The sequence below is a fragment of the Saprospiraceae bacterium genome, from assembly GCA_016719615.1.
Lineage (GTDB): Bacteria > Bacteroidota > Bacteroidia > Chitinophagales > Saprospiraceae > Vicinibacter.
In genome coordinates this window covers 1,952,643-2,067,985 of record JADJYQ010000001.1, presented here as the reverse complement: position 1 = coordinate 2,067,985, position 115,343 = coordinate 1,952,643, and the positions used below count along the sequence as shown (strand labels likewise).

91 protein-coding genes, 1 tRNA gene and 6 pseudogenes (2 of these 98 cut by a window edge) are annotated in these 115,343 nt (G+C 37.9%); 40 read left to right on the top strand and 58 right to left on the bottom strand.

The features are described from left to right. Both IPM92_08525 and IPM92_08520 read right to left on the bottom strand, forming a co-directional pair. Positions 1-515, bottom strand: partial view of a GH3 auxin-responsive promoter family protein gene (locus IPM92_08525; GenBank protein ID MBK9108403.1) — the beginning only. 991 nt of this gene lie to the left of the window's left edge; the window shows 515 of its 1,506 coding nt (coding positions 1-515); it begins with the start codon at positions 513-515; the stop codon falls past the left edge of the window. A 78-nt stretch (positions 516-593) separates the two neighbouring features. Further along, complete coding sequence (locus IPM92_08520; protein ID MBK9108402.1) at positions 594-1,232, bottom strand: outer membrane lipoprotein carrier protein LolA; 639 nt, start codon at positions 1,230-1,232, stop codon at positions 594-596. Between the two features lie 148 nt (positions 1,233-1,380). On the opposite strand from IPM92_08520, the gene IPM92_08515 reads away from it, so the two are divergent. Further along, on the top strand, positions 1,381-2,946 hold the full coding sequence (locus tag IPM92_08515) for a hypothetical protein (protein MBK9108401.1): 1,566 nt from the start codon (positions 1,381-1,383) through the stop codon (positions 2,944-2,946). Between the two features lie 18 nt (positions 2,947-2,964). Here IPM92_08515 and IPM92_08510 read toward each other — a convergent pair whose 3' ends face one another. The 5 genes from IPM92_08510 to IPM92_08490 are packed head-to-tail and all read right to left on the bottom strand — an operon-like array spanning position 2,965 to position 7,127. Continuing rightward, positions 2,965-3,291: a hypothetical protein gene (locus IPM92_08510; GenBank protein ID MBK9108400.1), complete on the bottom strand. Its 327-nt coding sequence runs from the start codon at positions 3,289-3,291 to the stop codon at positions 2,965-2,967. Further along, complete coding sequence (locus IPM92_08505; GenBank protein ID MBK9108399.1) at positions 3,221-4,309, bottom strand: hypothetical protein; 1,089 nt, start codon at positions 4,307-4,309, stop codon at positions 3,221-3,223. The genes IPM92_08510 and IPM92_08505 overlap by 71 nt, the downstream gene beginning before the upstream one ends. Then, a complete protein-coding gene (locus IPM92_08500; protein ID MBK9108398.1) occupies positions 4,296-5,033 on the bottom strand; it encodes a type III pantothenate kinase in 738 nt (245 codons plus the stop codon). The genes IPM92_08505 and IPM92_08500 overlap by 14 nt, the downstream gene beginning before the upstream one ends. Continuing rightward, positions 5,033-6,532 carry a bifunctional phosphoribosylaminoimidazolecarboxamide formyltransferase/IMP cyclohydrolase gene (gene purH, locus IPM92_08495; protein ID MBK9108397.1) on the bottom strand — a complete coding sequence of 500 codons (1,500 nt, stop codon included), beginning with the start codon at positions 6,530-6,532 and terminating at the stop codon, positions 5,033-5,035. Before purH ends, IPM92_08500 begins: the two co-directional genes overlap by 1 nt. A 10-nt stretch (positions 6,533-6,542) precedes the next feature. Then, the gene (locus IPM92_08490) at positions 6,543-7,127 is read right to left on the bottom strand and encodes a thymidine kinase (protein MBK9108396.1); all 585 of its coding nucleotides are present in this window, start codon (positions 7,125-7,127) and stop codon (positions 6,543-6,545) included. 227 nt (positions 7,128-7,354) lie between these two features. On the opposite strand from IPM92_08490, the gene IPM92_08485 reads away from it, so the two are divergent. Together IPM92_08485 and IPM92_08480 are read left to right on the top strand one after the other, a co-directional pair. Continuing rightward, on the top strand, positions 7,355-7,828 hold the full coding sequence (locus IPM92_08485) for a hypothetical protein (protein MBK9108395.1): 474 nt from the start codon (positions 7,355-7,357) through the stop codon (positions 7,826-7,828). Continuing rightward, positions 7,825-8,559: a rhomboid family intramembrane serine protease gene (locus tag IPM92_08480; protein ID MBK9108394.1), complete on the top strand. Its 735-nt coding sequence runs from the start codon at positions 7,825-7,827 to the stop codon at positions 8,557-8,559. The genes IPM92_08485 and IPM92_08480 overlap by 4 nt, the downstream gene beginning before the upstream one ends. A 271-nt stretch (positions 8,560-8,830) precedes the next feature. On the opposite strand, the gene IPM92_08475 is transcribed toward IPM92_08480, so the two are convergent. The 3 genes and pseudogenes from IPM92_08475 to IPM92_08465 all read right to left on the bottom strand — a co-directional run bounded on the left by IPM92_08475 (position 8,831) and on the right by IPM92_08465 (position 11,484). After that, entirely contained in the window at positions 8,831-9,001 is a 171-nt protein-coding gene (locus IPM92_08475; GenBank protein ID MBK9108393.1) for a hypothetical protein, read from the bottom strand. A 225-nt stretch (positions 9,002-9,226) separates the two neighbouring features. Further along, entirely contained in the window at positions 9,227-10,036 is an 810-nt protein-coding gene (locus IPM92_08470; GenBank protein MBK9108392.1) for an N-acetylmuramic acid 6-phosphate etherase, read from the bottom strand. Continuing rightward, positions 10,033-11,484 (bottom strand): annotated as a pseudogene (locus tag IPM92_08465) (sodium:solute symporter). Before IPM92_08465 ends, IPM92_08470 begins: the two are co-directional and overlap by 4 nt. 109 nt (positions 11,485-11,593) lie before the next feature. Between IPM92_08465 and IPM92_08460 the strand changes: the two are divergent. Beyond that, positions 11,594-12,820, top strand: a complete 1,227-nt coding sequence (locus IPM92_08460) for an MFS transporter (protein ID MBK9108391.1) — start codon at positions 11,594-11,596, stop codon at positions 12,818-12,820. 47 nt (positions 12,821-12,867) lie between these two features. Next, complete coding sequence (locus tag IPM92_08455; GenBank protein MBK9108390.1) at positions 12,868-14,796, top strand: hypothetical protein; 1,929 nt, start codon at positions 12,868-12,870, stop codon at positions 14,794-14,796. A gap of 212 nt (positions 14,797-15,008) precedes the next feature. On the opposite strand, the gene IPM92_08450 is transcribed toward IPM92_08455, so the two are convergent. The 4 genes from IPM92_08450 to recG all read right to left on the bottom strand — a co-directional run bounded on the left by IPM92_08450 (position 15,009) and on the right by recG (position 19,261). Beyond that, complete coding sequence (locus tag IPM92_08450) at positions 15,009-15,173, bottom strand: hypothetical protein (protein MBK9108389.1); 165 nt, start codon at positions 15,171-15,173, stop codon at positions 15,009-15,011. Between the two features lie 356 nt (positions 15,174-15,529). Further along, on the bottom strand, positions 15,530-16,471 hold the full coding sequence (locus IPM92_08445) for a 3-phosphoglycerate dehydrogenase (GenBank protein MBK9108388.1): 942 nt from the start codon (positions 16,469-16,471) through the stop codon (positions 15,530-15,532). Positions 16,472-16,538: 67 nt separating this feature from the next. Next, on the bottom strand, positions 16,539-17,015 hold the full coding sequence (locus tag IPM92_08440; GenBank protein MBK9108387.1) for an ankyrin repeat domain-containing protein: 477 nt from the start codon (positions 17,013-17,015) through the stop codon (positions 16,539-16,541). Between the two features lie 146 nt (positions 17,016-17,161). Next, positions 17,162-19,261, bottom strand: coding sequence for an ATP-dependent DNA helicase RecG (gene recG / locus IPM92_08435; protein ID MBK9108386.1), 2,100 nt, complete (start codon positions 19,259-19,261; stop codon positions 17,162-17,164). Between the two features lie 122 nt (positions 19,262-19,383). Here recG and IPM92_08430 point away from each other — a divergent pair, with 122 nt between their 5' ends. From IPM92_08430 to IPM92_08410, 5 genes and pseudogenes are all read left to right on the top strand, one after another. Further along, complete coding sequence (locus tag IPM92_08430) at positions 19,384-19,761, top strand: ribosome-binding factor A (protein ID MBK9108385.1); 378 nt, start codon at positions 19,384-19,386, stop codon at positions 19,759-19,761. A 137-nt stretch (positions 19,762-19,898) separates the two neighbouring features. Further along, positions 19,899-22,338 (top strand): annotated as a pseudogene (locus IPM92_08425) (TonB-dependent receptor). Between the two features lie 374 nt (positions 22,339-22,712). Next, positions 22,713-24,218, top strand: coding sequence for a S8 family serine peptidase (locus IPM92_08420; protein ID MBK9108384.1), 1,506 nt, complete (start codon positions 22,713-22,715; stop codon positions 24,216-24,218). 32 nt (positions 24,219-24,250) lie between these two features. Beyond that, positions 24,251-25,702: a S8/S53 family peptidase gene (locus IPM92_08415; protein MBK9108383.1), complete on the top strand. Its 1,452-nt coding sequence runs from the start codon at positions 24,251-24,253 to the stop codon at positions 25,700-25,702. 222 nt (positions 25,703-25,924) lie between these two features. Next, the gene (locus IPM92_08410; GenBank protein ID MBK9108382.1) at positions 25,925-28,648 is read left to right on the top strand and encodes a CHAT domain-containing protein; all 2,724 of its coding nucleotides are present in this window, start codon (positions 25,925-25,927) and stop codon (positions 28,646-28,648) included. Between the two features lie 310 nt (positions 28,649-28,958). Here the strand turns inward: IPM92_08410 and IPM92_08405 are convergent, their stop codons facing one another. After that, positions 28,959-29,753, bottom strand: coding sequence for a tetratricopeptide repeat protein (locus tag IPM92_08405; protein ID MBK9108381.1), 795 nt, complete (start codon positions 29,751-29,753; stop codon positions 28,959-28,961). A gap of 2 nt (positions 29,754-29,755) precedes the next feature. Continuing rightward, complete coding sequence (locus IPM92_08400) at positions 29,756-30,343, bottom strand: hypothetical protein (protein MBK9108380.1); 588 nt, start codon at positions 30,341-30,343, stop codon at positions 29,756-29,758. Positions 30,344-30,699: 356 nt separating this feature from the next. On the opposite strand from IPM92_08400, the gene IPM92_08395 reads away from it, so the two are divergent. Together IPM92_08395 and IPM92_08390 are read left to right on the top strand one after the other, a co-directional pair. Further along, positions 30,700-31,050, top strand: a complete 351-nt coding sequence (locus tag IPM92_08395) for a hypothetical protein (GenBank protein MBK9108379.1) — start codon at positions 30,700-30,702, stop codon at positions 31,048-31,050. Between the two features lie 530 nt (positions 31,051-31,580). Next, positions 31,581-32,261: a hypothetical protein gene (locus tag IPM92_08390; GenBank protein MBK9108378.1), complete on the top strand. Its 681-nt coding sequence runs from the start codon at positions 31,581-31,583 to the stop codon at positions 32,259-32,261. Between the two features lie 143 nt (positions 32,262-32,404). Here the strand turns inward: IPM92_08390 and IPM92_08385 are convergent, their stop codons facing one another. The 4 genes from IPM92_08385 to IPM92_08370 all read right to left on the bottom strand — a co-directional run bounded on the left by IPM92_08385 (position 32,405) and on the right by IPM92_08370 (position 34,902). Beyond that, positions 32,405-33,664 carry a metal ABC transporter permease gene (locus tag IPM92_08385; GenBank protein ID MBK9108377.1) on the bottom strand — a complete coding sequence of 420 codons (1,260 nt, stop codon included), beginning with the start codon at positions 33,662-33,664 and terminating at the stop codon, positions 32,405-32,407. A gap of 146 nt (positions 33,665-33,810) precedes the next feature. Beyond that, positions 33,811-34,059 carry a hypothetical protein gene (locus IPM92_08380; protein MBK9108376.1) on the bottom strand — a complete coding sequence of 83 codons (249 nt, stop codon included), beginning with the start codon at positions 34,057-34,059 and terminating at the stop codon, positions 33,811-33,813. A gap of 32 nt (positions 34,060-34,091) precedes the next feature. Then, the gene (locus IPM92_08375; GenBank protein MBK9108375.1) at positions 34,092-34,301 is read right to left on the bottom strand and encodes a hypothetical protein; all 210 of its coding nucleotides are present in this window, start codon (positions 34,299-34,301) and stop codon (positions 34,092-34,094) included. 1 nt (position 34,302) lies between these two features. After that, a complete protein-coding gene (locus tag IPM92_08370) occupies positions 34,303-34,902 on the bottom strand; it encodes a PorT family protein (GenBank protein ID MBK9108374.1) in 600 nt (199 codons plus the stop codon). A gap of 498 nt (positions 34,903-35,400) precedes the next feature. On the opposite strand from IPM92_08370, the gene IPM92_08365 reads away from it, so the two are divergent. The 9 genes and pseudogenes from IPM92_08365 (at position 35,401) to gldN (ending at position 43,990) form a co-directional block, all read left to right on the top strand. Further along, entirely contained in the window at positions 35,401-35,682 is a 282-nt protein-coding gene (locus IPM92_08365) for a hypothetical protein (protein MBK9108373.1), read from the top strand. Further along, positions 35,679-36,449 (top strand): MBL fold metallo-hydrolase, encoded by a 771-nt coding sequence (locus IPM92_08360; protein MBK9108372.1) that lies wholly within the window; start codon positions 35,679-35,681, stop codon positions 36,447-36,449. The genes IPM92_08365 and IPM92_08360 overlap by 4 nt, the downstream gene beginning before the upstream one ends. Beyond that, positions 36,442-38,418: a thioredoxin domain-containing protein gene (locus IPM92_08355; protein ID MBK9108371.1), complete on the top strand. Its 1,977-nt coding sequence runs from the start codon at positions 36,442-36,444 to the stop codon at positions 38,416-38,418. The genes IPM92_08360 and IPM92_08355 overlap by 8 nt, the downstream gene beginning before the upstream one ends. Further along, positions 38,412-39,392: a type IX secretion system membrane protein PorP/SprF gene (locus IPM92_08350; protein ID MBK9108370.1), complete on the top strand. Its 981-nt coding sequence runs from the start codon at positions 38,412-38,414 to the stop codon at positions 39,390-39,392. Before IPM92_08355 ends, IPM92_08350 begins: the two co-directional genes overlap by 7 nt. A 205-nt stretch (positions 39,393-39,597) precedes the next feature. Further along, positions 39,598-40,839, top strand: a pseudogene (locus IPM92_08345) (SUMF1/EgtB/PvdO family nonheme iron enzyme). 75 nt (positions 40,840-40,914) lie between these two features. Further along, positions 40,915-41,496, top strand: a complete 582-nt coding sequence (gene gldL / locus IPM92_08340; GenBank protein ID MBK9108369.1) for a gliding motility protein GldL — start codon at positions 40,915-40,917, stop codon at positions 41,494-41,496. 36 nt (positions 41,497-41,532) lie between these two features. After that, the gene (locus tag IPM92_08335) at positions 41,533-42,867 is read left to right on the top strand and encodes a hypothetical protein (protein ID MBK9108368.1); all 1,335 of its coding nucleotides are present in this window, start codon (positions 41,533-41,535) and stop codon (positions 42,865-42,867) included. Between the two features lie 30 nt (positions 42,868-42,897). Next, positions 42,898-43,104: a hypothetical protein gene (locus IPM92_08330; GenBank protein ID MBK9108367.1), complete on the top strand. Its 207-nt coding sequence runs from the start codon at positions 42,898-42,900 to the stop codon at positions 43,102-43,104. Positions 43,105-43,114: 10 nt separating this feature from the next. Further along, positions 43,115-43,990 (top strand): gliding motility protein GldN, encoded by an 876-nt coding sequence (gldN, locus tag IPM92_08325; protein ID MBK9108366.1) that lies wholly within the window; start codon positions 43,115-43,117, stop codon positions 43,988-43,990. 324 nt (positions 43,991-44,314) lie between these two features. Here gldN and IPM92_08320 read toward each other — a convergent pair whose 3' ends face one another. From IPM92_08320 to IPM92_08310, 3 genes and pseudogenes are all read right to left on the bottom strand, one after another. Beyond that, positions 44,315-45,664 (bottom strand): hypothetical protein, encoded by a 1,350-nt coding sequence (locus tag IPM92_08320; protein MBK9108365.1) that lies wholly within the window; start codon positions 45,662-45,664, stop codon positions 44,315-44,317. Between the two features lie 17 nt (positions 45,665-45,681). Then, positions 45,682-47,159: pseudogene (locus IPM92_08315) on the bottom strand (glycosyltransferase). Between the two features lie 69 nt (positions 47,160-47,228). Next, positions 47,229-47,927 (bottom strand): glycosyltransferase family 2 protein, encoded by a 699-nt coding sequence (locus tag IPM92_08310; protein MBK9108364.1) that lies wholly within the window; start codon positions 47,925-47,927, stop codon positions 47,229-47,231. 243 nt (positions 47,928-48,170) lie between these two features. Here IPM92_08310 and IPM92_08305 point away from each other — a divergent pair, with 243 nt between their 5' ends. After that, positions 48,171-49,664: a right-handed parallel beta-helix repeat-containing protein gene (locus IPM92_08305; GenBank protein ID MBK9108363.1), complete on the top strand. Its 1,494-nt coding sequence runs from the start codon at positions 48,171-48,173 to the stop codon at positions 49,662-49,664. Positions 49,665-49,783: 119 nt separating this feature from the next. Here IPM92_08305 and IPM92_08300 read toward each other — a convergent pair whose 3' ends face one another. The 5 genes from IPM92_08300 to IPM92_08280 all read right to left on the bottom strand — a co-directional run bounded on the left by IPM92_08300 (position 49,784) and on the right by IPM92_08280 (position 52,750). Then, positions 49,784-50,683, bottom strand: a complete 900-nt coding sequence (locus IPM92_08300) for a hypothetical protein (protein MBK9108362.1) — start codon at positions 50,681-50,683, stop codon at positions 49,784-49,786. 95 nt (positions 50,684-50,778) lie between these two features. Continuing rightward, a complete protein-coding gene (locus tag IPM92_08295; protein MBK9108361.1) occupies positions 50,779-50,964 on the bottom strand; it encodes a hypothetical protein in 186 nt (61 codons plus the stop codon). Next, positions 50,945-51,265 carry a hypothetical protein gene (locus tag IPM92_08290; GenBank protein ID MBK9108360.1) on the bottom strand — a complete coding sequence of 107 codons (321 nt, stop codon included), beginning with the start codon at positions 51,263-51,265 and terminating at the stop codon, positions 50,945-50,947. Before IPM92_08290 ends, IPM92_08295 begins: the two co-directional genes overlap by 20 nt. Before the next feature lie 209 nt (positions 51,266-51,474). Next, the gene (locus tag IPM92_08285) at positions 51,475-52,131 is read right to left on the bottom strand and encodes an MFS transporter (protein MBK9108359.1); all 657 of its coding nucleotides are present in this window, start codon (positions 52,129-52,131) and stop codon (positions 51,475-51,477) included. Next, positions 52,076-52,750, bottom strand: coding sequence for an MFS transporter (locus IPM92_08280; protein ID MBK9108358.1), 675 nt, complete (start codon positions 52,748-52,750; stop codon positions 52,076-52,078). Before IPM92_08280 ends, IPM92_08285 begins: the two co-directional genes overlap by 56 nt. A gap of 177 nt (positions 52,751-52,927) precedes the next feature. Between IPM92_08280 and IPM92_08275 the strand changes: the two genes are divergently transcribed. The 4 genes from IPM92_08275 to IPM92_08260 all read left to right on the top strand — a co-directional run bounded on the left by IPM92_08275 (position 52,928) and on the right by IPM92_08260 (position 56,972). Beyond that, complete coding sequence (locus IPM92_08275) at positions 52,928-53,815, top strand: RimK family alpha-L-glutamate ligase (GenBank protein ID MBK9108357.1); 888 nt, start codon at positions 52,928-52,930, stop codon at positions 53,813-53,815. Positions 53,816-53,898: 83 nt separating this feature from the next. Then, entirely contained in the window at positions 53,899-54,816 is a 918-nt protein-coding gene (locus tag IPM92_08270) for a succinylglutamate desuccinylase/aspartoacylase family protein (protein MBK9108356.1), read from the top strand. Beyond that, positions 54,800-56,296, top strand: coding sequence for a D-alanyl-D-alanine carboxypeptidase/D-alanyl-D-alanine-endopeptidase (dacB, locus tag IPM92_08265; GenBank protein ID MBK9108355.1), 1,497 nt, complete (start codon positions 54,800-54,802; stop codon positions 56,294-56,296). Before IPM92_08270 ends, dacB begins: the two co-directional genes overlap by 17 nt. Before the next feature lie 25 nt (positions 56,297-56,321). After that, positions 56,322-56,972: a class I SAM-dependent methyltransferase gene (locus IPM92_08260; protein MBK9108354.1), complete on the top strand. Its 651-nt coding sequence runs from the start codon at positions 56,322-56,324 to the stop codon at positions 56,970-56,972. A 207-nt stretch (positions 56,973-57,179) separates the two neighbouring features. Here the strand turns inward: IPM92_08260 and IPM92_08255 are convergent, their stop codons facing one another. The 11 genes from IPM92_08255 to IPM92_08205 form a co-directional block, all read right to left on the bottom strand. Beyond that, the gene (locus IPM92_08255; GenBank protein ID MBK9108353.1) at positions 57,180-58,418 is read right to left on the bottom strand and encodes a hypothetical protein; all 1,239 of its coding nucleotides are present in this window, start codon (positions 58,416-58,418) and stop codon (positions 57,180-57,182) included. A gap of 914 nt (positions 58,419-59,332) precedes the next feature. Beyond that, positions 59,333-60,358, bottom strand: a complete 1,026-nt coding sequence (locus IPM92_08250; GenBank protein MBK9108352.1) for a hypothetical protein — start codon at positions 60,356-60,358, stop codon at positions 59,333-59,335. A 4-nt stretch (positions 60,359-60,362) separates the two neighbouring features. After that, on the bottom strand, positions 60,363-62,057 hold the full coding sequence (gldG, locus tag IPM92_08245) for a gliding motility-associated ABC transporter substrate-binding protein GldG (GenBank protein ID MBK9108351.1): 1,695 nt from the start codon (positions 62,055-62,057) through the stop codon (positions 60,363-60,365). Position 62,058: 1 nt separating this feature from the next. Next, a complete protein-coding gene (gldF, locus tag IPM92_08240) occupies positions 62,059-62,790 on the bottom strand; it encodes a gliding motility-associated ABC transporter permease subunit GldF (protein MBK9108350.1) in 732 nt (243 codons plus the stop codon). Then, entirely contained in the window at positions 62,774-63,703 is a 930-nt protein-coding gene (gene gldA / locus IPM92_08235; protein ID MBK9108349.1) for a gliding motility-associated ABC transporter ATP-binding subunit GldA, read from the bottom strand. The genes gldF and gldA overlap by 17 nt, the downstream gene beginning before the upstream one ends. Before the next feature lie 46 nt (positions 63,704-63,749). Next, entirely contained in the window at positions 63,750-64,487 is a 738-nt protein-coding gene (gene truB, locus IPM92_08230) for a tRNA pseudouridine(55) synthase TruB (GenBank protein ID MBK9108348.1), read from the bottom strand. A 71-nt stretch (positions 64,488-64,558) separates the two neighbouring features. Further along, positions 64,559-64,771, bottom strand: a complete 213-nt coding sequence (locus IPM92_08225; protein MBK9108347.1) for a DUF3098 domain-containing protein — start codon at positions 64,769-64,771, stop codon at positions 64,559-64,561. 105 nt (positions 64,772-64,876) lie between these two features. Next, a complete protein-coding gene (locus tag IPM92_08220; protein MBK9108346.1) occupies positions 64,877-65,734 on the bottom strand; it encodes a hypothetical protein in 858 nt (285 codons plus the stop codon). A 210-nt stretch (positions 65,735-65,944) separates the two neighbouring features. Then, positions 65,945-67,030 (bottom strand): glycosyltransferase, encoded by a 1,086-nt coding sequence (locus IPM92_08215; GenBank protein ID MBK9108345.1) that lies wholly within the window; start codon positions 67,028-67,030, stop codon positions 65,945-65,947. After that, the gene (locus IPM92_08210; GenBank protein MBK9108344.1) at positions 67,027-68,952 is read right to left on the bottom strand and encodes a RecQ family ATP-dependent DNA helicase; all 1,926 of its coding nucleotides are present in this window, start codon (positions 68,950-68,952) and stop codon (positions 67,027-67,029) included. The genes IPM92_08215 and IPM92_08210 overlap by 4 nt, the downstream gene beginning before the upstream one ends. Continuing rightward, on the bottom strand, positions 68,953-69,795 hold the full coding sequence (locus IPM92_08205) for an outer membrane beta-barrel protein (GenBank protein ID MBK9108343.1): 843 nt from the start codon (positions 69,793-69,795) through the stop codon (positions 68,953-68,955). Between the two features lie 97 nt (positions 69,796-69,892). Between IPM92_08205 and IPM92_08200 the strand changes: the two genes are divergently transcribed. Beyond that, positions 69,893-71,590 (top strand): S8 family peptidase, encoded by a 1,698-nt coding sequence (locus tag IPM92_08200; protein ID MBK9108342.1) that lies wholly within the window; start codon positions 69,893-69,895, stop codon positions 71,588-71,590. 159 nt (positions 71,591-71,749) lie between these two features. Here IPM92_08200 and IPM92_08195 read toward each other — a convergent pair whose 3' ends face one another. Further along, complete coding sequence (locus tag IPM92_08195) at positions 71,750-72,700, bottom strand: nitronate monooxygenase (protein ID MBK9108341.1); 951 nt, start codon at positions 72,698-72,700, stop codon at positions 71,750-71,752. Between the two features lie 4 nt (positions 72,701-72,704). Next, positions 72,705-73,694, bottom strand: a complete 990-nt coding sequence (locus IPM92_08190) for a ketoacyl-ACP synthase III (GenBank protein ID MBK9108340.1) — start codon at positions 73,692-73,694, stop codon at positions 72,705-72,707. A gap of 194 nt (positions 73,695-73,888) precedes the next feature. Between IPM92_08190 and IPM92_08185 the strand changes: the two genes are divergently transcribed. From IPM92_08185 to IPM92_08175, 3 genes are all read left to right on the top strand, one after another. Next, positions 73,889-74,815, top strand: a complete 927-nt coding sequence (locus IPM92_08185; GenBank protein MBK9108339.1) for a thioredoxin family protein — start codon at positions 73,889-73,891, stop codon at positions 74,813-74,815. Next, positions 74,754-76,007: an imidazolonepropionase gene (locus tag IPM92_08180; protein ID MBK9108338.1), complete on the top strand. Its 1,254-nt coding sequence runs from the start codon at positions 74,754-74,756 to the stop codon at positions 76,005-76,007. Before IPM92_08185 ends, IPM92_08180 begins: the two co-directional genes overlap by 62 nt. Positions 76,008-76,117: 110 nt before the next feature. Then, positions 76,118-79,849 (top strand): gliding motility-associated C-terminal domain-containing protein, encoded by a 3,732-nt coding sequence (locus IPM92_08175; protein ID MBK9108337.1) that lies wholly within the window; start codon positions 76,118-76,120, stop codon positions 79,847-79,849. 354 nt (positions 79,850-80,203) lie between these two features. Here IPM92_08175 and IPM92_08170 read toward each other — a convergent pair whose 3' ends face one another. Beyond that, positions 80,204-81,469, bottom strand: a complete 1,266-nt coding sequence (locus IPM92_08170; protein ID MBK9108336.1) for a gliding motility-associated C-terminal domain-containing protein — start codon at positions 81,467-81,469, stop codon at positions 80,204-80,206. A 110-nt stretch (positions 81,470-81,579) separates the two neighbouring features. On the opposite strand from IPM92_08170, the gene tatC reads away from it, so the two are divergent. Continuing rightward, the gene (gene tatC / locus IPM92_08165) at positions 81,580-82,404 is read left to right on the top strand and encodes a twin-arginine translocase subunit TatC (GenBank protein ID MBK9108335.1); all 825 of its coding nucleotides are present in this window, start codon (positions 81,580-81,582) and stop codon (positions 82,402-82,404) included. Then, positions 82,401-82,826: a hypothetical protein gene (locus IPM92_08160; GenBank protein MBK9108334.1), complete on the top strand. Its 426-nt coding sequence runs from the start codon at positions 82,401-82,403 to the stop codon at positions 82,824-82,826. The genes tatC and IPM92_08160 overlap by 4 nt, the downstream gene beginning before the upstream one ends. Before the next feature lie 349 nt (positions 82,827-83,175). Here the strand turns inward: IPM92_08160 and IPM92_08155 are convergent, their stop codons facing one another. Further along, entirely contained in the window at positions 83,176-84,738 is a 1,563-nt protein-coding gene (locus IPM92_08155; GenBank protein ID MBK9108333.1) for a bifunctional response regulator/alkaline phosphatase family protein, read from the bottom strand. Positions 84,739-84,800: 62 nt separating this feature from the next. Here IPM92_08155 and IPM92_08150 point away from each other — a divergent pair, with 62 nt between their 5' ends. Continuing rightward, on the top strand, positions 84,801-86,015 hold the full coding sequence (locus IPM92_08150; protein ID MBK9108332.1) for an HD domain-containing protein: 1,215 nt from the start codon (positions 84,801-84,803) through the stop codon (positions 86,013-86,015). A 941-nt stretch (positions 86,016-86,956) separates the two neighbouring features. On the opposite strand, the gene IPM92_08145 is transcribed toward IPM92_08150, so the two are convergent. Genes IPM92_08145 through IPM92_08135 form a run of 3 tightly spaced genes read right to left on the bottom strand, consistent with a single transcriptional unit; the run spans position 86,957 to position 88,202 of the window. Then, the gene (locus tag IPM92_08145) at positions 86,957-87,187 is read right to left on the bottom strand and encodes a transposase (protein ID MBK9108331.1); all 231 of its coding nucleotides are present in this window, start codon (positions 87,185-87,187) and stop codon (positions 86,957-86,959) included. Positions 87,188-87,219: 32 nt separating this feature from the next. Beyond that, positions 87,220-87,759 (bottom strand): DDE-type integrase/transposase/recombinase, encoded by a 540-nt coding sequence (locus IPM92_08140; protein ID MBK9108330.1) that lies wholly within the window; start codon positions 87,757-87,759, stop codon positions 87,220-87,222. A gap of 17 nt (positions 87,760-87,776) precedes the next feature. After that, entirely contained in the window at positions 87,777-88,202 is a 426-nt protein-coding gene (locus IPM92_08135; GenBank protein ID MBK9108329.1) for a transposase, read from the bottom strand. A gap of 191 nt (positions 88,203-88,393) precedes the next feature. Between IPM92_08135 and IPM92_08130 the strand changes: the two genes are divergently transcribed. Then, positions 88,394-89,680 carry a serine hydroxymethyltransferase gene (locus IPM92_08130; protein MBK9108328.1) on the top strand — a complete coding sequence of 429 codons (1,287 nt, stop codon included), beginning with the start codon at positions 88,394-88,396 and terminating at the stop codon, positions 89,678-89,680. Here the strand turns inward: IPM92_08130 and truA are convergent. The 12 genes and pseudogenes from truA to IPM92_08070 all read right to left on the bottom strand — a co-directional run bounded on the left by truA (position 89,666) and on the right by IPM92_08070 (position 109,712). Next, the gene (gene truA / locus IPM92_08125; GenBank protein ID MBK9108327.1) at positions 89,666-90,442 is read right to left on the bottom strand and encodes a tRNA pseudouridine(38-40) synthase TruA; all 777 of its coding nucleotides are present in this window, start codon (positions 90,440-90,442) and stop codon (positions 89,666-89,668) included. The genes IPM92_08130 and truA overlap by 15 nt on opposite strands. Before the next feature lie 62 nt (positions 90,443-90,504). Beyond that, on the bottom strand, positions 90,505-90,861 hold the full coding sequence (locus IPM92_08120) for a DoxX family protein (protein MBK9108326.1): 357 nt from the start codon (positions 90,859-90,861) through the stop codon (positions 90,505-90,507). A gap of 200 nt (positions 90,862-91,061) precedes the next feature. Continuing rightward, positions 91,062-94,223: a CHAT domain-containing protein gene (locus IPM92_08115; GenBank protein ID MBK9108325.1), complete on the bottom strand. Its 3,162-nt coding sequence runs from the start codon at positions 94,221-94,223 to the stop codon at positions 91,062-91,064. A gap of 192 nt (positions 94,224-94,415) precedes the next feature. After that, positions 94,416-97,628: a T9SS type A sorting domain-containing protein gene (locus IPM92_08110; GenBank protein ID MBK9108324.1), complete on the bottom strand. Its 3,213-nt coding sequence runs from the start codon at positions 97,626-97,628 to the stop codon at positions 94,416-94,418. Positions 97,629-97,718: 90 nt separating this feature from the next. Beyond that, positions 97,719-97,955, bottom strand: a complete 237-nt coding sequence (locus IPM92_08105) for a hypothetical protein (protein ID MBK9108323.1) — start codon at positions 97,953-97,955, stop codon at positions 97,719-97,721. A gap of 483 nt (positions 97,956-98,438) precedes the next feature. Beyond that, a pseudogene (locus tag IPM92_08100) lies at positions 98,439-98,519 on the bottom strand (hypothetical protein). Positions 98,520-98,984: 465 nt separating this feature from the next. Further along, positions 98,985-101,756: a hypothetical protein gene (locus tag IPM92_08095; GenBank protein ID MBK9108322.1), complete on the bottom strand. Its 2,772-nt coding sequence runs from the start codon at positions 101,754-101,756 to the stop codon at positions 98,985-98,987. Then, positions 101,660-105,133 carry a PKD domain-containing protein gene (locus IPM92_08090; protein MBK9108321.1) on the bottom strand — a complete coding sequence of 1,158 codons (3,474 nt, stop codon included), beginning with the start codon at positions 105,131-105,133 and terminating at the stop codon, positions 101,660-101,662. The genes IPM92_08095 and IPM92_08090 overlap by 97 nt, the downstream gene beginning before the upstream one ends. 1,078 nt (positions 105,134-106,211) lie before the next feature. Further along, positions 106,212-107,462 carry an ATP-dependent Clp protease ATP-binding subunit ClpX gene (gene clpX / locus IPM92_08085; protein ID MBK9108320.1) on the bottom strand — a complete coding sequence of 417 codons (1,251 nt, stop codon included), beginning with the start codon at positions 107,460-107,462 and terminating at the stop codon, positions 106,212-106,214. Position 107,463: 1 nt separating this feature from the next. Beyond that, positions 107,464-108,153, bottom strand: coding sequence for an ATP-dependent Clp protease proteolytic subunit (locus tag IPM92_08080; protein MBK9108319.1), 690 nt, complete (start codon positions 108,151-108,153; stop codon positions 107,464-107,466). A gap of 18 nt (positions 108,154-108,171) precedes the next feature. Further along, on the bottom strand, positions 108,172-109,551 hold the full coding sequence (locus IPM92_08075) for a hypothetical protein (GenBank protein ID MBK9108318.1): 1,380 nt from the start codon (positions 109,549-109,551) through the stop codon (positions 108,172-108,174). Positions 109,552-109,630: 79 nt separating this feature from the next. Further along, positions 109,631-109,712: transfer RNA gene (locus IPM92_08070), tRNA-Leu, on the bottom strand. Positions 109,713-109,903: 191 nt separating this feature from the next. On the opposite strand from IPM92_08070, the pseudogene IPM92_08065 reads away from it, so the two are divergent. From IPM92_08065 to IPM92_08040, 6 genes and pseudogenes are all read left to right on the top strand, one after another. Beyond that, positions 109,904-112,131, top strand: a pseudogene (locus tag IPM92_08065) (bifunctional (p)ppGpp synthetase/guanosine-3',5'-bis(diphosphate) 3'-pyrophosphohydrolase). A 379-nt stretch (positions 112,132-112,510) separates the two neighbouring features. Beyond that, the gene (locus IPM92_08060; protein MBK9108317.1) at positions 112,511-112,852 is read left to right on the top strand and encodes a hypothetical protein; all 342 of its coding nucleotides are present in this window, start codon (positions 112,511-112,513) and stop codon (positions 112,850-112,852) included. A gap of 161 nt (positions 112,853-113,013) precedes the next feature. Continuing rightward, on the top strand, positions 113,014-113,757 hold the full coding sequence (locus IPM92_08055) for a hypothetical protein (protein ID MBK9108316.1): 744 nt from the start codon (positions 113,014-113,016) through the stop codon (positions 113,755-113,757). Further along, on the top strand, positions 113,757-114,668 hold the full coding sequence (locus IPM92_08050) for a hypothetical protein (protein MBK9108315.1): 912 nt from the start codon (positions 113,757-113,759) through the stop codon (positions 114,666-114,668). The genes IPM92_08055 and IPM92_08050 overlap by 1 nt, the downstream gene beginning before the upstream one ends. Further along, positions 114,623-114,985, top strand: coding sequence for a hypothetical protein (locus IPM92_08045; protein ID MBK9108314.1), 363 nt, complete (start codon positions 114,623-114,625; stop codon positions 114,983-114,985). The genes IPM92_08050 and IPM92_08045 overlap by 46 nt, the downstream gene beginning before the upstream one ends. A 4-nt stretch (positions 114,986-114,989) precedes the next feature. After that, a protein-coding gene (locus IPM92_08040) for a histidine kinase (GenBank protein MBK9108313.1) crosses the window boundary here: on the top strand, positions 114,990-115,343 show its 5' portion. Its footprint extends 339 nt past the window's final position; 354 of the gene's 693 nt are visible here — the first part of the coding sequence; it begins with the start codon at positions 114,990-114,992; its stop codon lies off the right edge, out of view.

Sequence of the window (115,343 nt, the reverse complement as noted above, 5' to 3'; positions counted from 1 at the left end):
ATTTCGTGGTTAACGATCCCAGACAATCGACCAACCGGTATCACACCTGATGTATCCAATTTAGGGCTGCCGGAGAGGAATAGCATTTTTCCTTCAAAAATTCTTGTGTTCGGATGCTGGCTTATATAATGGAAAAGTGCGTTTCGGGCACCCCGGATGTGATTTTTGATGCTGGCTTTGGTGATGGGTATGTATTTACTACCAGAAGTTGTTCCGGAAGATTTGCAGAAATATTTAGGCCTTCCGGGCCAAAGCATATCCGGCCTGCCAGATTTTATGGCATCCATATATTCTAAAAAATCTTCATAATCCCGTAAGGGAACGCGATCGCAATAATCCTGATGGGACTTGATATTTTTAAAATCATGAGCTTTGCCAAAGCTCGTGTCTCTTGCTGTTTCAATGAGATTTTTAAAAAGTTTGTCCTGACAATAGCTTGCCAAACCATAATCCTTTTGATTGAATCGGGTAAGGGTGCGTGCAACGCGTTGAATCAGGCCAGTCCTGCTAAACATTGGAAACAAAATTAGATAAAATTATTCGATGTAGACGAACTATGCTTGTTTCCTAAAATTTGAAATTCTGATACAATCTCAATCTTCCCGCAAATCTTCTACATGTACGCCACTCAGGTTTTTATAATCCGGCTTAAAAAAAGCATCTGTGAACGATTTATTGCTTTGCATTTTGGTAAATGAAACCAAAGTCATTTTGCCTGATTTTTCAAACCATTGTACCTTTTCTATCAAATTTTCAGATTCATTGATGAAGAGTTTGATTTTAAAGACGCTTTCATTTTTGTCACTTGGCATAAATTCAATCACGGTCAGCTTTTTTGTTTTTTCAACAATTTTCTCCTCAATTCTAAAAATGTAAGATCCGGATTTATGAATGGATGCCAATGCTTTCGGATGATAGCGGTTGTCTGATTCATCTCTGCGGCTAATTTGAATTTCCTTATTTTTTTTCAAATGCGCATACTGATCCGTTCCATCGCAATAGAGATCTATATCAGGCAAACTCAGTTTATACATCTCGCCTTTAGAAATCAGACTTCCCTTTTGAATTCCGTCTGATTTATTGCCGACTTTTAATTCATAACTAAATTGTATTTCCAAACTTTTTAAAGCCTGATAGTGTGACGAAACTTTATCCATTAACTTTTTGGCTTCTTTCTCAGAAGTTGTTTGGAATAATCCCAAAAACATCACCAGGCTTAAAATCTTGACCATATATGCATATTTACAGAAAAACAGTCGAATTTCGCAAATAATTATCCTGATGCTGTTAAGTATTGGTTAAAGCGCGTAGAGTAGCTATAAATGCGAACTTTAACAGGGTCATGAGTAAGGTTGAATTTTTTATTGTAAATTTAGACTTATGAATGCGATCAAATTTAGTTTTATCATGGTTTTGGCTTGCTGTTGGCTAAGCTACCTTAATTCACAATCCGGTCAACTGGACCCCAGCTTTGGTTTCGGTGGATGGGTGCATACAGACTTAGGCGGTAAGGAACAAGCCGGGACAACGGATATCCAAAATGATGGTAAGATTCTGGTCGGCGGAAGAATCGCGCTCCAAACATCCGAATATGATTTTTTATTACTCAGGTATTTGGAAAATGGCCAATTGGATTCCAGTTTTGGAAACAAGGGTTTTGTCATTTGGGATTTTGGACCCAAACAAGAGAACCTTGAATTTGTAAGGGCATTGCCGGATGGCAAAATTCTGGCTGGAGGATTCAGTGGAGTCAATCCTAATACCAACGGTATTTTGATAAAATTGCTGTCGGATGGAAGCCCCGATCCCGAGTTCGGTATAAACGGCATCGTAAATTTTAAATGTGGAAAATCTACAGGCCCGATCGTTGCTAATGTAGATGCACAACAAAACATCGTAGTGACAGGTGTATGCGTAGTTGACTCTTTTGATATCGATTGGTTCGTAGCGCGATTTTTACCAGATGGAAAACCTGATTTGAGTTTTAATGGGATAGGATGGATGTATCACAATTTTTTGACCAGAGAAGATATTCCTTTTGATTTGCTGCTCGAGCCCGGAGGAAAGATCCTGGTTACCGGATGCGCCGGAGTCTATCCCAAAGCTAATTATGCAATTTTGAGATTGAACTCAGATGGAAGCCGAGATTTTTCTTTTGGAAACAGCGGCGAACTTCAAACGGATTTTGCAGGTAATCACGATATTGGTTATACCACTGCAATTACTTCGGATGGCAAATACCTCACGGCAGGCACGGTGCGTGATGATGTTACCAATTACGACTTCTCGTTGGCAAAGTATTTACCCAATGGCGATTTAGATCCGGGTTTTGGAAATGGCGGAAAAATGACCTATGATTTTAAGGGCCCTGTCGATTATGGGTTATACATGATCAAACAAGCGGATCACAAATATTTGGTTTGTGGCGAAATAAATGTGCTCACTCAAAATAAATTCGTCGTTGTAAGATATCTTGAAAATGGTCAGATAGATTCCAGTTTCGGAGATATGGGCATAGCCGGTTTTGATGCCGTCAATATCTTGACCGATCACACGCCCCATTTTGCAATTCAGAAGGATGGTAAAATAGTGATGGTGGCCAATTACAAAGACGGTCAAAATGTCAATGTGCTGGTGATTCGGTGGACGAATGAGATCATTTCTGGCAACAATGAATTGGCTAAAGTAGGTATGCCCCTAAGACTTTTAACCAATCCTGTGCAACATAAAATCCAAATAGAACTTTCTACCGAACTTCAATCACAAGAAATGTATTTCGAGTTGATGGATTTAAAAGGTCAGACTATCACAATTTTTAACAAAGCAAAGGGAACTGCAAGTATTCATTGGGAATCGTCGAAAATTCTAAATCTTGGGAAAGGAATTTATTTTATAAAGTGGAAATCAGCAAACCAATCGGGAAGTTTGCCGATGATCAAGTTATAAGAAACTTACAAACGTTCGTTAGTTATACTTCCGTTTCAAAAACCATTCGTTGTCGTTGATGGTCACTCCGAAGGTCAGCTGTATGTAGTTTTCTTTGAGCAGGTCTCCGGCTTTTCGTTGTCCCATATCCAGATTCAGATGAATCAATGCATCCTGGCGAAGGAAAATCACAGGATAAGCCCAACCTAATGTGAATCCGAGCTGATAAGCTTGTTCTCCTTTGATCACGCGGTAATCGTCCTGATAATAAAGGCCAAATCGAAAGTTGATTTTTTCAAAAAGGATCAAAGTGGTGCTGCCCTTTGCGGTACCATCCACCAAGCCTGATCCCAAATGTATTGCCATAAGCGCCTTCTATGCCTTGCGGTATGGATGCTTCTTCCCAGGCTTCGTAATGCGCTGATAAGAGTATTCCCGATTTGTCTTGGTGTGAATACATGAATCCCAGGCGAAAACCGAGTGGTAAACCTCCTTCTGATTCACGATCCGTGATATTTAAAACAGTGTCGGTTACACTTCCGGAAGCAGGATTGGATTCATCATATCTCGCGATATGTAATGCAGAATAGTTTACTCTATATTTGTTTGGAATCTGAACAGTCAAACCCGCACCAAAAATATTGCGACGAAGATTATTGTCTTTTTTAAGGTCAGCTTGATTTAATATTTTACGATAAAGTAAACCAATGCTAGGTTTCCAACCGCTGATGTGTTGGCGATCTGTTAAATAAGAGTCGTAAGATCCCGGTTTACTCTCAAAGATTAAATCCTGATTATAGTTTAAGTTCCCGAATAAATAATCCATTCCAATTCCTATAGAAAAATCCTGGTACCTGTATGAAAAACCAATATTAAACGAAGTGATAGCCCCATCTCCTTGCAGCTTACGACTGAGAATATTGTTGGTATCGCTTTTGTCTATGATGCTTACATTATAACCCATTCCTGAATAAGGGCTCAAGCCCAAATGAAGCCCCATGAAGCGTTTTCTTGTTTTGCGATTGAGCAAATCATTAATCGCATTCTGTAAAGGAATGGCTAAGAGTATTTGTTGAATTCCTCCGGTCCACTCACTATAAGTATTCTTTTGGGCGTCTTCCAGACTACTCCTTTTTGCAAAAAGACCCACTTCAACATCGGTCTGGAGCAGGAATGCTGAAGAAGCCGGATTCAAATTATTGAAAAGCTGCTCTGAAGAATAGGCTACTCCTGCATTAGCCATACCTAACATCCAGGACGGACTGCTATTTCTCAGATCACCCAAACCATATCGGGATAGGGGATTATTTTCTGAATTTTGCGAATAAAGACCTGTTGCAAATGCAGAGATGCCTGCGAAAAGAACTATTTTAAGTGGATTCATTGATTTCTAAAATGTAATTAAGACCTTTCAAAACGAGATAAGGATCCGCAAAAATGTCAATTTTAAGCCGATTTACCAATTTATGTGCATTCCCGCCAGTGAGAACGCACTTTAAGCCTTTATAATTTTCTGAAAGTCTTAAAAAATATGCTTCAATTTCGAATATCAGGCCAAAATAAGATCCGTTCTCCACTGCCTCGATGGTATTATTGCCCAAAAATCGGTCACCGGGATGTAAGGGATGCACCAAAGGCAGCCGTGATGTAAAATCATGCATGGCTTTGTACCTCATGTCCAATCCGGGCGAAATATTTCCACCCATAAACTTGCCATTTTCATGGAGTAAGTCATAAGTCATGCAGCTTCCTGCATTAATAATCAATAAATGGGCATTCAATTGCAATTGTTCACCACCAGCTAAAGCTGCAATCCGGTCAGTTCCCAATGTTTCAGGAGTCTCGTAAAGATCCAATTGAATGGGCAATTTGCAAGTTGAACTCAATTGCAGTGTTTTTTGGCGAGTCTTCAGTTCAATAAGCCATTCCGGGATGGGCTCAACGACACTTGAATAAATGATGTGCTCGTAATCATGCGCATCCAGCCATTCTATTACCAGATTTGAGTCGGAATAGTTGAAACTGGAATAATTATGCAATGTTTTATCGTGAAAGATGGCCAGTTTAACTCGAGAGTTTCCCAAATCGATACATAAAGAGCGCCGCATCAATGTTTAAAATGTCGGATCCCTGTAAAAGCCATAGCCACACCCAATTCGTTAGCTCTGGAAATGCTCTTGTCATCGTTGACAGAACCACCGGGCTGTGCAATGGCAATGATCCCGGCTTCTCCTGCGAGCTCAACGCAATCCGGAAATGGGAAAAAGGCTTCGGAAGCCATTACAGATCCTTGTGTTTCGAAACCCATTGCTTTGGCTTTGCTGATAGCTTGTTTGCAAGCGTCAACTCTTGAGGTTTGGCCACAACCCATGCCTATGAGTTGACTGCCTTTTACAATTGCGATTGCATTTGATTTCAAATGTTTGACACAATGTATGGCAAGGAGCAAATCTTGTGTTTTTTCAGAATCTACCTTTAAAGTACTTACCCATTTTAAATCTTCAGGTCTCGCATGATGTTTGTTTGCGTCTTGCTCGAGCAATCCGTTGATGGCGGTTCTTAGGAGTTTATCTTGTTCAGGCCACTGAATAATCCGGATCAGGATTCTGTTCTTTTTAGCTTGCAACAGTTCCATGGCTTCCTTGTCAAATCCGGGAGCCAGCAAAACCTCGTAAAATAAGGGGTGAATGGACTGAGCGGTGTGGAGGTCAATCGTTCTATTGCAAATGAGGATACCACCAAAAGCTGATATGGGATCCCCTGCTAAAGCTCCTTCCCATGCTTCATATAAATTTTCACGAACAGCAAGGCCGCAAACATTTGTGTGTTTAAGAACTGCAAAACAAGGAAGAGACGTCCTAAAATCAGCCATTAGACTTAAGGCTGAATCAATGTCAAGGATATTGTTATAAGATAGGTCTTTTCCTGAAAGGACTTCCAGATTTTCATTTAAGTTTCCAATAAACCTGGCTTGCTGATGCGGATTTTCTCCATAACGCAAGTCGATTTCTTTTACTTTTTCTGATTCGGAAAGGTATTGATGTATACAATAGTCATATGATTGACTGATTTGAAAGGCATTTGCAGCGAATTTTTTTCGTTCGTTTATGCTTGAAATAGCATTGTTGGATAAAATTTCCAATAATCCGCCGTAGTCCGCTTTGGATGGGATGACCAGGACATCGCGAAAATTTTTGGCTGCTGCACGTATCAATGAAATTCCACCGATGTCAATTTTTTCAATGATCTCTTCATGTTGATCAGTGAGTTTTAGTGTCTCTTCAAAGGGATAAAGATCTACGACCACTAAATCGATTAAGGGTATTCTGAAATGGGCCAATTGACTCAAATGATCTTCATTGCGGATCGCCAAAATGCCACCAAATACTTTTGGATGTAATGTTTTAACCCTGCCGCCGAGAATTGCTGGATATTCGGTTATGGTTTCAACGGAAACAACGGGAATGTCCATTTCTTCTATAAACTCCTTAGTACCTCCTGTCGAATAAATGACGATGTCTAAATCTTTAAGTTTTCGGACAATTTGTTCGAGGTTATCTTTGTTATAGACTGATATTAATGCGGAATGTATGCGTTTATTCTCCATGAATTTGTAATCATCTGAATTGCAATATGGGGCCCAGCGAGAAGCAATAGCGGCATCGCGGTTCATATTTATCGGTTTCTCCTAACAAGATCGTTTCTTCTTCATCTCCGAGTCTGTACGAATGTGTCGCAAGATTGCCACAATGTGGACAAATTGCATGAACTTTTGTGATATACTCAGCTACAGCCATGATAGCAGGCATCGGACCAAAAGGTTTTCCTCTAAAATCCATGTCTAATCCTGCAATGATGACTCTTTTTCCGGAAATCGCTAATTCCTGGCAGTGTTGTGGAAATTCCATATCAAAGAACTGTGCTTCGTCAATTCCGACGACCTCAGTTTCCGGTAACACAAGATTTAGCTCAGAAGAATGAGCAATGGGCTTTGAAAGCAGGGTATTTTCATCATGCGAAACCACTCTGCGCTCATCGTAACGAATGTCCTTACTGGGTTTGAAGATTTCAACTTTTTGATTGGCGATCCTGGCTCTTTTCAACCTTCTGATCAATTCTTCTGTTTTTCCACTGAACATGGACCCACAGATGACTTCAATCCATCCGCTTCGTTGCGATTTGTAAATAGGTTCGATAAACATTCTGGGGGCAAATATCTATAAAAATTATATATAATATATTTATAATAGAATGGGACTGCCAAAACGAAGTACATTTGCACCAATAAAATCAGCGCTTGAGGCGTTTTTCAAAATAAATAAACATTAACTATGGACTTTCATCAGATCCGCAAATGGATGCAAAAAATGAACAATATTCTGGATGTCTATGCACATGAAGAAGATTTTACGCAATCTGAAAAAATTTATTGTTGGATTATAACCAGCGCATTCGGGAAGCCATTCAATCCTTGAAAGTAGAGCAAGGTCAAGAGCTGGTGATTGTTCCTGAAAACGGGCATCCAATGGTGGATCCAATGCCGGTTGGAGTGGCAGAGACACCCCACAAAAAGAAAGAAGAAAAATTAGATTTAAGTAAGTATGCAGAACTTCTGACCATTAAGGATTCTGGTGATTTGTCCGGTAAATTGGAATCAACTCCGATAAAGGATATCGCTTCTGCATTTGGCCTTAATGAAAAAATTGTTTACCAAAATGTACTTTTTAATGGAGATAAATCTGCATTTGATGCGACTGTTCAGAAATTGAATGGGATGCAAAATTTTGAAGAAGCCTCCAACTATTTATGCAGTGAAGTTGTTGATGCATTTGATTGGATGAACGAAAATAAAATGAAAAACGCCCAGGTCTTTCTAAAATTGATTCGCAGAAGATATTCATGAACGAATTTATCCATAAAGAAAAAGAACATTTGCGCAATGCATTGTCTATTGCTTTATCGGTAAGTGTTTTATGTTTACTGGTGCATTTGCTTTTTTTAGTAAGTCCTATTCCAAAATACAACTGGAGTATTTACCCACGCGATTTTAGCCAATGGTATGGCATTATTACAGGACAATTTATTCATGCGAGTTGGGGTCATTTGTTTTCAAATTTGCCACCCTTGTTTATTACAACCGGTGTGCTTTTTTATTTTTATAGAAGTATTGGTTGGGCTAGTTATTTTTTAATTCTCACCATTACCGGTTTAATGGTTTTTATTTTAGGGCGCAATTACTCACACATAGGTGCCAGCGGATTGGTATATGGCTTGATCTCTTTTATCTTTTTTTCAGGTATCTTCAGGCGTAATGTTAAATCCATAGCTTTAATGGGCATTATGGTTGTGATGTATAGTGGTTATCTGGCAGGTTTTTTTCCTACAGAGGAGCGAGGATCCTGGGAAAGCCAGTTGTTCGGAGCCGTTGTAGGTTTGTGGACTTCTTTTGTATTTAGCAACTACAGGGAGTTTGATGAGCATCAGGTTCCTGAATGGAAAAATGAAAAAGCAGAAGCAAAAGAATTTTTTCTGCCCCGTGATACATTTGATAAAACCAAAGAGGAGCGCAAACGGGATCTGGATATTGCGCAGAATTTTTCAAATACGGATCATACCGGGTTTCCACAATTTTAGATGGGGGAGATAGACTGTTAGTCTGTTAGTCTGTTAGTCTGTTAGTCTGCTAGTCTGTTTGTCTGTTAGTTTGTTAGACTGTTAGACTGCTAGTATGTTAGACTGTTAGTCTGGATGCCTGAAAGAGACGATAAATGCTAACAAATGTTAGTTCGGTAAATTTACATCTGCTTCAGCTGGTGGATGAAAAAAAATTCACCATGCTCCTTACTTCAGGGAACATGATGAATCAATACCAACAGATCTAAATTAAACTTTGATTTTGGGTTTTCTAATCTGCTACAAGATCATTTGGAAAGTCTTGTTCAGATTCATGTGCTGTTGGTTTAATCCAGCTAAGGCTTTTGCGAAATTGGTGTAGCCAATTTGTTTCCTCGGCATGAATTTCTGATGCTTCAGGTTGTCTGTAAGCATCCTGGAGAAAGGTTCCGGTCGGTTCCATAACAAGTGCGTTTAGGGTTAAAAAATGTCTCTCTTGATAAGATACCTCGAAACTAAGTTATGCTGCCTTGGGAATAGAATAACTTACTTTTGGTTCTCTTCCGAGAGTTTATTGCATCCTGCAAGATATGGAAATGGAATCTTTAAAATCATCAGGGTAAACCCTGAATTTGTCTCATGGTAAACCCTGATTTTTTGCCTTAAACCAGAGTTGAAATTGATTTTTTTATTTTTCACGGTCTAAAACAGCTCGAACTGATCCGTGTTTTTGCAGCAATTCCTGAGCTTCATTTTCTGAAATTTGTAAGGCTTCCTGAATCATTGCTGTTCCTCGTACCAAGAGTTTTTGATTGCTGAGCTGCATATCTACCATTTTATGATCTTTAACCCGTCCCAGTCCAATCATCAATGATGTTGAAATCATATTGAGGATCATTTTCTGAGCGCTTCCGCTTTTGAGGCGGGTGCTGCCTGTAAGAAATTCAGGGCCTAATTCAACAACGATTGGGTAGTTTGCAAATTTAGTCACCGGGCTATCCGGATTAGAACAAATGCACGCTGTAGTGATCTCATGATTTTGACAAGCCTCTAGCCCGTATACCACATAAGGTGTTGTTCCGCTCGCAGCAATTCCAACAACGCAATCCTCTTTTCCTATGAAGTATTTTGTTAAATCTTTCCATGCATTGGTTTCGCTGTCCTCAGCAAATTCTACAGCTTTACGGATGGCCAGATCACCACCTGCCATCAGTCCGATCACAATATCAGGGCTTACCCCAAATGTAGGCGGACATTCTGAAGCATCAATAATTCCCAATCTGCCGCTGGTGCCGGCACCGATATAAAATAAGCGACCGCCATTTTTGACTTTTGGAATGAGCTGCTCGACAAATTCACGGATTGGCTCTAGAACGAGAGCTACTGCTTGTGCAACTTTATGGTCTTCCGCATTCATAGCAAACAGTATTTCTGCAACACTCATGTGTTCCAGATTTCTGTAATTGGATGGTGCTTCAGTGTGTGCTCTTATTTTCATATTTCTTTTTTAGAGATCAGGTATAAACCCCAAAAAGTCAGCAAGCCATTCAATCCTAAATTGAGAAATCCCAATGCAAATCCATCAAACCATTGGGTGGAATGACTGTCGATGATATAAACCAAAACAATGGAGATCAAACACACAAAAACAATAGATACATTTTCAGGTAAACTTCTTTTGGTAAATAATGCAAAAGAAAACAATCCGAGCAAGGGTCCGTATGTATAACCCGCAAGTTTCAAAATGACATCGATGATGGATTTATTATCTATCCATTTAAATACAAAGATGAGTAGTAAAAAAAGGAATGCGAAGGCAAAGTGAACTTTTTTTCGGAGTTTGATTTTTTGCTGCTCTGTAAGATCGGTTCTGTTTTGCATTCCAAGGATATCAATACAAAAGGATGAGGTCAGCGCTGTAATAGCACCATCAGCACTTGGAAAGAGTGCAGAGATCAATCCGATAATAAAAATGATTCCGAAAACAGGAGACATGCTTTTTAATGCAACAAATGGAAATAAATCGTCACCTCTGGCATTCAAACCTTGCGTATCAGCATATACATAGAGTAATCCACCTAAAAACAAAAACAACTAATTGACAAATAATAAAATGATGCTAAAAACCACCATATTTTTCTGAGCATCTTTTAAATTACTTACACTGATATTTTTTTGCATCATTTCCTGATCCATTCCTGTCATACTAATCGTAACCAATGCTCCGCCAATGAGATGTTTAAAGAAATTTGAGCCGCTGTTCAGATCAGGATTAATAATTTTTAAATAATTTTTTTCGTCTAAAACCTGAATCGAAGACATAAAACTTAAGTCGAGTTGATCTAAAATCATCCAGGTACAAACAAACAAACCACCCAGCATAAAAAAAGTCTGGAGTGTATCGGTCCAAACAATTGTTTTTACTCCACCTTGTATGGTATAAAGTAAGATCATCATGAGAATTGCGATTGCAGTCCATTCGAACCCGATACCCAAATCGTTGAGAATAAATAGTTGAAGAACATTTATCACGAGATACAGTCGGGCAGTAGCACCTATAGTTCTTGAAAGAATAAAAAATGAAGCGCCTGTTTTATAGGCCATCATGCCAAAGCGGTGACGCAGAAAATGATAAATGGAATGTAGTCCCAATTTATAATAGACAGGCAATAAAATAAAAGCAACTGCGAAGTATCCGATAAAATATCCCAAAACAACCTGGAAATAATAGAAGCCCTGGCTTCCTACAGTGCCCGGCACAGAAATAAAAGTGACACCACTTAGAGATGTACCGATCATCCCAAATGCTACAATATACCATTTGGAGCTTCTTTTGCCGATGAAAAAACTTTCATTTGTAGCATCTTTAGATGTTACTTTGGCAATCCACAGCAACACGATAAAATAAGCAAGTAATAAAAAGGCTAACCAGACAGAATGATCCATATTTTTTAAGAAGGAACAAATAAAACAATTTTTCGTTAAACTTGATAATTTGTTGTTAAGTCGGGAGCAGTGATTTCAGTTCCTGATTTGAATTTTTTTTATTTGCAATATGCCTGCCAGAGTTATTCAATTATACAAAAATTCATTTGCTGGATTGCATCGCAATACCTGGTTGCTTGCATTGGTTCAGCTCGTGAACCGCGCAGGAACTATGGTTGTGCCATTTATGTCTATGTATATGACTCAGAAAATTGGGGTCAGTATAACCAAAGCCGGTTTTGTGTTGGCTTGTTTTGGTGTTGGTTCGATCGTCGGTTCATTTATTGGAGGAAAATTATCTGACCGGTATGGATTCTATAAAATTATGGTCATTACTCTTTTTCTCGGTGGATTGTCTTTTATAGCTTTATCATTTTTGCAAAGTTATTGGTGGATTTGTTTAGGGACATTTTTCATGGCTCTTATCAATGAGGCTTTCCGACCGGCAAGTATGGCTGCTATTTCCGAATACAGTGGCCAGGATAGTTTGACGCGAAGTGGTTCTTTGGTCCGTTTATCTGTCAATTTAGGTTGGGCATTTGGGGCCGCAATTGGCGGTTGGATAGCAGCGCATAATTATAGTTTGCTTTTCTGGGTGGATGGGATCACCAACATAGCAGCGGCTTTTTTGGTATTGTATGCCTTGCCTCCGATCAAAACGGTTTCACACAAGGAGAAGCAAAAGCAAAATCTTCAGAGAGATTTGTCACCTTTCAAAGACACATTTTTTCTGTTTTTTGTTTTTCTAAGTATATTTTTTGGCATTTGTTTTTTTCAGCTATTCACAACATTGCCTATATATTTAAAAACTGAATTATCCCTCAATGAAACTTCTATAGGTTGGGTTATGGCAATCAATGGTTTGTTGATAGCCGCATTTGAAATGATCACCGTTTACTCATTGGAGACAAGTAATAAATTAAAACTAATGGCCATTGGTACATTTATTACCGGTATGTCCTTTGTTATTTTTAATTTAGTTTCCATCGATGGCTTTTCATTAGCAATGCTTTCCTCGGTGATCATCACTTCGGGTGAAATACTATCTATGCCATTTATGTTGAGTTTTATGATGGCCCGAAGCAAACCGACCACTATTGGTCAATATGCTTCCCTTTATACCATGTCTTACAGTATCGCGCATATTTGTGGAAGCTACAGCGGAAGCGCAATCGCCGACCAATTCGGATTTAATGTCTTGTGGTGGTGTGTTGGAGCAGTTTCTACTTTGGTAGCTGTCGGTTATTATTATATGTATAAAAATGAAGCAACTTATCCGGTCGAACGTTATGTTTAATGCAGGATATTCTATCTTTGCGATTCTTTACAAAAATCAGGCTTTGAATGACAAATATTCGCTCTTTGTTTTCATGGAGTTATAAATGGCAGGGACTTGTTGTTCTCTTATGTGCTTTTGTGCCATATGTAAATACCTTGTTTCACGAATTTGTGTTGGACGATCGGGTTGTTTATACAGAAAATCAATTTGTTCAAAAGGGGATCTCAGGAATTCCTGAAATTTTCAGTACGAATAGTTTTGAGGGTTATTTTAAAGGGAGTGGTAAAGGAAGTTCGGTTAGTCAAAACAGATACAGGCCACTTTCTCTGGGTTTCTTTGCAATCGAAAATCAAATGGCCGGAAATAATGCCTTTCTGGCGCATTTATGGAATGTACTTTTTTTTAGCCTGCTTTGTTTTTTGCTTTTTGTTACTTTAAAGAAGCTCTTAGATTACAGATATAAGGATATCGCTACACTAATTGCGTTATTAACAGCCATTCTTTTTGCGCTCCATCCTATCCATACAGAAGTCGTAGCTAATGTTAAAAGTCTGGATGAAATTTTTGTACTCTTGTTTTGTGTTCTGTCCTTTAGGTCTATCCTGACATACCATCAAAATTATCAAAGTATCAATTTATTTGCAGCAAGTTTGTGGTTCTTGTGCGCAGTCTTTTCAAAAGAGAATGCAGTTGTGTTTGTATTACTCGCTCCATTGGCTTTGGTTTATTTTGTGCCAAAGGAAAAGAGAAAATTGATTCATAGTTTTATACCGCTCATATTTTCTGCTGCCATTTACATCAGCTGCAGAATTGCAGTTTTGGGAACGCAGGTCTATGTAGAGTCGAGAAATTTTCTGGAAAATCCATTTCTCACCATTCGAGGTGAAAAAATAATGGTAATGCAGGATGCTGATAAAATAGGGACCATATTTTACACTTTATTGAGATACTTGTATTTGCATATTTTTCCATATCCGCTTACGCATGATTATGCACCAAAAAGTATTGCCACATACAATATAGCTTCGCCGCCAGCCATATTTTCGATAATTATTTATTTGATGTTGGTCGTGTTACTCATCAAATGGAGAAAGACCTTAGCCATTTTGAGTTATGGAATCCTTTTCTTTTTAATCGCAATGACGCCAGTTTCCAATTTATTTGTAAGTACCGGTGCTTATATGGGTGAGCGTTTTGCATTTATGCCCTCGTTGGGGATCTGCCTTATAATGGCTTATCTGGCAAAAGTCTATTTGTTTGATAAGTTCAAATGGGGACCTTATATTTTCATGGCGATTATACTTGCCTTTGGTGTCCGTACTTTTGTAAGGAACCTGGATTGGAAAAGCAATTTGGCGCTATTTTCAAATGATATTACACATTCAACAAATTCTGCCAAACTAAACTCTTCTTTGGGATTTATTCTACTGGAAAACTATAGAAATACAGATGACAAAGAAGGGAATAAACATTTATTGAGTCAGGCGATTTTATATTTAAACAGAGCTGTTAAAATCTATCCCAGATATTCAGATTGTATATTTTTATTAGGTAACGCGTATTACTTAAATAAAAATTATCCTCAGGCTGTTGTGACCTACGAATCCTATATCGATTTAAATCCGGCAGATGCATCTATCATGAAGAATTATCAGAAAGCACTGCGTGAATTAGGAAGAAAATATTTTTACGAAGACAGTAATAACTCAGCGGCTAAAAACGCTTTGCTAAAATCTTATAAATTAAACAACCAGGATGACCAGGTTTTGGAATTGCTCGGAAGCGTAGAAGCAGAAATGGGATATCTCGTAAAATCACTAGAGTATTTACTGCGCTCTGTCGATTTAAACCCCAACAGTGCAAGTACCTGGGCAAATCTTTATATTACTTATACGCGACTCGGAGACAAAGCCCGGGCACAAGATGCCATCAACCGCGGTATGGCCATCGATGCAGATATCGTAAAGAAACTGATGTCGGTGAAGACGAAGTAAGGGAATTAGATGATGGATGATAGATGATAGTGAATGGATGATGGATGAAGGCAACTAACTAACTAACGTTCGTTAGTTCCATAATCTATGCTCTATAATCCTTGCCTATACTCCATATTCTTTGTTCCATAATCTATGCTCTATAATCCTTCCTCTATAATCCTTGCTCTATACTCCATAATCTTTGTTCCACAATCTATCATCTATAATCTTTACTCCATACTCCATACTCCATACTCTTGTAGCGCACCTGCGGCACGCGTTGATTGATTTTCCAATTCAGCTACTAATATTTTATCCCTGCGGAACAGGGGATCATAAGTCGATTTAATGCAAATCAATGCCGGCTTCAGCCGGATACGAAACAGAAAAGACAAAAAAATACTAATATAAAAACGTAAGCCATAAGACACAAAAATTGAACCCTCAATTATCAATAGGAATGGGTTTCAACCAATTCCGGTCAAGGAGTCATATCAATATTTTTTATGAATATAAGTTCTGAAAAATAATTTGAAAAAATATGTATTTATTTGAACTAACATTCGTTAGGGCGTGTTTTTTTAACAGACTAACAGACTAACAGACTAACAGACTAACAGACTAACAGACTAACAGACTAACAGACTAACAGACTAACAGACTAACAGACTAACAGACTAACAGACTTCTTCCTACCAGCCTACCAGCCTACCAGCCTACCAGCCTACATGCCTACATGCCTACATCCCAATCACTTCCGCAACGCAATGATCTTCTCCACCATCTCTTCAGCAATGCGTTGTTGTGCTTCAAAAGTAGAAGCGCCAATGTGCGGAGAAACGGAAATTTGCGGATGATTTAATAATTCCGGCCGAATGTTGGGTTCATTTTGATAGACATCGAGACCCGCACCTGCTATTCGTTTTTCATGTAAAGCGAGTAACAGAGCCTCTTCATCAATATTTTCACCCCGGGAAGTATTGATGATGTAAGCTGAATTTTTTATTTGACTTAAATTGCTTGCATCCAGTAAGGCTTTTCCGGTATAGGGAGAATGTAAGCTAATGTAATCTGCTAGTTGTAAACCGTATTCTAGTTTCACGAGAGGGATTGGAACTAAAATAGTTTGATCTTGAAGTTGCATTTCTATACTGAGCTTGTCTATAAAAGGATCGGAAGCGATGACTTTCATTTCCAATCCAATTGCCATTTTGGCTAATTCGCGACCTATTCGGCCTAGTCCAACCAGGAAAAGGGTTTTGCCTTGAAGTTCGTTGGAATTGCTTAGTTCCTTTTTAAGTTTGGAGAAAGAATCCTTACCTGCCAATTCCCGATTTGATCTGTGTAAGCCTCTGGTGAGACAAAGCATATGGCCGAGGGCTATTTCTGCCACAGATCTGGAGGAAGAGGCCGGTGTGTTTAAGACCTCGATACCTTTGGACCTAGCAAAATCAACATCAATATTGTCCATGCCTACTCCGGCGCGCGCAATAAATTTAAGATTAGGACAGCTTGAGATGAGTTCAGAACGCACTTTTGTCGCACTCCGCACAATGATCCCATCGTAGTTAGGAAGTTCATGTGAGAGTTGCTCTGAGTCCATTTTAAGAACATCTACCACAAATCCGTTTGAAATTAAAGCTTTGATACCTGAATCTTCAAAGCCATCGGTTATCAGTATTTTCCAAGTCATGGCTCAAAAATAAAAAAGGAACCCATTATAGAATGGATTCCTTTTTATCGGTTGATTTAAATTTTTATTATTTGCTCCGCTTGGACCTTAAAAGGCTCAGGCGTTTTTCAGTTTCCAGTTTTAATAAATTGTAAGCAGCAGTTTGTTTGTGATCCTGTGCTATATCGCGTGCACATTTGCCAATTTTATTTTCATTCATTGGATTTGCACCAGCCTTCAATAATGTCTCCAGGACTTCTAAATTTCCACTTTTAGCAGCAAACATAAGGGCATCTTCAAATTCTACTTTTAAATGGACATCAGCACCTTTTGAGAGTAGCATTTGGACCATTTCTGCATTGCCAACAGAAGCTGCATAACTCAACAAAGTCATTTTTTGTTCATTGAGAAAAAGGAGGGAATTCACATCATGTCCTTTGGAGAGCCAGTCTTTCACAAACCTGGTGTCAGATTTATCTACCGCCAGTTTTAAGTCTTGTTGAGCATTCAAACCATTTAAACCCATGGCGAAAAGCACTAAAAAGCATCCGAATATATTTTTCATAATAAGCATTTAAAAATTTGGTTTCAATGGCTAAGATACCATAAGTATTCTAAATGCTGCCCCTGCCTTGCCATTTTTTCGATATTTTAACTAAGAATACCAAAATTTTAAACTGATATTTTCCAGTTTCTAAATCGAAATTACGTTTAAGCGATGACTCCAGGGTTCTCAGTTGTATGGTCGTTGAGGCGATGCTTCAATAATACATTCAGGGGGTGTTTTAATTCGGGGTCTTTGCGTATGATAGCCTCTGCAAGCTTTCTGGCGGCATACAAAATCGGCTGATCTTCAACGATATCAGCAATCTTTAGCTCCAACAATCCACTTTGCCGCGTACCGTCGAGATCTCCGGGTCCGCGGAGCCTTAAATCAGCCTCGGCGATGAGAAAACCATCTTGCGTCTGACACATGGTACGGATTCTTTCTGTAGCATCTTTGCTGAGGTGGTTAGAACTCATCAATACGCAATAGGACTGATCTGCTCCTCTACCAACTCTTCCTCGTAATTGATGCAATTGCGACAAACCAAATCTTTCTGCGTTTTCAATAACCATAATACTGGCATTGGGTACATTGACCCCTACTTCAATGACCGTAGTTGCCACCATGATGTGGGTAGTGCCTTTTACAAATCGCTGCATTTCAGATTCCTTGTCTTTAGGGCGTAGTCTGCCGTGAACTACAGATATCTGGTAGGGCGGAATGGGGAAGTATTCTAAAAGTTTTTCATAACCCATATCCAGATTTTCTATATCCAGTTTTTCAGATTCTTCGATCAAGGGAAAAACAATATAAACCTGTCGGCCTTCAGCGATTTGCTTTTTCATGAATTCGTATAATTTGCCCCGCAAGGCTTCCGTGAAGTGCAATGTCCGAATGGGCTTCCTGTTGGGTGGCAGCTGATCGATAACGGAAACGTCGAGATCTCCATATAGACTCATCGCCAGTGTTCTCGGGATGGGCGTTGCAGTCATTACCAATACATGCGGCAATAAGGGTTTTGCTTTATTCCAAAGTTTAGCCCGTTGTTCAACGCCAAACCGATGTTGTTCGTCAATTACGACTAAACCAAGTTTTTGGAACCGGACGGATTCTTCAATCAATGCATGGGTTCCTATCAGTATTTTCAAATCACCCGACTCGAGTGTTTTTAAGATTTGATTTCTTTCTGTTCCTTTGATATTTGATGTGAGCAGGGCGCAATTTATTTGGATTGGCAAAAGCAGTTCGCTCAAACTTTGAAAATGCTGCATGGCAAGAACTTCAGTGGGTGCCATGATACACGTCTGGTAACCATTGCTGATGGCCCATAACATGGCTAGTAAAGCAACAATTGTTTTTCCGCTCCCGACATCTCCTTGCATTAATCGGTTCATCTGTACCCCTGAAATCAGGTCTGCTTTAATTTCATTAAATACTTTTAGCTGTGCAGCTGTTAAGGCAAAAGGAAGATGTTGTTCAAAGAATTCTTTATAGGGAAAAAGCAATTGATCCATTGGATAACCTCTTGACTTCTTTTTCCGCAGATACATGTTTTGCAACATTCGCAATTGCATCAAAAACAATTCCTCAAATTTCAATCGTTGCCGGGTCCTGGCTAACGATTGTTCGTCTTTCGGAAAATGAATATTCACCAAACAATCGGCGCGGCTGGGTAGTTTGAATTTATCCAAAATATATGCAGGAAGCGTTTCATCAATCACATGTGGATTTATGTTTTGAAAAACCTGAAACATGATTTTTCGAAAACCCCGACTGTCGAATCCTCTCTGGGCAAGTTTTTCAGTGCTCGGATAAACAGGTTCCCATCGCAATGCTTGTTGACTTTGTTCCGTTCCAAAATTAATTTCGGGATGCGCCATCGATTTTTGGTAACCCGTCAGCTTCAATCTGCCAAAAAGGGTATATGGAATCTGCAAAACAGCCTTGTCGAGTATCCATTGATAATTTTGAAACCAAATGAGTTCAATAGTCCCGCTTTCATCTTCGAATTCGCCGATCAGCCGCTTGGCTCTTCCGAATCCTTTTTCCTCAAGGTGAATTAGCCTTCCTTTAATTTGGTAAAATTGACTGTCTTGTTTCGCATCATCAATAAGGGTAAATTTGGTTTTGTCTATATACCTGAATGGATAATAATTGATCAATTCTTCAACCACAGTTATGCCAAGCGCATCGCGGAGCAGTTTACCTCTCTGCGGTCCTACACCTTTAATGTATTCAATCGGACTATCCAGTTTTAAAGCCACGCTTTATTGCTAAACTGCAAAATAAACAAGCAAATGCTGAAGTTTAAGCATTCCAAGTCTTTTACCTACATTTAAGCGTCATTAAACGTTTTGCAAATAGTTTTGTTGGCTATAGATCAGACATGGAAAGCATTCGACAAAAGCAGGTTGCTGAGCTCATTCGCAGGCAATTTAGTATGGTTTTAACGGCCGAGGGTCGTTATATTTATGGGGCGCAAACCCTGGTGACCGTTACTCAGGTGATGATGAGCCCCGATCTGGCTTTGGCCAAAGTTTATTTGAGTATTTTTAACACACCCAAAAAGGAGGCCGTCATTGGTTATATGGAAGAAAACTATAACCGCCTAAAACTCTCCCTGCACCAGAAAATTAAAAAACAGATCCGGGTCATGCCGGAGCTTAGATTTTATTTGGATGATACCATCGATGAGGTCTATAAAGTAGAGGCCTTGTTTAAGAAATACGAAGGGAAATCAGGCGCTCCAAGCGAAGAGGAATAAGCCATATTCGTCGGATTTATAATTGGGTTTATCTTAAATTCAAGTTAAAATCATACAAGTACGATAGATTTCGTAGAAAACATTTTACCTTGTCCGCCGAACGGTAAAAAGCAATCATTATGTTAAACTTTCTTTCCATGAAATTAAGCATTTTAGGCCTGGTTATGTTATTGACGAACCTTCAAGGGGTTTACGCACAAAAGGCATTTATCAAAGGCCAGGTGGCTGACGATCAGGGTATTTCTATTGCTTTTGCCAATATGTTTTTGTTTCAAAGCAAAGACAGCGTACTGGTAAAGGCTGAGCTTTCAGACGAGCAAGGCAGGTTTCATTTTAACGAAATTCCATCGGGCCAATATTTTATCAGGGGATCCTATGTGGGTTTTGAGGAAGTACAGAAAACGGGTATAAAACTTGAAAATCAACAAGAGCTCAATCTGGGGCAACTCGTAATGTTTGCTAAAAGCACCCAATTAAGTGAAGCGGTCGTAAGTGCCAGGAGAACCATCCTGGAAGTCAAACCGGACCGGACCATCTTTAATGTGGAGGGCACCATCAATAGCATTGGCAACGATGGGATGACTTTACTCAGAAAAGCACCCGGTGTTAATGTAGACAATAATGACAATATCAGCTTGTTGGGGAGATCGGGAGTTTTGGTATATGTAGATGGAAAAAGACTACCATTGGGTGGTCAGGAATTGTCCAATTATTTGCAAAGTTTACAAGCGGAGCAAATAGACCGCATTGAAATCATCAGTAATCCTGGTGCTAAATACGAAGCACAAGGCAATGCGGGGATCATCGATATCCGATTGAAAAGAGACAAAATTTTGGAACCAACGGTACTGCGGGATTGACTTATATACAAGGCCGGTATCCCAAAGTTACACTTTCAGGTAACGCCAATTACAGGGATCATAAGTGGAATGTATTTGGAAATACCAGTCTGACGAAATGGAAAGGGTATAATTACATTTCCTTTGAAAGTTTCCAGAACGATTTATATCTTGAAGAAACACTTGATTCAAAAGTCGACCGCAATTCTTTAAATTTTAGAGTAGGAACAGATTATTTTTTATCTAAAAATCACACGATCGGAATACTTGCCAGTGGAAACTTGTCGAATGGAGATCATCCGGGTTATAATGAAATTCACATCGCAAAGGCAAGTCAGCCTGAGATTATTGACAGCGTTTTAGCAGCTAACACAAAGGTCAGTGCACCTCGAAACAATCAAACATACAACATCAATTATAAATATGAAGCTGGTCAGAAGAGAAGTTTAAACATTGACTTAGATTACGGTATGTTCGACAATGAAAATTTAAGAGATCAAACCAATAATTATTATGATGCAAAAAAAGAACTCTTGTTGTCTTCTTCAGATAACAGCTTTGACACTCCTTCCGAAATAGATATCTGGACCTTCAAACTTGACTATGAACAAAGTCTTTGGGGTGCTAAACTGGGAACTGGATTGAAATACAGTCACGTAAATTCACATAATGTATTTCATGTGTATGAGACCTTGGGAAGAGTAGGGCCTATAAATGACAGAAGATCGAATATTTTTGATTACGATGAAAAAGTATATGCAAGTTACCTATCCTTAAATGGTTCCTTTAATAAGGATTGGAAATATGCTATTGGCTTAAGAGCTGAACAATCGGATATTACAGGTGATCTGCAAGCCTATTTGCCGGAATTGCAGGAGCCACCTGTAGATTTAAGTTATCTGAGCCTGTTTCCAAGTGCTGGACTCACCTGGAATTATAAACCGGATCAAAGTTTTCAATTAAATTATGGCAGACGGATCAACCGTCCGGATTATCAGGTATTGAATCCTTTCGTGAATCAATTGAGTCAATTGTCATTTGAGAAAGGAAATCCATTTTTAGATCCTGAAATCGTCAATAATCTTGAATTGTCGTATACGCTTTTTTACAAGTATAATTTTAAATTAGGATACAGTAATACCACAGATCAAATTACCAGATTGATTGGCCCGGACGATAGCGATCCCCGTGCAAGTTTTATCAATTGGGACAACCTTGCAGAGCGACGCACTTTTAATTTTAGTGCGAGTCTGCCTTTTGAGATTAATAAGAAATGGGAGGCCTATTTTAATTTTGGAGCATCGCATATTCACAACCTGGCTGATTATGGCGATGGGGCAGTTGTGGACCTTAAAGCATTTACTTATAACCTATATCAACAGCATAGTTTTCAATTGCCACTAGGATGGAAAGCAGAGATTTCAGGTTATTTTTCAGGTCCCGGAATATGGGGCGGCGTATTTTTATACGAAACGAGTTGGAGTCTTGATATCGGACTCCAGAAAAATTCTTTAATGAAAGACTTAGTTTCAAAATCAGCGGAAATGATATTTTTTACCAATCCGGCTGGTCTGGTGAAAGTAGTTTTGATGGCTTGGTTTCTACAGGTGGAGGCAACTGGGATTCCAGAAGACTTACGGTCAATTTAAGTTACCGTTTTGGAAATGAAAATGTCAAATCCCGGAGAAGAAATACGGGTATGGAATCTGAAGCCGGAAGAGTTGGAAGCGGAAATTAAGGGCAAATTAAGTCACATTTAGTTTAACTCATTTTTGAATTTTGAAATTTTCAATGAATTCCGCCTGCGAGTCGCTCAACTTCAGGTAGTTCACTTATTGTACTCATCAATATGAGGCTTATGGACAATTAAGTTGTAATATGTAAGATTTAGATACCTATATACTGACCTGTTCTGCGCAAGCTGGCCTAATCGTATGAATTCAGGCCAGGTCAAAACTATTTTCCAATAAGGCATTTTTAGTATTGAGAATACCCGTTTTAGCCATATAAACCCTCGATTTTAGAATTATTTTCAAAATAATTCTAAAAAGCTCTTAACATTTCAGTTAGATTTACACAATACAAACAATACTAACCTTTAAACTTTGTGTTATGGCTAATCTAAAAAAAGAATTGGGAAGTCCCGGTCAAATATTATTATTATTAATATTTACAGTTTTTTTGGTGTATAATTCGTGCTGCCATCCAAGGATAATTGAAAACCAGCAAATAGGGCCATGTTTGAATCAAAGTTCTGTAAGAGTAAATTGTGGAAGAATAGATTCGATCACATTGCTTGTTCCAGGCCTGCCTAATAATGAATATAAACTGCCTATAAAATGCAATCAGGTAATTTTTAATCCTACCTCCAATAAATCATTTAATGATTTGGTTCGAAATTATCTGAACAGTCAGTGCTTTGAGCAAATTTATGTTTGTCCATGTGAACCAGCTTTTGAGTTATGGGAGAATTTTACTACTGAAGGAAACGATGTAGGCGTTGCCATAGCCAGGGCACCTAAATTAGAAGCTACAGATTGCCATTTGTTTCCCAACATTGTTTCGAAAATTCCGGATTTGAATGATGGTGTTATTAATGGCAATTACAAACATGTTGATAGTTTTATTGAATGTAAATTCTTGCAAAAGGAAGTATTCATTGCGATCGTGGATACAGGGATTGATTCAACTATTAGAAATCAAGATCGCGATGGGATTCCCAATGACCAATGGCAGCCTTTTCATTTAACCGGAAATCATTGTGATATATCTCCCAACACATTTCGTGCCAACAATCCTTTAGGACTCAGGTTTGTAGAAAATGAATTTAATAATAGTTCAGCTGATTTAAATGGCCATGGTACGGGAGTTAATTTTGTTGCAGCAGGTTTGTCCGAACCGAATATTCAGACAGATATTCGTTTTAAATTTTTAAATATTAAATCAACTACCGGTACAAGTAAAATTGGAAACTTATTCGATGCTTTGTGTGGGATAAATTATGCTTGTAAGCAGTCACCAAAAATAGTGAATATTTCTTGGGGATTCAAATATTTTAGAAATTCATCTCACCCAAGAATTGATTTAGGTTTAATGCAGGCATTTAAAGATATTTTTTATCAAAATAAAGACATTCTATTTGTAACAGCAGCTGGCAATGATGGCATGGAATTGACTAAGCGGCAAAAATTTTATCCGGCAAGTGCATCGACATTTTGTTCAAATGTTTTGGCTGTTGGTGCTGTTGTAGAAAAAAATGGTAATTTTGAAATCAGTACTTTTTCAAACTATCAAACTGGATCAACAAAAAACTTTGTTTATACATATGGTCAAAATATTAAAATTGTAAAATTCGGAATTTTAAATCCGGAGAGTAATAATTTAAGTACTGAAAATATTGGACGAAATTACATATATAATTCAGGTACGTCTTTCGCTGCACCCTTGATATCCCGTATAGCAGGTATCATTTCAATCAAAGAAAGGAACCTAAATGGGCCCGGATTAAGAAGCTTTATTGCTCAGGAGGCAAGATTAAATACAGGAATTATTCCAGGAAAAAAACTTAAAATTATCGATATGAAATGTATCCAAAATATTTGCAATATAGAAGAGTAGGCGAATTTAAATTAATTTTTAAAAAAATATTTATGAACACTAAATTAAAAAATTTGAATCGCTATTTAATTGTTGTTACAACACTTGTTTTTATGATTGGATATTGGAGTTGTGACACTCCAAAACCATGTGAAAGCAAGCTTCTTTCTGGCAAAGTATGTAATGGAGTAGATACTCTTCATTTGAAGAATGATTCTATTACAGATGGCATTAAATTGCTTGTACGCTGTAATGAGTTAATTTTGAATACCCGTGTACAAAATGCAAATGAGATACGATATTATTTAAAAGGATTATGTTTTGAGCGAAAAGACTCTTGTCCTTGCAGTCAGTTTGAACTTTGGGGAAATCCTTCTGTTGAGGGAATTGATGTTGGCGTTGCAGTAGCCAATGCTCCAAAGATTGATGGAGTTGGACTTAACGAAGCATTGATGGCAAATATTTTATTTTCACATGAGCTACCAACTGATGCAAATGAAAAAGATACATTGATATCCAACAGCAATTTGGACATCAATTGCCTTTCCGAAAATTCACCTATTATTAGAGTCGCAATAGTTGATTCAGGGGTAGATCCAAATACTAATGTTAGCAAAAATAAGTTGCATACGAAAGGGTGGCATGGATATAATTTGTGGGATCGTTGTCTGGAAAGTAATTACCCTCTTGGCTTGGAATATCATTTAGTAAGAGGCGTATCTGAGCCTATGGATTCTAATGGCCATGGCACAGCAGTTAACGGAGTATTGGTTGGTGCTTCTAAACCTAATTTTAACATGCCTCTACCACTGAGTTTTGTAAATGTAGATGTTATGCAGGGGCAGAATAAAACAGGCAATTTGTACGATGCCCTATGTGGATTATATTATGCATTGGAGCAGGAGCCGCGAGTTATAAACATAAGTTGGGGATTTCGTTATCTAACTGAGCCACTGTACATGGATATGGAAGCAGCAATCATTAAAGCTTTTAACGATTATTTCACTGATTGTAACAATAGATATCCGGGAGGCGTCATTGTAGTTGCTGGCGCAGGAAATGATAGCATAGAAATTAATTCTTTTGATAAGTTTTATCCTGCTTGTCTGGCAAGAGATCATATGAACGTTGTATCTGTGGGTTCTCATAAGGATTCCGGGGTAAATGATCTTTCAGAATTTTCAAATTATGCTGATATATCTTCTAATTACATTTCATTATTTGCACCTGGCGAAATGGTGATAACACCATATCCAAAATATTTGCAGGCAACATCTAGTGGAGTATTACCTACAGGATATGCCCGGCTTTCAGGAACTTCTTTTGCAGCACCTTACATTTCCAGAATCGTAGCATTAATTCGTGTGGTGCATCCTTACATTGATGCTGGTGAAGTTAAAATAAGGCTTATAGAAATGACATCTCCTAGGACCAGTATTTTAAGACCTGGAATTGAATATCATAAACTTGAGGTTTCCAATGTGGTTTCCAAAATTTGTGATTAATATATGAGTAATTGAATATTAAAGTTTTATAATGAACTTAAAATATGTAATTATTTTTAGCTTTTTATTAATTACATCTCTAAGATGCTATAAAAATAGTGATATTAAGAATACGGGGATCAATCAAAATATCTTTCAATTTCTTCGTTACTGTTTCAATATGATTCAATAAAGAATGTTGATAGCAATGATTCCCTTAGTCAAAAATTGGCAATTAATATTTTGAAATCACAAATTTTATTTGACACTAGCAGTGTAAAACTTTGTGATGAATTATATAAATTAGGTTCAAAATATTTATTTATCTATGGAGATTGGGCTAGGAATTATTTTCTAGCATCTATAAAATTGGAGTCAAGTCATACCAACAAAACTACCACTATTTTGGGAGTCAGGGCACTTGCTAATATAGGATACTCCTATTCGCTTGAAGGTGAACATATAAATGCAATAAAATATTATGATTCTGTAATAGCTTATAAAAGTATATATCCTATTTTTCCATTGGTATTTGTACATATTCGGTTAGGAGAAAGTTATACAATACTAGGAGAATGGAATCAGGCACATCAGAATTTCTTAAATGCTGAGCATACTTTTTTAAATGCCATATCCAATTCTCAGGCATTTGACCCTGAATTTGTGTTAAGAACTAAAAAGCAAATTTACGATTTGTATATTCAATGGGCTAACAGTTGCCTAATACAAAATAGATATGATGAAGCTATAATATACTGTCAAAATGGATTCAAACTTGTAAGAAACGTTTCTAATCCTGAAGATACCTTGTTCCGGGTTGCCGGCCTTTATTTGACTATGGGAAATGCTTATTTGGAATTTGCCTTGTCTAAACAGAAGTCTAATTATTCATCGCATTGTATTCTATTGGATTCAGCAATGATTTCTTATAAGAAGGCAAGTGAATATTATTTTGGTGCGAACGATTATAGTACTTATATCAGCTCGTTAAATAATGTAGCAACAATTTTGTATATAGGCAATAGATTTAGTGAGGCTAAATCTGCATATTTAAGAGCAATTAATTTAAATAAGAATGCTGAAGGAATTTATAATCCTGAGCAGTTGAAATATTCTTACTTAAATATTGGGTCATCTTACTATCGGTTGAATGCACTTGATAGTGCGAATTATTATTATACATTGCTACTTAGGAGTTTAAATGGGGATACTACTATAGTATTTCCTCCTATTCAACAATTGAAAAGTAATTACGAGTTTAATCTTTTGTTTTTGGGAAGTTTTGGCCGTCTAAAACTTGCGATGAGTTCAAAAAAGATTGGATCAGATATTTTATCCCAAGCATCTTATGACAGCCTTGCGAAATTATTGAATCACATGAGAGGAAATCTAATTAATGATTTATCTAAAGTTAAACTTGCTCAAAAATCTCGTCTCTGGATCCCTGATGCAGTTATTGATATGGCTAGCTTATATTATCAAAATGGTAATCCTGAATTCAAGGACAAAGTCTTTCACTTTATCGAACACAGCAAAGCCTTCTCTCTATTGGAAGCCTCAAGATTGAACAATGCCGGGGCATTGCTAACTGAGCATTTGCAGAAGCTTCAGAATGAAATCTCCAAATTGCAATTGGATGCAATCAATAATAAGGATTTGGAAGCTGAAATTTCATCGAAACAACATGATTTCTTCGATCGGCTCCAAAAAGAAGCACCCGCTTATTTTGCATTAAAATATCAGGGCATTCGCAATCATCCAAAACAAGTGCAGGACTCAATATTGGAAGCCGATCAAACGATGCTTGAGTATTTTATTCATGATTCTTTGCTCCTCATTTTGGCCATTCAAAAAGATACATTTTTACTGGACACTGTACATATCGCGAAACGCGAATTGTTCAACCGGGTTTCTGAATTCAGAGCTCATATGAATCCGGTAGATAGTACAGGAAGAATTTCAGATGCCAAACAAAGCTCGTTTTGTAAACAATCCTTTGAGCTTTACCAACTACTGGTTGGGAGGATTAAAAATCGCATCCGATTGAATCAACGCCTGGTCATTATTCCGGATGGTTCCCTGAATGACCTTTCGTTCGATGCTTTGTTGTGTCAATGGGAACCTGATCAGCTTCACATTCCGGATCTCGTTAAAAATGAACAATTTCTCGTTCAGCAGCATGCCATTAGTTATTGCTTTTCTGCGAGTCTGCTGGAGGAAATGAAAAAAGGTGACGATAAGCCTTCTTTGAATTCGAGTTTGGCCTTGTTTGCTCCTGATTTTCATAAATCTTCAGCATTACTTCCATATATGAATTATCAAAAGGAAGAGATTCATAAAATTCAAATGCAAATCCCTTCATCTCATCTCGTAAAACTTAGTTCTAAGGAAAATTTTATCCGGGTTACGAAAACCCACGCATTTATGCACATTGCTACACATGGTTTCGAATCTCCAGATCCCGATCAAAGTTTTATAGCTTTTAATCAAACATCCATTCAGCCGGATACTTCTCAATTTCTTTATTTAAAAGAATTATACCACATACCGATGCGGCAGGAATTATTGACTTTAACTGCTTGCGAAACGGCTTTAGGTCCGCTTCAAGAAGGGGAGGGAAACATCAGCCTCGCCAGAGGTTTTGCCTATGCAGGTGTCAAAGCAATGATTACCACTTTGTGGAAAATCCAAACCAATGGGGCTTCTAAAATTATCCCTGAATTTTATCGGCATTATCTGGTAAATGGGAAACCAAAGGATGTGGCCTTGTCTGAAAGCAAAAGAGCCTATCTCAAAGCCGGGAAAGCAGTTTATCCCGACGAATGGGCAGGTTTGATTCTCATTGGAAATGCAGCAGAATTTGCCCCAAAACCAAAAGTGTTTCCATACCTATGGATACTCTTTGGAACTGCAATGATCATAACATTCATTTACTTTTTGAAAAGGAAGAAATCTTGGTTTGCGTGAATCAATTTTAATCTAAAGAAGATCTTGCAAAAAATTTATCAACTACCAGTTGTAAGTTTTTATTGAAGAATTTTTGGTTATTTAATCTTCGAATTTATTGCATTAATTGGGGTTTCAATCCTTCCGATTAAAAATATGGGTATTAATGGTTTGCTTAAATGTAAATACCTAGACAGCATGCTTTCATTTACCATGGATGTCTAAAACTTTGCTGAGGACTTTTGCTTAAAATTGTTCGTAATTCTTCCTTTATTTATGCTTTTTATACCATTAATGAGACATTACAATTTTATAAAGGACTGCTCCATATTTATTGAATTTCTTTTTTGATCTTTTCCAATTTTGGCATGAGTGGGTGCGTGGGCTCAATGGATTTTTCAATAGAATTGATTTCTTGGAGTAACACAGCTTTGTCTTTTTTAAGTATAAATTTTGTAAGCAAGGTATTAAAGCGGATGTCTATATCTGATCCCTGTAATTGTGGTACCTGATTGATGTAGTCAAGCTTGCCAAGGCATCTTTCAAAGTAATCCAGGGCTTTTTCATATTGCTTGGTTTTGAAATAGGCATGGGCCAGATAATAAACGGGAATTCCAAATTCTGAACTCTTGTTTAACTGAGCTACCAGGCTGTCAATCAATGGCTGATCCTGATAGTAGAACTGTGACGATTTTTCAAAAAACTGCTTTTCTACAACTGAGGCACGCTCCATGCTGACGGGTTCTACCATGAATTGAGCAAACATTTGTTCGTTAGAAATCGGAGGATTCCATAAATACACGGTACAAATGGAGAGTAATAATAAGAAGCTGGCTGCAATGGCAATTGACTTTTGATGGTCAGACCAGAATCTTTTGAGGAGGTATTTGGTATCCGGTTTCTGATATGAAATGGGTTGTAATTCTGCATAGACTTGCTTGATCAAGTCCCTGTCCTGGTCCAATTTTGTGTTTGACCAACTTGACTGGCTTAATAAAAATTGAACAAATTCCTTTTTAAAGCCGGGGTCACTTTTAAGTCTGGATTTAAAATTATTTAATTCCTCGGTCCTTAGACTTCCGTTGAGGTAGGCTTCATGTAGTTCTATGTTGGATTTTTCTTTCATGACTAAAATAGCTTATCGGGGTCTTTAGATATCATTGCATTAAGTTTGTCCAGGCATCCTGATAAATGCACAGGTATAGAACCCTTTGTATAGTCTTTTCCGCATTTGTCTTTTAGGAGTTCTGTTAATTTTTGTTTATCTCTTTCCAATTTTTCTTCGATATGGTAATGATATAATAAAGTACTGCATTTGCATTCCAGTTTAAAAATGTATTGTTTCACTTTTTCAATAATCATTGGGTCGCCGGTTATTTCCTCAAGTTCGCTGAAGTGCTTTTGAACATTCTTTGCTTTTGTTGCTGCACGTACCATTTCTTCACAAATATTCCGGGTAAGTTTGTAATAATAACCTTCGCAATTCTCCCTGGGACCTCTCCCGGATTCTTTCTCATGGAAAACACGAAGTACGATCTCAATGTAAAAATCTTCCCAATCTTCAAAATTTACCGAAACAAACCTTTGATATTTCCAATAAAAATACTTTGCGTGTTTCCGGATGATCTCCTCCTCAAACAGGAGTTTTGCGGCCAACTTTCGGCCAACTTCTCCTTGAGTGAGGTGGAGTTGAAATGATTCACAGGACTTGCACATGGGATCCTAATATATAGTTTGTGTAAAAATAAAGCAATTATTAAGGCTAATAGGCATTTTTTTTATTCAAATTGGCCATTTTATACATATAACATTCATATTATATGATTCTATTGGTTGCCTAACACCTCATTATTAAGATTATCAGTTTAAAATTGGATTAAAGTGTATCGGATTTTTGATTGAGATGGGCCTAAAGACCAATATCTCCTTTGATAATAACTGGAAGAAATATTTATTTAGAGCACTGCCTTAATTTTTTTACACTTTCTGCACCCTCTAATTGTATTTGATTTATTGTAAGTAGTAAACGAGTACATTTTGAATTTAATTTTTTAACTTTTAAAATTTGAGTCATGAAAACTTCCATTTTATTTGCGTTTCCTTTTTTTCTTTTAAGCCCTTTTTCAAGTTCATTGCATTTGAACGGTGATGATCAAATGAAGTCAAACATTTATGCATTGCCAATTTGTGATTCTGAATCGAGCTTAGGTGCTCAGTTGGAAAAACTGTCTGCCAATCTTGAGGCTCCAAACATGGTATTGGGTGAAACCAAAAATCAAAAGCAAAATGATCCCATCTTAGGTCCCATTATTTTTGAAATATGTTACAAAAGATGTGGCGATCCCGGTTTCGTGGAAAACGGACCTTGCTGGTTCCACTGTCGTTACAGCTTTTACTTGCTCGGCAAGAGAAATAGAAAGTAAAGAGATACTTTCATACTCTTAAATATCAAAGCGAAGACCTTGAACGCAAGGTCTTCGCTTTTTTTTATTGCTTTTTTTGAAATTACTCATAAAGGAATGATCTTAATTGAATTAATGGTCGTGATGCATTATAAAAGAATTCCTCTGAAGCTGATGTATTCCAATTTCATTACAATAATATGCTGAATTATATTTTCAAAATTTTAATATCAAATATTGCTTAGAGCTTTCATCGCACAGATTGGCTTTGGGGCATTCATTTAAATCTGTTCATTTATAGGCAATCGTGCTTCGTGATAGTGCTATTATGAGTCCCTGATGATTTAATTCAAAGTTTTTGGACAAGGCTGTATTATTGGCTTTCGCTTTTTTAATCTTACTCATTTCAAATTTTAAAAATAATTTTTACTGCGGCCTTAATTTTTTACGAGCAATTGCACCTTATATATGAAAGCAATTGATTAATGATTGTAACGACAATTGAAGAATCAATGCAAATTATTAAATAAAAAATTCAAAAAATTAATGTCATGAAAAATTTCATCTATTCCATTTTAGTAAGTTTTTGTTGCCTTATTGCACACGATATTCTTGCTCAAACATTTCAAAATGATCATTCATTGATCAAATGTTTGGAAACAAAATCAGGCCATTCAATTAACCCTGTGAAAGATATTTTGATTACCAGTTTGATCCAGACGAATTTTGAACATTTGAATTCGCAAAAAGATTTAGGTGTCATTACCAATAATGAGCCTAAAAAAGGAATCAGTGTTGATGGTGAGCCGGTACATGTAAATGCGAAACTATCAGCAATAAAAGGTATTTTAGTCAGCGAAAATTTGTGGATTCAAGCGTTGGAAAAATTTGAATCCTATGAATTTGAGCAAGCCAAAAGATTGTTCCTTCAATATTGCGAATTGAACCCAACAGATGAAAAAGCTAAATTTTATTTTGCCTTATCACAACTTTATCTGGGACAATATGGACCTGCTGCAAACAAACTGAGTGTTTTGAATAAATCGGTTTCATTGAAAAATGACCCTTCAAAGCAAATGTTTAAAGACGAGATTAAATTTTATTTCGCATGGTCCACTCTAAAAGTATGCGATAGTCCAAGAATGGCGATAGTTCTTTTCAACCAGTTAAATTATGAAGGCGGGAAATACCAAAGCATTGCTAATGAGATGATCAATCTGCTTCGTCATTAAAACAGTCTGAATGTTTCTGAGCCCGCTTTTTAAGCGGGCTTTTTTTTGCCGTTCTTTGATCAAAGCAGATATTATTTTATTGCAATAGAATCTTGTGTATGTTTTTAGAAATGATGAGACTCTTCAATGAAATTGTGGAGGTTTTAAACTTTAGGGATGGGAGAACCATGTGGATCCGTTTCTGGATAACCCAATTGTTCGTCCAGTTTGTGAAGGTCCTCGTCACTCAAATAATGTTCGGCATGTTCTGCATCTTCATGAATCTGATCTGTTGCGAGTCCGAGTTCTTCCACTAAAAATGTTTCCCACAAACGATGAGCCCGGACCAGTTGAATTGCTCGAGTTCTTCCAAGATCAGTAAGGATAAAATGATCATCCATTTCCGTATAAAGTCCTAGTCTTACCAGTTTCTTGAACCAGGTTTTTAAATTTCTGGATGAATGTCCGGTTATTTGTGACAAAGCTTCCGGAGTGATGTCGGTATTTCCGGATTGCAAAGTTCGCTTTAAAATATCTTCGATAATAATTCGCTTATGAAGATTTCGTCTTGCGTTGTACCTGGGAATAAATCCTTTCCTTGGAGCTAACAAAGCAATGAAAGCATAAATGATCGTCGTCATAACCGCCATTGATGGACCCACCGGAAAATCACAAGCGATGGATAAGACCAAGCCGCAAATAGCTGAAAACGAACCCAGCACAGCAGCCCAAATTAAAACAATATGTAATCTATTCGCCAGCATCAAAGCTGCTGATGCAGGTGTGATCAACATCGAAACTACCAAAATGACACCTACACTTCGCAAGGAAGCTACAACAACCAAACTCAATAAAAGCATGAGTAAATAGTGGATGACACTCGCTTTTATTCCCAATGTAGCTGATAATACAGCTTGAAAAGTGGTGACAAATAAATGACGGTAGAAAAGAATAAGGATTCCTGTTACCACAAAAAATAATACAATCGTCAATTTTAAATCATCTACTGAAACAGATAATAGATTACCAAATAAAAAATCTTTAAGGTCCAAATGAACACCTTCTTTGCCACTGAGCCAGGAAATTCCGATTACACCCAAACTAAACATGAATGTAAAGATGATGCCAATGGCTGCATCATTTTTGACGCGAAGTTTTTGTTGGAGCCAGGTTATTAAAAAAGCTGCAATCAATCCTGCAAGCACTGATCCGGCAAAAAAACCTAAATTAGAGTAGCCCACAAAAATAAAGGCAACTACGATTCCCGGTAGGATCGCATGAGAAAGTGCGTCGCCAATCATTGCCATATTTCTTAAGACTATAAAACATCCTAACATTCCACACATGGCACCTACCAATACCGCAATAATCAAAGTCCTAAGTCCTAACTCTGATTGAAAAAAATAAATGAGATGTTCAGAAATTTGATCCATGTATTTTAGTTGATGGTTGCTTTGCTGATTCGAATATAATGTTGTTATAACACCTATAAATATAAGCAAAGAATCACCTTAAAGATACAATCTATATGGAAATAATAAAGCGAAGGCTTTTGGAATAATTAGAAGGGTTATCTACCTAAACTATCCTGAGCCGATTTAGATTTGAGAAAATTATTAAAAAAGTCCATGCCTTCATTGCTGATTTGGTTTGCAGCCATTTTCTGACCTTTAGCATCTAAAAATACCATTGCATTACAGCCATTTTTATAATACAAATCCATTTCTTGAATGATGTCTCCGTTTTTTTGAACCATTAAATGCGCATCCGGAGTACACATATTTGTCAAGTTGCCTTTATCTTCAGTAATGAAAGACATGATAATATTGAACGATTGTGGGTTGTCAAAGCTCATAGATACATTGACATCTTTTTTAGAGAAATCAGATCAACACTAGTTCCTTGAGAACGAATATTTGATAATTGATCTGATGGAAATGCGCCAAGTTCAATTTTTTTACCGGAGCTTCCTTCGCTGGATTTTTTGGAAGACTTGTCCTGATTACAGGAAAGCAAAGTCAACAGGATCAAAGCACTAATCAAACCAATTCTAAGCTGCATTTTAATTGAATTTATATTTAAGCCCCAAAGATAAATAATAACTGGTCATCTGGATAAATCCTCCATTTTTACTGTATTCATAAAGCGAAGTAAACGATCGCGTATATTTTGCACTTCCGCCCCAGTTCTTTGACCAGAAATAAGAAGCTCCCAAAATGTAACTCACATCAGTTTTCTTAAAATCGCGATCCACCCCGCTCAGACTACTGCTGCCTACTAATCGTCCTAAAGACAATCCACCAAAAAATTCCATTTGATAATATTCATCCTCGCCCGTTTCATTCAGCCAGTCCCTCAAGACGAAAAGTACCGGAATATCTATATACTGCAATGAAATCGCTACTCTCAATAGATCATTTTTACTATAGTGACTGCCTCTAAGATTATATGAAATCCCGGTTTCCAAAGCTGTGGTTTTGGATAACCTTGCCGATACAAATCCACCAATTTCATATCCGGGTTTGTGGAATCCGTATATATCGTCTCCATCAATTTGCGACAATGTACCTGCAATTTTAAGACTCCCTTCAAACCGTTGTGCAACAAGCGCTTGTGCTGAAAGGTAAATAAGACAAATAATGGAAAACCAGATTTTTTTCATGAACCAAAGATAGTTTATCATGATGGAACGATTGATAACAGATCTGAGGTATTGATCATTGCTGGAAATGTCTCAATCAATGAGAAGTGAACTCATTCGGTTTAATTTCCTAGTTTGACATAAATTTATATTTAGGCTGTGTGATTTTCGACCTACTTCATAATACGCAAAGGCAGTTCCCTCATTGATGACAAGGTTTCCAACATGCGGAACTTGATTCTCTGGCAGAATATCGCTTCAAAAATCGCTTGTCATTCAAGTCTTCCTTTGCATGCCGGCTAGAGACTTATCCAGAGGAAAATTGCAAGCCACCTGCCTTTCATTTCTTCAAACCGAACCACAGCTGATTGGTTTTAAGCTATTAGCTTTGAGCTGCTTATATGTTTATGTCAATTAAAAAAATATATTAATCCCCAATTATGAAGGAAAAACACATTTAATATTTTTTAATTAATCATTTTATTATAGTTTTACGCCGTAATAAACCGATTCTTAAGGATGAAATTTACCCGTGGTAATCTTAAAAAATTGGAAGATCTATGTAAAGCCCTCCAATATACTGTTCGCTACGAACAAGGTCATTTTCAATCCGGTTACTGTAGAGTTGAAGCAAAGAAAGTATTGGTCATCAATAAGTTTTTCGATATTGAAGGCAGAATGAACTGTTTGCTCGATTTATTACCGGAGTTGGATGGGGATCGCGAGATCTTAGAAGCTGAAGAAAAAAATTTATACGATAAGGCTGTCTCCTTGCGATCTTTGCAAGAAACAAATTCTTGATACTCACATTTTTAGGCACTGGCACTTCTCAAGGTATTCCCGTTATAGCTTGTAAGTGTTCCGTTTGTAAATCGGCAGATGCAAAAGATAAAAGGTTGCGAACTTCAGCTTTGCTTCAATGGCCGCAAACAAATTTCCTCATCGATATTGGTCCGGACTTCAGGCAACAAGCCTTGAGATCTGAGATCGAAAATTTACAAGCGGTTTTATTGACGCATGAACACGCCGATCACACGGCTGGATTGGACGACATTAGACCTGTCAATTTTAAAGTGGGCCGAATTCCTTTTTATGGAGAAGCACGCGTTTTGGAAGATCTGAAAAAGAGATTCCATTATGTATTTGAGCCACATTTATACCCTGGTTTGCCAGAAATAGATTTAATTGAACTCAAAGCCAATACACAGATAAATATAGCAGGAAAGATGGTAGAGATATTGAGAATTTGGCACGGACAATTGGGAATTGTTGGTTTTAAGATCGGAGGACTTGTTTATATAACCGATGCAAGCCGGATCAATGATGAACAAATCAAAAGTATGGCAAATTGTAAAGTATTAGTTATAAATGCCTTGCGCAAAGAAGAACATCACAGCCACTTAAATCTGTCACAGGCCGTCAGATATATAAATCAAATCAATCCCGATATCTGTTATATCACGCATTTGAGTCATCAAATGGGCTGCCATCATTTTATAGAAAGAGAATTGCCTGTTCATATAAAATTAGCATACGATGGACTGCGTATAAATATTAATGATGAATAAGCTGATCGATTCCCACAGTCCGTATTTGCAGCAACATGCCACAAATCCCGTTCATTGGCAAAGCTGGAGCTCGAGCATCATCGAACAAGCTCAAAATCAGCATAAAGCAATATTAGTAAGTATTGGATATTCTACCTGCCATTGGTGTCACGTTATGGCTCACGAATCATTTGAAGACCATCTGACCGCTGAAATCATGAATGAGCATTTTATCAACGTGAAGATTGACCGGGAGGAAAGGCCAGATCTTGACCATTATTTTATGAATGCCATTCAAGCCATGGGAATTTCGGGAGGCTGGCCCTTAAATTGTTTTCTAACTGAAGATGGCAAGCCATTTTTTGGAGGAACTTATTTTCCGCCGGAGCCCAAATATGGCAGACCTTCGTGGAACCAGATCCTGTTGTCGGTTGCTCAAGCATACCGGGAGAAATCAAGAGAAATTCTTGATCAAGCAGACCATTTAGTGGGGCATCTAAATGCCATCAATGTGTTCCCTGGAGATATCAATGCGGAAAGCAATCCAATAGATCCGGAATCTCTCCTAAAACAATTGATGTCTTCGGCAGACCAGACAGAAGGCGGATTTGGAACTGCACCTAAATTTCCCCATATTCAGGCTATTCAGCTCCTGATGCAGCTCTATTATTACAAAGGTTACGAAGCTGCTCCACAACATGTTATTAAAAGTTTACAAAGTTTAAACGCCGGTGGTATTTTTGATCAATTGCAAGGCGGCTATTGCAGGTATTCAGTAGATGGTTCCTGGAATGTTCCCCATTTTGAAAAAATGCTCTACGATCATGCACAAATTTGTGAAGCCGGATTTCAGGCATATAAATTAAGTGCAGACCCATTTTTGAAAGAGCAAGCCGAACGATCGTTAGTTTTTTTTGAAAACCAGATGCGGGATCCCCTGGGTTACTTTTATGCAGCCATGGATGCTGATTCTGAAGGCGAAGAGGGTAAATCCTACGTGTGGCAGCAAAGCGAATTAAATGACGTGTTAGCTTCAGAAGGAATAGCCTTCTTTGAACTTTTTCAACTCAGTCCTTTAGATCATGTGCATCCCCATAAAAAGGTATTGCGTTTGCGTTTGGATAAACTTAATTCTGCAACTTTTTTGGAAGAATTTATAAAACTTGACAAACTTAGGATCCAATTATTAAATAAAAGAAATGAACGGTCAAAACCATCCATAGACAAGAAAGGAATCATTGCATGGAATGCCATGTTGGTCGGAACTTATGCAGAAGCCTATCGACATACGCTGAAGGAAGACTATAAACTCAACGCGATTTCCCTGTTGGAATCACTGTTAAAATATGGTTTTCATAGTGAGGGACATCTGTGTCGATATATTTTCGATGGCAAACCTCAGGCTTATGGATTTCTGGAAGATTATAGTTTTTTAGGAAAGGCTTTAATGGAGGTCTATCAAATTAGTTTTGAAGATAGATATTTATTATTATTGAAAAACCTCTTTGCACAAACGCTGAAGCTATTTAGTACACCAAACTCCGTTTTATTAAAAATGTCGTCTGAAGTTCATGGAGATTTTGTTCACGAAGCCATAGAATGGACGGAATCGACCTACCCTAATGCCAATGTCATAATTTGTCAGCTTGCGCGTTATCTTTATCAGGTGACAGGTGATGTAATATATTGTGACTTTTATACGCCAATTCTAAAGGCGCTTCGGCCGGCAATAGCTAAATACCCTCTTGCCACTGCATCCTGGGCAACTATACTGTTACAGGAAGAATTTGGGAATCCACTTTTGAAAGCCAATTCGAGTATTGAAATATTAGAAAAACTTAATATTGGGTACATCCCGGGCGTATTTTTGCAGCAGGATTTGAGTCTCCATGGAAAATATGTCCTTTGCATGCAACAGGTTTGTTTTCCTCCTATGGATAAAAAAGATTCTTTGGAAACTAAGTTTAAAGACTATTGGACACAATGTTAGCATCACTTAAGTATAGGGCGGTAGTTTTCGGAATTCTCATGGTTTTGACGGCATATTGTGGTGCTCAGCAGCTCTCATTGCAGGGCTTTTCGTATAAAGACCCCTATAAATTAATACCTGCTTTTGGAGGTTTGGAAGGTACCATTGTTGGTTCTGCAACATTTCGCAACCAATGGCAAGGCCTGAACGGACATCCACAAACATTTGATGTCCGCTTGCACCTGCCATTATATTGGATTCGCTCCGGAGCCGGATTGGCTATGGGAAAAGATGAGACCGGATTGAGCCAACAAATCTATTTACAACCCAGCTTTAACAGGGTTTTTCATTTTAATAAGATCTTATGGAGCTTTGCTGTTCAATTGCAATATGCCTACCACAGTTTTGATGGCAGATTGGTTCAAACACCCGATGGAGATTATACCGGAGGCCGGGTAGAGCACCGGGATCCCTTACTTGACAATAGCAAATCGAGTTTTCAAATGTTGGATGCAGGGTTTTCTTTGGCCCTGGAGTATTCGGGCATTAAATTTGGCTGTGCCGCTACCAGCCTGTTTGAATCAGGAAAAGCAGCATTTCCTGTGCTTTATAAGAACAGGAGACATTATGTTATATATACAAGCTATCAGGGGATGGTGGGATCCTTCAAATATTTTCCATCATTATCCGTTTATACTGACCTTAATAAGACCCAAACAGAAATATTTTTAGGAGGAGCATATAATGGCAACATTTTTGGAGGGATACATTTAAGGGGTTATCATGATGAATCACTTGAATCGATGGGAATTTCTTTTGGTTTTGAGCTGAGTTCAAAATGGTCTGTCGCCTATTTGCATGAATTTTATTTGGGAAAAATTCCGGTAAGTGCGGTTCAAAGGAGTCAGGAATTTGGCCTCTTTTATAATTTTGGCAAAGCTATTGGACAGGGGAGGAAACCACCGGTATTGAAAAGCCCAAGATATCTGGATTGATTACCAATTTAATATATATTAAATTTTTATTAAAATTGTTAAAAAAAGAATTTTATTTAAACACAATAAACAAACGTTATATCTTGTTCGAATATTAGTGTGCAAATAGTAAAAAAGCCCAAAAAATATTTTGAATAAATGATTTTGGATTGTTTTATATTTGTGCCACTTTTTTTAAGACAAAGTAGGTAAATTTATAATGATGATGAGAAATTCAATTTTCTTTCTCTTCGCCTTGCTTTCTATGTTGTTGGCCTCATGCGGCAAAAATCAACAAGACGGACAGTTAGTAGGCGCTTCTCCAAGACCCAAATGGGATGGTATTAATCCTTACGGAATGATTTACGTTCCGAGTGGTAGTTTGACCATTGGTCAAAGTGACCAGGATTTCTTCCATAATCTGGTACAGCCACAGAAATCTATCTCGATTTCAGGGTTTTACATGGATGATACTGAGATTACAAACAATGAGTATCGCCAATTCGTGTTTTATGTGAAAGACGAAATGGCCCATAAAGCCTTAGGTCACCTTGTAGAAGGTGAAGATGGTGAGACCGAAGAGGTTGATTGGGAACAGGAAATTGATTGGGAAGACGAAACTCTGGATGAAATGTATTTTCAGGGCGCTGATGCCTTTAAAGGAGTAAAGGAATTAGATACCCGTAAATTTATTTACGAATGGGAGTGGAAAGATTGGCAGATGGCTGCACACAGCAGAGACATCCGCCGTTCCAATATCATTCACAGGGAAAAGACGAATATCTATCCTGACACCTTATGCTGGGTCAGAGATTTTGCTTATTCATATAATGAGCCCATGACACGCAATTACTTTTCACATCCGGCATTTGATGATTATCCTGTGGTTGGTGTGAATTGGAAGCAGTGTCGTGCATTCTGTTATTGGAGAACTTCTATTTGGAATAAGTTCAAAGGTGAGGAAGAACCGAATACAGAAGAGTTCCGCTTACCAACAGAACATGAGTGGGAATGGGCAGCAAGAGGTGGCAGAGAACAAGCTCCTTTTCCTTGGGGTGGCTATTATCCTAGAAATGCCAAAGGTTGTTTATTAGCAAACTTTAAACCCGGCCGTGGTAACTATCCCGAAGATGGCGGCTATTATACCGTTAGGGCAGATGCATAGTTCCCTAACGAATATGGTTTATATAATATGTCAGGTAATGTTTCAGAATGGACAGAATCTGCTTATTCCGATAATGCGCACGTGATCATCCACGATCAAAATCCGGATGTGAAGTACGATGCTAAAGAAGAAGATGCTGAGGCGTATAAGCGTAAAGTTATTCGCGGAGGTTCGTGGAAAGATGTAGCATACTATTTACACACAAGTACGCGTAATTGGGAATTTCAAGACACTACGAAATCCTATATTGGATTCAGATGTGTATTGTCTTTCCTTGGAAGGTCTGAAAATGACTTTAGATAGTCAGCTGACCTTTTTTTGAAGTCTTACAATTAATTGCAAACAATTTTCTCTTAACTCATTAAAAAATTCATAACAATGGCTATTTACAAGCAAAACTGGTTTAAATACGCGAAAAACCTCTTGATCGGAGTTGGAGCCTCTGTCGTAATGCTCGGGGCCCTTTATAAGATCATGTCCTGGGAAGGTGGTGATGCGATGATCACTGCGGGTCTAGTAACAGAAGCGATTCTATTCTTTATTTTAGGTGTTATTCCACCAGATAAAGATTATTACTGGGATAAACTTTATCCGGGATTAGGTGATGCAAACGCAAAAATCAATCCATTGATCGAGGGACCTGTAAAAGGTGGCCGTCCTGCAAATGGTGAGGTGGTAGAATCTCAACTTTCAGGAATGTTGACTGAATTACAAGGTATGTCCAAGAGCTTAGGTTCATTAAAAGCACTTCAGGAAGTTGACTTCAGTAAGACTGGTGATCAAATGAAAGCCATGAGCAATTTTTATACTCGTATGACGGAAGCTATGTCTGAGTTGAATGCTTCTATTGAAGATACCAAAAACGTTCATACCCAGGTTTCTGCCTTGAATAAAAATTTGACAAATTTGAATTCTGTTTACGGAAATATTTTGTCTGCCTACAAAACTGTAGGTAACTAATTAATTATTATTAATAACCAATTAAAAGACTAAAATATGTCTATACCTAAGCAGCCACGCCAGCTCATGATTAACATCATGTACCTGGTACTTACGGCTCTTTTGGCTTTGAACGTGTCGGCAGAGATTTTTAACGCATTCAAACTGGTAAACAAAAGTTTGGCAGATTCTAATACTTCGTTGGATAGAGCCAATGAATCTTTAGTTCCTTCGATCAACAAAAGATCTGAAGCTAAACCTGAGTTTGCCCGTTTCAAAGAGCGTGCCCCTCTGGCTGTTCAATACGGAAAGGAATTCACTGATTACGTTAATGGAATTGTCGATGATTTGATTGACAAATCAGGAAATAATAACGGCTCAGTTGATGAACTGGATTACATCATGGTAGGTGAAAAAAAGGATCTGAAAGGAAAGAAAAACAAGGATGTCACCACTCGTGAAATGGTTACCAATAAAAAAGGTTTGGAACTGAAAGAAAAAATTACCGAGTACAGAGTAAAATTTCTTTCTTTAATTGATGACAGTCTTCGCACTGCCATGGAAAGTGAAATACCTTTAATTATTGATGATGAAACCTGGAGGCATTCAAAAAATAAAAAGAGCTGGGAAGAATTTACTTTTAAGCAAATGCCATTGGGCGCTTGCTTACCTATATTTACCAAGTTCATCAATGATGCGAAAGCTTCAGAAAACGCAATCTTAAATCATTTTAGTAAAAAGCTAGGTGGTGAGGACGTCGTTTTGGATAAATTCACGGTTATTTCTTCTCCAAAGAAAAACTATGTTATCAAAGGTGAGTCATTTGAAACTGCAATCTCGCTTGCTGCGTCAACATCAAAAGCAACTAATACCAAAGTATCTCTTTCTGTAAATGGTGCAAATCTTGCGACCAATGCTGAAGGTGATGCTATTTGGAAAACCGGTGCAAATGATGTGGGTACTAAAAAATATACAGCTGTAGCGACTGTAACAAACCCTGTTACACTCAACACAGACACATACCGCAAGGAATTTGAATTTGAAGTAGGTGAGCGTTCATGTAACGTGTCTGCTGAAAAAATGAACGTATTTTATATTGGTGTTGATAACCCAGTGGCGATTTCCGCTGCGGGTGTTCCTACTGCTCAGTTGAAAGTTGAAGCTGCCGGAGGTGGTATCGAACTTAAAAACCAGGGTGGTGCTAAATACATCGCCAATGTAAAAACACCGGGAGACGCAAACATTACTTTAAGTGGTGGTGGATTGCCTCCTACCAATTTTAAATTCCGCGTTAAGAGAATTCCTACACCAGTTCCAATGCTTTCAGACAAACGTGGTGGTGCTATGCCAAACGGTGTTTTTAAGGCACAACAAGGTGTAATCCCAGTATGAGAAGGATGTGAGTTTGACGCAAAATGCGCTATACAGGGTTTTAACCTTGTTCGCGTTGCACCCCGTCAGGACGCTCAAATTGTGACCAATACGGGAGGACGTTTTTCACCTCAGGCAAATACCCTGATCCAGCAAGCTAAACCAGGCGATCGTTTTCTTTTTGAACAAATCAAAGGAAGATGTCCCGGTGACATTGCTGCTCGTGATTTAGGAGATATGTCATTCCAAATTAAATAAAATTTGTTTCATGTATAAGTTCAGGATTTCATTTTACCTAATCTTACTTCTTTGCAGCGCAAGCAGCATCAGTTTATTAGCTCAGACCTCAGAAGATGAGAAAACAGAAGCCAGCGAAGAAGAGGAGGATTCCGGTTATCTCGATGATATCGTAAGCCGCAGCCTCATTAAAGAACAACGCATATTGGATTACCAACCTATCCGCGAAGCGGATGTGGTTTGGGAAAGAAGATTATGGCGCGTTCTGGATGTTCGCGAAAAAATGAATTTACCTTTTATTTATCCGGTGAGGCCCTTCTTCCAGATTTTGGTGCAAGGAGCTGAAAATGGCGATATTCGCATTTTTAAAGAGGATAATTTCAGGAAATTCGTTACAGGTGAAGAACTCGATAAACTGCTCCATAGGGTAGATACAGTTGTCGTTACAGATCCGGAGACTTATGCTGAGGATGTACAAATTCGCAAGTCAGACATCGATTTCAACGATATCAAAACTTATCGCGTGAAAGAGATGTGGTATTTTAATAAACAAACTTCCAGATTAGAATGCAGAGTTTTGGGTATAGCTCCAATTAAGGATGAATACGACGATGCAGGAAACCTGAAGTATACTTTACCGATGTTTTGGGTTTATTATCCTGAAGCCAGAAAGTTACTTGCCAGAGAAAAGGTCTTCAATGATCAAAACGATGCTGCACCCAACACATGGGCAGATGTATTTGATTATCGTTTCTTTTCAAGTTACATTATTAAAGAATCCAATGTTCAGGATAATCGTTTGAGTGATATTTTTAAAGGTGAAAACGATGGTGTAAAGCTTTTGTTGGAATCTGAGAAGATCAAAAACGAAATTCTCAATAAAGAACATGATTTGTGGACGTATTGATTTGAAATATTCAAAATTTATAAAAGCCGGTATGTGTGAAAACATACCGGCTTTTATTTTTTTATAACTTTATTCCTTTTATGAATGTAAGGATTTTTCAACTAATCCAGGGTGTGCCTCTTTATCTTACGTAGAGTGGGTTTATTATTTTGGCAATGGGTCCTCTTTTATAAATGAAAATGTATTTACCTCTTGTAATTGTTTTTTACACTTACGCTCTTTCAAAATTTTCAGATCTGTAATTTTGGAAAACCATATTATGGATTACTATGCGGTCAACAGACAACTTAAACAATTTATTGAAGATGCGTATCGTTTCGAATTTTATACGATAACTCTCTTGCAAAATCCAAAGCCTATTTTACCCTTTTGTTCGAGATAAATCGCTACGAAAAAACTAAGATAGCCGGAGCCTGAAAGAATTCTGTAATAAGATTCAAATTCCGGGTCGTAATGGCTATAACTTAAGAAAATGAAAAAGGACCAAATGGTAGTGCTGACCGGCAAGTAAAAGATACCCATTATTATTAGTGGACAGATATACCATGGATGTACGGTGGTGCTTAAACAATAAAAAATAACGAGTATCCACCATGCTGCTGAAAATGGAAAAGGGCCTTGGTTTTTTCGAAAAAAAGAAATCAAATAAATCATGGATGCACATAAGCCAAAGCATGCTAATAGAATCCATCCCAAATTTATTTTAGAAATATAATATTTATGTTCAAAGAGTAGATCTCTCATTATATAATAGAACAAGGAGTTAAATTCAAATTTTTGAAAATACAATCCTATACTATTAGCAAAACCGCCAGCGCTATTGGCAGTGGGCAGATACAAAATGAATAGTGCAAAAAATGCACTTGAAAATATGGTCAGATAAGTTAGTAAACCCGAATTCTTATTTACAAATAAAGGCGTCAGCAAAAGGCTGTTCATTTTTGACAATACAGAACCAGCCAATGTCCATGCAGTGTTTATATCGGAGGAACGCATGCTATAGTATAAGGCCATCACTAAAAAGAGCAGCATAAATTGTTCGGTATGAAGATTTCCCTGTAGCTCAATAAGACACAGTGGATTACCGAAATACAGAAATGCACCATAAAGAGGTAAGTTTAATTGCTTTAATATTTTAAGCAGATAGAAGAGTGTTACAATGTCTGCCATCAGATAGAAAAACTTCATTCCAATGCTGAACAGCAAAAGTTTCTCACCTGCTATAATTGTGTTGAGGTAATAAAGCAATTGACTTAAGGGCGGGTAAACGGTATGATACTCTTGTGAATTTAGTGAACCATAATTCTTTTGTAAGGGACCTATGAAATCAGCGTTTGGAAAATATTGCAATGTCTCATGTGGACTCCATAAATAGGGGTTGATTCCATGACAGCTTAAGTACCCATCCCACCAAAAGCGGATAAAGTCATTTGATAATTGAGGAGATATAAAAATCAGAACTAATTTGATGATCAAAGGAACCAACCACCAAATAAAACCGGGATTTATGAAGTCAAAAGAGCGCAAGAGAATGAAAAAGCAGATAAAACAAATGCTCCAAATAAAAATTAAAGGAGCAAAATTGTCTGGTCTTCCATTAATCGCCAGGAAAACTATTGAGATTGCATAAGCCAGATAGCTTAAGGAATACCAAGCCTTTTGATTTGTTGGCATTGGTATAAAGATATCTTTTATTTTAGACTAAGATGGCGCAATGAATAAAAGAAATTCAATCCAAAACCAAGCATCAACAAGAAATGAAACAAGAGGAAAGAATAATATTCAATATAAAAGCCCATACCAATTGCAAATGCAAAGTATAGACAAATGAAAAATTCCAACCATGTTCGCAAGGTGAGCTGTTGAATTAAATAGCCATTTCTAAAAACCTTATCTTTTAAAGTAGTCAGATTAAATTTTGGGGTCCTGATAAAAGCTGATTTTTTACCCATATAGCCTTCAATCACTGCGATGCTGTTGTGAAAACTAAATCCCATGGATAAGGCCATAAAAGTCGGGAACAACAATAAAAATCGCCAAAATTTATGTTTTACATTCTTTTCTTTCCAGCACATCATATTATTGGCCTCATAAAATACAGACATCACTGCCAGAGTTCCGAGTAAACAAAATCCGAGGAAAGTCGCTTTTAATCCCAAATCATCCATCGTAAATAATACAGGTACGCTGAGTAATGATACCCAAAAGATGACCAGGAAGATGCCACTGCCCATTAAATGCATAATAGCGTGGAATTTAGTAGATAGCGGAAGCTTAGCTTTAAGGATTATGGGCAGAAGTTTTCTCGAGTTCTCAGCTCCACCTTTCATCCAACGGAATTGTTGTGATTTCAAACCATGCATTTCAGCCGGTAATTCAGCCGGACAAATGATATCTTCAACATATCTGATTTTCCATCCCTTTAATTGTGCTCTATAACTTAAATCCAAGTCTTCTGTGAGGGTGTCTGACTGCCATCCACCTGCATCGTCAATACATGTTTTGCGCCAGATTCCTGCGGTACCGTTGAATTGCAAAAAATGTCCTGCTGCATACCTTCCGGCTTGCTCCACAGTAAAATGGACATTGAGCTGGAAAGCTTGCAATTTTGTCAAAAAGGAATAATCTTCATTAATATGCTCCCAACGCGTTTGAACAACGCCTATGTTATCCGAATTAAAATATGGAAGACTGGTTTTGAGAAAATTCGAATTAGGGAGAAAATCAGCATCGAATATGGCAATAAATTCGCCTTTACAAGTCTTCATTCCTTCGCGGAGTGCACCGGCTTTAAAACCTTTCCGATCTGTGCGGTGAATATGCTGAATATCAAAGCCCTGACTTTTATAAAATTCAACTTTTTGGGCAGCGTGGCCGGCAGTTTCATCTGTCGAATCATCCAAAACTTGTATTTCAAGTTTGTCTTTAGGGTAGTCGAGTTTTGTAATGTTATCCAGGAGCCGGTCTACAACAAACATTTCATTGAAAATCGGTAGCTGAACTGTTACCATCGGGTAGTGGTCCCCGTCATTTAATGGCGGTAAAATTTGTTTTTGTTTTTGTGCTCCCGATAGGCTTTTAATAAGCCAAGTTGTAAAAGGGAAAAAACAGTAATGTATAAAAGACTGCCAGTATATTTGGCAATAAGCAAAAGCTGGATTGTATTCATATTCGATTGCAAAAATAATTCTATCAAAACAGCCTTAACGCATAAAAGTCAATTTTTTTTAACACAATTTTAACCTTTAACATATGTTTTGAATATTATAAAGAGAATCTTTGAACCTGCGCCAAAAATGCCCCTAATTGTGCCTGAAACTTTAGATTTCCCAATTCGCTTTTTGTAGCTTACCGGTACTTCAGTTGCCATTAATTTGTGTTGTGCAGCTTTAACTTGCATTTCCACAGTCCAGCCATAATCTGGATCCTGCATATTTAATTTTAAAAGGGCATCGTATCTGATGATCCGAAATGGTCCCAGATCCGTAAAATGATATCCAAATAGTTTTTCAATCAGCCAGGTAGAGAGTCTGTTGCCAAATCGCTGAACAGTGGTAAGAGATCCTTTTTGTGCTTTGCCAAGGACTCTGGAGCCTATGACGAGGTCCGCCTGACTTTCTTCGAGTTTTCTGACTAATAAGACTAACTCAGCTGGATGATCAGAATAATCAGCATCCAGAAATGCAACTGCATCAGGTTTTTGATTGGAGGGGAGTGAAGCAATGGCATCCATTGCTTTTAAACAAGCTGAACCATAACCTCTCCGGGCTTGATATAATACCTTAGCTCCCTCTGATTGGGCAACTTCAACGGTTCGGTCACTGCTGCCGTTGTCGGTGACGTATATAGTCCGGGATAGATGTTTAGGGATGTCCCTGAGAACGAATCCAATCGATTGTTCTTCATTTAATGCAGGAATGATGACGTCAATGGTCATCACTTAAGTTTTCATGAATGTGTTCGTTTGATCAGAGTGCTCTCAAAGCCTTGGTAAGATATGTCAAGGTAAAAGGCAAACCTAACCAGAACCATGCAGGATAGCAACACAATAGAAATACAGTTGCACCGGCAGAAATTAAAAAATACAGCCAGTCTTTTTTTGTGGATTGATTCGTTTCAGTCATCAATGAGTATTTTGTGCAAAAATAGAATTATTTCGAATTTCTTTGCGGAAAGCCCTATGTTAAATCGAATACTTTATTGGAATTGCATTTTTACAGCAGGTTTTCTATTGCTTTTGTCGAGTTATGGATGTCACAAGGAATCGTTTACTTCAAATCCGGTAGATAAAATCAGAATTGAACCCGATACATTGAGGTTTGATACCGTTTTCACTACCATTGGTTCGGCTACGCGTTTTTTAAAAATTTATAACCCAAACAAGGACTTTATAAAAATTGATCGGATATCAATTCTCTCCGGGAATGCGTCTGATTTTCGCCTAAATGTTGATGGAATCGCTAAACAGACAGTTGAAAATGTAGAAATCGGTCCTCATGACAGCATATACTTATTCTGCGATGTTACTGTAGATCCGGATGAACCGCTTGAGGCGAGTCCTTTTATTAAACATGATTCAATTCTCGTTGAATACAATGGTAACCAGGAACTTGTTCATTTAATAGCCTGGGGGCAAAATGCAAATTACTATCCTCAAAAAAGTAATAAAGGACAAGTTTCAGTAATTGACCTCCAGGGAGGAAGTTTAATTTGGAATGATCCTAAGCCCTATATACTTTACGGCATCGTGGTCATCGAGAATGGGGTCCTTAAAATTGAATCAGGTACACAAATTCATGCCTGGGGTGGACTTACAAAAGCGGAAGATTCTGATGGAAATGTATTTTTTTATAATGATGGCCGGCTGATCATTGGCTCATCTGCCAGAATTGAAGTCATAGGCACCAAAGAGAAGCCTGTCATATTTCAGGGTGTAAGACTGGAGCCCGGATTTAAAGATATCCCCGGGCAGTGGGGTGGTATTTTTATCGATGCAGAAAGTAAAGGAAACATTTTGGAGTTTGCAGTTATTAAAAACAATTTGATCGGCATTTATATTGATTCTCTCGCAGAACTTAAAATTGCAAATACCCGTATTTATAACAATAGTCAGTACGGAATCCTAAGCAGTTCTGCCAAACTGGTCATTCAAAATTGCCTGTTGTACCATCAGGGGCAATCCAGTTTATTTGTCACTATTGGAGGTGAAATCGAATGCAATTATTCGACATTTGCAAATTTGGGTAATTCAGAACCAGCTGTTTATTTGAGCAATGCGCAATGTATTGATTTTCCATTTTGCGGAATTGTTTACAAACATCCCCTGGTTGCAAATTTTAGCAATTGCATCATTACGGGATCAGATGAGGATGAATTATGGCTCGTTGAAGATAACTTCGTTTCATTCTCTCCTGCTTTTCAAAATTGTTTGTATCGGATTAAGGAGTTGTTGACGCCATTTCCAAATTTTGAAAGTAAGTACACCCAAAATTGTATGAATTATAAAAGTTTACAGCAATTATTTGTGGATTTTACCAAAGGTGATTTTCATTTAGATTCCTTGTCTGTGGCTAATGGCAAAGCCATTCCTATTCCAACCTTACTTTTAGATTTGGATTGTAAGCCACGTGATGGACAATTACCCGATTTGGGTTGTTTTGAAAAAATTCAATAAGCAAGGTTTTTATTTTAATGCATTTCATTTGCTTAGGTGGACTTTTATTTATGCTTATCGCAAGCAATTTTTATTTCAATATCCTTAAAGATTTGCTAAAGTCCACCGGAATATTACAACTAATCTAAGATCATCAATTTCATAGTTGCAATCATATGATGATCCTGTTCCAGATAAGCTAAATATAAACCGCAAGGTAAATTTCCTTTTTGGAGGGTAATGGTGTTGCCGGAAATATGGATGATTTTTTTTACATTTTCTCCTAAGGCATTTTGAAGAAAAAGGCTGGCATTGTCCAAATGTTGATCTAGCTGGATTTTAATTTCACTGGTGAATGGATTTGGATGACATGAAACATCCATCTTTTTTTTATAATTATTTGTTGCTACGGATAGATTATTATGGTAACGTACCAAGGCAAAATCATAATTGATTCCATTGTTGCTTTTACCCGCCACTACAATTTTACCATCTTTCTGAATAGCTATAGAATTTGCAATGTCATCTAAGTTTCCAATCGGCGTATTGGTTAAACCGTTTTTGCCAAAAGTTGAATCTATACTACCATTTTGATGTAGTCGGATTACAGCAAAATCTGAATGCATTGAATTGGAATTGTTATAACCTGCCAGCAAAATTTTTCCATCTTCCTGGAGTGCAAGACTATAGTCATTTGGATAGGCACATCCAAAAGGTATGGAAGTTATGCCGTTTTTTCCGAATGCAGGATCGAGTTGTCCATCCGTTAAGTATCTGGCAACGAGTAGGAAACCATTAAAACTATAACCGCCCACCAGAATTTTACCATCAGGTTGTATTTTTATAGATTCTGCATAATCATTTGTATTGTGTATAAATGCGGTTGTTATAAAACCATTATTTCCAAAACTAGTATCCAAATTTCCATCCGAGTGATACCGGGCCAAAATAAAATCATATGAAAAACTAGATGAAGTGTAACTAAATCCTGTAATTAGAATTTTACCATCGGCGAATGTCAATAGAACGTATAATATCATTAGCAATTCCAACAGGCGTAATCACTATTCCTCAATTTCCAAAGCTTTGGTCTAATCTTCCATTGACATGGTATCTGGTCAGCGCTAAATCACCGTTAGAGCCATTCAGAAGTCATTCCTCCCAAAATTAGTTTTCCATCTTTTTGGATGGCAAGAGCAAAACCTTGATCACCACCATTGAGAATAGCTGTAATCGTTGTGCCTACTGTGCCAAAAGACGAGTCTAATGATCCATTTGTCAGATATCGCGTGATTGAAAAATCATAATTTGGGAAAATCACAATATCCCCCAACGACTATTTTGCCATCCATTTGTAGTAAGAGTGAACTTCCGGAAGCATTTGCGCATCCTAGATTTGTAATGACAATACCTTGCGAACCAAAATTGTGATCTAAAGAACCATTGTGGTTATAACGAATTAAGGCTAAATTATTTCCAGAGTAGCCCGCTACAACTATTTTGCCATCGTTTTGAATGGCTACTGAATTGCCAATATCATGGGCGCTTCCAATTGCAGAAGTAACAATTCCATCCATTCCAAAGTTTAAGTCTAAGCTGCCATCTTGAGCGATTGAAATCATTGGAAATGTAATGAATAAAAAGCTCCGAAATATTATTGGAATGGTGTGAATATTCATTTTTATATTTTAACATCTGGCAAAGATTATCTATTTAATTTTTAAGTAAAAATTTAAAATTTCTATATTTTAATGTTCTTTAAATGTAAATTCATTAAAGAACCAAATTTGAAAATTTTAAAATATTTTTACCTATATATTGTTTAAAATTCTTATTCATTTCTCATTTGGTTGTTTGGAATGGTTCTAATAATCAAAAAAGCAATAAAAAAGAATACCATCAAAGCTAATACGCTGAGTCGCATAGATTGTGTAAGCTGATTAATAAACCCAAACAGAAACGTTCCAAATACAATTGATAAATAATAGATGACATCGTAAAAGCTGAAAAAACATGTAATATCAGGATGATCTTTAGGAATCATTTTAGAATAACTCGAACGGGAGATGGCTTGAATTCCACCAAGTACCAGACCAACCATGGTAGCAAGCAAATAGAATTCCATTTGTTCGTAAACGAAATATGCAAATAAACAAATGAGTGACCAAATGATGATCATTATTTTCATTGCATAAAAATTATGTGTTTTCCTCGAGATATACGCAAATAAAAAGGCACCACCAATGGCAACCAGTTGTAGTAATAATATGACCACAATTAATTCGCCAGTTTCAAATCGAAGTTCCTGCTTAGCAAATGAACTGGCAAGATAAACGACCGTTTGTACACCAGCACTATAAAAGAAAAAAGCAAACAAAAAGCGTTTAATATAAACATGTTGATGAACGTAAGTCCAGGCTTTATTGAGTTCTCTATAACCTCTGGTAAGCCAGTCTGATTGCCATTTTGAGGTTTGATCTTTTGGCAACCAAACAAATGTTAGCTGAGAGAAACAGATCCACCAGAGTCCCACACTCAGAAATGCAATGCGCGTAGCTGTTGTCGCATCGCTGGATGCCAAAAAATTCAGGTTTTTGGATCATGGCAATATTAAGACACATAAGAATGACACTACCGATATAACCAAAGGCATAACCCATCGCGCTCAATTTATCTGCTCTGTTTACAGGTACCAATTGGTTTAAATAGGAATCGTAAAATACAAGAGAACTCGCATGGCTGGCGGTAGCCAGCATAAAAGAAAACAGTGCAAGGTTTTGAGATGAAGGTCCGTCAAATAAGAAAAGACTCATACAAGCAAGGCTACCGACTGTAGTGAATATGCGCATGAATAATTTGCGATATCCGCCATAATCTGCAATCCCAGAAAGTATGGGTGTTACAAAACAAACGACGATATAAGCGAATGATACTGAATAGGCATATACAGAAGCATTTGAAATGGATATGGTCCCAAATTGAAATGTTTTATCAGAAAATTCGAGAAAGAAAATGGGAAAAATGGCCGTTGAGATTACCAGAGAATATGCCGAATTGGCCCAATCAAACATGACCCATCCCAATTCTGCTTTTTTATTTCGTTCCATTTGATTCTTTGCTTAGACAAGAATACAAAGAATGTTTTGGAATCTTGAATTGGATTTAGAAATTCATCTAAATTTAGCAATTGACAGAAGTGCAGCCATATTCAAAATGAAACTCTTCATCTGAATTTTAGATAAAGCAAGTATATTGGCACATCTTTGAGCAATAGTCTGAGCCGGATGAAAATATTGATCTTATCTAGAAACGCAGCGCTGTACAGTACACAAAGTCTTATACAAGCTGCACAAAAGCGTGGGCATTTTGTTCATGTTATTGACCATTTGATGTGTAATATCATCGTCGAGCAAAATAAACCCCAATTATACATAGGTTTGGATCCCGTAGAAAATATTGATGCTGTTATACCTCGTATTGGCGCTTCTGCTACCGAATATGGGGCCGCAGTCATCAGGCAACTGGAATATATGGGTATTCCAACGACTGTTTCCGCAAATGCGCTGCTCAAAGCCAGGAATAAACTTCATTGCATGCAGTTTTTATCTACGCATGGTATTGACATTCCAAAGACTGGGATTGCAGCCGGTGATTTTTGTGCTGGAATGGTCTATGACCAAATTTCAAAAGATAAAGCAGTGATCAAATTATTGTCAAGTACACAAGGTCTTGGCGTTATTCTGACCCAATCAAGAAGTCAGGGTTTGAGCATTGTGGAAGGCTTTCATAGGGTGGGAGAGGATGTATTGGTTCAAGAATTTATACAGGATGCAAAAGGGTCAGATTTACGAGCTTTTGTAGTTGATGGCGTAGTGGTAGGTGCTATGTTGCGTCAAGCCCAGCCGGGAGAATTTCGTTCCAATATTCACAGGGGCGCCAATGCTTACATGGTGCGTTTAAGCAGTGAAGAGGAATCCCTTGCTTTAAAAGCTGCTGAATTATTAGACTTGGCGGTCGCTGGTGTTGATATCTTAAGATCAAATAGAGGGCCATTGGTATTGGAGGTAAATGCCTCTCCTGGATTGGAAGGGATTGAAGGAACGACTGGTGTTGATATAGCTGGTAAAATTATAGAGTATTTAGAACGAAAAGTCCGAGAACCTATGCATTAATTGCAGAACACATATTCACACATCAATAGCTCATGCAGGAAATTAATTTACATGGACAGGATTTTCCACCGGGTAGTTCGGGGATGGTTCGAATACGTGCCGGGCGCTTGCCTTCGGGCAACAGCATATCAATTTTTACTTTTGTTTTTAGGAGCAAACAACCGGGGCCTACAATTTTATTATTAGGCGGTATGCATGGAGATGAAATCAATGGGGTTGAAATTGTGCGCTCAGCAGTAGCAAAACGAATGTTTGGCCAACTCAAAGCAGGAACAGTCATCGCAATTCCCTTGCTCAATATTTTTGGATTTATTAATTTTTCAAGGGATGTTCCCGATGGTAAAGATGTCAATAGAAGTTTTCCCGGAACCAGCTCGGGAAGCCTTGCATCGAGAATTGCTAAAATAATTACCAAAAAAATATTGCCGCTGGTGGACTTTGGTATTGACTTCCATAGTGGTGGTGACCGGCATTGGAATTATCCGCAATTAAGGTATTCTTCAAAGCACCCGGAGGCTAAGGCTTTGGCTTTAAAAGCTAATTTTCCATTGGTAGTTGAAAAACATTTTGTGTCCAAATCCTTGAGAAAAGTAGCGAAAGATATGGGCAAACCCATTCTCGTTTTCGAAGGCGGAGAATCCCATCATTTGGATCCATTTATCGTTCAACGAGGGCAGAACCTGATTAAAGAAATTCTGGTAGCTCATCAAATGATCGATGCTCCAATGACTTCTGGAATTATCAAAAAAGTATTCAGAAAGACCAGTTGGGAAAGGGCTCAGGATGGCGGTATGGTGCTCTATAAAAGAGATGCCGGGTCTTATGTTCAAAAGGGTGAATTATTGGCCGTTATTACAGACCCGTTTGCACAACGGGAAACCAGAATGTATGCTTCCCGGGATGCTTTTATTTTAAGCCATAACAATGCACCCATCGTAAACGTTGGAGATGGAATGTTTCATTTTGCATTTGATGATGAAAAACATGTCACCATTCCTTAAATTGCTAATTTGCTTTTTAGCTTCAGTTTTCTTTGCAAGTGACCTGCAAGGGCAATCTGGTATTTCGAAGAGGCAACTTAAAAAAGCTTTTAAAGAATTTGTCAATGATACATTATTGAAACATGCACAAATTTCTTTTCAACTTACAGATTTGAATACAAACAAAAAGCTGCTGAGCTTTAATGAACATAAAGCACTTATTCCTGCTTCCATTTTAAAATTAGTGCCAACAGTATTGTTGTTGGATACCCTCGGTCCGGAATTTCAGTACAATACAGCCATTAGCATGATAGGTAAGGAAAAGGCAAATGGTATATTTGATGGTTACCTGCAAATAAATGGCTGCGGGGATCCATCTTTGGCTTCGCCCTATCTGCAAGAAGCTGTCCAATTGGATTCTATCGCGAATTTATTGGCTGGTATTTTATATAAAAGAGGAATACATACCATTACGAGAGGTATCCAAATAGATCAGTCATACATTATGGATGAACCTGAAAATCCTGAATGGTTGTATTACGATTTGGGAAATTATTATGGCGGTGGTTGTCATGCATTGAATTTTTATGAAAATGAAATTTCCATCCGATTGGCGTCCGCGAAATCAGAAGGAGGACTTTGTCCCATTATTAAAGAATTACCTGATATTGGTAACCGCCATTTTATATCTGAAGTGAAAGGAAACTTTAATCCTCCCGAAACAGAAGTCTACGTTTTGGGAAGTACTTTATCTCCCAGAAAAATGATCAAAGGAAATTGGAAATGTTGTGTGAATGATTCGCTCACGATCAGGGCAGCAATGCATGAACCGGAAACATATTTAAAAACCATGTTGGTACAAAAATTAGCTGAGCGGGGTATTCAAGTTTTAAATGAATTAAATAGTCAAGAAACGAATACAATTCATGTGCGGGACTCCTTAGAAGTTTTGTGCAAAATTAAATCTCCGTATTTGCATAAACTTGTGCAGCGTGCACTTCACAAATCCGTGAATCTTTATTGCGAATCTTTTTTGCATGAACTCGGTCGGGTTTGGCTGAAAGGCACAAATAGAGATTCTATACTGCGGGCAATAGATCATCGTTTAAAATCAGATATTTTCCAAAATCCCGCTTTTGAAATTGAAGATGGGAGCGGTCTGTCTCCTAAGAATTTTATTTCGGCTTCAAATATGATTCAGTTTTTAGTTGAATATAAGCATTACAAAACAGATGAGCCATTTTGGAAATTGATTCCGGATATACATCAAACCGGAGTCCTTCGAAAACATCTTAGCCCTAAAAGGGATGTGAAGACTGGCTTGTATTTAAAAAGTGGGAGTATGGAAAGGGTTCGTTCTTATGCGGGTTATTTGGTTCATGACCAAAAGATCATTGCCGCAATTTGTATCATTATCAATAATTATCCCGGTAAGTCCGATGTTTTACAAAAACATATTGCAGGCTTTTTAGATAAAGTGATGCTCACCAAATTTAATTGACATGAAAATTTTATATTTTATGCTTATGAGTTTCATTTTCATCGCTTGCGCAGATAAAAAATCAGAAACTTTGAGTCAAATTGAAAATTCTACTTCGACAAAAGATACTGCAAACTTGAATGAATGGGAACATGAGATCAGAGATAGAACTGTTTGGCAAAAACCTTATGATGTCATTCATAAATTGGGGTCCCTCGAAGGGAAGGTCATTGCCGATATAGGTGCCGGTAGTGGGTATTTTTCGTTTCGTTTTATACATGAAGCAGAAAAGGTAATCGCCATTGATATTGATCCGGACCTCATTCAGATGATGGACCAGGAAAAAATATACTACAAGAAAGAAATCCAGGATAGATTTGAAGCCAGGTTGGCAGAAAAGGATGATCCCAAACTTAAGGATGGAGAGGTAGACATCATTTTTATTGCAAATACCTATACTTATATCCAAAATCGAAAAAACTACCTAAAAGCATTGCTTCCAAAATTTAAACCCGGAGGGCAACTCATGATTGTCGATTTTAAAAAGAAACTCACACCGATTGGGCCTGCACAAAATTGCAGGATGGCGCAATCAGACATCGAACAGGAATTATTGGATGCAGGATATTCAATACTGGACTCTGATGATCTCATGTTGGAGTATCAATATATTATTGTGGCAAAGGGTGGATTGTAGTAGACAAAAACAATCCTGATGAAATGACATCTTCCTGTATGTCATGAGCATGATTTTATAAGGTGTAATATACAATTGTATACACTTGTAATTGCTACCTGGTTTTGGAGATTCATTAAGTTTCGAAAAAAATAACAATCATAGTTACTATATTTTGCATTGTACTAGTAACAAATGTTTCTTTTTCATTTAATGATTACTTGTTTTCTACTCATGATTTCTTACAGGATCAATCAATTCTTTGCTGTTGGAATCTATAACTTCTGTAAGATCCGTAATGATTGGTTTTGTTGAAAGGTTAATGAGATCCGGTTGACCGGCTTCGATCCATGCGCTAAGCCATAAACTGCCTAAACCTTGTATGCTTTTTCGCATCCTTTGCTCGACCTGGTCATTTAGACTTTGGTAATAAAGAGCAGCGTATTTTTTGCAGGGAAGTTTAACAGTTGCGCTTCCTCTGCTTTCAAAACAATATTGTTTGTCGAATGGATAGGATTGACTCAGCTGTTTTTCTTTTTCGAGCAGACCGGCAACAAAGCTATGACTTTCATAAATAAGCCTCCAGATATAGGAGTTTACGTCGTCTATATAATTTGCGGGGCCTACGACAAAATCAAAATCCTGTTCAGCAAATAATTCGGGTATGCGACTTTCCCAGAATGCATGTATGCCAATTTGATCTGTGAGTTGACCGTTGTAGTTTTTACTGGTATGTAAGGGTACATGTGCATCGCCCAGATAATGACCGATTTCTGCCGAGAGTCGGAGTATTTTTGAAATTTCTTTTTCACTGAACGCGCGAACGAGTTGTTGATAGACTTTTTTAAAATTATAGGGCAAGATACCATGTTGGGAGAAAGTGTCTTTAATTAGGAGTCTCGCATGGCCTGGTTTGATATCAAGGTATTCATTGAATATATGTAAGTCAGTAGTCCAAAGATCGGGATCATACTCCGGTAGCAGGTATGAATTAAATATTTTTCGAAACTGAACAACTGTTAAGATGCATTCATTTGGAGAAAAATATGCCACGACTGGTTCTGAAAATTGAAGATGATTTGAGCTGTCCTGTTGATGATCAGTTTCTGTAAATAATGGAAAACTGTCATGAGTGGTGTATACAATAAAGTCTGAAAATTGGAGCATTGCCAGAGCGTAATCATCTGGAAGACTATCCATGCTGTTATGTAGCCAATGATCAAGATCTATATAATGTCGGATGGCTTCTGCTTTCACTGTATATCGCCTTTTATCAGGGTCTATGGCATGCTCTGAAATGTATTCGATATGTTTTTTATAAAATCCTATGAGTTCGGGCGGTAATGTAAAAACGGCAAGTCTATTGATCAGGCGGTGACCGTAAAATCCCCATTCAATGTAAGTGTTAGGTTTCGAACTTTGATGAAATAAAACTAATATGCTGATGGATAAGGCTAATTTATACATGAAGTTTGGTGTTCAATCGCGTAAATTTAGAATGAATTATTTTTTGATGTTTTCGAATTTATTGGATGTCTTAATTGATTTATTAAAGGCGGCACAATTTAGATTTAATGTATAAAATATGGGATTGTTTGCTTTTTGTTCAAACTATGAAACACCAATGAACAGGTTGTTATTAAAGGAAATTGTCCCAACTAACTTTTTACTTCTTATTAAGCTCGAAGAGTGCTTACGGCAAAATGCGGCTGATGTGTAAGGCCGATTGGATAGGAAATATTGGTTTAAACAATGCGGTAAGTTGTATCATTTGTGTTTTCTTACTGAAGCTCCGTTTGGATAACGATGATTCTCTATCGACTCAAGGTATCCGGTTTTAAAAGTTATATTGAAACAATATTATTTCTTAAAGCAGGGGGAGATGACGTGGTTTAGCTCTTAAGAAATTTATTTCTTTCGTTTTAGAAAACTGCATTTTACATCCAATGGTGTTGTTGCGAACCTACGGCTCGCGGTGATTTAATTTCATATTGGCTACCAATATTTTGGCCCTACGGGATGGGAATAGGAGTAAGGATTATTGATTATGGAGTATAGAGTATGAAGTATAGAGTATGAAGTATAGAGTATAGAGAATGGAGAATGGAGAATTTATGGAGTATAGAGTAAAAGATTTTATAAAAGTAAAGTTATGAGAAATAGTTCAAATATATTTGTATTTTATAGAACTAACAATCGTTAGTATGTGTTTTATTCTTACAAGCCTACAAGCCTACAAGCCTACAAGCCTACAAGCCCGACATTATAAAGTTATTGCAAATAAGAAGTTTATTTATGTCGGGAAAGCCTACAAGCCTACATGCCTACAAGCCTAAATACCTACAAGCCTACAAGCCTACAAGCCTACATGCCTTCAAACCTCACTGTCCTAAAAAATCATATTTCGTCCGCAGCAAAGTTTGAACGAGTGGATATTGTACTAATAGAAAATCGCCATCGCTGCGAGCCACATGCAATCGGAAGAATTCCCTGGAAGCTGTAAAGCGTGGATCGGTGTTGACTCTGGCCGGAGCGGTCGTATCTTCCTGAATGGGATAGAATTTATAAATCATAGGAGTATCCAATCCATTCGCCTCAATACTTATGATGCAATAAGCGGTCATCGCTGAAATACTATCTTTTAGTGGGTGTTTATTTTGTATACCTTCGACACCGATGCCTTCAAATGACTGAAAATAGCTTTGAAGTATTTTTGGATTTTGAAAGACAAGTTGTTTGTTGGCTTGCATGATGTCCAATAAATAAAACTTGTTCTCTTGTTTTTTAATTTTAAATGAATTATGAGACTGAAATGGATATTCAACGGTAACTGAAGAAATCGCTTCCGGTTTGATGTCTATTAGAGATCTGTCGCGCCAATCGTTATAGCTCAGATCATATCGCTCTCTTACATTGCCAACAAACGATGGAATTGATACGATATATGGTTGCTGTGATCCTTCCATTAAAAAAAAGATACCTTCTTCACGTAATGTTGAGCCGCCTACCCAATAAGATTTTATTTTTTGATCACCTTTGCCAAAGATATCCACCTTTATTCCGGAACCCTTGATACCATCCATCACTGATTGGTAGGACGTTTTTGGTGGAATAGATTGCATTTTAATGCTAACAATTGTTTGGAGGAGATTGCGCATCGCATTTGGAAAAACTTTGTGCTTGCCATTTAGAATCCATGATGATTCAGATTTTGAAAGATGTATCGAATCTCCGAGCCGATTGTTGAGAATTATTTTCTCGATTTGATCTATATTTTTTACTGCAAACTCTCTTTCCGCTTTAAGAGCTTCCATTTCCGGGTCTTGATTCATCAATAAATACCAACTCAATCCTCCTAAAGTCAGGAAAACACCTGCAAGTAAAAATAATGTATTACTCTTGTTCATTGTTTTATTGAGTGAATTTTTTGCTGCGGTAATGATTGTATACGTATCCTCCTAATATCAATAAAAGAAACGGCAATCCTATATTCAGGAACTGCCAAAAAGTTTTTTGCGCCTCAATTTTTACTTGATCCAATAACCTTATTTTGAATTCTTTGGAACGAGCTTCCAGGATATTAGTTTCGTTACACAGGTATTCAACTGAATTCATAAAAAAACTTTTATTGCCACTATAACTGATTTTTTCGAATTTGCTGTATCCCATCTGGGAGTGTTTATCAGTATTCGCATCATAGTAATTGCGAATGATTTCGCCGTCGGCAATGACAATCATACTCGTTGGTTCGCTTATGGGTTTATACGACAAATTAAGTTGCTTAAGCGCAGCGAGCATAGATTCTTCTAATTTATTGGCAAAGGGTGAATTAAAACTGCCTTCAAGTAGGATACCCATGGTTAAATGTGGTTTGTCAAATTTATTAGGATCAGGTGGATATCGCAAGATGTCGAATCCTACTTTTGTGGGTGTAAGTTGGTATCGACTGTAAGGAGAAGAAACGATTAGCGGCGTTTTAATAACTTTAGATGCTGTTTTAACAGTATCAATTTTAGCAGGAAAATCCAAAAGTATGCGATCGATATTATTGACAATGGGATGGTTGCTATAAGTTGCGGCAACCGGAAAATAATACCATGGGTATAATTCAATTTGTGGTTTATCGCCGATCTTGCCAATCACCTGTGCAATTTTACTGCATTCCATATCAAGAACCAAAGTTGGTTCTATCCGGACTCCGTATTGGAATAGAAGGTCGCTTAAGTTAAGGTCGAGAGGTTCGGGAATAAGTTCTTGCCTATATGTAAAACTATCAATGCCTATTTTCAAAGCATCTATCATCCAAATGATCTTTCCTCCCTGCATCAGGTATTGATCCAAAATGAATTTGTTGCGCTCTGAAAATGGACTTATAGGTTTAACTATTACGACCAGATCGACGGATGACTTTATTGAATATAAACTATCGAGGCTGGAATGTATTACGTTGTAAAATGGTTTTAACATTTGTTCGGCTGCTCGTGTGTATTCGCTCGCTAATTCGCCATTTGAAGTCGTAAAAAGAATATTTTGTTTTTCTGTTCGCAATATTTTTTCTACCGCATTGATAAACTTATACTCCAATTGCGAAATGCTATTGTTTAAATTGGCTTCCTGATCGAGTTCTGGTTGATGTTCTAATAAGTTGACTGCGATTTTTCGCTCGCCCAGATTAAATATGGCATAAGGATAAATGAGTTGTTCGGACGACTCTGTTCCCGATTTGACTTTGAGATTTACGGGTGTTAGCCCATCTTTAGCAAGTTTTTCCCGCATCTCATTGATCACTTCAATACTACCAGCATTTGGATTTTCGAATTCAAATCCAATATACGCATTGATGGACTTAAACTGATTGAGCAGATCATTGGTAGCATTGCGAAGCCTTTTAAATCCCGATGGAAATTCACCATCCAATAAAATGCGTACATGCACTTCATCATTCAACTTTTTCAAAGTCTCAATCGTACCTTTCGATAAACTGTATCGTTTTTCCTCAGAAAAATCAAGGCTGAAATTTAGTAGCGAAAAAATGATATTGAGAAAGAATAAAATTCCCAATACAATGATTACTCTCAACGGCCGTTCGAAACTTGGTATTTTCATATCAGAACCGGCGGCTTTTTAGTGATTCGTAAGTCAGGAATAGGAAAAAGAATACCAGGCTCAAAAAGTAAAAAAGATTATTGGAAGAAATCAAACCTTTCGACAAAGCTGTATAGTGATAATCCATGCCAAACATTTGAACCAGGTCATCCGTTTTGCCAAAGAAGACAGGCAATTTTGAAACAAAATAAAATCCAAAATAGAAGAAATAACAAACTGCGGCAGCCAGAAGAAAGCATACAATTTGATTTTTAGAAAGTGTAGAAGTGAATAACCCGATTGCACAAAATCCGGCAGCAAGACTTATCAAACCAATATATGATCCAAAAACAGCACCGGAATCAATGTTGCCAACCGGAGAGCCGAGTTGGTATATAGAAATATAATAAAGTAAAGTAGGCAGTAGAGCAATTAAACAAAGAACTAATGCAGCCAGAAATTTTCCGCCAACGATTTCCCATTCGCGGATGGGTTTGGTCAATAATAATTCCAGTGTACCGGATTGCATTTCTTCTGAGAACGAGCGCATTGTCACTGCTGGAATTAAAAAAAGAAAAATCATTGGGGCCAAAGAAAACAATTGTTCAAGACTTGCATAATTGTAATAAAGGATGCTGAAATCCGGAAAGACCCACATCATGAGTCCCATTAAGAGCATGAAACTTCCGATGACCATGTAACCTATCAGCGAATGAAAAAAGCTGCCGATTTCTTTTTTAAACAGATCCCACATCGCCTGAAGATTTGGTGAGTAAGTTAAATACGTCTTCGATACTCGATTTTTCTTCTCTCATTTCACGTATGGTCCATTGATTGCTCATGGCCAGTTTGAATAAATCTTCACGAGGATCGCCATCTTTTGTGCACCAAACTTTGAATTTTCCATTCCCTAAATTTTCAGTTTTTTCGATAAATGCGATGTTATTCAATGCATGTATAGAAATTTCGTTTGCAAATTCGAGATATATGATTCTTGCACTATTGGTTCTTGTCAGTAAACTTTGAATCGGTTCGTCAGCGACTATTTTTCCCTGATTCAAGATCAACACCCGATCGCATAAAGCCTGTACTTCCTGCATGATATGACTGGAGAAGATCAGGGTTTTTTCTTTCCCAATATTCATGATGAGTTGTCGGATATCAACAAGCTGATTTGGATCGAGCCCACTGGTGGGTTCATCGAGAATGAGTACCTCCGGATCGTGAATGAGTGCCTGACACAGCCCAACTCGTTGTCGGTATCCTTTTGACAAAGAAGAAATCTGTTTTTTGTATTCTTTTTCAAGTCCGGTCATACTTATGAGATCGTCCAGGCGGCTTTTTAGATTTTTAAGTTTGCAGAGATTTCCAAAAAACATTAAAAACTCTCTTACATACATGTCTTTATAGAGCGGATTGTTTTCTGGTAAATACCCGATCTTAGCTTTTGTGTGAACTGGATTTTCTAAAATATCGCTTCCACAAACCAAAATTTGACCTGAAGTGGCTGGAAGAAAACCACAGATCATTTTCATGGTTGTAGTTTTGCCGGCACCATTGGGGCCCAAGAAGCCTAAAATTTTACCTTTTTCTGTTTTAAAGGAAATTTGATCGACGGCTGTTTGTTTACCGAATCTTTTGGACAGAGCCTTTACTTCAACCGACATTTATAATTTTCAAATTTTGCTGCAAAGTTATAACGTTTGATTTCAATTATCGTTGGTTGCTTTCGTAGAGTCGATGAAGCAGAACTTTGAAATTCCAGGACTGGGCGATCGTATAAGTACCAATTGCAGTTCGGCTTAATGCAGAGAGATATGCCCCACAGCCCATTCTATGTCCAAATTCGTGAGCCAAGGATCTGATATAAGTTCCTTTACTGCAGACGACTTTGAAGAGAATTTCCGGATAATGGCTAATGTCTAAAGCAAATTCTTTGATGAGCATCTCTTTGGGTTCTAATTGTACATCTGATCCGGCTCGGGCCAGTTTGTAAGCTCTTTTTCCCCCAAGTTTAACGGCTGAGTGTAGTGGGGGTGGAATTTTAATTAAACCGGTCAGTGAGTTACGAATGAATTCAATTTGTGCATCTGATTTTTCAGGAACTACATATGATCCTGATATTTCGGATTCCATATCATAGCTGGCCCTGGTGAATCCAAGTCGCAACCGCCCTTCATAGGTTTTTTCGAGATCCTGGAAAAGGCTGAGTTCTGATGTTCGCTTACCCGTTGCCAGAATGAGTAGGCCGGAGGCCAGGGGATCCAGTGTTCCGGCATGACCTATTTTTAATTTTCGATTGCTTCGACTGGTGATGGCCTTCCTGATTTCATGAACGATCTTAAACGAACTCAAACCATAAGGCTTATCTACCAATAAGAAATTGCCCGCCCAAAAATCCGGGAGTTCATTGGAGCTGGATAGATAGAATGGGTTTGAAGGTGAATCCATGAATGAAGCTAAGCATCAAGCCAATTGAATACTGGCTATTTCTCTACAAGTTTGCAATGCGAAATAGGGGATTAGTCTTCTACTTTAAAAATTGCATAGACCTGAAACCCAAGCCCAATAATGATGAGCATAGGAGCTACGGTGAGACGTATCGGACTGTAGATCAGGCTTTCATCCCAAACTTCCGGACTTGGCATGGATCCACCCAACATCAGCAATAATCCGAGAACTATGAACCCGACACCTATTAACATCCATTTGAATTGAGCTTTGCCGTAAGTCATGGCATGTTGAACTCTGTTTTTTAGTGTATTGGTTTCCGTAGTTTTCGATGTAACCGGAGCCGGTGCTTTTACGTTTGCTTTTTTAGATTTTGATTCTCCCATTTTTTATCTGATTAAAGTCTGAATCTTGCGTTTTACCATTAGATACTGCAAAGATGGCCCCAAGATCAGTAAAATAAACATAACCCAGAAGAATTTTATTGTTTCGATCCATTCATATATCCATGGCACTAGGTAATGAAGCATAAACAAAACGATGCCTAACATACAGACGCTAAACAGGGAACTCGCTAATCCGAGGGATAGAGATCTGTTCAGGTAGTTTTTGAGGATCTTTGTTTCCGGAGCCCCTAGCAGATTCCATTGGTGAATGACTGCACTCCTTGAATCGACAAATACCTGGGCAAGGTAATCGCTTATTAAAAATCCAATCGCGACAAATAAAAGAGTAATAAACATAGAGACCCTTTGTAATCTTGAAATGCTTTTGCTGATATCGGTAGTTAATTCGTTCTGGTAATTTAAAGAGTGGACACCGTTTAAATTGTTTAATTTATGCTGAAAACCTTCGAATGCTTTGTTTTTATAGCCTTCCGGTGTCATTTTAAAAAGCAAAATGACGGGCAGCATTTCTATCGCGACTTTTCTGGCACTATCGCTACCCAGATCATTAGGCAGTAATTCCAATAGTTCTTTTTCATCAATTCTCTGAATAGAACCGACTTGTATTTCTTTTTGAGCTCTTAACCATTCGAGAATTTGAGTTTGCTGGTCCAGAGGTAGGTTTTGCTCTAATTCTAGCGCAATTACAGCTTGTTGTAGCCATTTTTTCTCCAGACCAAAACCATGAAACCAAATCAGCATCGAAAATCCAATGAGAAATAAAACCCAGGCATAGTTAAGGACATGTAAGAAAAAACTTCTGTTGGTACTGGTCAAGGGTGATGGTAGTTTGAACGGCAAAGTTAATTATATTCAAGAAAAGACTCATGTGTTTTTATAAGTGGAATTCAAGTTCCGATCAATTTTTTCTTTTAACAATGCAATTGATGTAAGGAAACTGAATTTGTCCTTCAAAACAACTCAACTATCACAGCCCGGGTTTGCGAAGTTTTTTGAAGTGGAAAATTTGTTCATGTATATAGCTTTTCATATGGACAATCCTTTTGAAAGTTAAGCTTTTATATTATACAACTCTAACATTTTTTCTTCTTCCTTTTCCCAAGTAAATTCTCCGGAAGCTTTTATACAAGCTTGTCTGCAGGAGGTTTGTAAAGATAAAGTTTCCAATTTTTTTATGGCTAGAAGCAGTTGCTCTTTGGAGAGATGATTTATCAAAACACCAATTTGATGATTATTATGGATGTTGGCGTACTCAGGAAAATTCATTTGTACGATGGGCAGCCCCGCTTTCATATAATCGAAGGTCTTGTTGCTCAAAGAATAAAAATAATTATCGCTTTTGGAGTCTAATAGATCAAACCCGATCCAGGCATTTGAGGCGCGACGAAACATTTCATCATAATTTAATCTACCATGAAAAAGGATTCTCTGCTGAAGATTTAAATCAGCAACGCGTTGTTTTAAATATTCTAAAACGTCACCATCACCTGCAATTTCAAGTGTGTAATCCGGAAGCATCGCAATGCAATCTATAAGCAATTCCAGTCCACGTCCTTCATTTACAGCTCCCTGATACCAAAGTATTTTTCGATCCGGTATTTTTAATTCTTCGATGCGGGGATTCGAAAGTGGAACATTTCTAATGAGATGAAATGTTTTTCCGTATTTCTGAGTTAATATATTTGCCAGCGATTGGGATACGGTATAACAAAGGTCCACCCGGGGTAAACATATTTTAGCAATAGTTTGCCAAGCATAACGAATAATAGGCTTATCCTTAATTTCAATACTGTTTTCAAAATACTCATGGGCATCAAATACCAGTTTTGAACCTTTTATTTTAGCCGTTAAAGTACAAGCCAACAGTGTGTCCAGATCACAAGCACAAATGACATCCATTTTAGTGAAGAGCAGTTTCCAAAACAAGCGCAGATTATATTCTGCATAAAAGAAAAATGATTTTTGAAAAAAGCAAGGGAGTAAATTCAATCGAAATGGATAAACATTTTCGTTCCTTTTCTTTTTATTTCTTCCGATGACAAGTACTGTATGAGAGGCTTTGCTTAAAGAACCTGCAATCTTTTGAACGCGTTGGTCATAATGAATATCGCTGGTGGCTGCTATGGTGATCTTCATTTTTTGGTAAGCTTTTTAAGCGTGAGCAAATCCCAATTTCGGATGATTTCTTCCTGCGCAATCATTTTTTCCAAAAGGGCCTCGACGTATTTTCGTTTGTTCAGCGGGAATAAATATAATATCTCGCGAATACTGATTTGTTGCTTACTTTGGATGTGGGTGCAAATGGTGTTTTTCCAAGTTTCCAAAGTTTTTGAATCCGGCTCATGTTGTTTGGCTTCCATACAAAAATCACAAATGCCGCAGGGTTCATCGTCATTTTGACCGAAATATTTTGATATATAGACCTGCCTACAAGCTTTATGTAAGACGAAATTGATCATCGATTCAAAACGTTGCTTTAGAATGGCTTTTCTTTTTTCATACCATTTCTTGTCGATCTGAAAATACTTACTATCCAAACGTTCTCCGGCAAACATAATCTGTGGCTTGGATCTGGCTTCATGGTATTGGATGAGTCCTTCTGCTTGAAATTTATGGAACAGGAAAATGATTTCTTCAATACTTAACTTACATATGTTAGCCAATTGTTTTTCGGAAATGGAAACCGGAACAGAATGAATTCCTTCATAGGATCGCAATAATGCTTTGAGAAGTCGTTCGGCTTTTTCATGGCTCTGCATGGCTATTCTTAAATCAGATTCTGATCCTATCACCTGAAGTTTGGAAGGCCTGAAAATGGCATCCGTCAGCAAGAGTTTACCCGTTTGTTCGAGGATGCGCAATCCATGCAGCAATTTGTCGGTTTTAAAATTAAATTGTTTTGCGAATCTTTGAAGATCAAATTCTTTGCTTTCGAGCATCATGCTTCCTGCGGCCACATCTAAATAGACGGCTAATGATTTATACATTTCTTTCAATTCTTCTACCGAAGGAAATTGCATTTCCCAATCCTGTTTTAATTTCTCCAGGTCACCTTTAAAATAGGACAAAACTGCGTAGGCATGTTTTTGATCTCTACCTGCGCGACCAATTTCCTGAAAATACTCTTCAATACCCGGTGGTAGATCAAGGTGATGTACCAGACGTACATCTGGTTTATCGATGCCCATACCAAAAGCATTAGTGGAGACCATCACTCTGTCGATATTTTGGAGCCAGCGTTCTTGTCGTTCGGCACGCACGAGTGGATCGAGTCCGGCATGGTAAAAGTTTGCAGCAATTTGATAACGTTGCAAAAATGCGCTCATTTCTACCGTGGCCTTCCGGTTGCGAACATATACCAATGCCGTTCCTTTTATTTTTTGCAGGAGCTGACGCATAAAATCGCGCTTTTGTTCTTCCTCGCGAATGACGATGGAAAGATTTTTTCTGCGAAAACTCATTTCAAACCAATTCGGTTCCTGCATTTTTAAATGCGTTTGGATCTCTTCACGCGTGTGTGTGGTAGCCGTAGCCGTTAAGGCCAGAAAGGGGATTTTTAAATCTTCGCGATAATCTGCGATGCTCAAATAAGAAGGTCTGAAATCATGGCCCCATTGTGCAATGCAATGGGCTTCATCAATAGCAAAAAAACTAATGTTCATGGCCTGAATGACTTCCTTCATTTTGCTTCCAGCCAATCGTTCGGGAGCCAGATACAATAGTTTTAATTTTCCGTAGAGCGCATTTGAAATTACATTTTGAATTTCTTTGGCATGCATCCCTGAATATAAAGCTGAGGCTTCAATGCCAAGGTCTTTAAGTCTTCTCACCTGATCTTGCATCAATGCAATTAAGGGCGAAACCACTATGCATACTCCCGGCAAACATAAAGCTGGAACCTGATAACATAAGGACTTTCCCCCGCCAGTTGGCAAGAGCGCTATGGTATCTTTTCCCGACAGTACAGATTGTATAATGTCTAGTTGCTGGGGCCGGAAATTATCGTAGCCCCAATATTTACGGAGTATTTCGTGCGGATCTGTGATAAGCTTTTCCATTCAGAACGATGGACATCGAACGGGATTTTTGAACAAACTATTTTTAAACAATGGGTTTTTTCCAAAATGATAATGTAGTCCAAGGCCAAGCGTTTGGTATCCGTCGTTTGATTTGGGATTTGCCCTCTGTTGACCGGTGCGCGCATTGATTTTATTTCCAAGATCAGCAGCAGTCCGACCTTTAAAACGCAACAACTCTTGATAGGCTACATAATTTCCTGAAGCGTCATCGAGGTAGTCGGTATTGCTCAACCTTAAATTGAGTTCCAGGCCTAAACTTAAATTCGAAGTGAGGTGGTACCGAAGACCTGCGCCAAAAACATATGCTGTAGTATGGAGACTGTATTTGTCGGGGTAACCCGGCATTCCCTGGCCTTCGGTTCCAAGTGCTTGTAAGTCTACAAGGCTCCCATTGTATATTCCAGTTGGATGAAAGTTTACATAAGCGAAACCCATTTGTAAATATGGGCTGAAGCGCATAGGCTCCATCCGAAAAAGATTTAGAATTTGCATTTGGCCAATTAAAGCCAGTTCATATATGCGAGTCTTGAAATTCAAATTTCGCTTCAAAAATTGAGGGTTTGTTGCAAGGGCATCATCACCGCTAATCGTCAATTGACTGCCTTGCAATTTTAAACTAAAAACCGGATCAACATCTAAACGGACTTGAACGTTTACCATCGGATGGTTTTGGTTGAGGGAGCTACTGAGGTTTTCACTGAGATCGCCATTGTAATTGGCTGCTCCTAAATATAAACCCAAATCCAATTGCTGTGTTATTGCTAGGTGCTGTGAGAGAAACAAGCAAAGAAAGAAGAGGCCTTGTTTGATTTTTAGAATCATTCCCTCAAATGTAGGTAATTTTGCGATTCTGTAAAAAAGAATGCTATTATTTGATTTAGAATACTTTATTTATTACAATACAATTTAAACTATTAACATGCAGTTGAGAAAAGGGATTTTATTTTCCTTGGTTTTCCTTGGCTTTATTAAAGTTTTTGCACAACAGGAATTGCCCTTGAATTGGCATTTGCAGGATAAACAAAAAGACGGACTTCCCGGTATCAGTCTCGAAAAAACGTATCTGGAATTGTTAAAGGATAAGCGCTCAAAAACGCTAGTTGTAGCCATTTTAGATTCTGGTGTGGACTTTCGCCACGAAGACCTGAAATCCGTAATGTGGACCAATTCGAAGGAAATTCCTGGTAACAATAAGGATGACGATTCCAATGGTTATGTGGATGATATTCATGGATGGAATTTTATCGGCGGGCCCAATGGCAACGTTGCATACGATACTTATGAAACGACCAGGCTCTATGCACAAATGCGTTATAAATTTGACAATGCAGATCCTAAAAAATTGAATAGTGATCAGAAAAAGGAATATGAACTATATACAAAGTTGAAAAAAGATGTTGAAGAACGGAGAGAAAGTGCGCAAAAGAATCTTGATCAAATTCTGCAAACGGAGAAATTTATTAGCATGGCACTAGATGCATTGGAAGTAGCGCTGGGAGATCAGGAAATGAATTCAGCGAATCTTGAAAAATTGGGGGCGGGTGAAGAGACTCAACTCATGATGGGTTTGGCCATAGCAAAGGAAGTCGTAAAAGATGGCCTTGTATTTAAAAATGTAGCTGAGTTCAAACAAATCATTTTGAGCGATTTTGTTGATGGAAAAGCACATTATTCTAAAGAACTGGAATATGCATTTAATCCTGATTATGATCCTCGTAAAATCGTTGGAGATAATTACACTGATTTTGCACAGCGGTTTTATGGAAATAATGATGTGATCGGTCCGGATGCATCACATGGCACACATGTGGCCGGAATCGTAGCGGCGCAAAGAAATAATGATATGGGAATGGATGGTATCGCTGATAACGTGCGCATTATGGCTGTCCGTTGTGTACCTGATGGCGATGAGCGCGATAAAGATGTGGCAAACGCAATTCGTTATGCAGTTGATAATGGAGCAAGTGTAATCAATATGAGTTTTGGTAAAGGCTATTCACCGCAAAAAGAATTGGTTGATGAAGCTATTAAATATGCTGAGGAAAAAGATGTATTGCTGGTGCATGCTGCCGGAAATGCAGCGTCCGATAATGACGATCTTGATAATTTTCCTAACAAAAATTTTAAGAAGAAAAAATTGTTCTCCTGCAATAAAGTTTCAAATTGGCTGGAAGTTGGCGCTAGTAGCTTCGAATCGGGTCCTGATATCGTAGCTGGATTTTCAAACTATGGAAAAAAGCAAGTGGATCTTTTTGCACCCGGAGTGCAGATCTACTCCACGATGCCTAATAACGAATATAAACACGAACAAGGCACATCTATGGCGAGTCCGGTAGTAGCAGGTGTGGCTGCTTTGTTGCGTTCCTATTTTCCGGAACTGACAGCCAAACAGGTTCGCAAGATCATTTTAAAAAGCACTCAAAAACAAGATTATGATGTGATTCATCCGGGTACGAAGAAGACGGAAAAGTTTTCAGCTTTGAGTTCAACCGGTGGAATCGTCAATGTATATCAAGCTGTGCAAATGGCTTCCAAGACCAAGGGTAAGAAGAAAGTAAAGGATGGAGGTGTAGGCCCGGGTGATGTGATGCCGACTAAAGTGGCACCGAGAAGTTGAGCTTGGATTCGTTTATCAATTGACTTTTCGTTTGGAAAACGGAGTTTTCCTATCGCCCCAGCGTATCCCGCTTTGAAAAAATTTTATTACAAGTTGGCTATTGAAAGCGGGAGGAGCTACGCAGAGCTGCACTTAGCAGAGCGGGTACTAAAAGTTGGTTCAGTTTACTTCAACGATCGAGCGGACGATTTCTTCAACCGGACGAATTTGCTTTATAAACCGGATGCTTTTACCTGCGCACCAAACATTTTGATAATTCTGATCGAAAGCGGCTTTTTGGAGCGTGTGCATTCCATTTTTATAAACAAAAAGTTTGAACCATTTTTTAAAGGTTTTATTCCTGTTTAAAAATCGTTGCAGTGCATTTTGGCTGTTGCCTGTTTTTTGAACATAGGGCGTGTTGATAATCGTACATGGGATTCCACTAAGTTTTGTCGTTGTAATGACATCGTTTTCTGTGTAATCTACGCAGGCTTGTTTATAAGCTTCGCAGACAGGAGATTCATTGGATGCAATAAAAACAGTGCCCGCGGAAATGCCTGAAACGCCCATCTTCAATGTGTTTAGATATGATGGTGCATCGCCAACACCTCCTGCAGTTATAATAGGAATCTGTGGAAAGGCTGCCAGCAATTGAGGAATAAAATCTTCAGGATCGTGGGGGCCAAGGTGTCCGCCGGCTTTGCTGGTTACGGCGATCAGCGCATCCGGATTTAATTTGGCAGTTTTTTCGGCGTATTCCATCGTCGATACATCGCAAAAGACTTTTATGCCCAGAGGCCTGCATTTTTCGATAATTTCTTTTGGATTTCCCAGCGAACTTATGATGAAAGGTATTTTATACTGCAGACAAGCTTCTAATTGTTTATTGAGTTTGTAGTTAGATTTATTGGCAATGAGATTGATGCCAATATTGGCTTTAGATTCCGAAATTTCCGCCAATGCCTGTATAAAATCTGCGTGATTTCGGTAATTGAGAGCCGGAATGCACGCAGCGATACCTGCTTGACTTGCTGCGAGACTCATTTTCATATTAGACACCAAAAACATTGGCGCCATGATAAGAGGATAACGGATGTGTAAAATTTCAGTCAGGCTTTTCGACATCATTTGGTCAATAAGCCCATTTTAAGTAGGTAGTGCCCCAGGTAAATCCGCCACCAAATGCACTCAGGAAGATTTTGTCGCCTTTTTTAAGTTGGCTTTCCCAATCCCAAAGACAAAGTGGGAGCGTGCCTGAAGTCGTATTTCCGTAACGATGAATATTGATCATCACTTTGGATTTATCCATTTCCAAAAAATCTGCGACGCTGTTGATGATGCGTATATTGGCTTGATGGGGAACTAACCAATCGATTTCAGATTTTTCGAGTTGATTTCTTTGAAGGACTTCTTTAATGGATTCGACCATGCCATTTACGGCTGCTTTGAAAACGGGTTTTCCATCCTGATAAACATAGTGCTCTTTATTTTGAACGGTTTCTAAGGACGGGGGCTTAAGGGAACCACCGGCTTTCATATGCAAAAACTCTCTGCCTGCACCATCGCCGTGAAAGGCGCTATCTATGATTCCAAGTCCTTCTGAATTGGGCTCAAGTAGAACTGCACCGCCACCATCTCCAAAAATGATACAGGTAGCCCGGTCTGTATAATCGATGATCGATGACATTTTATCTACACCTACCACGATGACTTTTTTGTGCATGCCACTTTCAATGAATTTTGCTCCGGTAGTGAGTCCGTATAAAAATCCTGAACAGGCTGCATTGATATCAAATGCCCAGGCATTTTTGATCCCAACTTTATGGCAGATGGTATTAGCAGTATCGGGAAAGACCATATCGCCTGTGACCGTGCAACAAATCAGCAATTCGACTTCTTCCGGTTTTGTTTGGGTCTTTTCGAGTAGCCTTTCTACAATGATTTTACCCATATCTGAGGCAGCTAAACCGGGTTCTTTTAAAATATGCCGCTCTTTGACACCCGTGCGACTCGTGATCCACTCATCTGTTGTATCGACCATTTTTTCTAGCTCTGCGTTTGTAAGGATGTAATCCGGGACATAGGCCTGTATTCCGGTAATGGCAGCGTGGATTCCTTTCATGGTTTCTTGATTAGTATGCAAATATACCATACACTTATGAAAGTGGGCTTAAATTTTTAACATATTAAAAATATTTATAAATTATAAATAATTAATAACTAATTATATACAAATACAAATAAATATAATATGAATTTTTGGTACGTTAGTTGCAGCAATTTAAGCATATCTAAATTCACTCAAAATCTCAAATCATGAAAAATCTAATTTGTTTTCTTTTTGTCGCCCTGACTTTCACAACTCAAGCTGCCGATCCAAATAAGGTGGTTTTTAAAGGTAGTTATAAAGCTGCTCTTCAAAAAGCTTGTATTGAAAAGAAATTACTTTTATTACAATTCACAGCTAAGTGGTGCCAACCTTGTCGATTTATGGAGAAGGAAGTTTTCGGAGATGTTAAGGTACAAGCGTTCATAGAAAAAAATGTCATCGTTTATAAAGTTGACGTTGATGATCCTCAAAACTTGAATTTAAAGAAAGAGCATCAGGTCAGCGTACTTCCCACAATAGTTTTGAAACGTGCTTCAGGTTCAGTGCTTTCGAGAAAGGAACATAGCTTAAATCCGGAATCATTTATCGCGTGGATTGAAGAAGAAGGCGCTCAATTTGGAAATTCAAAAACGCCAAAAACCAAGGAAAGTAATCCATTTATATCGACTCAAACGAAAGAACACACTAACGAATGGGCTGGTGTTGAGCAGTTTCTGGATGATGAACAAAGCGAATTACCTGCTGCCAAATCGTCGCAGAATATTGATAATGATATATCTTCTGAAAATCAGATCAAATCAGATATTGCCGCATTCTATTTACAAGCGGGAGTTTTTTCTCAAAAAGAAAATGCAGAAGTATTCGCCTTACAACTCATTGAAAAGTTTCAAATTGATATTCAGATAGCAGAAGAAACGAGAAATGCGAAGAAACTTTTTAAGGTTGTTGCCGGACAGTTTGAATCTAAAGAAGAGGCCGTCTTATTTCAGGAATATTTAAACAAGCATAAAGTACCTCTGTGCTTGTCGACAATGCGCTTACATTTGTCAAGTCATAATCGTTTATCAAAGAATGAAGGCGAGATCCATTCTCATTCGAAATATCAATACGCTGGTTCAGGTAGAATCTTCTGATGTAACGAATTTTCGAAAAGGGCAGCAAATGAAAGAACTACCTTGCCTGAAGGATGCATATCTGTTGATAGAAAATGAAAGAATAGCCGCATTCGGGCCCAATGAAGAAGCCCCTGCCAATATCGGAGCGGTTATAGATGCAGAAGGTGGTTGGCTCATGCCATGTTTTGTTGACAGTCATACCCATCTTGTTTTTGCAGAATGGCGAAACCAGGAATTCGAAGATCGCATCAAGGGCTTGACTTATCAAGAAATTGCTGCAAGAGGTGGTGGAATTTTAAATTCGGCAAGAAAACTACGCGAACTTTCAGAAAGCGAATTGTATGAAAGATCGCTCAAAAGAATGATACAAGCTATTCAATGTGGAACAGGCGCTTTTGAAATCAAAAGCGGATATGGACTGGATACAGCCAGCGAACTTAAAATCCTGCGGGTCATCCAACGATTGAAAGACGAAATCAATATTCCCATTAAAGCAAGCTTTCTGGGCGCACATGCCTTTCCGCAGGAATACAAAAATGACCATCAAGCATATATCAAAATCATCATTGAAGACATGTTGCCCCGCATTGCAGATGAAGGACTTGCAGACTATTGCGACGTTTTTTGTGAAAAGGGATTTTATGCTACCAATGAAGCCGACCAGATTTTAAGCGCCGCATTAAAATTGGGTCTTGAAGCCCGTATCCATACCAATCAATTCACCCATAGTGGAGGCATTGCATTAGGCTTAAAACACCACGCCGCAAGTGTGGATCATCTTGAAGTTTGCAATGATGAAGAAATCGAGCTATTGATGAATTCAGATACACACCCAATCCTTTTGCCTTTTGCTGCATTTTTTATGAACCTTGAATATCCTCCTGCCCGAAAAATGATCGATCGTGGCTTAGGCATTATTTTGGCATCTGATTTCAATCCGGGAACAGCTCCGAATTACGACTTGACTACCATATGGGGTATTGCATGTAATCAGATGAAAATGTTGCCAGAAGAAGCGCTAAATGCCCTCACCATTAATCCAGCCATTAATTTGAAATTGAATCGCGAACTCGGCAGTATTGCAGTTGGAAAACTTGCGAATTTGATTCTTACCAAACCTGCAAGTGCGCTGTCTTATTTTCCATATGCCTGGAATCACTCATGGTTTTCACGCATTTTTATCAGGGGAAACCCTGATTTTTTAGCCTAAAACTTGTATTTAAGACTTTTTTTCCTCAACTTTCGTTCAAATAAGTAGCATCCTATGCCTAACATATAAGCATTTTAATTAATATCTTTGCGGTTTAAAACGAAGTTTAAATGAGTCCCGAAATACTATGTAGACGCACCTTAGTCATTTGCACCCTGTTCTTCTCAATCCTGAACCAACAAACCCTATTGGCTCAGAATAATTGTGTACAATTTGATATCATCGGAGGCAATGCCCCTAAAGGCGATTGTATATGGGTACCCGTGCGCGTATTTAATTTCGATACGGTGCTTTCAGTCCAATTTGCCTGGAGTTACGATCCACAAGTAGTCCAACCCGTTGATAAATGGGCTACGCCGAAATTGGTTGGTTTGGATGCGAACACGAATATCAATTTTGACACGATTCGAAAAATTGTGCGCTTTTTATGGGCCAACCCAAATTCCGATTGCGATGGTTTGTCAAACGGGGATACGCTGATCATGATCAAATTCAAACTCATCGGGGAGCCCGGAAGCTGTACACGCATTTCTTTTTTTAACAGAAGTCCAGTAACCAATGAAGTTCTGGATTGTAATGCAGATGAAATATGCTTTGAAGAAATCAATCCCGGAGATAACGATATCTGTATTGGGGAGCCGGTGAATCTTTGCGTAATTACTTACTCTTGTGGGACGGTTACCAATACCGGAAATATAACAGTCAAACCTTTTGGGGGCACCGCTCCCTATATTGTAACTCGAATGGCACCTCTCCAGCTTGATACACTAGCTAAAAGTGGAGATTGTGTGATCTATAATAATCTTTTTCCTGGCCCTTATTTGATCAATGTCATAGATGCCACCGGAAAGGATACTAATATCACCGTCATTGTAGGAATGGGTACGGCCATTTCCATTTTCCCAAATGGAATCAGGCAGCCTACTTGTTGGAATACCTGCGATGGCGAAATCAATATTCGCATCACAGGCGGAGTAGGAAACATGACAATTGGTTGGAGACCTACCGGCGATTTTGGCCTGACGACATTGCGAAGATTATGTGTAGGTGATTATATGGTTAGTGTAAGAGATTCTGCAGGTTGTTTGGCAAATGAAACTTTTACTTTATTTGCAGATACTATTAATAGTCAGGTTGAAATTCTCAAAGACGCTTCCTGCACCGATGATGGTGCTGCAGTGGCCAGAGCATTTGGAGGAAATCCTTATCCGGGAGGATTGTACGATTACTTTTGGAGTCAGAATGTTGCTGCAAATACATCTGATACTGCAAGTTATAATTTTCGTTTGTCAGGTAATCAATTTGTGATTATCCGGGATTCGAGATTTTGTATGGATACCGTTTTTTTTGATATCCCTTATGCAGGTGTATTGATCGATAGTATCGTTATCGACAGCATCAAATGTTTTGGAGATTCCACCGGTATTATCCATTCTTTCGTCAGATCTAATGGGACTTTAAACATCCCTCTTGCTTTTCGATTGTCTGATCAAAATAACAACACCATTTTTGGAGGGGCGAATGGTGTGGACAGATATAATAGTCCGCCATTAAAAGCGGGAACTTATTTTCTGGAAATCACAGATACCAGTGGATGTAAGCGATTTGATACCATCATCCTTACCCAACCTTCATTGCTTGAACTTATAGAAAACAATGTCGACACAACAGCTTCATGCGCTCCTGGGATGGATGCATTTATTGATATCAGGGGGTTTGGTGGAACACCCAATTATAATTTTGATTGGAGTCATATGGTATCTGGTTCCAGAGTTACTAATCTCGGACAAGGCACTTACACCGTTACTATCACCGATGCTAACGGGTGTTCGTTAACCAAAGAATATCATGTGATCCAACCTTTTCCGCCCAATATTGACAGCATTATAACTTTTGGTCCAAATTGTTCGGGTGATCCAACAGGAAGTGCCAGCCTTTACTTTACGCCTGGAAGTCATCCAAATGTCAGCATACGTTGGAATACAGGTGATACTACAAGAAACCTCAACAACATACGGGATGGCAGTTATTCTGTTACGATTACAGATGGCAATGGATGCGTTGATAGTGCCACAGTAAACATTTTACCACAGGGAAATGCATTGAGAGTGGCCTCAGCGGTTACCCGCGACCCGAGATGTAATGGAAATGCAGATGGCTTTATCGTCATTAATATAACAGGTGGGCAAGGGCCTTATACCTACTTATGGGACAATGGTGTGCAAACACCCAACAACACCAATCTCAAAGCCGGCAGACATTGCGTGACCATAGATGACTTCGGAAATTGTCCGCCATTGGATACTTGTTTTACTTTGGCTGAACCGCCGGCGATAGGCGTCAGCATCAGCTCTATAACAGCACCTAGTTGCTCCACCCCTGGCACATGTGATGCTACTGCTATTGTCACAACAGCTTGTACAGATACCTTCGTTTCATTGACCTGGTCTTCCGGCGAACAAGTGTTTAGAAACAGAGATACGGCAAACCTGCTTTGTGCGGGTCAGCAATTTGTTATTGCTACTTGTGGGTTTTGTGCAGATACCTTGTTGTTTGATGTACCCAATGCCATACCAATTGCAATTGACAGCAATTTTCTATCCATTACGGCACCCAGGTGTTATAATTCGAATGATGGCCAAATCACAGTTCGTGCTAAAGGCGGAACAGGACCCTTTCAATACAATTGGGTTTCTCCTATGACCAGTTCACCAACAATAACAAACCTTGGAGATGGAATGTATTATGTAAATATTGTTGATGCCAGAAATTGTTCGCATTTAGATTCTGTGCGATTAAGGCAACCGGATTCCATTCGCGTGGATATTATACCAGGTTCCACATTAGATGTTAGTTGTCCCGGTAGTATGGATGGTCGCATCAGTACTGCATGGACGGGTGGAAATGGAGGACCAGGCCGCTTTACCTGGTCACCCGCAAATGCACAGGACTCTATACTTACCAATTTGGCAGCGGGAACTTATTCCATAACAGTCACTGATTCTAAAAATTGTACAGGAAGTGTAAGTTATACGATATCAGAACCGCCTCCAATCCAGATCCTTTTATCACCACAGGATACACCAAGATGTGTTGATGATCAAATCTTATTCAGTGTACTTCAGGCAAGTGGTGGGGCAGGAGCAGCTTACCGATTTACCATCAATAACGGAGCCCCAACTAATGTAGGGCAACAAGTGCCTTTATTTCCGGGATCTTATGCGATAAGAGTTTACGATAAAAATAATTGCTTTAAGGATACGAGTATAGTGATAAGTAATCCAACAAATTTGATCAGTCTCAATTTTGGTAGAGATTTCGATACCATTCAACTGGGTGACAGCATTTTACTGGATGGGAATTTATTCAATACTGCGATGATCGATACGATCATCTGGAATCCTGTAAATAATGTGAGCAGTCCTAATAGTACTTTGTCATTTGTCAATCCAGGCCGAACAACTCAATTTACCTTAACCGTAATTGATGAAGACGGATGTTTGGTGAGTGATCAAATTACCATCGTGGTAAGAAGTACCCGAAGAGTTTACGCACCCAATGTTTTTTCACCTAATGGCGATAATATCAATGATGCCTTTGAGATATTTATAGGTCCCGGCGTTGAGATGATCAAATATGCGCGCATTTTTGACCGATGGGGAAATTTAGTCAGTGCCATTGAAAATCCACCTAAAAACGGAGAACGCATGAGTATCTGGAATGGTAGATTTGGCAACAATGGAGATCTGATGAATCCGGGCGTTTATGTGTACGTAGCTGAAATCGTTTTTCAGGATGGAAGTTCACTAATATATAGAGGAGATGTTACTTTGTTGCGATAAGTTGAATGTAGTTGAAAGTTTATAAAAGTGGAATGGTAAAAGACTTAAGGTAAAAGGAGGAGAAATTACGAGTCTTTAGGTTCTTGTATATATTCTTTAATCGATTCCCAAAAATACTAACAGTTATTAGGTGGAATATTTTATAATACATTTGAAAGTTAAATTCGCTTTGATCCTTGGCAGCCTTATGAAAGGTTTTTAAGTTTAATTACTATTTAATAGAACAACTGGATGGATCATAAATTTCACAATTGAAATTTCAAAATGTATTGTATTTACTCAAGAATAAAAAAGGACCTAAAGTAAAGTTGGCTTCAGTCTTTTCCCTTTGGCCTTTAGCCTTAAGAAATTTCCTCATCGCAGTAAAAACACACTGCCCTTCGTTTTATACGATTGGCCTTTACAGGTGTAAGCAATTCTATAAAAAAAAGTGCCCGGATTGAGTCTGTTTCCATTCCAGTTGCCATCCCAGCTGTCGGTAGCATTTGTAAATTTTTGCACAACACCACCATTGCGATCTAAGATGTCAAAATATTGGAGAGATTCTATTAAATAATGATTGGAAATGAAAAAGCGGTCATTCAACTGATCATCATTTGGAGAAAATGCAGTGGGGAGTCTCAGCTGACTGCAATCGGTTTTGGAGGTATCGATTACACGAATGAGTACAGTATCTGTAGCTGAGCAAAAGAGATTTTGGATCTTAAAAATATATTGTTGCTCTTGCTGGGGTGAAGCGATTGGATTTTCAATAGTGTTGGAAGATAAACCAACTGAAGGTTGCCAAAGAACTGATGAAGCACAGTTGGCAATGGCACGTAATTGCACAGAGCCGCCTAAAAATATCAAAGTATCCTTTGTGAGGATTTGATCTTGTGTGATATATTCCGCATTGATCTCCGAGCTGTTCATTGGATAATTTGCGACATAGATTTGATCGATGAGTCCTTTTGCTTTAGATGCAAAAATGCAGGGTGAAGCATTAAATTTTAAAGCTTGTTTATTATTAAGTCTCAATATGAAACTATTGTTTTTTACATCTTTTAAAACGCCATTGATGAAAAATCGCAATTGACCTGATGAACGCGTGACTGCAAGTTGTTGCCAGCAAGTTGAAGGATCTGCTTTTCCGACCAGCTGGACAATTTTATCAAAACCTTGTTGGAATGAACAGACAAATGTGGAATCGTCATATTCGTAAATGATACTTAACGAAGTATCGGCATTGCAGGACTTCATTTTAGAAAGTAAATCAACGGTGCCTACTCCTGCTTCCAGTTGTATTGAAAATCCTATGGTAAAATCGGAATAAAAAAGCGTGTCGTTTTCGACCATTAACTCAATGGTTTGGTTGTTCAAGTCCAAAGCTTCATTTTCCAAGCCGCAAACGCAACTGGGCTGCGCACTTAGCTGCAAAGGCAGTACGAATTGGTTTTGTTCCTGCAGACTACAGTTTTCAAAATGAAAAAGTAGTTTTTTGCGCTCTTGAGCGGACCCAAACAAAGGTATCAGCATTAAAAGTAATAAACCTCTCATAGAAAGCCAAAAATAGGGATTCCTGAGCATACTATCTTTGTTATCCCATGGCATTATGAAGGGATCGTCGTTAAATTTGTGCATAAATGCTTCATTATAGCTTCATTAGAAAATTACCTGACAACCATTTGTATTGAAAATGGGCATTCATTTTTTTCGTTTAATTTTGCAGCCGCCATAATGCACGAGTAGCCATGTTAAAAAAACTCTTTAAAAGGGGAGCAAAGACCGGAACTGAAACTGAAATGACCTTTTTTGAGCATATTGATGCGCTCAGAGGGCATTTGTTCAGGGCTGCCCTGTTTATTGGAATTTCGGCTATCGCTGTATTTACGCAGAAAACCTTCATTTTTGATGTCATTATCTTGGGTCCGCTGCATAAAGATTTTGTGACCTATCGATTTTTTTGTGAACTCTCAGAATTAACTTGTTTTTATCCTGAAAACATCAAAATCATTACGCGCGAGCTCAGCGAGCAATTGATGATCCATTTAAAAGTTAGTTTTTTCCTTGGAATCATCATTTCATTTCCATTAGTATTTAATGAGTTCTGGAAATTTGTAAAGCCGGGTTTATATGACAAGGAAGTAAAAGCTACATCCGGTGTTATCTTTTGGTGCACGGTTTTGTTTTTGCTGGGTGTGTTATTTGGATATTACGTGTTAGCGCCATTTTCAATTGCGTTTCTTGCTTCATACAATGTAAGTGATCTCGTCGAGGCAACGGCTACACTCAGTTCTTATGTAGATTCAATGACCATGTATACGATGGCTACTGGTCTTGTTTTTGAAATGCCATTGCTCATTTACTTTTTAGCTAAATGGGGGATCATGGGTCCGGCATTTATGCGGACTTATCGACGACATGCTATTGTTGTAATTTTAGTACTCGCTGCAGTCATAACGCCACCTGATGTTACATCAATGGTCGTTGTAACATTGCCTTTGTTGCTGTTGTATGAAATAAGCATTTATATTGCGGCTTTGCATTATCCTAAAGAATCAGAATCACAATCATGAGATTGATTTCTTCATCTATGACCCTGGTCTTAAGGATTTTCATCCCTGTATTTTGGATGGTATTCTTTGGTTGTCTGTGTTTATTTGCATGGATTACCGATGATCAGGATTTACCACTCAGAGATCCGGATGTTTTTCGATTGCAATTGACAGTTTTTTTTGGAATCGGATGTCTTATTGTATTGGTGTTTCTGTATCCACTAAAAAGGGTAGAACTGGATGATGAATATTTTTACATTACTAATTTTTTTAAAACCGTGAAACTACCTATAAATCAAAATTTAGTTTTTACTAAAAGGAAATTTTTGGGACGTTTTTGGGTAACGATGCGCGTTGAAACCAAAAATATATTTGGAAACAAGATTAAGTTTGTGTGCAATCAGCAGACAATGGATTATTTGGAGAATACGCTAGTCAAGTGAAATCATTTTAACTTCTTTTTTTGATGATGCTTCGATCCTGATTGCGTTAAGTCGCCACACCTCACCCCCGGCCCTGCTCCACGGAGCGGAGAGGGGAGCTGGTTTGTGCTTTTAATGAAATATATATTCCACATTTTTATTGAATCGTAAGCTGATCAGAGTCTCCAGACTACGTTGGGGTGTTAGGAAAACTTTGTTTTCCTAACGGATGATGAATCGAAGTAAATTGCGTTTTATTTTCTCAAAACGTTAGAAATGCACTATCAACTAGCAACTAACATCTACCAACTCCCGACATCATCAAGTCGTTTTTAATAAGAGGCTTCTCCATGTCGGGACATCTTAACTTCTATCTTGACACTAATCTCACCACCGGACAAATCATTTCCTCAAGTGAAACCCCGCCATGTTGAAAGGTGTTTTTGTAATAATTCATGTAATAGTTGTAGTTGTTGGGATAGAGGAAATAATTGTCGTGACGAGCGAATATAAATACTGAAGAGACATTGGGTCTTGGTAACCCCACTTTAGGCGGATCTTTGATCTCAAGTACATCTTTCTTTTCGTAGTTGAGATTCTTACCAACTTTATACCTGAGATTAGTGGTAGTATCGCGATCTGCGGCAACTTTTGAAGGATTTTTTACCCGGATCGTCCCATGATCCGTTGCAATGATGAGTTGTATTTTATTTCCTTTAATTTTTTGCAACGCAGCCCACAGCGGTGAATGCAAAAACCAACTCCTCGTTAAAGAGCGATATGCTTTTTCATCGGAAGCGAGTTCTTTGAGTACCTCCATTTCTGTGCGCGCATGTGATAACATGTCAATGAAATTGTAAACGATTACCGTAAAATTATTGACAAGGTAATTGTGAATATTGTCGACCAGAGCCTTGCCCTGATTGGCATTAACCACTTTTACATAATCGCTTTTCATCTCTTTTCTAAAAGTGCGTTTAAGCAATGCTGCCAATAAATCTGGTTCTTTTAAATTTTTTCCACCTTCTTCATTGTCATTAAGCCACCAATCTGGATAAAAGGATTCTATTTCAGCCGGCAACATGCCTGCGAAAATGGCATTTCTGCTGTATTGGGTCGTTGTGGGTAATATCGAATAGAAAGTGTCTTCTTCTTCGATAGCAAATAATTCTGTGATAATCGGTTCAATGATTTTCCATTGGTCCAATCGAAGATTGTCTAATAGCAGAAAAAATGTTGGAAGATCATCTTTTAGATGTGGGAATACTTTTTTCGACATTAACTGGTGAGACCAAATCGGCTGTGGAATCTTATCAGAACCCATCCAGTTTAAATAATTCTGAACGATGTATTTGCAAAATTCACTGTTTGCTTCATTTTTTTGATTGCCCAGAATTTCTTGCATGTCGGGCGAGCTGTTTTGATCGAAGCGAATTTCCCATTGAATGATTTTTTTGTAAATGTCTACCCATTTTAAGTAGTCTGGATTGCTGTTGATCTCCATAAACAGATCCCTAAATGCTATTTGATAATTCATGCTCGTTTTTTCACTAACGAGGCGTTTGTTATCGATGAGTTTTTTGATCGTAAGGATAATTTGGTTGGGATTGACCGGTTTGATCAGATAATCTGCAATTTCTGAACCGATAGCATCATCCATGATATTTTCGGCTTCGTTTTTAGTAACCATGACCGTGGGAATCATGATTCCCTTTTCCCTCATTTTAGCCAATGTTTCAAGACCTGTTATACCGGGCATGCTTTCATCTAAAAATACCAAATCATAGACGTATGGATTTTTGTCAAGTTTATCCAAAGCATCATAGCCGTTTGTGCAGGTTTCTACCTCATGCCCTTTCTTTTCTAAAAAAAACAATTGAGGTTTTAATAAATCTATTTCATCATCAGCCCAGAGAATCTTGATTTTATCCATATTTTTGGCGCATTGTCAATTGGAAACGCCTGAGGGCAAAATTATAGTATTCTAAACGCAACATGCCTGGAATTAAAATACTCAATGACCCGATTTATGGATTTGTCATGATTCCTAAGGGCCTCATCCTTAGCCTAATGGATCATGCCTGGTTTCAACGCCTTCGCAGAATCAAACAACTAGGCTTGAGTTACTATGTATATCCCGGAGCCGTGCATAGTAGATTTCACCACGCAGTAGGCGTTTTTCATCTGATGTCGCAAGCCATAGATGTCCTGAGACAAAAAGGTGTGGCCATTCAAAAGGAGGAAGCTCAGGCTGCCCAGATCGCTGCATTGCTGCATGATGTGGGGCATGGTCCGTTTTCACATGTTTTAGAGAATAGCTTGGTTCCACTCGAGCACGAACAATTGACCCTGATGATCATGGATGCGCTCAATCGGGAATTGAATGGGAGTCTTGATCTGGTGATTGAAATTTTCAAAGGAAACCATCCCAAAAAGTTTTTATGCGAATTGGTGGCCGGCCAATTGGATGTGGACCGCATGGATTATCTGAATCGCGACAGCTTTTATAGTGGGGTCGTGGAAGGCACGATTGGATACCACCGATTACTTACCATGATGGATGTGGTTGATAACCGGCTGGTATTTGAAGAAAAGGCCGGACTGTCTATTGAGAATTATCTCGCTGCCCGCAGATTGATGTATTGGCAGGTCTATATGCACAAGACTTCATTGGTTGCTGAACAGATGTTGGAGTTGCTTTTAGCAAGATGTAAAAAACTTGGCCGACACGACTTTGCTTCTCCGGCTTTAGATTATTTTATCAGTCTGCAAGTGGAAACACCAGAGTCCTTAGATCGATCAGAACTCCTCATGCAATTCCAGAAAATAGATGACTCAGATATCGAAATGTTTTTAAAATGCTGCGGGAGTTCGAATGATGCATTGACATCTTATTTGGCGAAAGGTTTATTGCAGCGCAATTTTTTTAAAATTCATATGCAAAAAATTCCATTTGACGATGCTTATGTCGCAGAACTACGCTCCAATTGTATAAAACAATTTAATTGCAGTTCAGCTGAAGCAGAACAAATGGTCCATTTAAGTAAAATGGAATTTTTGGCTTATGAAACCAAGCATTCTGAAATTCAAATCCGAACAAAGCAGGGTAGCATTTACAATGCGTCCGATTGTTTAAAACTGGATCATTTATGTAATGTTGAGGAGAAGTATTATTTAAGTGTGCCGAGGGAGTTGATAGGTGTTAGTTGATAGATTTTAGTTGATAGATGCTAGATGTCCCGACATGAAGAAGCTTCTTCTTACTATAATTTGCTGATGTCGGGAGATGATGGATTATAGATTATAGATGATTGATGTACCGTCATGAAGAGGATTCAAATTAACAAGAACTTGCTGTTGTCAAGAATTGCTAGATGTTAGTTGTTGGTTGTATGTATATTTCTGGCTTTGCGATCACCAAGCGAAACCTTCTCCAATTCATCATCCGTGTGGAAAACGGAGTTTTCCCATCACCCCAGCGTATCCCGCTTTGAAAAAATTTGCGGTGTCCATTTTACATTTAAAAAGCGGGATGAAGACTAGGCAGAGCAGGCATGAAGAAGTCTGCAGTTTACAATTTACGGCTTATAGTTGGGCAATTTTGTGATCTCATTTTGCAAATTCTTAAATTCTGTAAATTCTGCTTCTGACAATTAGATAGCTCAAAGCAGTCTTTTTGAACTAGGAAAGATCGGAAAAATAATTTGAAAAAAGTGATATTTATTGAACTAACATTCGTTAGTTTGTGTTGAAGCCTAAAAGCCTCCCGACATTATAAAGTTATTGCAAATAAGAAGTTTATTTATGTCGGGAAAGCCTAAAAGCCTAAAAGCCTTCTCACAAACATACTTCCTTCTTCTTTTTCCCTTCTACCTTTTCCCTTTTCCCTTTTCCCTTTTTGCTTTCAGCTTTGGGCTTTTTAGGCCACGAAGGCACAAAGACACAAAGGACCACGAAGAATACTAGAGTATAGATTATGGAGTATAGATTATAGAGTATTGATTGTCAATGCCTAAATAGGGTTGACCGTTTTGTGTAACTTTTTACTCGAATTATTTGCAGAGAATACATCAAGATTCTGAGGTGTTTTTGCTCAAAATATATGGGGTTCGATACCCCATATATTTTGTTATTTGCATCAAATGACTCTTTCATCCTCGGTGTTTTTGCAATTGTAAAGTTATATCCAAATTTTCAAATTCAACAGGACTTAATCTTTGTAACTCTTTATGAGGTTTTTCTAAGTTATAAAGTTGTACACTTCGGTCAACCTCTATAGTCAATTGATGATAATTTTTAATATCCCTGTGTATCAAATAGTTATTCTTTATGATTCCATTAATCCTTTCAGCTTTACCATTTTCCCAAGCATATTCACACATACTGTTTCTGATTTCATATTTTGCGGTAAGCTCTAAAAGGATTTTGCATAGTATTGTCCACCACCATCGGAATGGAATATTAATTCGCTCATCTTTTGTTTGGCTCGCAACTTTATAGCCATTTTTAAGGCTGGCATTGTGGTACAAATGGTCGTTAAATTATCCGACACGTTATGCCCAACAATTCGTCTAGAATAAGCATCAAGGATAAAAGTTAAATAATAAAACCTATTGTTTAATTCAAAATAGGTTATGTCGCTTTGCCAGACTTGATCAACTCGATTGATTTGGAGATCTATAAGCAAATTGTCAAATCGTATAACCCCTGTGTTGTCTGTTGTTCTTGGCCTAAATACTTTCTTAAGGGACATCAAACTATTTTCTTTACAAAAGGCTTCAAAACGGTCCCTGCCCATGGATTCTGGCCGAATTTTATAAAACAGATCACGCACTCCCATCGTAGGGTGATCTTCACGAATTTGGTGTATGAGCCACAGAAGTTGTGCTTCTATTTCTAGATCCTGGTGATTCCTTTCTATTCTTTGATGAACAGATTGTTTGCTGATATTCATTACTCTGTACAACTTATTTAATGAGAATGGATATCGCTTTCGCTCCTGTCTGAAGTAGCAGATTGTGCTGAAGAATATTTTTTTTTAATATCAATCTTGTATGCTTCTTCTGCTAATTCAATCATCTTAGTTTGAAAGTCAATTAGGATCTGTTTTTGACCAATTACTCGTTCCAATTCTGCAACTTTTTGCTTAAGTTCTATTATTTTTTTAGTGTCGGAATTTGTTTCAACAATCATGCGAATTTGGCTTTTAGCTGCACCAAATTTACTCATCCATTTGTATACATTGGTAGGGCTAACCTCGTATTCCTTACAAATTTCACTGACTTTGCTCCTGCCTTGCTCTATCTCGAGAACCTTCGATCGTTTGAAACTTTCTGAAAAATGCCTCGCCATACGCTGCTCAATGCTCATTTTAAATTGCCTTCTAATTGTTGCCATTTTTATGTTTTTTAATGATAAAATATGGTCAACCTATATCAGGCACTGACAGATTATGGAGTATAGAGTATGAAGATCAAAAAAACATTGATCCTTGATCTATAATCCTTAATTCATACTCCATAATCTTTGCTTTATGCTTTGAGCTTTTTTCCCAATTCCTGCTATATTTGTTCGCTTTTTAGCTAAATATGATAAAAGATAAACTTGTCTGGGATTTATTATCCAAAGAATTGGCCCGTCAGCGAAGGGGTATTGAGCTCATAGCATCGGAAAATTTTGCGAGTCTGGATGTCATTCAGACAATGGGTAGCTGGCTCAATAATAAGTATGCTGAAGGTTATCCGGGTCGAAGGTATTACGGAGGTTGCGAAATTATAGATCAGATCGAGGACCTTGCAATACAGGCTTTATGTGATTTGTTTGGAGCTAGCTTTGCAAATGTGCAACCACATTCCGGGGCACAGGCGAATATGGCAGTGCAGATAAGTTTGTTAAAGCCTGGAGATCCAATATTGGGACTGAATCTGGCGCATGGCGGACATTTAACCCATGGTTCTCCGGTTAATTTCAGCGGGAAATATTTTCAAGCTCATGCTTACGGTGTCAATCCGGACACGGGATATGTTGATATACATCAGGTACGCGAACAAGCACGACAGCATAAGCCAAAATTGATCATTTGCGGTGCTTCGGCCTATTCGAGAGATTGGGATTATAAAGCCTTTCGGGAGATAGCAGATGAAGTAGGTGCAATTCTAATGGCCGACATTGCGCATCCGGCTGGTTTGATAGCTGCAAAACTTTTAAATGATCCTGTGCCTCATTGTCATATCATTACCTCCACGACTCACAAAACCTTACGAGGTCCAAGGGGAGGTATCATTATGATGGGTAAAGATTTTGATCATCCCTCCGGGAAAACGGATGCTAAAGGAAAAGCCCAACAAATGTCTCAAGCTTTGAATTCTGCAGTTTTTCCGGGAACTCAAGGCGGGCCACTCGAGCATGTTATCGCTGCAAAAGCAGTAGCTTTTAGAGAAGCACTATCGGAGGACTACAGAGCTTATGCGGCCCAGGTGATCCGCAATGCCAAACATTTTGCAAAAGCAATGCAAGCCAGAGGATTCCAAATCGTCAGTGGAGGTACCGACAATCATTTGTTTTTGGTAGATCTCCGTACGAAAAAAATTACTGGAAAGGATGCAGAAAACTTATTGATAAAAGCGCATATCACAACCAATAAAAACATGATCCCCAATGATCCTGAAAAACCAATGGTGACATCGGGTATACGGTTGGGTACGGCAGCCTTAACGAGCAGAGGATTTAAAGAAGCGGATTTTGAGCAAACGGCCGAATGGATCCATCATCTCGTTGAAAACAGGACGAATGATCAAGTTGTTGCAGCCATACAATTGGAGATCAATAAATACATGGAAGAATTTCCCCTCTATCCTGAATTACAACATTCGTAAAGCGCTCCATTTTTCTTCGGGATATTTGACTTCGACCAAAGTTAATCCAATCGCAGGAACGCTGTAGGATTTGGCAATTTGTTGTCCGCCACTCAGGTTTTCAAGTATTTGTTCCTTGCTGATTTTTTGCAGTGCATAATTGATGCACATGCCTACGATGAGGCGCACCATGCCTCGTACAAAACGGTTAGCAGCAATATGGAATTCAAAAATTCCAGGTGAAGTTTCGAACCATTGATTTTCATACAATGTGCAATCAAAGTGTTCCAGTTGATTTCCCGATTTTGCAAACGAACGAAAATCGCTGCGGCCGTCTATCAAATGAGCAGCATCGTTTAGCAAGCTAAAATTAAGTGATGATGTTTCTCTCAACCAACAACTGTTGAATGCCGCAAAAGGATCTTTCTGTAGATGAAGTTTGTAAATATATTTTCTGTAATGAGCATCAAATCTTGCATGAAATGTTTCCGGAGTCAAATACATATGATGTATGGCAAGATCTGTAGGCAGTAGAGCATTGATGGATTTTAATTCCAGATTGGTTGCAGCATTTTCTTCGGTATCAAAATGCGCAAAATACTGAGATGCGTGCACGCCGGTATCTGTTCTTCCGCAGCCGGTTAATTCTACATCAGCCCGCAACAAAACGGAGAGTTTTTCCTGTATGACCGACTGCACGGTGATTTCATCGGGCTGGACTTGCCAGCCTTTATAGGCCGAACCACGGTAGGAAAGTTGGAGGAGATAACGTTGAAATGACATGTGGGGCAAAAATAACAAAGGCCGTGTAAACGGCCCTTGTTGTTTGTTTAGTATATTTTAGATTAGCCTATAATGCTCTTGTCTTTAGCATAGGATTGAGCATACATTAAAGCACCGCCTGCGATGGCCAGATCTTTCAGCAAAGAACCCATATCACCGCCCATGGCAGGTTTGAGATGCAAAACGAGCACAAATACTATCAGCATCACAGCCAGCAGCACAGCAGCCAGTTTGTCGTATTTTCCGATCATGATACTTACAGCAAATAAAATCAAGCAAAGTCCGGTGATGTAAATCATAATGGCTCCACCAAATGGCGCCATACCCGACATCGCGTCAGCATGCATAAAATGTAAAATTCCGAAAGCGGCCATAGGAAGGGCCAATAAATACTTTCCAAGTCCTAAAAATGCATTCATCGTTTTGTTGTTTTGAAGGTGAAAAAATAAAAATTTAGGGGAAGATAGTGATATATTTGTAAAATCAAGAAAAGAAGTTATATATAGATTATTTCGGCTCCTGGTTTTTGGGATCAAAAAGTTGAAGACAAATTCCAAATTGCCCATTTGAATTTGAGATCGAATTGAATGACAATTGAGTTATAATCAAAATTGAAAATCTATTGTATTAATATAAATCCGGCCCATAAATAAGGGTTAATAAATCGATCGCGCATTTCTAACTCTGTAGTTCTAAATGCAGTAGGAATATCTAATTTCTTCTCAAGCCAATTTTTATAAAAGGCAATCATGAATTCTGATGTTTCACGGTCTGCTACTTTCCAAAGACTTAATATTAAATATTTTGCCCCGGCTATTTTAAATCCCCTTTGAAGACCATAAACTCCTTCAAAATCCTGAATATCACCTAAACCTGTTTCGCATGCCGATAATACTACCAATTCCGTTTGTTTTAAATTCATTTGGCTAATTTCCTGTGCAGTAAGAATTCCATCTTCTTTATAAGTACTATAGGGAATGCCTGTGTTCCATGCGTAATTGGCCCTAGAAAGTATTAATCCTGAACGCAGCATTGGATTCTCAGATTGTTTTAAGACATTTTTTTCACCGATTTCGTTTTTAGTTGGAAGTGGCAGTTTAGGTTTTGGAAAGTAAAATCCGTGAGTGGAAATGTGGAGTGCTCTAGGAGAAATGCTGTCAATATGACCTAAATTTTTTATACTTTCTTCTGTTGCTGAATAGTCTTGTAAAATAGAGGTTTTGAAATTTGCATTTTGCGCAATAATATTAATGGCATAAACTTCCTTTTTTGTGGAATTTAAAAATTCCCAAGCTGTTACATGTGGAGTTTCTTCGTCTTCAATATTGGCTGCATTTCTGGTTGTTGTCAAATATTCGCCTTTCTCGAAAGCTTTTGTGTTTAAATTTTGGCTATCTAATTCATATTGAATGCCACCATAGAGAACAATTTGATTTTCTTTATTTAATTTTTGAATTGACCTAACCAGCTGCCTTGTACTTAATATTGGTAGAATTTCGAACTTATCCATCATTGCTAATTCGCCTTCAATGGGAATAGCTGCTATGTTGATTTTGTGGAGTAATCCGGACAGCGAATAATATATTTTATTTACATTGGTTAAATCAGACATGATAGGTTTCCAAATAAGTTGAAACAAATCTTTTTGCTTATTTTTAAGCAATTGAGCTCCTCTGGCTTTACTTGTATATAATTCATTTACATAATCTGCTTTATGATCCGATTGATGGCTGAATAGTTTTTCTAGCTCTTCACTATTACATAAATAAATAAACTTAGGTTTTGTAAGGCCAGGTTTAATGAAAATGGCTGCATAGTGGCCTACATATACATCGTTTTCGTTTTTTATCCGATAATTGAAATACTCGATTGCAACTTCACCTTGTTTAAGTGACTTTTGTACGTCCTGCCATTCAACCTGCTCTAAATTTTGACTTATAACTGATGTCTTTAGTGCCAACTCTTTTTGAATCGTTTTGGACTTTTGATAATATGGGCTTAAAAGCTTTCTTTCATCTTTTGGTTTAGAAAGCTCAGCAGCAATGATACTTTCGCACGATTGTAATTCTGCTATCCTTGATTTTAAATTGGAATTTAAATAGGCTTCGTTTCTAATTTTGTCGATTTCCGTGAGGATGAAACCCTTATAGAACAAACAGGAATTATAGCAATATTCTGTAAGCTTTGAAGTGTTTAATGAATTAGATTCTTCCGAAATATTTGCTAGATCAAATAATTCCGATTGAGTCTCAATGTATGGTTCGAGCGATTCAGTTAGTTCCTTTTCTGATAAATGAATAGCAGCTTTTGTAAGTTGTGTTACATCTAGCTTTGTAAGTTTTTGAAAATAAGTTTCTGCCTTTTCAAAATTTCTCGATATTTTATAAAATATAGCCAAAGCGTAGACTTCATTTGCATATAATGAATTATCTGTTCCGAATATTTTATGGATACCCGACAATGCTTCTTCAAAGAAAGATTCAGCTTTTTCTGATTTATTTGTATTTTGGTATACAACGCCAATAAAATGAAGGGTCTTTATATATTCGAAACTTTGTGTTTGTGAAATTGATTCTAATTCATTTTTTAATTCTAATAGTATGTGTAGGCTCTTTTCATAATCTTTTATTGCGATATATAGTTTACACAAACCAAGTTTACATTTTATTAAAAAATCGTTATTTGTAGCTTGTAATTTTTTGCAAATACTTAAGGCATTGTTGTATGATAGTTCACATTTTGTATAGTCCTTCGTCGACAATTGGAGTTCTGCAAGATTCAAAAGTGTAAATCCATATTCTAAATTACTTTGACCGTAAATTGTTTCTTTAATGCTTAAAGCCTTATTATAAAATATTTCCGCATCTACGTATAGAGATAACCGATTGTACACTGCTCCTAGGTTGGATAGAATCTGAGCATAAAGTGTGTTTGTTGTGTCATTTATTTCGTCCAGAATTAATTTAGCATCTAAAAAGAGGGGTTCTGCTTTTTCATATTGTGCCATGTTAAATTTCAAAAGTCCATAATTACTGAGTAATCTTGCATAATTTGATTTGTTTTGGATAAGACTAGTATCAAATAGTTCTTTTATTTTAATGTAAATATTTTCTGCTTTTTCATATTGATAAACCTTTGAATAGAGAAGGGCTAAATTTGCAGCGCTTTTGGCATATTCCATGTGGGTATTCGAAAAAATATCAAGAGATAATTGCATCGATTTTGCATTAAATTCAATTGCTTTATCATAATCCTCTAAATTTGTATAAATTAATGCAAGATTTCTAATACTCATGGCATAATCGGAATGTCTTGGGCCTACAGTTTGCAGAAAACGCTGAGTTGCCTCAAGTGACAGAGCAAGAGCTTCGTTAAACTCACCTGTTGTATTTTTTACGATGGCTATATTATTGAGGCTCCATGCGTAATCCGGATGATTTTTGCCTGGCGCTTTTTTTCTTATATTTAAGGAATTGCGGTACCATAATTCTGCTTTTTCAAAATCATTTTGCAAATGAAATATTCTTCCATAATTGAAGCAGACATCAGCGTATTCCTTGCTTTTACTACCAAATTCGGAGTTAGCAATTTCTAAGGCTTGTAAGATTGAAATTGTAGCATTTGTATAGTCATTTTTGTTTGATAAATTTCTGGAATTAGTTATAAGACTATCAATTTTTATTTTAAGACTATAATGATTTTGGCTGTTTAATTGTCCAGTAATGAAAAAAAGCAATAGGCAAAGATGATTACGTTTATATCCTATATTAAAATTTATCATGGCCCTTTTTTAAGAATTATACAATACTAAATTTAATGAAAAATCGCAGCTGTGCTTGAAAAAACAAAGTAATACTCACAATAGGAAGGTTTTGCATCTGCAAAGTGAGTATTACTTTGATATTAGGGATTAGTATTTTAATTATTTTTATTTTAATTGACTTTCTTCATAAGCAGGTTTTCTATTTAAATATTAATTACTGGCTTTTACAATTTTAACTTGTTTGTTTATTTTACCCGATTTTACTTTTAGGAAGTACAAACCTGAAATATATTCACCTCCAAAATGTATATGGGGCTGGTCTTTTGCCATTGTGATCTGTTCAATTTTTCGTCCCAGTTTGTCCAATACTTCAATTTTGATTTCTTCTTTAGTAGTCTGATCCAAAAGAAAAGTAAATTGATCGTTTGTTGGATTTGGAAATACTCTAAAATTTAATTTAGCTGCACTTGATTCTTCTGCTAGGATTGATTTTGAAGTTACACACAGGTCGTACAATTCAATTTCAGATTGTGAATTGAAGACACTATTGTTCAAATCATTTTCCAGGTAAATGATAATGTAGAACTTTGAAGTTCCTTTGACACTGCAATCATCATTCATCTGAAGCTGTTCAAGATTAATAGCCTGTTCGATATGGATATTACCTGTTGGTAGTTTGTTTAAGTCAATCTTAGCTATTGTTTGACGATTGTCCAGATTTGCATGATTTATTGGATTGGTATCCAAAAATGCAATAACAAGTCTTGTACCTAGTTTTATATGATTTGCCTCTTTAATATTCAAATCAAGCTGCATTATGTTACTCAATTTTGGAATACATATTGCTTCTTTGGTTGCAATGATATCAGATTGATCCATATTGCCGCTGAGTGTCACATAAGCATTTCCACGTTTATGGAGTTTATGTTCAGCTTGGCCATTAATGTTGATCCATGAATTTGAATTCTTAAATGGGGACAGATCATTTCCAATCATACATTGCGCTAAGGCGTTGTCGAAGTTTGGAGTGCTTCCACAATTGATGTTGAGCGTAAATATCTTTTCATATGTTGCACAAATACTGCCGTCCGCATTCTTTCGGGTAACTTCCATTTGTATGCGATGCGTGCCTGGAGTCAGAAAATCATGACAGATCAATTGATTTCCAAGGCTGGTAGCAAAGGGTTGGTTTAAATTTGGAATTTTGTACCAGGTCACCATGTCACAATCTGTAAGTGCCAGCGGTCTGAAACAGGCTGTACAACCATTTAATATGGTATAGGTACTCAAGCCTGTTTCCACATCATTGACAAGATCATCCGGGTCGCATGGACAAACTTCATCACATCCGGGAAAGCTAAGATGAATTTTGCAGGGACAAAGTACATTGGGATCACATTGACCATTCATGATCAGATCATATTCACCTCCTGCTGTAACAATAGCTGGAGGAATATAAATTCCGAATCCGGGAAATGCGACACTTGTTCCTGAAGCCACGACAATACCTGAATAGGAATCTACCAATTGCCAATTGATCAAACTTTCGGGACAATCATTTTTGCATAATAAGTTTCCACTAAAGATCCATACACAATCATCGGGCGGACATTCCAGTCTAAGTGTGTCTCCACATTCCGTCATCACTTTGTTTTCTTTGTCGTAATAGAAACTAAGATTGGAAAAGCCATCACAGATGCAAGGACCATTGCAGTCTTCTATCACAACATCTTCGCAGATTTGTCTGCTTCTGCAAGGCTCTAATGTAGGATCACCAAATGGATATTCAGAAACGGTTACGCAAATCGTATAGGTGCCTGGACCGGGATAGGTATGCGTCCAAACAGTTGATGCAGCAAATGGGCCAGTCAGAGGTGCCGGAGGATCACCCCAATTTGGACTGGTTTCGAAGAAATGACAGGGGCCGAATTGGGGAGTAGCAACTGTTACATTGCAACCATCTATTGTGGTTTGGAGGCCTTGTGTAATTAATTGAAACCAGGCTATATAAGCCGTAAAACCAGTTGCACAACATTTTTTGCAATTCAGCGAAACCGGAATTTTAAGCGTGCTAAAGTTGCAAGCTTTGCCTGTTCCGCCTACTGGAAATTCATTCACAGTAATAACAATTTCATAGCTTAAATTAGTCGGTGCATAGGTATGCATGACCATACTGCCCGGATAAAAAGGGCCTGTGCTTATGCTGCCATCTCTCCAGTTGATCGACTGAATTCTTACATCACATGGTAAATCATCAAAGGTGACAGTTGCTTTACAATAGTTTTGATCTACTGAAACATGGATGGCATTTTGAACGAGTGCTTCAAAAATTTCTCGTTTCGGACAACATGTGTCGCATTCCTGAAGGTAAAATTGAAAATCACATACACAAGTGTCTGTACCACAAATTCCATTGAGGTGAACAAAGTAATTTTCTCCTTGAGGGAACTGGCTATACAATAAATTGATCGTCCAAACTGGAGAAGCCGGATCTACAAATTCAGTTCCAAAAAGTATAACATCTCCATTGTTGTTTTCAATTTCCCATTGGAGAATACCATCACAACTATCCGAACAATTTAAAGATCCTTCAATATTAAAACTGGTTTCATTTATTGGACATTTGATCAAATAAGAAACTGGCGGACTATTTTTTCCTTGACAAGTGATCGGTGTACTGAATTCACTGTTGAAAATTTCGATCTTGCCTAAATTATCACAAACACAAGTTGATGTACAGGCAACCAAGGAAATATCATCTATGGCAATATCATCCCATTCGTTTGTTTGAATATCCCAAATTTCAATATCAAAGGTTCCAGTAGTGCTAGCTGTAAAGGTGCCGGTGAGCAAGACCCACTGATCAGGGCTTTGATTGATTGTTGTCGTTGGAATTATGATTTGTCCTGTTGACAACCTTGCACGAAGCAATGGGGGTCCGGATTGAGAAAGATTTATTACCAGATTATTGGCCCAAAAGCAAAATACATAAGTTGTTCCTGCCTGAAGATTTACTTGTTGTCTCCAAATAGGATCTAAGGTCGAAGGGCCTGATGCTACAAAGAAACTTCCAAAAGGATCGTTCAGTGTATGATCAATACAAGCCCAATTTGTATTTACCAAATTAGTAGAATTGCGAACAGAATAAGTCCCGGAGAACATTATTGCCGCTGGTACATAACTTAAATCTGATGAGAAGTCTGTATTACCATTGGAAAAATGTGGGTTTTTAATCAAGTTCGGACCCTGTTCAGTATGTTCAGGACAAACTGCACAAGACGTATCACAACTTGGCAAATTAAAGATTATAGGAAATGTCTGGAGACATACAACATTGCCTGTTGGATCGATCAATTGAAACTCCATATTGATGATACCATCCGGATCAGGAAAAGGAATAGTTGCCACTGTACACATGACCATACGTGGTGGATCGGCTGGGGATAATTCGGAGAAGAAATTGACAGGTGCAGGAGAGATCCACTGATATTCCCATCAGGAGAGCTTACATGATCAATTTTGCAGCATCAAATCCCGGGAAAGAAATATTATCGACTGAAAAGTGAGTTTATACGCATTTGATTCGGGCAGACATTCGGCATATGCATTGCTGATGATCATACACCGGTTGATCGTATCGGGTGCACATTCAAGAGTTAGCATCGTATCACAGGCTACTGTTGCATCGTCTGATTCGTAAAAGCGAACTTTGAACAAGGATCCGATAAATGAATTTTTAATTGCTCTCAAATTTGAATTGCGTAATGTCAATTGTTTTCCGGGCAAGGTAAATGAATTTAGGTGTTTTTTATTAATATTTGTTCCATCACCAATTTGACCAAATAATTTTCGCCCCAAGCCCAAAGGTCTCCATCTGCTTAATCAAGCCAAAGAATTCATCACCATTGAATTGATTCTAATCATTAGGAAGATCCAAATTGTGTATAGGGACTTTATAATTATCAATCAGTAGTACCATCGCCTAATTGGCCTCATGACTTAATCCCCAGGCCCAAAGACTTCCATCATTTTTTATGACAGTTGGAAGAGTGCTCCCCTGCAGATATAATCTTCCCAATCAGAAGTGCCAATTTGAATTGGTAGGTTTTTGGTTGTTGAGCCATCACCTAATTGGCCATACTATTATCACCCCATGCCCATAATTTACCATCATTTTATACCATGCTATAAGAATGCCTGAGCTGCTTCAATCTCTTTCCAATCTTGAAGAACCTATATTTGGTTGGAATATTTCTTAGCAATATTTGTTCCATCCCCGAGTTGACCATTACCATTTTTCCCCCATGCCCAAAGTGTCCAATTTTTTTGATGGCAATTGAATGTTCATCCAGCAGATACTTCGATTTCCAGTCCAAGGAAGCTCCAATTTGAATAGGTTATTTTTATTTATATTTCATCCATTTCCTAATTGCCCATAGTTATTATATCCCCAAGCCCAGAATTAACCATCATTTTTAATAGCTAAAGTATGATAATACCCCGGCGGAAACTTGACTTCCAATTTTAGGAAGATCCCGATTTGAACTGGAACATTTTTAGTTAATATTAGTTCCATTACCAAGCTGGCCTTGAAATTAAATCCCCAAGCCTATAAGGCTCCATCATTTTTTATGGCCAAATGAATGGTCATTTCCAGCAGATACATGTTTCCAATTAGTAGCACATCCGATTTGTATCGGAGTATTTTTTGGCTATTGGTTCCATTTCCTAATTGTCCATATAAATTATATCCCCATGCCTAAAGACTTCCATTTTCCTTTATGCCAAAGTATGGTTACCTCCTGCTGAAACTTCCTTCCAGCATCCCAAATCCTCTTTTATAATTGTCGAATCCAAACAAAACTGCAACACATCCGAAGTGTACCCACTTGGCAGATAAGTTGCCGGATAATCCAAGCAGATCAGATCTATTGAAGGTGGAGTGCAATAAATCCATGAAGGATTTTTAATATAAGATCCAAAACCCACACCCGGAGTCAATGCTTCAATTTCAATTTTGCCAAAATAATCTATTGCACAAGCTATGTTAAGATCTATAGCATAACAGCAGGATGCACTATCCACTTCGATTTCCCGGGCAATGATTTGGATGTCTTCACAAGGATTGCAACAGGGTAGGATCTGATAACAGTATTGAGTGTCCTGAAAACAAAATGAAGTATCACTATAAATTAAACCAAATTCTAAGCACACATCTTGCGGACTCAGTATAGGCAAAGTACTAATGAGTTTGATACAAAGTACTGCAGAAGTATTACCCGGATCAAGGGGCGTCCCAAAGTCAATATCTAATGGATCAAAATAGCCCGTCCCACCACAAGGAACTAAGCCAAAGTCAGTGCCGACGACACCAATTGACACACCAGTGGAAGGATAGGGGGATAAGTTTGTAACGCTAAAGCTTAGACAATATTGATTTGGATTGAGTGAATCGCAAACAATTTGCATATCCACGGGTTCGGTGCAATTGGGTGAACATGTTGGCGCTAAGCAATCTGTTGTAATGGTGTCTCTGCAGACTGCTATACATGCACCTGATTTTGTCATCTCATACCAAACAAATTCTATTTCCTGAGTACTTGCAGCACCTGGTTGACCTATAAGGCAAAAATTAAAAAAGGCATCAGTAAATCCACCAGGCAAAGTATTTCCGGGAAATACGCCTCCAAAATTATTTATAAATTGATACGTTGATGTTCCATTCACATATAATCCGGTTGCTACACCTACGGTTCCAAAACTCCAACCAGGTGTGAGCAGGTTTACTTGAGCTGTTTTAATTCCATAGACTAAATTATTATATAAATCTACCGAATAGCAACAAGTACTATCAGTGCACATTGTGTTTTCGTCGAAATACTTTTCAGCAATTACACTGATGTTGTCACAACAATTTATAGTGTCTGGAGTTATTGTGCATTCGCATGAGTACTTGCCAATAAAGATGTCAGGTTCGCTTCCTGCACTATAATAAACACTTCCATTTGGATCAGGGTTTAAATTTAACGAATTTGTCCTTCCTATCACAACAAATTCATCACTTCCAATAGGTGCTATAGACCAAGCATCATCATATCCATTCCCATCTAAAGTAAAACTTTTTACTTCACATGAATTATTAATTACTCCTAAATTTGAAGAACTAAAAATCTGGTCATCACCTGTAGTATTGGATGCTCCGGTGAAGTATATATTTTTTAAACCGTCTACAGACAGTTCAGTAATGTAGCGGGCCCCAACCAATGTTTGAGCACATTGTACATTACCCTGGTCATCATATCGGATTACATGACTGGAATTTGCAGGACCGGAATAATTAGAATACGAACTAGTAAAAGTTCTCTCAAGATTAATGGGCAATGAAGTGATTTTTTCTAAACCTAAAGCAAAACCACCCTGATAAGCTTCAATGTCCTTTCCGCGACTTTGAAAGGAACTTGGACTTCCTCCAGTTGCTAAAATGGGGTATGCCCAGATCAGTACACCATTCATATCAAACTTGGAAACAAATGTTGCAGCACCTGAAGTGATACCGCTTAAAATATAACCTCCAACGCCATCAATATCAACTTCTCCCCTAAAATATCCAGTTAGATAAAAATCACTATTTGTGGGATCAACACTTATTCCTAATGGATATATTCCTCCAGGGTTGGACGTGGATTGTACTAATGATTTTGAAAATAATTGTCGTCCCGATAGAGCATTAAACTTTACAATAAACATATCATGTGATCCGCCGCTGGTAGTTACCGCTGCAGGCGTGAAAGTATTTGGTTCTACATTACTATCAAATCCCACTTGGCCGGTAAATACGCCTGTTAATATTGGATTATTTAAGTTATCCAGATCCATATCAGTTAGTAGTGTTCGGTAACTGGAATTTCCAAAAACCAATGCCCAAGCAAGAGTGGGTATTTGAGTTGATAAACAATCGCCTCCAATATATTTAGCAAGAAATACTTTTTGACCTGATGTTAATCCCGAAAATGATTGACCACTTGTCCCGGATCCGGGAAAATTTAAAGTTGTACTATTAGAAATTCCGGCAACATAGAAGCCATTGTTAAAATATTTAATAACCAATCCTTGGTCTAATAAATCTCCTGAAATGGAAAAGTTGCTACACAAATGGCAAGATTCATCATATTTAGAAACGAAGCAATCAGTATTAACAGCAGGATTCAAAAGATGTCCAGAAAATGGTCCATTTTGATAGTATCCGGTAGCTAAAAAGTAACCCGGATTTGCTTCATCTATATAAAAGTTTGAATTGTTTGCCAAATACGTACTTGGATCTCCTGCCTCTCCAAATAATTGAAAGCAATTCAAAGCGAGTTCCTCTCTTTCGCAAATACCACATTGCACACAAACCGAAAAACATGTATCTTTTTGAAAGCAAACATCTCCATTGTCTTGTGTTTCTTCATATTTTATGCAAATTGTGTATTCGCCTGACTGTTGATAGGTATGTGATGCATCAACAGAACCAATGCCTTCAAGTATCCACTGCTTATTCCATCTCCCCAATCAATCATCATTCGCTGACACCATCCGATGCAAGGATGGCTAATGCAAATCATACAGGAATCGCGAATTACATCGAGCGGAGTTGAAGCCATTATAAGAAATGCTTCTTCATTGACGCAGCAAGTATCCAACGGACAATTTCCAAAATCAAGGAATGCAATAGGCGTGTGTTGATCAACGATATTGACAGTGTATGTATTGGATGGTGGATAGTTTTGCAAATAACCTGGTTTTTGTACTTCGCAAAGGGTGTATGTGCCAATGGGAATGTCCTGAAACGTATAGAAACCTGCTCCGTCTGTAATCTTTGTTTCAATAAGATTGCCTACACCATCTTTTAGTTGGATTTCCCAACCAATTCCCGGTGGATCAGTTGCATCCCTTTTTCCATCACATTTTTTGTCCAGATATTTATGTCCGGTGATGAAATTAGTTTGGCTGCAACAAACAGATTCTATCAATCCGGCACCCGTTATGCTTCCTACAATGTTTAATCCCATTGCAACGGAGGATTCATTGCGAAGTTTGGCTTTTATGCAGTAAGTTCCTTCATCTAATACTACAGTATGGATAGCAGATGTTACATTCATAAAATCATCATCCAGTCCACTGGTAAGGCTTGCAAGATTTAGGATAACATTTCCTGCATCATCGCATAAATCGATCATGACCGTATTGTCTACCAGGATTTTTAAATCAATAGTAACCACCGATGAGTCCAAGCAAACACAGAAACAATTTTGTAAGGTGTATGCAGGTTGTGGATCCGGGTTATTAGCTTCGAGATCCGCAAATGGATAAGCGGATATCCATTGTGAGCCTGCTTGATTTGCCCATGCACCATTTGGCCAGATCACATATGTTGGTGCCGGTATGCTTGGTGTGTAAGGTGATACAACAATGGGTGTTGTAACCAATTGCCATGCGCTGGTGACTGATAATGGATTCAATAAGACATTATTGATAGGATCAAAGCCTGTGCTGATGTTTAAAACATTTGTTACACACGAATCGGGACATTGATTACAAGCCAGTACACACACAGTATCCTGACATGTTGCAGTATTTCCGCAAAGATCTGTCGCCGTCCAGGTAATGATAGTGGTTCCTTCGGGATATATTCCACTGGCATCAGCTGTATTGTTATAATTGTTTAGAAGTATGGGGTTATCATTACAATTATCAGTAACTAAAGGAGAACTTATGGTCAATTCGGCAGAGCAGATTCCCTCTATACTGTTCTGACCTTGTTCGATAAATTTTCGATTACATCCGGTAATTAAAGGTGTTGTATTATCAAATAAAAATATATCCTGTGCACATTTGGTAGAATTTCCGCAAGCATCGGAAACCGTCCAGATTCGTTGAATGTGTTTCGGACAACCATTACTTAAAATATTATCTGAATAAGTTGAAGTATGAGTGTTCTGACATTCCTGAATAACGGTTGGAGATCCAGTGTTTAATGGGTCTAAGGATGAATTACAATCCAAAGAAATTGCACCTGGACAACTGATCTGAGGCGCTTTGGTATCTGATTGGACAATGGTTTGCTGACAATGGATCACATTTCCGCAAAAGTCAGTAGCAGACCAATCGCGGAGAATTTCTTTGTAACATGGAGTCATTTGAACGATAAATTCCGAATAACCGACAATTGGATTTGGATCGAGATTATCGGTGACAACTGGAGATCCGGTTATTACAGGTAATGTAGATTCCCCGCAATCGACCGTAATATTAGGAGGGCATTGAATATTAGGTGGATTGTGGTCTGCCAGTTCTATAACTATGTTTCTACACGTTTGACAACTGGATGTGCCATTGGCAACCATCAAACAAACCTGATAGGTCCCCGGATTATTGTAATTATGACTGGTCGTAGCGGACGTACTTCCACATGGAGGAATATCTCCAAAATCCCAACAATAGCTTACTGTTCCGGGTAAATTTGTAAATGAAGTAAATTGAACGTTACCGCAATTATCTATATTACTTGTGCTAAATTCAACAACACAATTATTTAAACAAATTTCCCGGGCATTATAAACTAAATTAACGGCAAAGGCCTCTTGAGGTGATTTCAAAGTTTCTACACTGGAATTAGGTTGAGCGATTACCGGATTTAAAGTGATCTGAGCAAAACTGCCACCGAGTGAATCTAAACCACAATCTTCAAAAGCACCTATATGCGTAGCCAAATATCCATCCTGCATTCCATATCCATCTGTTGAATTTGTGCGCCCATCGACATAAGCAAAATTATTGCTACCAGTTTTGCTCATAAATGCAGCCGTAAAATCATTTCCCGATTGAGGATATTTTCCAGCGAATGGACTTAATGTTGAACCATTGTCGTTAAAAAACATAACAACAGGTTTTGTGGTCCCTGCAGTGAATGTTCCTCCTATAGCATAAAAGCTATTGCTGCTCACAGGGATAATCTGATATAGAGCTGAAATTATGACAGATTCATAAGCTTTTGTATTTCCAACAATATTTGAAATTTTAAAAACTCTTCCTTTGGGTGGAGATCCAATAAAATTACCGGCAGCCAGAAATTCACCAGATTGTGTTCTCTGGAGATCATATAAACGAACGTTAGTACCTAAGGCTCTTCCTAAGTTGGTAGTAGCTCCATTTCCGTCAATGACTACATATGTTCCATTATTTGCAATATGTCCGGATAGTGCATAGTGTCCTAATGTAGGATTGTACACTGTAATTTTGGCATAAAATTCATCATCGATATTAAGAGAACCGTATTTTCTCCGCATGCCGCCAGCTGTAGATCCCCACTCATCCATGGTCGTTACGATTACATCATCATCATTTCTGTTATTGGTAAGATTAATGGAACCTACAACATAAAATCGAAACGGTGAGGGAGAATTTAATGGATTCTGAACAATGCTATTATAGGCTTCATTGATTCCATAATCATAGGAAAGTAAACGGAGAGTATTTCCGTTAGGATCATAAACACCTACCAAAACATCCTTTGGCAAGCCTGCGTTGATATCTCTTGATCCAACGAGTAGAAGATTTCCCGATTCATTGACGATGATGTCATTCCAGGAGGAAGTATCATTTACTTCACGGCTCCAGATAATATTTCCAGTGTCATCAAATTTGTGTAAGCTTGCTCTGTTTCCTGAACTTCCTATTACATAATAGTTGCCATTATGGTATACAAGTTTTTTGAAAATATTGGATTGATTATTTCCAGCTAATAGTTGAAAGGTTGTTGGGACTAAATTCTCCGGGTTCTGAGTTTTACAAAATGTATCAACTTCACATATTGTACTGCGTTTTTCATCTGATGGATTATTTAATATGCCGAATAAACTCAGACAATAAAAGATAATGGTTTTCATATTAGGTTGGTTTTAACAAGACGAAAATTCGTTATATGAATTTAAATTTATTAAGCAATATTACCAAAATTAATTTTAAATAAATTAATTATTAAAAATTTGAAAAGATCTAAAATCTCTGAATTGAGAAAATATTAAATCATATTATAAAAATATAAGTGCCATTTCTTCTTGAATGTTATCACCTTAAATGAAATTTAATATTTTATTTAAGGTTATTTAGATAGCGTATTTTTTTTGGTAACTGTCTATTTTGATAAAGAATTACGATTAAATTTCTATTTAAATTACTATTTTAATTTGAATATATAAATACGTGTTCGAATAATTATTAATATGTATTTTTTAAATAATGCTCTAGTTTGTTATTAAAATCCATCTTTTGCCTTTCAATAAATATTTTGGTGGCAGTGAACTTGGTTATAAAATATTAACGTATGTTAGGTTTTTTCCATATTTTCTAAAAAAGTAAAAGAGGTTAGAATGTAAGTTTTGTTTTTCCAAAAAGAAATTCTCATTTTGTAGCTATGAGTATTCTAGAATTGGACTAAGTTTTTACATAATGAGACTTAGGCAAAACATTGATTGAAAACATAATTCTTAAGTAAGAACCCTTGTAAGAATGTAAAGTAAATGAAGTGGTTATAAAAAGTTAATTATGAAGATATTCAAATTTTTAAGAAAATGTCGATTTGTGAGATTCATTTTCAATTCATCATCCGTTGGGTTTCCCGCAGATCTCGCAGATTTGACGCAGATAAATGATCAAATTTAGTTTCCAAAAACTAACGAATGTTCATATAGATTTCCAAAGTAAATTTCCTCCAAAAAGTCAAGCAGTCAAGCAGTCAAAAGCTCAAAGCTCAAAGCTCAAAGCTCAAAGCTCAAAGCTCAAAGCTCAAAGCTCAAAGCAATATTTTTTAACTAGAAAAGTTAGGAAGAATAATTTAAAAATAGTGGTATTTTTATGAACTAACAGTCGTTAGTGCGTGTTTTCTCCTAAAAGCCTAAAAGCCTAAAAGCCTAAAAGCCTAAAAGCCTAAAAGCCTAAAAGCCTAAAAGCCTAAAAGCCACATCCTCACGCCGATTTCCTCAACAAACTCACATCCACATGCTTTTGCACAAAATCCGCATCCACTACCAGCTTGCCCAATTCTTTCCAATTGCTGTTTTCGAACATCGCTTCGCGCAGCACAGTTTCGCAAATGGTGCGGAGACCACGGGCTCCGAGTTTGTTTTCGAAGGCCAGGTCTGCAATGATTTGCACGGCTTCTTTTTGAAATTCAAGCTGGATGCCATCCATTTCAAACAGTTTTTGATATTGTTTGATAAGTGCATTTTTGGGAAGGATGAGAATTTGCATCAGAGCCTCGCGGGATAAGGTTTCCAGATAGGCGAGGACAGGGAGTCTCCCCAGCAATTCAGGGATGAGTCCGAATCGTTTCAGATCCTGATGGTTGACATAACGCAACCAGTTTTCTTTTTCCATTTCCGAACGCTCGTTCGTTTGTGTGTATCCGATGACGTGCGCATTCATTCTTTTGGCGATGAGTTTTTCGACGCCGTCGAAAGCTCCACCACAGATGAATAATATATTACGGGTATTGACTTTTAAAAAACTTTGCTCGGGATGTTTGCGACCGCCGGCCGGTGGCACGTTTACATCAGCCCCTTCGATGATCTTGAGCATGGCTTGCTGCACGCCTTCTCCGGATACATCTCTCGTTATAGAAGGGTTCTCGCCTTTGCGTGCAATCTTGTCGATCTCGTCTATGTAGATGATGCCTTTCTCTGCTTTTTGAATATTGTAATCGCAACTCTGTAATAAACGGCTCAACATGCCTTCGACGTCTTCGCCTACATATCCGGCCTCCGTAAACGAAGTTGCATCAACAATGGCAAAAGGTACGTCGAGCAATTTTGCCATCGATTTTGCCATTAGCGTTTTTCCGGTTCCCGTCGGACCGATAAAAAGGACATTTGATTTTTCAAGTTCAACATCGCCTCCGGGATCCGCAGTAAGTCGCTTGTAATGATTATAAACAGCTATGGCTAATGTCTTTTTGGCTTCTTCTTGTCCGATGATATAGAGATCAAGATAATCTTTAATGAATCTTGGTGAAAAACCAAAAGGCAACTGGAATTTTGAAGAGGATTTATTATTTCCATTCTCATCGACGGAATCTTCTATAATCTGATAAGCCTGGGTTACACATTCACTGCAAATGGATGCCAGATCTCCCTGAATCATCAAGCCAACTTTAGATTGCGGTTTCCCACAAAAGATGCACAGTTGTTCAAAAACGTCGTTCCCTTTTTTCTTGGCCATTTTAATGTGCTTTTGCGCGAACCAATACTTCATCCACCAAACCATAAGCTTTGGCGTCTTCTGCTGACATCCAGTTGTCCCGGTCACAATCTGCTTCGATTCTGGCATGATCCTGTCCGGTGTGCTGCGCTAAAACATCATACAATTCGCTCTTCATGGCTTTGATCAATTTATAAGAAATCTCCATATCGCTGAATTGTCCTTGCATGCCGCCGGATGGCTGATGGATCATGACGCGGCTATGCTTCAAACATGTTCTCTTTCCCTTTGTACCTGCACTCAATAATACCGCTCCCATAGATGCTGCGAGTCCGGTACAAATCGTTGCTACATCCGGATTCACGTATTGCATGGTATCATAAATTCCAAGTCCGTCGATGACAGAACCGCCGGGGCTGTTGATGTACATTTGAATATCTCTTTTTGGATCTGCTGAATCCAAAAATAATAATTGAGCCTGAATTACATTCGCGACATAGTCGTTGATAGGGACACCCATGAAGATGATGCGGTCCATCATCAAACGACTGAATACATCCATGCCCACGACATTCATTTGTCTTTCTTCTATGACAGTAGGTGTAAACCCTTTAATGGTAGATATCGTCGATTCCATGTATTTATCGAGATGCATGGAAGACATGCCCATGTGTTTTACGGCGTATTTCTTAAATTCATCTTGTGAAAACATATTGCTTATTTTTTTTGATTAATGTTGATGGCTATTTAAATGTACGATTTTTTCGCGAAAGGATTCCAAACTAATTTTCTCGATAGTCGGATTTATATGATTGCGAATCCATTGCAACACTTTTTTATTTTGTGCAGAGGTATAATATTTCATTGCCTTTTCCTGGTTGTCAATGATTCTTTTTACAAAATCTGCTTTCATGCTTTCTGAAAGTTGATGAATAGGGTAGTACTGCGCCATTTCCTCCATGACTGCATCGACGACGTCATTGTAATTGATTTCCAGTTTTTGTTCGACGGTAATGGCATCTCGAATCAGTTTCCAAAGCATGTGTTCTCTGTAGTGAAAGTAATCATGTTCCAGATCGTGTTCTGATTTGCCTTTCCATTCTTCAAAAGCCAATTGAAGCCATTTTTTCAGAAATGCATCGGGCAAGTTCAATCCCGATTGATCTACGATTTCTTTTACGAGTTCGAGCTCCAGATATTTATCGCTTTCGCTGTCAAAATATTTTTCGACATCTGCTCTGAAACGATCTCTCAAGGCTTGTTCGTCTCTGATATCAGTGGTATCGCCAAATGCTTTAATATAGAGTTCTTCATTGAGCTCAGCAGGATGTTTGCGACTGATTTCAAAAATACTGCCCTGGAAATGATTAGAAACGACAATTTCCTGATCCTGGTCTTCCGGTATTTTTAAAAAATATTTTCGGATGTCCTTTTCAGAAAGGTTTTTTTCAACTTCCTGAATATTGAAATGAAAACTATGGCCCAATTCTTTATCTATGATGTGATTGTAAAAGCTTTCTTCTAAAGTATCATCTACCATTATCATAAATCTGCTGGACCAACCATATTCTTTAATCATCCCATGCTCCAGTTCCACGGCATCAAGGGTGACCAAATCGCCTTTTTCAACTTTTCCTTCTACGATTTTAGAGTCTGCATATTGCATTCTAAAATGTTCAACTTCCTCGTCGATTCTCTTTTCATCAATATCGATCTGATACTTAATGGCTTTTAGTTGATTTATAAATTGAGCGGTTTCGACTTTTGGTGCCAAGCCAACTTCATAAGTGAACTGATAATGCTCTTGATCGTCGGTCACTTTTTTTTCCGGAACTTCGAGCAGATCTCCCATAAAATGAACTTCATTTTCTTTTTGATAATCTTCAATGGATTTATTGATCAACTTTTGGAGTTGTTCAGCCTTTATATCCTCCGAATAGAGTTTTCGGATCATGCCTTCAGGTGCTGCGCCTTGACGGAAGCCTTTGATGTGGGCATTTTTTCTCAATGTTTTGAGTTTTTCTTCCACAATGGGTTTGTAGTCAGACGGTTCGACAGTGATAATCAAATGATGGTGCTGCTGACCGATGGGTTCTAATTGTATTTGCATAGATGAATGATAATCGTTGATAATGGAAAGAACAAGCTCGGAGGGCTTAAAGTTGAATTTTGATTTAGCCTTTAAAAAGTGCGGGCGGAGGGAGTCGAACCCACACACCTCTCGGCACCAGATCCTAAGTCTGGCGTGTCTGCCAGTTTCACCACGCCCGCAAAAGAGGGGCAAAGTTAAACATTCGGAGGATATCTTGAAATCAAGAGCTTAAATATACATATATAATTATTTTATAATGTATTTATAATTATAGATAAAGCAGATAGGACTATGTCTCCGATTGCAAATTTTGCAATGAACCATATTTTACTTAAATTTGTCTTCTAATTCTATGCAATCCACTGCTCCAATGAAGGAGGTCCTCCCTGCTCAGCAGGAAATAGACCAACGACAAATCCGTGCCGCCTATAGGCGATTGCTACGCGCATTGGGCAAACATCCTCTTGCAGATGAGGATCGCCAGGACATCCGTAAAGCTTTCGAATTTGCGCTGGAAGCCCATGGTAGCCAACGTCGTAAATCCGGAGAACCCTATATCACACATCCACTCGAAGTGGCCCGCATTTGTTACGAAGAAATGGGTCTGGGTCCTACCGCTGTCATTGGCGCTTTGTTACATGATACGGTGGAGGATACGCCTATCGAACTCAAAGACGTACAGAAAAAATTTGGTGCTAAAATTGCCAAAATCGTAGATGGACTAACCAAACTTGATGGACTTTATAATGTCGAAAGTCCGCAAGCCGAAAATTTTAAAAAAGTATTGTCCACTTTGTTAGATGATGTAAGGGTCATCTTGATCAAAATGGCCGACAGACTTCACAATTTGCGTACGATAGACATTATGTCGCGCACCAAGCAACTTAAAATTGCTGCAGAGACCAGTTATATCTATGCACCTCTTGCGCATCGATTGGGATTATACAATATCAAATCGGAGTTTATGGATCTGTGTCTCAAAATAACAGAACCCGAATTGTACGGGCAGATCATCGAAAAACTCAAACAAACACAAAAGGATCGCAACAAATTCATCAATGATTTTATTCGTCCGCTCAGAAACGAATTGGATCAATTGCTTATTCCATATAAAATTTACGGTAGGCCCAAAGCGATTTCTTCGATTGCCAATAAATTGAAAACTAAAAAAGTTGCATTCGAAGAAATTTACGATTTGTTTGCGGTGCGCATCGTTTTGGAAGTTCCGCCAGAAAAAGAAAAATCTGCATGTTGGTTGGTCTATTCAATCGTTACGGATGTTCATCGGCCAATTCCTGAAAGATTAAAGGATTGGATCACAACTCCAAAATCAAACGGATACGAATCCTTACACACTACGGTGATTGGTCCCGGTGGCAGATATGTCGAAGTGCAGATCCGTTCGCGCAGAATGGATGAAATCGCAGAAAAGGGATTTGCAGCTCATTGGAAATACAAAGAAGTAGGTAGTATGCAAAATGTGTACGATCACTGGTTCGATAGTATTCGCGATGTTCTCGAGACGCCACACAACGATGCAATTGAATTTTTGAATGATTTTAAATCCAATCTTTATGGCGAAGAAGTATATATCTATACTCCAAAAGGAGAAATGCGGGTTTTGCCAAAAGGAGCAACCGTTTTGGATTTTGCATTTAGCATTCACACCGATGTCGGAAGTCACGCCACCGGCTTTAAAGTCAATAATAAATTAGTCCCAATGGGGCAAGCTCTGGAAAGTGGTGATCAGGTACAAGTCATTGTCAACAAGAATCAGAAACCAACAGAAGATTGGCTGAAATTGGTCGTCACAGGCAAAGCCAGATCTCGCATCCGTGCGGCGCTCAAAGAGGATCAGAAAAAATTGGCAGATAGCGGTAAAGAAATTCTGGATCGCAAATTAAAAAATAATAAACTGGACACAGAAGATAATATCGATGTCCTGGTCAAAGTTTTAGGATTTAAATCGCGTCTGGACTTGTATCATGCTATTGGTGAAGAAAAACTGGACGTAACCGACAGCTTGAAAATATTCGATATCGAAAAAGGTAAACTCACCGAACGCAAATCGGAAGTGATCGAAGCGAAAGAATTCCAGCAACGATCTTTGTTTCCCGAAAATACTATAACAGAAGGTATTCTTATCAATGGTGAACCCGGTAGACAATACCATTACAGTCTTGCACATTGTTGCAACCCACTGCATGGGGATGAGATTTTGCATATGTGACGGCCAGCAGTGGTGTAAGAATTCATCGCGCCAATTGTCCCAATGCTGAGCATATGATGGTCAATCATGGTTATCGCATTTTAAAAGCAGAATGGTCGGATATGACTTCTGATACCTTCAACGCCATCTTAAATGTACAAGGAATTGACGACGGACCCGGTGTCATCGAGAGACTTACACATCATATTTCTACCAAACTTGGAGTAAATATTACATCCTTCAGTATTCAAGGTCATCAGGGCACCTTTGAAGGAAAGATTGGACTCATTGTAAATAACAAAGCCCACCTTAACCTTATCATTAAAGCATTGGAGCAACTGCCCGGCATCAGCACGGTGCAACGCATCGATGCCCAGAAAGAATCGTAGGAAGTTATTAGTTGTTATTCCGACATGAAGATGCTTCAAATTAACAAGAACCTGCTGATGTCGGGAGTTAGTTGTTAGATGTTAATTTTCGTCTCTATTTGTGGATGTCTCTTATCCATTAATGCTTTATAATGTAGGTAGTTTGTTTAAGTGACATAAAAGATATATATTTTTCGTTTAACTAACGAACGTTAATTCATTGAAAAATCCCTAAAAGTAATTCTCCAAAATCCATCATCTGCGATCCATCATCCATCAACTATCAACCATCATCCATCAACCATCAACTATCAACCATCAACCATCATCCAACAACTACCACCCATCCACCAAATTCTATATTCTATTGTGTTTTTTGGTCGTATTATTGCATTGAAATATGAAATTACTTATTCCGGATCGGCGACCACTTGTTAACTGGATTTTGGTTTGTAGTTTGCTTATATTCATTTGGGCAAGTTCAGGCATGGACAGACTGTTCAGTCAGAACGAGCTTGACTTTAATTTTGAATTCTTAGGAGACGATTGCGGCATTTCTAATCGATCTATAAATGGCTTCCAGCAAGACAAGTATGGATTTTTATGGATTGGAACAGGGGATGGTCTGAATCGCTTTGATGGAAAAAGTTTTAAAATATTTAGAAATATCGAGGGTGATTCTACATCTCTTATTGATGACTTTAACCAATTTTTGGCAATAGATCCCAAGGGAGATTTGTGAGAGCTACAGAGGCAAAGGGATTAGTAAGTTTGATAACAATTGTCAGTGTTTTATAAATAACTACAATATCGCAAAGGAATACCTGATTTATTTAATTACGGCTTTTCCATTTTGCGAATTGAGGCAGACAGCACTTTATGGATTGGGGAAATTCAAATGGTTTGAATTTATTGAACCTCAAGACCCAAAAAATAAAACATTGGGATTTACCGGACCTGGAAAAAAGATTTTCAGGAATTGAGAAACAAGCCACCAATTCAATTTATCAAATATATACTAAGGATGGTAATTTATATTGGTTGATCACTGGCGCCGGCTTATACACCTTTGATAAGAGAACAGAAAAATTTGAACATTGGTCACAGGATTTGATAGATCCTTCAAAAAATAGACATGATTTTCTAGTTAAGATGGAATTGGAAGGCGATCATGGTTTTTGGCTCGCATCCAATGGTGGTCGCTTGTTCTATTTTGATTTGATGACCAGGAAATTTTCTACTTTCCGGGATCCGGTGACTGTAAATCGAAAGGAGATCGATTATGCCATTTATTTTATTCAAAGAAAAAGCGAAAATGAATTATGGGTCATAATTGCTTCGCGCGGTATCGGTGTTTTTAATACTAAAGAAAAAAAATTCTACTTTCCGGATGAATCCTATTCTAGTCGATTGTTATTTCAATTAAATTCTACTTATTTATTATACACATTACCCAATGGAGTCGTATATGGTGCAGCGCTGGAAGGATTAATTAAATTGAACCCGCATGCAAAAATATTTAATTTTAATGAATTAAAATTGAAAATAGCCAATATTCCAATCAATTCCATTTTTCAAAAATATTTGAAGATACAAGTCATCACTCCATTTATTTTGCGACATTATTTGGAAATGGTTTTAATGTAATGAATAAAAAAACCGGCGAAATTGATAATTATCCGGTGGACTATAGCCGCGTGCCAAAAGAAAAATTCATGAAAGTTTTTGATGCTACTCAGGACGATGAAGGAAATATTTGGGTTGTTGGAAATACAGATGTATATGAATTTAAGGGGCTTAAAAAGCAACTTATAAAACTGGTAGATCCTTTTCAAAAGGAAGAGCAAGATAGTAATTATATTGTTAGCCGGATTATTAAGGACAAGGATGGTACGTTATGGATCCTGACAAACAAAGGTGGATTGCATACATTTGATCCTTTGAAAAAGAAAATATCGCCAAGATTAAACAATAGTCTGAATAAATATAAATTGCCAACCTACATTTTAAAAATGGAGTGTAGTCCAAAGGGTCAAATTTGGCTGGGAAGCAAAACGGATATCGTTTATTTTGACAAAGAAAATTTGCACACTGTTTATATCGACAATGAAGTATATCATGAGAAGATCAAAGATGGATTTTCCACCATGTCTTTAGATACTTCCGGTAATGCTTGGGTAAGTGTTTATTCCGGCGGATTGTTGCATCTTGAATATGATCAAAGAAGTTTTAAATCAGAGGTTCTTGATAAATCAAAGGGTTTACCTAACGATCGAGTGTATCAATTATGTGTTGATCATCTTGGCTATTTGTGGATTTCAACAATCAAAGGGGTTTATTCTTATAATCCACAAACGAATTATTTCAGGCATTTTGATAAAAATGATGGAATGGATCCCAATTCTGTTTCTATTCGTTTTTTTCAGGACCGCCAAAATAAATTGCTTCTTGCTGTGCCGGGAAAATATTCTAAAGTAAATTTTGATGCACTGACGCGAAATTATTCCCACCTTTGGTATATATTGAGAAATTCAATGCTCAGAATAAAGAAAGAATAGTACCATTTACAGATCAATTGAGTTTTAAACTTGCGCCTTCTGAAAATTATTTTTCGATTGAATTTTCTTGTATTGATTTCGAAAATCAATCCAATCATCGATTTTCATACATGTTGGAAGCTTGGGATAAAGAATGGATAGATTGCGGCATCAGGCGTTATGCCAGTTATAGTAATTTAAATGGTGGCCAGTATATTTTTAAAGTTAGAGTAGCGGCAGATGATGGGCAATGGAGTGATCCTATTCAGGTTCCGGTTTATATTGATTCGCCGTTTTATAAAAACCTGGTTCATTATCATCACTGCATTGTTTTTTAGTTTTATGATTTATGCTTTATATTTATTTCGCATTCGACAAATTGAAGCCAACGAGCGCATAAAAACTGAATTTAACAGACAACTAACGGAATCGCGCATGGAGGCGCTCAGGGCACAAATGAACCCCCACTTTATTTTTAATTGTCTGAACTCCATTAATCGCTATATTATCAAAAGCGATGTGAAGACGTCCTCGCTATATCTCACCAGATTTGCAAAATTAATGCGTCTCATACTTGATAATTCTGAACAAAAGCAAGTGGTATTATCCAACGAATTGGAAGCACTTCGATTATATATTGAAATGGAAGCACTGAGATTTGACCATAAATTCAGTTATGAGATTTATATTGACAAA

What these genes read in the sequence shown, in the direction of transcription:
- IPM92_08210 (MBK9108344.1), bottom strand. Translation starts at nt 68,952, where the DNA reads ATGGAAAAGCTTATCACAGATCCGCACGAAATACTCCGTAAATATTGG.
- IPM92_08090 (MBK9108321.1), bottom strand. Translation starts at nt 105,133, where the DNA reads ATGAAAACCATTATCTTTTATTGTCTGAGTTTATTCGGCATATTAAAT.
- IPM92_08215 (MBK9108345.1), bottom strand. Translation starts at nt 67,030, where the DNA reads ATGAAGATCACCATAGCAGCCACCAGCGATATTCATTATGACCAACGC.
- gldG (MBK9108351.1), bottom strand. Translation starts at nt 62,057, where the DNA reads ATGAAAATACCAAGTTTCGAACGGCCGTTGAGAGTAATCATTGTATTG.
- IPM92_08280 (MBK9108358.1), bottom strand. Translation starts at nt 52,750, where the DNA reads ATGGAACGAAATAAAAAAGCAGAATTGGGATGGGTCATGTTTGATTGG.
- IPM92_08175 (MBK9108337.1), top strand. Translation starts at nt 76,118, where the DNA reads ATGAGTCCCGAAATACTATGTAGACGCACCTTAGTCATTTGCACCCTG.
- IPM92_08205 (MBK9108343.1), bottom strand. Translation starts at nt 69,795, where the DNA reads ATGATTCTAAAAATCAAACAAGGCCTCTTCTTTCTTTGCTTGTTTCTC.
- IPM92_08375 (MBK9108375.1), bottom strand. Translation starts at nt 34,301, where the DNA reads ATGCAGCTTAGAATTGGTTTGATTAGTGCTTTGATCCTGTTGACTTTG.
- IPM92_08140 (MBK9108330.1), bottom strand. Translation starts at nt 87,759, where the DNA reads ATGAATATCAGCAAACAATCTGTTCATCAAAGAATAGAAAGGAATCAC.
- IPM92_08505 (MBK9108399.1), bottom strand. Translation starts at nt 4,309, where the DNA reads ATGAATCCACTTAAAATAGTTCTTTTCGCAGGCATCTCTGCATTTGCA.
- IPM92_08190 (MBK9108340.1), bottom strand. Translation starts at nt 73,694, where the DNA reads ATGAAAGGAATCCACGCTGCCATTACCGGAATACAGGCCTATGTCCCG.
- IPM92_08305 (MBK9108363.1), top strand. Translation starts at nt 48,171, where the DNA reads ATGTTAAATCGAATACTTTATTGGAATTGCATTTTTACAGCAGGTTTT.
- IPM92_08115 (MBK9108325.1), bottom strand. Translation starts at nt 94,223, where the DNA reads ATGATAAATTTTAATATAGGATATAAACGTAATCATCTTTGCCTATTG.
- IPM92_08350 (MBK9108370.1), top strand. Translation starts at nt 38,412, where the DNA reads ATGTTAGCATCACTTAAGTATAGGGCGGTAGTTTTCGGAATTCTCATG.
- tatC (MBK9108335.1), top strand. Translation starts at nt 81,580, where the DNA reads ATGTTAAAAAAACTCTTTAAAAGGGGAGCAAAGACCGGAACTGAAACT.
- IPM92_08185 (MBK9108339.1), top strand. Translation starts at nt 73,889, where the DNA reads ATGAAAAATCTAATTTGTTTTCTTTTTGTCGCCCTGACTTTCACAACT.
- IPM92_08405 (MBK9108381.1), bottom strand. Translation starts at nt 29,753, where the DNA reads ATGAAAGAAAAATCCAACATAGAACTACATGAAGCCTACCTCAACGGA.
- IPM92_08490 (MBK9108396.1), bottom strand. Translation starts at nt 7,127, where the DNA reads ATGTTTATCGAACCTATTTACAAATCGCAACGAAGCGGATGGATTGAA.
- gldN (MBK9108366.1), top strand. Translation starts at nt 43,115, where the DNA reads ATGTATAAGTTCAGGATTTCATTTTACCTAATCTTACTTCTTTGCAGC.
- IPM92_08195 (MBK9108341.1), bottom strand. Translation starts at nt 72,700, where the DNA reads ATGATGTCGAAAAGCCTGACTGAAATTTTACACATCCGTTATCCTCTT.
- IPM92_08290 (MBK9108360.1), bottom strand. Translation starts at nt 51,265, where the DNA reads ATGATTTCAATCGCTCAAGATGGCAGCTTAGACTTAAACTTTGGAATG.
- IPM92_08225 (MBK9108347.1), bottom strand. Translation starts at nt 64,771, where the DNA reads ATGACTTACGGCAAAGCTCAATTCAAATGGATGTTAATAGGTGTCGGG.
- IPM92_08445 (MBK9108388.1), bottom strand. Translation starts at nt 16,471, where the DNA reads ATGACTTGGAAAATACTGATAACCGATGGCTTTGAAGATTCAGGTATC.
- IPM92_08500 (MBK9108398.1), bottom strand. Translation starts at nt 5,033, where the DNA reads ATGCGGCGCTCTTTATGTATCGATTTGGGAAACTCTCGAGTTAAACTG.
- IPM92_08510 (MBK9108400.1), bottom strand. Translation starts at nt 3,291, where the DNA reads ATGGCAATACATTTGGGATCAGGCTTGGTGGATGGTACCGCAAAGGGC.
- IPM92_08270 (MBK9108356.1), top strand. Translation starts at nt 53,899, where the DNA reads ATGGTTCGAATACGTGCCGGGCGCTTGCCTTCGGGCAACAGCATATCA.
- IPM92_08520 (MBK9108402.1), bottom strand. Translation starts at nt 1,232, where the DNA reads ATGGTCAAGATTTTAAGCCTGGTGATGTTTTTGGGATTATTCCAAACA.
- IPM92_08155 (MBK9108333.1), bottom strand. Translation starts at nt 84,738, where the DNA reads ATGGATAAAATCAAGATTCTCTGGGCTGATGATGAAATAGATTTATTA.
- purH (MBK9108397.1), bottom strand. Translation starts at nt 6,532, where the DNA reads ATGGAGAATAAACGCATACATTCCGCATTAATATCAGTCTATAACAAA.
- IPM92_08060 (MBK9108317.1), top strand. Translation starts at nt 112,511, where the DNA reads ATGAAATTACTTATTCCGGATCGGCGACCACTTGTTAACTGGATTTTG.
- IPM92_08180 (MBK9108338.1), top strand. Translation starts at nt 74,754, where the DNA reads ATGAAGGCGAGATCCATTCTCATTCGAAATATCAATACGCTGGTTCAG.
- clpX (MBK9108320.1), bottom strand. Translation starts at nt 107,462, where the DNA reads ATGGCCAAGAAAAAAGGGAACGACGTTTTTGAACAACTGTGCATCTTT.
- IPM92_08515 (MBK9108401.1), top strand. Translation starts at nt 1,381, where the DNA reads ATGAATGCGATCAAATTTAGTTTTATCATGGTTTTGGCTTGCTGTTGG.
- IPM92_08380 (MBK9108376.1), bottom strand. Translation starts at nt 34,059, where the DNA reads ATGTCTTTCATTACTGAAGATAAAGGCAACTTGACAAATATGTGTACT.
- IPM92_08430 (MBK9108385.1), top strand. Translation starts at nt 19,384, where the DNA reads ATGGAAAGCATTCGACAAAAGCAGGTTGCTGAGCTCATTCGCAGGCAA.
- gldA (MBK9108349.1), bottom strand. Translation starts at nt 63,703, where the DNA reads ATGTCGGTTGAAGTAAAGGCTCTGTCCAAAAGATTCGGTAAACAAACA.
- IPM92_08355 (MBK9108371.1), top strand. Translation starts at nt 36,442, where the DNA reads ATGAATAAGCTGATCGATTCCCACAGTCCGTATTTGCAGCAACATGCC.
- IPM92_08300 (MBK9108362.1), bottom strand. Translation starts at nt 50,683, where the DNA reads ATGATATTATACGTTCTATTGACATTCGCCGATGGTAAAATTCTAATT.
- IPM92_08440 (MBK9108387.1), bottom strand. Translation starts at nt 17,015, where the DNA reads ATGAAAAATATATTCGGATGCTTTTTAGTGCTTTTCGCCATGGGTTTA.
- IPM92_08390 (MBK9108378.1), top strand. Translation starts at nt 31,581, where the DNA reads ATGAAAAATTTCATCTATTCCATTTTAGTAAGTTTTTGTTGCCTTATT.
- IPM92_08200 (MBK9108342.1), top strand. Translation starts at nt 69,893, where the DNA reads ATGCAGTTGAGAAAAGGGATTTTATTTTCCTTGGTTTTCCTTGGCTTT.
- IPM92_08145 (MBK9108331.1), bottom strand. Translation starts at nt 87,187, where the DNA reads ATGTGTGAATATGCTTGGGAAAATGGTAAAGCTGAAAGGATTAATGGA.
- IPM92_08150 (MBK9108332.1), top strand. Translation starts at nt 84,801, where the DNA reads ATGCCTGGAATTAAAATACTCAATGACCCGATTTATGGATTTGTCATG.
- IPM92_08170 (MBK9108336.1), bottom strand. Translation starts at nt 81,469, where the DNA reads ATGCACAAATTTAACGACGATCCCTTCATAATGCCATGGGATAACAAA.
- IPM92_08470 (MBK9108392.1), bottom strand. Translation starts at nt 10,036, where the DNA reads ATGAAAATAAGAGCACACACTGAAGCACCATCCAATTACAGAAATCTG.
- IPM92_08310 (MBK9108364.1), bottom strand. Translation starts at nt 47,927, where the DNA reads ATGACCATTGACGTCATCATTCCTGCATTAAATGAAGAACAATCGATT.
- gldF (MBK9108350.1), bottom strand. Translation starts at nt 62,790, where the DNA reads ATGTGGGATCTGTTTAAAAAAGAAATCGGCAGCTTTTTTCATTCGCTG.
- IPM92_08120 (MBK9108326.1), bottom strand. Translation starts at nt 90,861, where the DNA reads ATGAATGCATTTTTAGGACTTGGAAAGTATTTATTGGCCCTTCCTATG.
- IPM92_08475 (MBK9108393.1), bottom strand. Translation starts at nt 9,001, where the DNA reads ATGGAACCGACCGGAACCTTTCTCCAGGATGCTTACAGACAACCTGAA.
- IPM92_08050 (MBK9108315.1), top strand. Translation starts at nt 113,757, where the DNA reads ATGAATAAAAAAACCGGCGAAATTGATAATTATCCGGTGGACTATAGC.
- IPM92_08455 (MBK9108390.1), top strand. Translation starts at nt 12,868, where the DNA reads ATGACAAATATTCGCTCTTTGTTTTCATGGAGTTATAAATGGCAGGGA.
- gldL (MBK9108369.1), top strand. Translation starts at nt 40,915, where the DNA reads ATGGCTATTTACAAGCAAAACTGGTTTAAATACGCGAAAAACCTCTTG.
- IPM92_08395 (MBK9108379.1), top strand. Translation starts at nt 30,700, where the DNA reads ATGAAAACTTCCATTTTATTTGCGTTTCCTTTTTTTCTTTTAAGCCCT.
- IPM92_08480 (MBK9108394.1), top strand. Translation starts at nt 7,825, where the DNA reads ATGAACGAATTTATCCATAAAGAAAAAGAACATTTGCGCAATGCATTG.
- IPM92_08080 (MBK9108319.1), bottom strand. Translation starts at nt 108,153, where the DNA reads ATGTTTTCACAAGATGAATTTAAGAAATACGCCGTAAAACACATGGGC.
- IPM92_08250 (MBK9108352.1), bottom strand. Translation starts at nt 60,358, where the DNA reads ATGAACAAGAGTAATACATTATTTTTACTTGCAGGTGTTTTCCTGACT.
- IPM92_08320 (MBK9108365.1), bottom strand. Translation starts at nt 45,664, where the DNA reads ATGCCAACAAATCAAAAGGCTTGGTATTCCTTAAGCTATCTGGCTTAT.
- IPM92_08255 (MBK9108353.1), bottom strand. Translation starts at nt 58,418, where the DNA reads ATGTATAAATTAGCCTTATCCATCAGCATATTAGTTTTATTTCATCAA.
- IPM92_08110 (MBK9108324.1), bottom strand. Translation starts at nt 97,628, where the DNA reads ATGGTCATGTGTACAGTGGCAACTATTCCTTTTCCTGATCCGGATGGT.
- IPM92_08275 (MBK9108357.1), top strand. Translation starts at nt 52,928, where the DNA reads ATGAAAATATTGATCTTATCTAGAAACGCAGCGCTGTACAGTACACAA.
- IPM92_08420 (MBK9108384.1), top strand. Translation starts at nt 22,713, where the DNA reads ATGGCTAATCTAAAAAAAGAATTGGGAAGTCCCGGTCAAATATTATTA.
- IPM92_08335 (MBK9108368.1), top strand. Translation starts at nt 41,533, where the DNA reads ATGTCTATACCTAAGCAGCCACGCCAGCTCATGATTAACATCATGTAC.
- IPM92_08130 (MBK9108328.1), top strand. Translation starts at nt 88,394, where the DNA reads ATGATAAAAGATAAACTTGTCTGGGATTTATTATCCAAAGAATTGGCC.
- IPM92_08415 (MBK9108383.1), top strand. Translation starts at nt 24,251, where the DNA reads ATGAACACTAAATTAAAAAATTTGAATCGCTATTTAATTGTTGTTACA.
- IPM92_08400 (MBK9108380.1), bottom strand. Translation starts at nt 30,343, where the DNA reads ATGTGCAAGTCCTGTGAATCATTTCAACTCCACCTCACTCAAGGAGAA.
- truB (MBK9108348.1), bottom strand. Translation starts at nt 64,487, where the DNA reads ATGGATTCACCTTCAAACCCATTCTATCTATCCAGCTCCAATGAACTC.
- IPM92_08075 (MBK9108318.1), bottom strand. Translation starts at nt 109,551, where the DNA reads ATGCAAATACAATTAGAACCCATCGGTCAGCAGCACCATCATTTGATT.
- IPM92_08365 (MBK9108373.1), top strand. Translation starts at nt 35,401, where the DNA reads ATGAAATTTACCCGTGGTAATCTTAAAAAATTGGAAGATCTATGTAAA.
- IPM92_08160 (MBK9108334.1), top strand. Translation starts at nt 82,401, where the DNA reads ATGAGATTGATTTCTTCATCTATGACCCTGGTCTTAAGGATTTTCATC.
- IPM92_08460 (MBK9108391.1), top strand. Translation starts at nt 11,594, where the DNA reads ATGCCTGCCAGAGTTATTCAATTATACAAAAATTCATTTGCTGGATTG.
- dacB (MBK9108355.1), top strand. Translation starts at nt 54,800, where the DNA reads ATGTCACCATTCCTTAAATTGCTAATTTGCTTTTTAGCTTCAGTTTTC.
- truA (MBK9108327.1), bottom strand. Translation starts at nt 90,442, where the DNA reads ATGTCATTTCAACGTTATCTCCTCCAACTTTCCTACCGTGGTTCGGCC.
- IPM92_08260 (MBK9108354.1), top strand. Translation starts at nt 56,322, where the DNA reads ATGAGTTTCATTTTCATCGCTTGCGCAGATAAAAAATCAGAAACTTTG.
- IPM92_08135 (MBK9108329.1), bottom strand. Translation starts at nt 88,202, where the DNA reads ATGGCAACAATTAGAAGGCAATTTAAAATGAGCATTGAGCAGCGTATG.
- IPM92_08370 (MBK9108374.1), bottom strand. Translation starts at nt 34,902, where the DNA reads ATGAAAAAAATCTGGTTTTCCATTATTTGTCTTATTTACCTTTCAGCA.